We start from the raw sequence: 115,343 nt of genomic DNA, 5'->3' as shown, positions 1-115,343 counted from the left end.
CCTCAACTCGAACGACTCCGACCAGCTCGTGAAGTGGTTGCTGGCCAACACTACCGGCGGCAACCGCGTCCGCGCGGGCCTTCCGGCGGCGTGGGGCTGGGGCGACAAGACCGGCACCGGCGAGTACAGCACCACCAACGACGTCGGCATCGCGTTCCCGCCCGGCCGTGCGCCGATCGTGATCGCCGTGCTGTCGACGAAGAAGGACACGCCGAAGGGCGGGGCCGACGAACCGCTGCTGGCCAAGACCGCCGAACTGGTGGCCGCGCAGTTCAGCTGACCGGCACCCAGAGCCTGGTGAACGGCCTGGAACAGCCCGCGGGCTGTTCCAGACCGTTCTGATCTTGTGGACGACGCGGATCGTCGAATCGCTGGTCGAACGCGGAACGACCGGCTACGGTTCAACGCGAATCTCGTTCACGTTCCCAAAGGCGGCGGCGATGCGGCGAGCAGTTCTGCTGGTGGTCCTTTTCCTCTTCTCCCTGGTGGTCACACCGGTGCGCGCGGAGTCGTTCGACGGCTCCGAGCTGCGCGTGTCCGGTGGGGTCTTCCGCGACGAACACGGCCGTGAGGTGGTGTTGCGCGGCTTCAACGTCTCCGGCACGGCGAAACTCGCCGAGTACCGCGGGCTTCCGTTCGCGAACACCGCGGACGCGCGCAAGTCGGCACAAGCGATGAAGCAGCTGACCGGCGCGAACGCCGTGCGGTTCCTGCTCACGTGGGCGTGGATCGAACCGCAGCGCGGCCAGATCGACCACGCCTACCTCGACGGCGTCACGAACCAACTGCGCCAGTTCACCGCCCTCGGCATCCGCGTCTACCTCGACTTCCACCAGGACCTGTACTCGCGTCACCTGTTCAACAAGGACAGCTGGTACACCGGCGACGGCGCGCCGGCCTGGGCGGCGAGCGGTTACCCCAAGGAGTCGTGCGGACTCTGCTTCCACTGGGGCCAGAACATGAAGAACAACAACGCGGTCACCGCCGCGACCTACGACTTCTGGCACAACCGCGGCGGCGTGCAGGACTCGTTCGTGAACGCGGCCGGCGAGGCGCTCAAGCACGTCGGGGAAGCCTTGCCCGCCAACGAGTTCAAGCTCGTCGTCGGCGTCGACCCGCTGAACGAGCCCTATGCCGGCAAGTACGACGCCGGCCAGACCTCGCAGACGTGGGAGCGCGACCTCCTGATGCCGTTCTACCACCGCTTCCGCGCCGAGATGGACGAGGCGGGCTGGGCGGCCAAGCCCGCGTTCGTGGAACCGCTGGTGTTCTGGAACCAGAACGTGGACTTCTTCGCCGAACCCGGTGGCCTCACCCTTGTTCCCGGCCTCGGCGAACGGTTCGTGTTCAACGCGCACTTCTACGACGGCAAGGCGCAGTCGGGAGTCCTGATGCCGGGCAAGGCGGCCGACGGCGAGTACACCCAGGCGTTCGGCACGATCCGCCAGCGCGCCGCGGCACTCGGCACCACCGCGATCGTCTCCGAGTTCGGCCACCCCGTCTCGGGCTACACCTCCGACAAGACGCCGTCCGTGCTCAAGGCGATCTACCAGGGCCTCGACTCGACGGCATCGGGTGCGCGCTGGTGGTCGGCGCCGCGGGGGAGCGTGATCTCGGGCAGCCAGTGGCACTGGGACACCAACTACGGCCGCCACAACGAGTTGATGAACGACAACCCGGGCAAGGTCAAGACCGACGGCGACGCCATGAACGACGAGCACTTCTCGGCGGTCAAGCTCGACGCCGCCGGCAACGCGGTGCTGAACGTCGACCGGGCCATCGTCGACCGCGTCTACCCGCAGGCCGTCGCGGGCACCACGCTCGCGTTCGCCTACGAGGACCGCGCCTACCAGACCTGGCAGCAGATCCCGCTCCCCAACGTCCGCACGCTGGTCGGCTCGGCCCCGTTCGCCGTGATCGTCTGGGACTCGAACGGGGGCAGCGCGCCGACCGAACTCCACCTGCCGGAGTCGCTGCGCTCGCCGCTGGTGATCAGCTCGGTGCCGTCGGCCGTCAACGGCGACAAACTGCTGCTCCAGGGTGGCCAAGGGCGGCAGTTCGCGCTGGTCACAGCCTCGTCGGGCGGCAACGTCGCCGCGGCGGAGGCCGAGATTCGACAGTGGTACGTAAGCTGGTGAAGTGCGAACTAGGCCCACTCTGAGCTGGTCGAACCCGGGCCCGTCACTGCCGCGCGCCTCCACCCTCACCGACGTCGTGCCGATCGTCGCTGAGGGTGGGGTGCTGGTGCTCAGCGGTGCGGGCCTCTCCACGGAGTCCGGAATCCCCGACTACCGCGGCGAGGGCGGGTCCCTGCGCAAGCACACCCCGATGACCTACGACGAGTTCACCACCAGCCAGGCGGGCCGGCAGCGCTACTGGGCACGCAGCCACGTCGGCTGGCGCACCATCGCCCGCGCGCACCCGAACGCGGGCCACCACGCCGTCACCAGGCTGTCGGCCAAGCTCTCCGGCGTCATCACCCAGAACGTCGACGGCCTGCACCAGGCCGCCGGTTCATCGGACGTCGTGGAACTGCACGGCGGCTTGGACCGCGTGATCTGCCTGGACTGCGGGCTGCTCTCACCGCGCATCGACCTCGACCGCCGCCTGCGCGAGGCGAACCCGGACTTCCACGCGACGACGGACGAGGTCAACCCGGACGGCGACGTCTTCCTGCCCGAGGAGACCGTGAAGGACTTCGTGGTCGTGCCGTGCGCGGAGTGTGGCGGCGTGCTCAAGCCGGACGTCGTGTTCTTCGGCGAGAACGTGCCGCGCCCGCGCGTCGAGCAGTGCTACTCGCTCGTGGACAGCGCACGGTCCCTGCTGGTCCTCGGCTCCTCGCTGACGGTCATGTCCGGCCTCAGGTTCGTGCGCCGCGCGGCCACCGCCGGAATCCCGGTCGTGATCATCAACCGGGGTGAGACGCGCGGCGATCCGCACGCCTCGCTGCGGGTCGACCTGCCGCTCGGAAAATCGCTGACGGAGCTGGCTGAAGTCGTTCTAGAGTCCGGAAATGGTGACCTTCCCGGTCGATGACGTCACGCCGGTGACCGAAGCGCTGCCCACCCGTCCGTTCGCCGCTCAGTTCCCGGACGCGCTCGTCGTCGGCGGCGACCAGGCGGTGCTCGAACCGGACGGTGTGCACCCGCTGCTGAGCGCGGTGGCGAAGGCCTTCGCGGAGCACCGGCCGCTCGTCCTCACCCCGTACGCGGTGTGGCTGACGATCGCACGCGGAATCGCCCAGCACATCAAGCTGCACGCGGAAGAACTGCGGCCGCTGCTGGTCAGCCACAAGGGCAGGAGATCCGCGCCCGTGTCGACGACCTGAGCGTGCTCGGGCTCGGCCAGTGGGTGCGGTCGCTCGCGCCGATCATGGACGAGTTCGTGCGGGCCGCGTCGGGCGATGCGCGGACCGATTTCTGGAAGCGCATCTACAACCCGGCCGACGCGTACGGCGGCGAGGTGGTCACCGGGTGGATCTCGCGGTTCTACCCGTATCTCGCGCTGGAAGGCACGAATGGTGCGCCGAACCCCATGCTGGACCTGCGCCTCGGCGAACCACGCGGCGAACGAGGCCCAGGCATCCGCACGGACACCGTGCCCGCCACGCTGTGCCGCGCGATCATCAACGTCAAAGACCTCGGCATCAACCGCGTCGTGGCGCTCGACGCTGGTCTGACCGGCGTCGCGCAGGATCCGGACGGCGCGCTCCGGCCAGTCGCGGGCTGGGCGCTCCTCGACGCGCCTCCGGACATCGAGACGGTGATCGACCGGCTGATCGCGGAACACGAGACGACGCCGCCCGAGACGGCTCCTCGCGGTCTGTCCGGCGGCGCCGAGATGCTCGCCCTGCACAACCGGATCGCGTCGGCGTCGCTGTTCGACGGCTCCTGGCGACTGCTCCCCTACGCGGACATGGTCTACCGGGACCTCGGCCCGCACTCGATCTGCTGCTGGTTCGCGCTCGCGGACGGGCGGTACGTCGGCGAGGTCCAGGTGTGGAACGCCGTCGAACCGCAGTGGGCGGTGTTGCGCGACGGCGACGACCCGGCGGAGGTGCCGTTGCTCGGCACCTCGCTCGCTCACCTGCTGGACGCAGCCATGGACGCGGACGGTGACATCGCGCATCTCGAGGTCGGGAGGCTCGCCGACCTAGTTCTGTGACCTGAACTGGTCCAGCACGCGCCGCTCCCGCTTCGTCGGACGCCCGGCACCCCGGTCGCGCCGCGCGATCGGGGCCTCGACCGGTGGCGGGGGAGTGCGGTCGAGGAAGCACGTGGCCGCGTCCGCCGCGCCGACCCGTTTCTGGATCACGCGCACGACGATGACGGTCCACGTCTTGTCGTTGACGCGGGCGCGGACCGTGTCTCCGGGAACGACGGTCGCCGAGGCCTTCGCGGGTTTGTCGTTGATGCGCACGTGGCCGCCCTTGCACGCCTGGGCGGCGTCAGGGCGGGTCTTCGTCAGCCGGACCGCCCACAGCCAGCGGTCGATGCGCGTGGACTCCACCCCGCCATCATGGCACTCTCGGAGATCATGGGGCTTCTGGCGGTCGCTCTGACCCTCGCCGCGTCACCGACAGCTCCGCCACCCCTGTCTGCTCCTGGATCTACCCGGAACTAAATGTCCACTGTGGACTGAAGGCCGAGCATCCGCGCGAGCCCTGACATCTCGAGCACCTTCGTCACCTGGTCGGACGCGGCGGAGAGCTTCAACCCACCCGCCGCGGCCGAGGCGCGGGCGTGGCCACGCACCAGCGCGCTGATACCGCTGGAGTCGCAGAACGTGACGGCTGTCAGGTCCAGCACCACGTAGCGGTGGCCCTGGTCGAGGAGGCGGTCGAGCTTCGCGAGCAGCCGCTTCGAGCCTGGACCGGCGAGTTCGCCGGAGACCGCGACGAGGGTGGAGGCAGGCGACGACTCGGTCACCGTGACTTCGAGCATTTCGCAGCTGTACCCGGTGGTGGCCGCCGCGAAACTGTTTCGCATGCGCGTTCTGCTGACCTCGTTGCCCAGTCGCTCCCACCTGGAACCAGTGGTGCCGCTCGCGAGGGCGTTCCGGGAGCGGGGGCACGACGCGGTGGTCGTGACGGCGCCGTACGACCTGAGTCCTCCGTCGTCGTGGCTCCCCGAACGCGACGGTGTGCTGAAAGCGCCGTTCTGGTCGGCGGAGCTGGTGGTCGCGACGGCCGCGAACGTCCTCGACTTCGCCCGCACCTGGCGCCCCGACGTCATCCTGCGCGAGACCAGCGAGTACGGCGGCCAGATCGCCGCCGAGGTGCTCGGCATCCCGCACGCGCTGGTCGACACGGCCCCGTTCGCGCCGCTGGAGATCCCGCTCCTCGACGAGCTCATGGACAAGGTCCGCGCGAAGTTCGGGGTCGGGGCGACCGAACCGGTCTTCACCGCGGGCCTGACCCCGGCGTTCTGGCATCCGGCCCAGCACCACTTCCGCGTGCCGATCGAACAGGACCGCGGGGTCGTCGCGTCGTTCGGCGCCCACCTGCCGTCCGGCTCGCAGTTGTCGCACGTCGTGGTGGAGGCGCTCGGCAAGTTCCCCGGCACCGCGAAGGTGTCCGTCACGCACGCGGGCTACAGCGACGTGCGGGAGGCGCTCACCGCGGGCGTGCCGATGGTCGTGGTGCCGTTGTTCGCCGACCAGCCTCGCAACGCCGCACGAATTCAAGAACTCGGCGCGGGCGTCCAGGTAGAGGTGAAAGGACTGACCGCGGCAGTCCTCGCTGATCGAATCCAGCACGTCCTGAACACGAGGACTTATCACGACGTCGCTGGGAACCTGGCCTCGCAGATCGCTGATCTTGAGGAATTCACGAATATTCCGGACCACCTCGTATCCGCTGTGTGACCACATTTTGGTTTTGACCAAAAGCTTCGACGGTAATTTAGACCGTCTGGAGACTGGTGGTGGGGCAGGTGCTTGTTGGGGAGAACAGGTCGCCTGACAGAGGGAAAAACAGGGGGAAACATGAAGAGGCACGTGCGCGACAGTTTCTTCGTCGTGGGCGAAGGTGTGCTGGAATTCGACGGCAAAGGTGAGGCCACCACGCGTCAGCCCTCCACGGCGGAGGAGTTGCGCAGGTTCCGGTTCTCGCGACTGGGGCCGAAAGGGCCGCGAACGGACGAGGAGACGCGGGTCGCCCTCGCGACCGCGATCACCGCGACCGTGCCACAACCGGATTCGGCCGATCCGGCCGTGCCGGCGGGGTTCACCTACCTCGGCCAGTTCGTCGACCACGACCTGACCATGGACCGCACCGAGTCGCAGCTCGGGCAGGACGTCAACCTCGACGAGCTGATGCAGGGCCGCTCGCCGGCGCTGGACCTCGACTCGGTCTACGGCCGCGGTCCGCGCGACAAGGACGACCAGGTCTTCTACGCCCAGGACGGCGTCAAGTTCAAGGTCGGCACCACGACGCCGGTGCCGTTCCCGGACGAGGGCACCAACGTCCCGTTCGAGGGCTTCGACCTGCCGCGTCGCGGTGGGACGGGCGGCACGGCGGCGGATCGGCGGCTGCCGCTGATCCCGGACGCCCGCAACGACGAGAACCTCGTGGTGGCGCAGACGCACCTCGCGTTCCTGCGCTTCCACAACCGCGTGGTCGACGAGCTCGCGCTCACCGGCCTCACGGGCGAGCGGCTGTTCCGCGCCGCCAAGGAACTCGTGGTGCGGCACTACCAGTGGATGCTGAAGACCGACCTCCTGCCGCGGATCATCGATCCGGCGATCGTGGACGACGTCTTCACGAACGGCCGCAGGTTCTTCGAGGTGCCCGGTCGCAGCCGGCACGACTCGCCGACCATGCCGATCGAGTTCTCGGTCGCCTCGTACCGCTTCGGGCACAGCCAGGTCCGCGGCGGGTACGAGTGGAACCGCGTGTTCCGCACCGGTGGCCCGCTGCAGGTGCCGGCGTCGTTGTTCCAGCTCTTCACCTTCACCGGGGTGAGCGGCAACTTCGACCCGTCGTCGGCCCTTCCGGCCGACCTGGACGACGTGACCAGGGGTGACCTCTTCACGTTGCCCAGCAACTGGATCGCGGACTTCCGCAGGCTCTACGACTTCACCGAGGCCGATCGCGACGACCTGGCCGCACCGGCGGAGTTCGACGGCGGCAACGTCACCAAGCGGATCGACACGCTGCTCGTCGACCCGCTGACGCAGCTGCCGTCCGGCACGTTCGGCGGCCGCGGCACGCAGTTCCGGGAGATCGAGCGCAACCTCGCGTTCCGGAACCTGACCAGGGCCTCGATGATGGAGCTCGCCACCGGTCAGCAGATCGCCGAGCTGTTCGAGGCCGAGCCGCTCACCGCCGAACAGATCCTGGTGGGCAACGGCGGCGCGGTCCTCGACGGCTTGTCCGAGGACCAGAAGGCGCAGCTCGTCGAGGCCACCCCGTTGTGGTTCTACGTCCTGCGCGAGGCCGAGGTCGGCAACGGGCTGATGGGCCCGGTCGGCGGCCGGATCACCGCGGAGGTCTTCCACCGCGCGATGGAGGGCAGCCGGATCTCGATCGTGCGCTCGCCGTACTGGCGGCCGACCCTCGGCCCGGACTCCAGCACGTTCCGGATGGTCGACCTGCTGCTGTTCGCGTTCGAGGGCAAGGCCGACCTGCTGAACCCGCTGGGAGATCCGATCAGCTGATCTTTCCCCGCTCGTCCTGTCTGGCTGGGTGGTGGCAGTCAGACAGGAGAGGGAGATCATGTCGAGTCCGGAAACCACACGCCGTGAAAGCGCGGAAGAACGCCTGACTCGTTTTGCGCGAGAGTCGGGAATTCCTCTGCTGCGCATTGGACTGGGGGTCGTGTACCTCTGGTTCGGCGTGCTGAAGCTCTTTCCCGGTGGCAGCCCTGCCCAGGATCTCGTCGAACGCACGGTCTCCGTGCTGACGTTCGGGATCGTCCACGGGGATTTCGCCCGAGTGAGTGCCGCGATCACCGAGATCGGGATCGCACTGGTTCTGCTGAGCTTCCGCGCACCGCGATTGTGCGCGGTCCTGCTCGCCGGTCACGTCGTGCTGGTGTCGACACCGCTGGTGTTGTTCCCCGGCGAGATGTGGGCCGGTCCGCTGCAGGCGTCGTTCGAAGCCCAGTACATCCTGAAGAACCTGGTGACCGTCGCCGCCGCGGTGGTCATCGCCTCATCGCACCCGAGGGTGCGATGACCGGGAGCCGCTCGATCCTCGGGGTCGGGCGGCTCCCGCCGTTATAGGTTTTCCTGATGGGGGCATCACTCGCGCCACTGGCGCATCCGGCTTTCCGCTGGCTTCTCGCGGGCCGCTTCACGACCATCGCGGGCAACGCCATGGCGCCGATCGCGCTGGCGTTCGCCGTTCTCGACCTCACCTCGTCGATCACGTCGCTGGGCATCGTCGTCGCCGCGCGGTCGCTGACCAACGTGGTGTTCCTGCTGTGGGGAGGGGTGGTCGCGGACCGGCTGCCGCGCCACCTCGTGCTCGCCGGGTCGTGCGCGGTCAGCTTCGCCAGCCAGGCCCTGATCGCCGTGCTCGTGCTGACCGGGACGGCGTCGGTGACCTGGTTCGTGGTGCTGTCGGCGGTCAACGGGATGTCGAGTGCCTTCTCCCTGCCCGCCTCCGCCGCGCTGGTGCCGCAGACCGTGCCCGCCGACCTGCGGCTGCAGGCGAACGCGTTGCTGCGCCTGGGGTTGAACTCGGCGCGCATCGGCGGCGCGGCACTGGGCGGACTGCTGATCGCCTTCACCGGTCCCGGCTGGGGCCTCGCCGTGGACGCGCTCTCGTTCGCGCTGGCAGGCGTGTTCTTCGCGTTCGTGCGCGTGCCCGCCGCGCATGTCGCCGCCGAGCACAAGCCGTCCGTGCTGGCCGAGTTGAAGGTCGGCTGGACGGAGTTCGTGTCACGGCAATGGGTCTGGGTCGTGGTCGTGGCCTTCACGTTCGTCAACGCGGCCCTCGTCGGCGGCGTGATGGTCCTCGGCCCGGTGCTGGCGGACACGACGTTCGGACGGGAGATGTGGGGCCTGATCCTGGCCGCGCAGACCGCGGGCATGGTCGCCGGCGCGTTCGTCGTGATGCGGATCAAGGTACGGCGCCCGCTGCTGCTCGGGGTGGCGTGCGTGGCGGGGTTCGCGCTGCTGCCGGTGGCCATGGTCGTGCACCCGGCACCGTGGCTGCTGCTTCTCACGTCGTTCGCGTCCGGGCTGGGCCTGGAGCAGTTCGGGGTGGCGTGGGAGGTGGCGTTGCAGCACCACGTCCCTGCTGACCGGCTCGCACGCGTGTACTCCTACGACATGCTCGGCTCGTTCGTGGCGATTCCGCTGGCCCAGCTCGCGATCGGGCCGGTGTCGCACGCCTTCGGGACGTCGGCGGCGCTGCTCGGGTGCGCGGCGATCTACCTGCTCGCGACCGCGGGGATGCTCGCGTCCCGGTCCGTGCGGTCGCTGGAGAACGTGCCCGAGCCGGTTCGCTGATCCGTGCAACGTGACAGGAGCCCGAGGCGTCTTTGTGAACGGATGCGCGGTGATCATCAGCACTCGATACAGTTCGACCGCGCTGGATCCACTTCAAACTGGGGAATTGAATGAAACTCAAGCGTTTTGCCGTGCTGGGCACGGTTCTCGCGCTCTCCGCCGCGACCCTCGCGCCGGCGGCGTCGGCCGACGAGTACCACCGCCCGCTGGCCGACCGGCTGCGTGAGGCGATCGCCGCGCAGAACTTCAAGGACGTCATCGACCTGACCCCGCCGGAGCCCGGCGCGCGGTCGGCGGGCAAGCGGGAGAAGTACGACGCCTCACCCGCCGAGCTGATGGACAAGGCCCGGTCGCTGACGGCAGCGGCGGCGGGCAAGCCGTTGCACCAGACGCCGAACATGGACGCGGCGATCATCGAGCTCGACGTCCTCGGCCGCCCGAAGTCCGTGGCGAACGTGCTGCTCAGCCCGCAGTACCCGAACGGCGTGGTCGTGCCGGTCAAGCACAAGGGCCTGTCCACCGACCAGGTGCGCTACCGCTGGTGGGACGACACCGAGTGGGACGTCAACGGCGGCAAGGGCACCGTCGACGTCCTGCCCGGCAGGGAGAACGCGGCGATCGACTTCTCCTCGCCGTACCCGGCGTCGGTGCTGAAGCTGATGGTGGGCTTCGGCGTCCTGCGCCTGGCCGACCAGGGCAAGATCGATCTCGACGCCGACTACGTCTACGCCCCGGACCCGGTGCGCCCGGCGTGCGGCGGCCCGTCGGTGAAGAAGATCCGGCAGCACTTCGACGAGATGATCACGAAGTCGCAGAACGAGTCCACCTGCTCACTGATCAAGCTGATCCACGACCACAACGCGTGGGGCGAGGTCAACCAGACGTTCGTCGACCTCGGCATGCCGACCCTGATGGTCACCGGCACGCTGCCCGGCAACGGCGGCCAGTGGATCGGCTCCAACATGAGCGGCCTCGACACCGCGAAGCTCCTGCTGCTGGTCAACGGCGGCGCGGGCGTGCTGTGGACGACCGACAAGGGCAAGCCGGTCACCCGCAACGAACTCTCGTCCTCCTCGCGCAAGTTCTTCCAGGAGACGCTGGCGGGCCAGGGCCACAACGAGATGCTGTCCACGCCGAACTGGTGCGGCCGCGACTACCCGACGCAGGGCATCCCGCAGCAGGTGCCGTCGCGCTGGATCAAGCCGGACGGCACCGTGACCGTCGGCGACGCGGTCTACGACCGTGACGTCCGCCCGTGCAACGACGCCGCCGAGGTGACGTTCGCGCACAAGACGGGCTGGGTCGACACGACCGGTTCCGACGCGGGCATCGTGAAGTCGTTGCGCGGCAAGGACAACCGCAACTACATCGTGGTCGTGTTCTGCAACTTGGGCACCGACTACGTGGACGCCGACCGCCCGGCCGACCCGCCCGGCGTGTACCCCGTGCTGTACACGCAGAAGTACGCGCAGCTCGGCAAGGCGATCGACACCATCATGGCAAATCTTTAACAAAGCGCACGGCTCTCTGGAAAATCACATCAGGGGCTTGACTCACTCTGAGTCAAGCCCCTGATGTGTTGCGCGGATCTTTGTGTCCATCTTTTGTCAATGAATATGTGCGTTGACTGTATTCCTTTCCTTGATGCTTTTGGGCAGACTGAGCGGCTGGCCAGTTGCTCTGGAAGCTCGGCGCTCGCGCTGAATGTTGAGCAGGTGAAGGACGGGGATCGCGTTGTCGCACACCGAACGCGCGAGGATGGAACTCGTACGTGCGAAGGCTGAGTCCTGGGCGGACGCCCTAATCGATTTCGGCCCGAGAAATGGACTGCTGTACCACGTGGACAGCAAGACCTGGGGACTTGATCTGACCGCGACTCCCAGCGCGGCTTTGGGACAACTTCTGGACAAGAAGAAGACGCGCCTGACCGCATTGGTGCCACAACCGGAGGCGCATGCCGTCGCTTGTACGCGAGCGCGCAACCTGCGTAGAAGGATGCTCACCTTCCAGGAAGAACAAGGCGTCGACGTCGGCCGCCTGGCCCAGGGATTGTTCTGCCTTCAACCAACGAAGACCAAAGGAACGGCGCCGGTCAAGGCGTTGCGTTCGCCGCTTGTGCTGCAGCAGATCGTGATCACGCCGCGGACGGCTGCGGAGACTGATTACACGCTCGAACTGCTGGGCGAACCTGAGATCAATCCGGTGCTCCTCTACGCGCTGAACCGTCAACACGGAATCGACATCGATGTGGAACGAGTCGTCGACGAGATCAACGACCTGGTCAACGGAGTCGAAGATCCGAGCATCCGTGCTACTGCCGTGTTCGAGAAGCTGAGCGCACTCGTCGGTGAGCACGGGCGCATCGCTGAGCTGGAAGACAGGACATTCGCGGGGACGTTCAGCTTCGACAAAATGCCGATGGTCGACGAGCTGAAGAACGCTTCGGAACTTCTCGCCTCGCACGATGTCATCGCCGCCGCGGCCGGATGGGAACCGGCCAAAGACGCGCTTCGGCAGGCTGCCGCAGCTGAAGCTCTTGCTGAGCCGGATGCGGTCGTTCCTCGAGACGAGTTCCTCGTGCTGGACGCGGATTCGTCGCAACAGCGAGCCATCAACTCGGTGCTTTCCGGCCAGCACGTGGTCATCCAGGGACCGCCGGGCACCGGCAAGAGCCAGACGATCGCCAACATCATCGCTGGTGCGGCGGCTGTGGGGAAGCGGGTGCTCTTCGTCGCGGAGAAGCGGGCTGCCATCGAAGCGGTGACAGGCCGGCTGGAGGGTATGGATCTCGGTCATCTCGTGTTCGACCTGCACCAGCAGCGACTGGACAAGCAACGGGTCGCTCAGCAGGTCGCCGAGTCGCTGGACAGGGCCAGCAAGGAGCCTCCAGCGGCAGACAACGGCCTGCACGATCGTCTGCGGGACCGCCGGGATCACCTGATCAGGCACCGCCTCGCGATGCACCAAAGCCTCGAACCTTGGGAACAGCACACGTTCGGCCTCTACCAGCGTCTGCTCGAGCTGCCTTCCGGTAGCGGCAACCCGGTGCGCTTTCACGGGACTGAGCTCCGCGACCTGCACGGTGACGTCGTGCGCGGTGTGGAGGACGCGCTGATGGAGTTCGTCAACAACGGTGGACTCGTGTTCCACCGCGGAGAGTCGGCCTGGTCGCATTCGGAGATCCGCAGCGAGGACGAGGTACGTCGTCTCGTGGTCGAGCTCGACGACCTGCACGCCCGGACGTGGCCGCAGGCACAGGAACAGATGCGTCGCCTGGTTGGCAAGGTCGGGTTTCAACGACCTGTGGACCTGCCAGGATGGCAGTCCGTGCTGGGGCTGCTTCGCGAGGTCGAACGGACTTTGACCTTGTTCCACCCCGAGGTGTTCGGCGCGAACCTCGACGACTACCGCTATGCGACCGGTGACCGGAGGTTCCGGGCCCAGCACTCACGTCCGCTCGGCTGGTTGCAGCGCTGGAGGCTGCGCAAGGAAGCGGCCTTCGTGCGCAGAGCCGGCCGCTGCGACAGGAAGACGCTCCACGCCGAGTTGTGTGCCGCCGCTGTTCAGCGCGACAGTTGGGGCGCTCTCGCGATTGCCGGAGGGCAGCCGCAGGAGGTCGTCGGCCTGGCCGAGATCGTTGAACAGATCGCGAATGCTCGTGATCAACTGGCGGCGGTCGCGATGGGAGCACAACTGCCGGAAGCAGACACGTGGACCGAGGAGAAGGTGACGGCAGCTGTCAAGCAGTTGCACGTCGAAAGAGAGCAGCTTTTCGGGGTTCCCCGGCTGAACGAGCTTCGTGACCGCCTGATCGCTCTCGGACTCGCCCGGTTGCTCGGTGAGCTCGCGGATCGCGATGCCGACGCGGATCAGGCGCGTGAGGCGTTCCGCTTCTCCTGGTACAGCTCACTCCTCGACGAGCACCGCATTCGCATCCAGCACCTCGGCCGGTTCTCCGGTCGCCAGCACGCGCAGGTCGTCGGAGAGTTCCGCGAGCTCGACGCTCAGCACTTCATGCTCAATGCGCAAAGGGTGCGCCGCAACGTGGCCGAAGGGTTGAGGGCAGCACGTGACGCACATCCCGAGCAGAACGATGTGGTGCGTGCCGAGGCGAAGCGCAAGCGTGGCAACATGTCCATGCGCCGGCTCGTGGCCAAGGCTCCGGACGTCCTGCTCGCTGCGCGCCCGTGCTGGGCGATGTCGCCCATCGTCGTCAGCAGGCTTCTCCCCGCCGAGCGGTTGTTCGACATCGTTGTGTTCGACGAGGCGAGCCAGGTCGAGCCGCACGACGCGATGACCTCGATCATGCGCGGTAGCCAGTTGGTCGTGGCCGGAGACGAGAAACAGCTTCCTCCCAGCGGCTTCTTCCGCAGCGCGATGAGCGGGACCGAGGCCGAGGACGACGAGGAGGATGCCGACGTCGCGCAGCTGGGTGACTACGAGTCGATTCTGGCGTGTTTGAGCACGTTCGTACCCAACAGCTGGATGCTCGAGTGGCACTACCGCAGTCTCGATGAACGATTGATCGCGTTCTCCAACAAGGCGTTTTACGGCGGCAAGCTGGTCACCTTCCCCGGATGTCAGTCCGTCAGCCCGATGTCGCTGCGTCAGGTCGGGGGCCAGGTCGGGCCAGGCAGGAACGGCACCAACGCGGAGGAGATCGCCGCTGTCGTCGAGATGGTGCTCGATCACGTCCGGGCACATCCGGAGGACACGCTCGGCGTGATCACGATGGGAGGCAAACACGCCGACCACATCGACGCCGCTCTGCGCAAGGCAAGCTCTGAACACGAGGAACTCGCCGAGTTCACCGCCCGCATGCAGGGCACAGGCCGACGGCTGTTCGTGAAGAGCATCGAGAGCGTCCAGGGCGACGAGCGCGACGTGATCATCTTCAGTCTCGGCGCGGCGAAGGGTGTGCACGGGAAGCTGTCACTCAACTCGTTCGGAGCACTTAACCACCAGGGCGGTGAGCGTCGTCTCAACGTCGCTGTGACCCGTTCCAGAAAACGGATGCAGGTCGTGGCGTCCTTCTCCCCGCACGACATCGCGCCGGGTGGTACCTACGCCGGGTCAGGTCTGCTGCGCCAGTTCCTGGAGTTGGCGGAGAACGGCGGTGACATCAACCTCGTTGGTGCACAAGGCAAAGCCGAGTTGAACGGCTTCGAACGCAGCGTGTACGACGCACTGACAGGTGCCGGCGTTCCAGTTGTGCCGCAGTGGGGTGTCACCGGCTATCGCATCGATTTCGCATTGGGACATCGGGATCAGCCGGGGCGGATGGTGCTTGCGGTGGAGGCCGATGGAGATACCTACCACCGATTGGCGAGTGCGCGTGATCGTGACCGGTTGCGCCAGGAGCACCTTGAACGCCTTGGCTGGCGATTCCACAGGCTGTGGGCGAGTGACTGGTTCCGGGACTCCGGCACGCAACTGGACTCGATCGTGAAGAGCTGGGAGAAGGCGATGATCGATGCTGACCGCGCGGTCGTGGTCAGCTCCCCGCCGGCTTCTCGCATGCCTCCCGTCGCCGTGGCGCCGAGCCGTGGCCCGCGCCCAGCATTCCTGCCGCCTCCCAAACGTCCGCAGATCGTCCACTACACCCAGACGGAACTGGTCGAGTTGTGCTGCTGGCTGCTTACCGACCGCCTGCAGGTCGATCGTGACACCCGGGTTGCTCAGGCAGTCGAGGAACTCGGCTTCGAACGCAAGTCCCGAAAGATGGAACAACTCCTCGGCGAGGCGTTGACCCGTGCACAGCAGTTGATCGATGGGCAGGGAGCCTGATGTTTCCACTCGACGAGAAGACACTTGACCGGATCGCCAAGGTCACCGTCGACCAAGGTGGTCCGTACGAACGAACTGGCAGAGAGTTGGAGTCGTTGCTCCGCTCGTCCGGCTGGCGCGACGCTCCTGACTATGACGGCTCCCCGCGCGTGGCCTGGATCGTGGAATGCCTCGGCGACCGGGATCACGATGAAGTGGAACGTTTTCTGCGCCGGGTCAGTGATCCCATCGAGTACGAGGACGGACTGTCCACAGCGGACGTGATGCGGTGTGAGCTGAACCGCGTCCTCGAACCTGAGCAGCTGGAGATCCGGTACGTGTCCGGGCGGCCGGTCGTGGCCGAGATCGGGCAGGCTGGTCCCAGCAGGGTGGTGTTGCACCTCGACGACGTGGAACAACGGCTGCGCCGTTGGATCTCAGACGAGCAACTCGTGACGCTGCTCGTCAACCGGGTCAGGCAGAGCCAGGAGTCGGAAGCCGTGGGCGCACACCTGCTGGCGTTGTTCGGCATCGGGAGCTTTGTGGAGGGACTCCTCTACGGCGTGCTCATCGAACGCAATCCTGAGTTCGCCGCGGAGGGCTTCGTCGGCCGGGACGGCAGGAAGACCGCCGCCAAACGGGCCGGGCTCGATCTGCTCATCACCGCCGCACACGACTGCGGCCTGATCCAGTTGGACGCCAAGAGCTTCATGGATCCGGTGAGGGACTTCCGGAACTACATCCATCCTCGTCGTCAGCTGGAAACAGGATTCACGCCTGACGAGGACACCGTGTCGATGAGTTGGCCGCCCGTCCAGGCGCTCCTGAACGACCTCGACACAGCTATGTCGGCGGAGAAATGAGCGTCAGGGGCCACTCCCTTGCGGAGTGGCCCCTGACTTGCGGTCACACGGCCGCGGTGCCGATCAGCCCGTTGCGCGTCACCCGTGCCGCCAGCTCGGTCTCGGAGAGGTCCTCCGTGCCCGAGGGGCGGCGCGGCAGCACCATGTACCGCGACTCGGCGTTCGCGTCCCAGACCTCGATCCTGGTGGTCTCGGGCAGCGTCAGGCCGAACTGCTCCAGCACCTCGCGCGGGTGGCTGACCACCTTCGAGCGGTACGCCGTGCTCTTGTACCAGGTGGGGGACGGTCCGAGCAGCGAGAGCGGGTAGCAGCTGCAGAGCGTGCAGACGATGACGTTGTGCACGTCCTCGGTGTTCTCGACGACGTGCAGCCGTTGCACCTGCAGGCCGCCGCCCATCGACAGGCCCAGCTCGGGCAACGCCTCGTTCGCGTTCTCCAGCAGCCGCGCCCGGAAGCCGTCGTCGGTCCAGGCCCGTGCCACGACCCGGAACCCGTTGGCGGGTGAGGCCTTGTGCGCGAACGCCTCCAGCACCTGGTCCAGTTCCCTGGGGTCCAGCAGCCCCTTCTCCTCGAGGATCGCTTCCAGCTCGCGCACGCGCGCGGCGATCGGGGAGTCGTCGTGGTCGTCACTCATCGCTGAGGTAGTCCTCCCAGAGGGACAGCGTCACGTTGTGGTCGCCGTGGCCGAACAGTTCGCGTGCGGAGAACCGCACCAGGTACACCTGTTGTGGCTGCTGGATTCCGCGCGCGCTGAGGTCCGCCAGCGGATGGACGCCGTCGCCGCCGACGACCGTGCCGAGGCGGCCGCGCGCGTAGTGTGGCAGCCGGGTGTGGTGACCGGGGTCCACTGTGGACGTGCGGACGCGGTCGCCGGTCCGGTAGCGCTCAGACAACGCCGCGCTCCTTCAGTAGAGTCTGGATCGCGCGGAACCAGTTCTCGTAGTAGGACGACTCGTGCGACATGGTCCGTTCGACGGCGTCCCGGAACTGGTCCAGGTTGTAGACGCCCTGCCCGATCAGCGCCCGGTTCATGGCCATCACGTGCGCTTCCCAGTCCGCGTGGAAGGGCGGCTCGTCGAGCTCCTCGATCACGGGCCCGAACCCGTCCTGCCCGCCGACGTCGTTGATCCTCGGCATGTCACCTCCTGCGCTCAGCCAGATTCTGCGCCGCCTCCCGCCAGTTCGGGAAGTGGAACTCGAATCCGGCCTCGGTGAGCCTTCCCGGTACGACCCGGCGGCTCTTGAGCAGCAGCTCGGTGTCGGTGCGCAGGGCGAACGCCCCGAGCCCTGCCATCCAGCGGGTCGCGGGCAGCCCCACCGGCACGTTCCACGCCTGGCGGAGGTCGCGCATGAACTCCCGCTGCGGCACCGGGCCCGGCGCCGCCAGGTTGACCGGGCCCGCGATCGGTTCCCTGATCAGCAACGCGACCGCCCGCACGAAGTCGTCGTCGTGGATCCACGAGACGTACTGGCGCCCGCCCGCCACCGGGCCGCCCAGCCCGAGCCGGGCCAGCCACGACAGGTAGTCGAACACGCCACCGCGGTCGGGGCTCATCACCATCGCGGACCGCAGCGCGACCTTGCGGGTGCCCGGCGTGTCGGCCTCGTCCAGCTCGGCCTCCCAGCGCTTGGCGATCTCGACGCTGTACGCCCAGTACCCCGGCACGTCCGGCTCGCGTCCGCCGATGACCCCGGTCTCCTCGTCGTTGGCCGCGTCGAACCGGTGCGCGTAGATCGTCGCGGTGCTCATCTGCAGCCAGACCGCGGGCGGGTTGTCCGCCTTCGCGATGGCCTCGCCGACGACCCGCGCCGAATCGATCCGCGACCGCATCATCTGCCGCAGGTTCTCCGCGGTGTAGCGGCAGCTCACGCTCCGCCCGGCCAGGTTGATCACGACGTCGGCGCCGTCGATCTGTTCGGCCCACCTGCCCAGCGTGTGGCCGTCCCACCGCACGCCGGCGCTACGACTGATGATCACCACGTCGTGGCCCGCCGCCCTGAGCGCGCGGGTCAGCACGCCGCCGACCTGCCCGGTACCGCCTGGAATCACGATCTTCATGTCTGGTCGTCCCCCTCGGTGCCGACGCTAGTCCCCGATCGCTGAGAGGTGTTTCAGCTATGCTCCGGCAAAACGCTCAAACGAACAGGCGGTCGGTCATGCGGGAGTCCAGCGAGGCACGGCGGCAGCGAATTCTGGCCGTCACAGCGTCGCGGGGCACGGTCAGGGTGAGCGATCTGGCCGAGGAACTGGACGTTTCGATCGTCACGATCCGGCGGGACGTCGAGGAGCTCGCCCGGCTCGGCAAACTGCGCCGCGGGCACGGGGTCGCGCGGTCGCTCACGCCGGTCGAGCAGCCGGTGCCGAAGCAGGCCACGAACGGCGCGATCGCACTCGTCGTGCCGGAGCGCCACACGTACCTGTACGAGACGATGAACGGCGCCCGCAAGACGCTCGAAGAGGCCGGCATGCGGGTCGTCCTGCACATCGCGCCGCAGGTCAGGGGCGCGGAACGGCCCATCGTCGAGAAGGCGCTGACCGAGCAGGTGCAGGGGCTGCTGATGGCGCCGCGCTGGCGGACGTTCGAGGAGGAGACCGAGGACGACTGGCTCGCGGACACCGGCGTGCCGACCGTTCTCATGGAACGCCGCCCGAGCGGAGGACTGCGGGCGATGAACTCCGTGTGCTCGGACCACTGGTATGGCATGCATCTGGCCGTGAAGCACCTGACCGACCTCGGCCACCGTCGGATCGTGCTGGCCGCACGTGACGACAGCCCGACGGCGCGGGTGCTGCGCAGGGCGTTCCGGGAGATCTCGGCGGACCTGGAGGACGCCGTCACGGTGCGGAGCTCACCGGACACCGGGCTCGTGGACGTGCTGCGGAAGCATCGGGCGACGGCGGCGGTGCTGCACGGCGACGAGGACGCGTTGATGCTGGTCCAGCAGATGATGCACGCCGGGATGGAGGTGCCGCGGATGTGCTCGGTCGTCGCGTACGACGATGTGGTCGCGTCGCTCGGCAGCATCCCGCTCACGGCCGTCGCGCCGCCGAAGACCGAGGTGGGCCGGGTCGCCGCGGAGCTGCTGCTTCGGAAGCTGAAAGGGGAGGTCGCGGCCACCGAACGCATCGAGTTGCTGCCGACGTTGAAGATCCGCTCATCGACTGAGCGTTTGACCGTTTCTTGACGGCAAAGCGATCAGGCGATCAGGATGCGCTTCATGCGCCTGAGTCGTCGCACACTTCTCGCGGCGGGTCTCACGGCACCATTGGCGGCCTGCTCCACTCCGCAACGCCGCGGTGCCGGAGGTCCGGTAGAGATCACGTTCTGGTCGGCCCTGCGAGGTAGTCAGCAGGTCGTCGACGCGTTCAACTCCTCGCAGAACCGCATCAGGGTGGTCTTCCAGCAGATCCCCTCCGGTGGGCAGGGCGGCTACGCCAAGCTCAGCAACGCGGCTCGTGCGGGCAACGCACCGGACATCGCCACGATCGAGTACCCGCAGGTCCCGGGGTATGCGATCGACGGCGTCGCCAGGGACATCACCGACCTCGTGACCGATCGCCTGAAGCAGAAGCTCCTGCCGCAGGCACTCAAGCTCACGACCTTCGACAACCGCGTGTTCAGCGTCCCGCTCGACATCGAGCCGATGGTCCTGCACTACCGCGAGGACCTGTTCCAGGCCAACGGTTTCGAGATCCCGACGACCTGGGACGAGTTCGCCGGGCTCGCCCGCACCGTGCGGAGCAAGTTCCCGGACAAGAGGCTCACGATCTTCCCGACGGATGGCGGCACGCAGTTCGCCTGCCACGCCTGGCAGGCCGGCGCGCAGTGGTTCGACACCAGCGGCGGCAAGTGGCGGGTGTCGCTGGCGGACGAGCCCACGCGCAAGGTCGCGGACTACTGGCAGGGGCTGATCGACGAGGACCTGGTGTTCCGCAACGCCGGCGACAGCAAGCAGCACGACGCCCAGATCGGCCAGGACCGCGTGATCACGAGGCTCAGCGGCGCCTGGGACGCGGGCGCGCAGATGCGGGCGAGGCCGGCGCAGAAGGGCAAGTGGCGCATCGCCGCCATGCCGATCTGGGACGAGCAGGTCGTCGGCACGCACGGCGGTTCGACGTTCGCGGTCACCAAGGACTCCCAGGAACCCGAGGCCGCGATGGAGTTCATCGAGTGGCAGTGCACCCACCCGGACGCGCTGACGGCTCGGCTGAAGAGCGGCACCAGCAGCCAGTACCCGGTCGCGCCCGGCCTGGTCGAGGCGGGTGCCAAGGCGTTCCCCGGCGAGTACTACGGCGGTCAGGACATCTACCGGCTCTTCGAACGGGAGGCGAACAAGGTCCGCGACGGCTGGGTGTGGGGGCCGCGAATGACCGCCACGCTGAAGGTGATGCAGGACGGGTTCGCGAAGGCCGGCGCCGGTGAGGGCACGCTGATCGACGCGGTGCGGACGGCCCAGAGCGGCACGATGCCGGACCTCAAGGCCCTCGGTCTGTCCACTGAGGAGGGTGCGCGATGAAGAGCAGACTCGCCTGCGCCGTCCTGATGGCGCCGTTCTTCCTGTTGCTGGTCACGGTGTTCCTGATCCCGACCGGCACCGCGGTCTGGCTCAGCTTCTTCGCCGCCGACCAGCCGGGACTGGGCTTCGGCCCGGAGAGCACGGTGTTCGTCGGCCTGCGCAGCTACGTGGCAGTGCTCAGCGACCCGACGTTCCTCAACGGTCTCCTGACCGTGGTCCTGTACTGCCTGCTCTACATCCCGCTGATGGTCGTCGGCGCGCTCACCCTCGCGTTGCTGCTGGACTCCGGGGTGGCGAAGCTGCGCAGCTGGATGCAGATGGGCCTGTACCTGCCGCACGCCGTTCCGGGCATCATCGCGGCCCTGATCTGGCTCTACCTCTACACGCCGGGGTTGAGCCCGATCATCGAACTGTTCGCCCAGGCCGACATCCAGATCAACTTCCTCGGCATCCACACGGTTCTGCCGTCGATCGTGAACATCGCCCTGTGGAGCAACCTCGGCTACAACATGGTGATCTTCTACGCGGCGTTGCAGGCCGTGCCGCGAGAGGTGCTGGAAGCGTCCGTCGTGGACGGAGCGGGCCCGGTCAAGCAGGCGCTGCGGATCAAGGCACCGCTGGTGCGCGGCGCGATCGTCACGGTCGGCATCTTCACGCTCATCTGGGCACTGCAGCTGTTCACCGAACCCGTGCTGCTCAGCCAGTCCACACCGATGATCAGCGCCCGGTTCTCGCCGAGCATGTACATCTACGACGCCGCCTTCACCCGCAACAACTACGGCCTCGCCGCGGCCGCGTCCGTGATCCTGCTGGCCTTCACGGTCGCGCTGTCCTTCGGCGTCACCCGCTGGACGAACAGGAAGGCCGCCTGATGACCCTCCTCGGCCGGACCACGGTGAACGTGGTCATCGGCGTAGCGGTGCTCTACACCCTGCTGCCGGTGATGTGGCTGCTGCTCGCCGCCACCAAGAACGTCGACGCCCTGTTCAACAGCGACCTGTTCGGTGGCTTCTCGTTGGTGGAGAACGTCAAGAACCTGTTCGCGATGGACAAGGGCCTGTACGGGCGCTGGTACCTCAACAGCCTGCTGTACGCGGTGATCGGTGCCGCCGTCAGCGCGTTCATCTCCATCGCCTCGGGGTACGCGTTCGACAAGTACTCGTTCCGTCACAAGGAGAAGCTCTTCGGGCTCGTGCTCGCGGCCGTGATGGTGCCGCAGACCGTGCTCGCGCTGCCGCTGTACCTGATGGCGTCCGAGGCGGGCCTGGTGAACACGTTCTGGGCGGTGTTCATCCCGGCGCTGTTCAACCCGTTCGGCGTCTACCTCGGCCGGATCTTCTCCCAGGGCTACGTGCCGGACGAGGTGCTGGAAGCCGCCCGCATCGACGGAGCGGGCGACCTCGCCACGTACTTCAAGGTCGCTCTGCGGATGCTGGGGCCGGGCATGGTGACGCTGTTCCTGTTCCAGCTCACCACGATCTGGAACAACTTCTTCCTGCCGATGGTGATGCTGTCCGACCAGAAGCTCTACCCCGTCAGCCTCGGCCTCTACCAGTGGAACAGTTCGGCCACGGTGTCTCCCGAGTACTACCCGGTGGTGATCATGGGATCTCTCTTCGCGGTGCTGCCGCTGATTCTCGCGTTCATGTTGCTGCAACGGTTCTGGAAGGCCGGCATGACCGCGGGAGCCGTCAAGTGAGGGCCGCGGGCGTGATGTCGGAGGAGGCCGCCGCCGCCGTCCTCGCGCCCGTGCTCCACGATCTGAAAGCGTTGTGCGACTTCGAGGGCGTCAGCGAGGATTTCGCTGGCGTGCCCGACGTCGACCTGCTCGTCACGGGCTGGGGCTGCCCGCCGATCACCGCCGAGGTGCTCGCGGCACTCCCCAGTCTGAAAGCGATCGTGCACACCGCCGGGTCGGTCAAGGGCTTCGTCACCGACGCCTGCTGGGACCGCGGCATCGCGGTGTCGTCGGCCGCCCAGGCCAACGCGCTGCCGGTCGCCGAGTACACCGTCGCGATGATCCTGCTGAGCGGCAAACGGGTGCTCGAACGCGCCCGCGAGTACCGCGAGACCAAGCGGATGTCGGTGTACGGGGTCTCGCCGTCCGTGGGCAACTTCGGCGCCACGGTCGGCATCCTGTCCGCGTCGATGATCGGCCGGCGGGTGATCGAGCTGCTGGCGCCCTACGATTTCCAGGTGCTGGTGCACGATCCGTTCGTGACCGAAGTGGACGGTGCCGAGTCCGTGAGCATCACCGAGCTGTTCGAGCGCAGCGGCGTGGTCAGCGTGCACACGCCGTTGCTGCCGGAGACCGTCGGGCTGGTCAGCGCCGAGCTGCTCGGCCTGCTGCGCGACGACGCCGTGCTGATCAACACCGCCCGAGGTGCCGTCGTGGACCAGGACGCGCTGGCGGGCGAGGCGGGCCGGATCAGAGCGGTGCTCGACGTGACCGATCCCGAGGTGCTGCCGGCGGACCATCCGTTGTGGCGCAACGACAACGTGCTCATCACGCCCCACCTGGCCGGGTCGCAGGGCAACGAGTGGGACCGCCTCGGGCAGCACGCGCTCGGAGAGGTCCGCAGATGGGCGGCCGGCGAGCCGTTCGAGACGCCCGTACCCGCGGAACGAAGGGAACACATCGCGTGAGCCACAGCCGCGAACAGTGGGTCGACACAGCGGACGCGCTGCTGGGCTCCGCCTGGCGATACGCGTCCCCGGACCAGGCGTTTCTGGATCTGCCGGGCCGGCCGTCCCGCAGCGGTGTCCGGTCGGACGGGCTGGAGGGGTACGCCCGCACGTTCCTCGCCGCCGCCTTCCGCACCGCGCACGGCGAGGACCCGCACAACTGGCTGGAGCGCTACGCCGCGGGGCTGGCGGCCGGGACGGCGGGGGAGTGGCCCGCGATCTTCGACGTCGGCCAGCCCATGGTCGAGTCGGCCTCGGTGGCGCTGAGCCTGCGCCTCACCAAACCGTGGCTCTGGGACAAGCTGCCCGAGGCCGTGCAGGACCGGGCGGAGGCCTGGCTGCGGGAGGCGCTGCGGCACGTTCCCGCCGCCAACAACTGGTACTTCTTCCCGTACACCGTGGCGTCGTTCCTGGAGTCGGCCGGACGCGGTGACGACGAGACTCGGCGGGCTCAGGACCGCGCCATGGAACTGCTCGAAGGCTGGTACGTCGGCGACGGCTGGTACTCCGACGGCGACGGCCGCGCGTTCGACCACTACAACGGCTGGGCGCTGCACCTCTACCCGGCGCTGGACGCGCACCTGAACGGCCGGCCGGTCACCACGCACCTGCGCGAGCACCTGGAGAGCTTCCACCTGCTGTTCGGCGCGGACGGAGCCCCGCTCTACTTCGGACGGTCGCTCACCTACCGCTTCGCCGCCGCGTCGGCCGTGGCACTGGGCGCGGTCACCGGTGAGACGCCGCTGAGCCCCGGCCACTCCCGCCACCTCATCGGCCAGACCCTCCAGTACTTCCTCGACCGGGGATCGCTGTCCGACGGCCTGCTCAGTCTCGGCTGGCACGGCCCGCACGAGGCCGGCCTCCAGGTCTACTCCGGACCGGCCTCGCCCTACTGGGCGTCGAAGGCGTTCGTCTGCCTGCTCGCCGGTCCGGAGCATCCACTGTGGACAGCGCAGGAGGAGAGCCCGGACGAGGACCGCACGCTCGCACTGCCCGGACCGGGTTTCCTGATCCAGCGGCACAACGGCGTGACGCGGCTGCACAACCACGGCAGCGACCACGTCCGTCCGTTCGAGGGCGAGTACGCGACCGAGGACGACCCGCTCTACAGCCGCTTCGCCTACTCGACGGCCAGCGGCCCGACGGTGCGGCACAACGTCGCCGACAACCACATCAGCCTGGTCGTCCGGGGCGACCGCAGCGTGCGCAGGCGGATCCACCCGCTGGGCGCGGCGGACAACTGGGCCGCGTCCTGGCACCGGCCGGTGTTCGACGCGAACCAGCCCATGGTGCCGGGCCTGCGGATCGAGAGCGTCACGGCCGTATGGGACGACCAGGAGCTGCGCATCCACCGCGTGATCGGCGCACCGCCCGGCACGAGGGCCGAGCTCACCGGCTGGGCCACGGACCTGCCGTCCCCGCTGGTCGGGGTGCGGGGCTGGACCGGCGAGGAGTCGCGGGCCGCGCCGCAGGGCACGGCGTTCACCGCCACGGCGAAGGTCCCCGTGCTGACCGCGGACGTCGAGGGCACCGTGACGCTCGCGGCGGTGGCGGTGCTCGACGGCACCGTCGCGGAAGTCGACTGGAATGCCCGTGTCGACGAGATCCTCCGGCTGACCCTGGACGCCTGAACGGGGTAACGCGGCGGCGGCAGGCCCGATGAAGGGATGTGCGCATCACCCTTCTCGCCGCCGCCGCGTTCCTGCTCGCCGCCTGCACCTCCACCCCGGAGGCCGCGCCGTCGCAGGTGCCGCCGGCCCCGACCACCGTCGAGCAGCCCGCGGGCAACGGCCCCAACTGCGCGAACGCCAACTCCTCCGTGGTGGGCAAGGCGCTCGGGCTGCGGCTGCAGGGCCAGCAGGAGACGGTCGACAAGGCGGTCACGACCTGCCGGTACGTGGGTGCGGGCATGCCGGTCGAGGTGCGGTTCACGGCGAACGCGACCGCCACGACGTTCGCCAAGGGCAAGCCGGAGAAGGCCAAGGCGCTCGAGGGCCTGTTCGACGAGGCCTACGAGGCGTCGGCCGGCGGTGCCGAGACCGCTCAGCACACGGTGGCCGCGCGCAAGGGCAAGACGCAGATCGAAGTGATGTCACCGGCGGGCGTCGAGCCGTCGAAGAAGCTGATCACCGACCTGTTCGGCCGGATCTAGACCGGCACGTCGAAGAACGAGAGCACCCGCGCACCGGGCGCCAGCCACGGTTCCAGCAGCGCGTTCGCCCGGCCGGGATCGCGGTGGAACAGCCCGACCCGCACCGCGAACACCAGGTCGAACCGCCGGTCGCCGAGGTTCATGTCCTCCAGCGACGCGATGAGGAACTCGGCCTTGCCCGACGCCACGTACGGCGCGTTGCGGCGGGTCGCGGCCTCGATCATCTTGGTGGAGCGGTCGATCGCGGTGAGCGTGCCGGTGGACAGCAGTTCGCACACCAGGGTGGCGGCCACGCCCTGACCGCAGCCGATCTCCAGCACCCGGTCGCCGGGCCGGATGGCGAGTTGGCCGACCACACCCCGCAGACGCTCGCTCATGGTCCACAGGATGCGTCAGCACGGCGGGCGGGGCTACTCCCGCAGCCCCGCCTGACAGGGATCAGCCCAGTCCGCCCAGGTTGACCATCCAGCTGACGCCGAACTTGTCGACGAGGTCGCCGTACTCGTCGCCCCACATCTGCTTCTCCAGCGGGGTACCGACCTTGCCGCCGTCGGCGAGGGCGTTGAAGTAGTCGCGCAGCACTTCCTCGTCGCCCGACAGCGACACCGTGATGCTGGAGCCGGACCTGTACTCCATGCCGGGAGGCGTGTCGGCGGCCATGATCGTGTAGCCGGCGTCGGTCTCCAGCTGCGCGTGCATGATCTGGTCGGCCTGCGGCGTGTCCTGCATGCCGAACTCGCCGAAGGTGTTCATCTTCAGTTCGCCGCCGAAGACCGACTGGTAGAACTCCATCGCCTGGCGGGCTTGACCGTCGAAGCTGATGTACGGGTTGAGGCGAGTGGCCACCGGAATCGCTCCTTCTGGAAGACGGATGCGCATCCTCGCAAACCCTTGGTACACCTACAACTTGAACTTACTCGGTAACACCGGAGTCACCCTGAGCGACCTTGCCCGTGTACATGAGTGTGGCTTCGGGTGTGAGCGGGTGGAACGTTCCGGCGCGCACGTCGCGGTAGGCGCGTTCCAGCGGTGACCGCTTGAAGAACGACCGTCCACCCAGGACCTCCATCGCGATGTCGACGACCTCGATCGCCTCCACGACGGTCTGCCGCTTGGCCAGCATCACGGTGATGGTCGACTCGGCGTTGGCCGTGTAGTCGTCGCCGAGCTCCTCGATCGAGCCCATCAGCGACCACCACGCGGTGCGCAGCTTGTAGTCCATCAGCCCGATCTGCCTGGTGGCGTTCTTCGACGTCGTCCGCACGGCCACGTCCCGCGCACCCGACGCGATGCCGAAGTACGTCGCCCCGCACACCGGTGCGAAGTGGACGACCGCGGCGAACAGGGGCGCGCCGAACTCGCCGTACGGCCGGCGGGCGGCGATCTTCTCAGCGGGGATGAACACGTCCTCCAGCACGACGTCGTGGCTGGCCGTGCCGCGCATGCCGAGCGTGTCCCACGTTTCCTCGATGCGCACGCCGTCGGCGTTCAGCGGGGCGCTGAAGTGCAGCACCTCTTCGCCGAGCACAGCGGACGTGGCCACGACGTTCGCCCGCGGCGACTGGCTGCAGAACGCCTTGCGGCCGCTCACCAGGAAACCGCCGTCCACCGGTGTCGCCGTCGTCGTGGGCCACAGCCAGTCCGAGCCGCCGCTGGTAGCGATGACCAGGCCTTCCGCCGCCACGCGCCGCAGCACGCCTTCCGCGTCCGGCGCGCCCTTGCGCCGGCGATATCCCTGCATCAGCGTCAGGTACAGGTGCATCGTGACAGCCAGCGCGGTCGCGCCGTCGTGTCTGGCGAGCTCGGCCTGGGCGTAGCAGACCTGGCGCATCGTGGCGCCGAGCCCGCCCAGGTCCTCGGGTACGGCCAACGCCAGGTAGCCCTCTTCGCGCATGGCCTCGTACGCCTCGCTCACGAACGTGGCGTCGCGATCGTGCTCCGCCGCGTGGGCGGCCGCGATCGCGCCGATGCGGGCGGCCATCTCCACGAACTTCGCGTCGTCGTCTCTGGTCACGGTGGGGAACGTGCTGGTCACCCGCGGTGTCTCAAGTGTTGTCATGCGACAAACGTAAGAACGCGCAAGCCTCGCAGGTAGTTCTGAAAGTGAACCGGACGGCGGTAACGAAACTCCCGCGGCGACGGAGACTTTCCCTGTGAGGACGTATGCGCAGTACTGCCCGATCGTCCGCGCCGTCGAGGTGCTGGGCGACCGGTGGACGTTGCTGATCGTGCGGGACATGCTCATCGGTGCCTCGCGCTTCAACGAGCTCTCCCGCGGCCTGCCGGGACTCTCGCGGGCCCTGTTGTCACGACGGCTGCGGCAGCTGGCGAACGCCGGTCTGGTGCAGCGCAACGGCGACGGCTACACGCTGACGCCGCCCGGACTGGCGTTGCGCCCCCTCGTGTTCGGCCTCGCCGACTGGGGCGCCCGGTACGCGTTCGGTGATCCGCGCGCCGACGAACTCGACCCCGAGGTGCTGATGTGGTGGATGCACGGCCGCATCGACACCGGCACGCTGAGCAAGCGCGCGAACATCGAGGTCCGCATCCACGACCGGCGCCGCACGTTCTGGCTCGTCGTCGAACCCGGTGACGCCTCGATCTGCTACACCGACCCCGGCCTGGAGGTCGACGCCGTGCTGGCGTCCGACATCGCGACGCTCTACCGGATGTGGGAGGGCGAGGTCGGCCTGCTCGACGCGGTGCGCGCGGGCACGATCGAGCTGACCGGGTCGCGCTGGGTGGTGCGCGGCCTGCCGGGGTGGCTGAAGCTCAGCCCGGTCGCGGAGCACGTGCGCGCCGCCAAGGCGGACGCCTGACCAGCGGCGACAAGAATTTCGAAGATTTTCTGGGCTGTCGTGTCGATCCGGGCTGGTGCCCGTTCGACGCATCAGTGGAAGGACACGACAGCCCAGGAGGAACTCGACATGACCGCCACGATCACCACCACCCCCGCCGTTGTTGTTCGCAAGTCGGCCGCCGCTCGCCACGCGACGCTCGTGACCCGCGTGCTGACCGGCCTGCTGTTCACCGTCACCGGCCTGAACGGGTTCCTGAACTTCATGCCCGCACCGGATCCGAGCACGATGGCGCCCGCCGGGGTGGCGTTCACGACCGCCTTGTACGCCACCGGTTACATGCTGCAGCTGGCCTCGGGTGTGCAGCTGGTCGCCGGTGTCCTGCTGGTGATCGGCCGGTTCGTCCCGCTGGCCCTCGCGATGCTGGCTCCGATGGTCGTGAACATCTTCCTGATCCACGTCTTCCTGGAGCCGTCCGGTCTCGGCATCGCGATCCTGGTGGTGCTGGCCGAGATCGGTCTCGCGTGGGCGTACCGCGACAAGTTCCGCCCGATGCTCCAGGCCCGCTAGACCTCTACCGCGCCATGAACGCGGCGAGCAGTGCCTGCACCTCGTAGACGTCGACGCCCTTGCCGAACTGCTTGGAGATCGGGGCGTCGGCGCTGGAGACCCAGATCTTCAGTTCCGCGTCCATGTCGAAGTGGCCGGCCGTCTCGACCGAGAACTGCGTGATCGCCTTGTAGGGCACGGAGTGGTACTCGACCTTCTTGCCCGTCATGCCCTGCTTGTCGACCAGGATCAGCCTCCGGTCGGTGAACAGGAACGAGTCCCGCACCAGCTGGTACGCCGCGTGGATCTGCTCCCCCTGCGCCAGCAGCCGCCCGAACTCCTTCGCGGCGTCCCGCGGGTCGAGCTTCGACGCGTTCCCCATCATTCCGCTGAGAAGTCCCATACGTCCACGTTTACCAGGCTTTCCCAAAGCTTGTCCCGGTACTGGGCCTCTGCTGTCCGAGCGCTTCCCGTCGTAGCCCGAAAGTGGATCTCAACAGCCACTCGATCGGGGAGAACGACACAATGCGCAAGAACCTCATCGCCGCCGCCGGACTGGCGGGAGTCAGCGCCCTGCTCGTCGGATGTGCCAGCGCCCCAGCGCAATCCGCCACCACGGAGGCGGCGCCGGCGCCCGAGCAGATCAAGGCGTTGTTCGCCGACTGGAACACCGCCCTCGCCACGGGGGACCCCCAGAAGGTGGCCGATCGCTACGCTCCGAACGCGGTTCTGCTGCCCACGGTGTCGAACCAGGTGCGGTCCACGCGGGCCGAGATCGTCGACTACTTCGAGCACTTCCTGCTGAACAAGCCGAGCGGCGAGATCCTCGACTCGCACGTCGCCGTCCTCGACGCCGACGACGCGATCGACGCGGGCACCTACCGGTTCTCGCTCACCAAGGACGGCAAGCCGACGACCGTGGACGCCCGCTACACGTTCGTCTACGAGAAGATCGGCGGGGAGTGGCTCATCGTGAACCACCACTCGTCGGCGATGCCGGAGCAAGCCTGATCCGCACGCACAACCCGCCGCTGGACGAGGCCTCCAGCGACACCGCGCCGCCGTCGTCGGTGACGAGCTGCTTGACGATCGCGAGGCCCAGGCCCGAGCCGCCCTTGCCGGTGAGGCCCTGACCACGCCAGAACCTGTCGAACGCCCGCGCCCGGTCGGCCTCCGGCAGGCCGGGGCCGGCGTCGATGATCTCCACCAGGCCCGGCCGCGTGGTGCGGACGAGGATCGTGGCGCCGTCCGGGGACACCTCCAGCGCGTTGGACAGCACGTTGTCCAGCACCTGCTCGAGGTGCCCCGGCGTCGCGAGGACTCGGATGTCGAAGCCCTCACTGACCAGGGAGATCGAGCGTTCGTCCGCGGCGGCGCGCCACGCGGTGAACCGTTCCGCGACGACGTCGAGCACCTGCACCGGTTCGGGGTGGGGAACGTCCGCCTCGGCCCGTGCCAGCGCCAGCAGGCCGTTGACCAGCCGCGACATCCGCACGACCTCGGCCGTCGCCATGTCGACGTCCTCGCGGACCACCGGGTCGTCGACGCCGTCGGCCACGTTGTCGAGCGAGAGCCGCAGCGCGGTCAGCGGGGTGCGGAGCTGGTGCGAGGCGTCGCCGATGAACGCCCGCTGCGAGCCGACCAGCGTGCCGATCGTCTCGGTGGCGGTGTTCAGCGTCCTGGCGAGCGTGCGGGTCTCCGGCGGTCCCGTCTCCTCGGCGCGCGCGGTCAGGTCGCCGTCACGCAGCCGGCCCGCCATCGCGTTCAGCTCGCGCAACGGCCGGGTGACCCTGCGCGCCAGCCACAGTCCCAGGAACGCCGCCAGGATCAGCACGCCCACGGCGAGCGCGGCCCGGAAACCCCAGATCTGCCACAACCGTTGCGTGATCAGACCGTCCGGATAGGACAGCCGGATCGCGCCGACGACCGTGCCGTCGGGCGTCTTCGCCGGAACCGTGAGCTTCAGTCCCTCGTCGTCCCAGACCGTCGACTCCGCCTGGGGTTCGAGGACGTCGATCTGGCCGGGCGTCTGCCGTTCGTAGGCGTCCACCAAGGCGTTCAACGACCTGATGTCGCCCGACGCGAGCAGCAACGCGGCGGTGTCGGCCTCACGGCGGGCGGTGTTCACGGCATCGCCGTAGATCTGGGTGTTCAGCGTGAACGCCACCGGCACCGTGAACGCGGCGATCGCCACCGCCACCAGCAGCACGTAGCTCCAGGCGAGCTGGCGGATCACGGGAGCACCAGCCGGAATCCCACGCCCCGCACGGTCTCCAGCGAGGCCGCGTCACCGAGCTTGCGGCGCAACACGCCGACGTGCACGTCGAGCGTCTTGGTGGGGCCGAACCAGTTCTCGTCCCACACCGCCTCCATGATCTGCTCGCGGGTGAACACCGCGCCCGGCTCCTCGGCCAGGAACGACAGCAGGTCGAACTCCTTCGGCGTCAGTTCGACCTCGTCCCCGTCGAGGTGCACCCGCCGCCCGCGCCGGTCGATGCGCACCCGCCCGTGCACCTCCGGTTCAGGTTGAGCAGGCTGCACGCGCCGGAGAACCGCACGCATCCGTGCGACGACCTCGCGCACCCCGAACGGTTTGGTGACGTAGTCGTCGGCGCCGATCTCCAGCCCGACCACCCGGTCGACCTCGTCGGATCGTGCGCTGATCACGATGATCGGCACGTTCCCGCGCGCCCGCAGCTCACGGCAGACGTCGAGGCCGTCCATGTCGGGCAGGCCGAGATCGACGAGCACCAGGGCGAACTCCCCGGCCGTCAGCGCTTCCGCACCCGTGCGCACCCACGTGACCTCGAACCCGTAGCGGGACAGACCGCGCGTGAGCGATTCCGCGATCGGCTCGTCGTCCTCCACCAGCAGCACCCGCATGGGCGCTGATCATTCCATTGAACGAGGCAGGGCGTTGCGCAGGCGGATGCCGCTGAACTCCAGCGCGCTCGCCGTGACCTCGTCCCAGAACGGCCAGAGGTTGGCCAGCACGCGCAGTTCGATCCCCGCCTCCTCGTGCAGCGCGAACAGGTCGCCGACGCGTTCGGCCGGACCCAGCGGCACCACCGGTTCGGTCGCGACGTGGGCGTGCGCACCGCCGGCACCGTCCTCGCCGAACGGCCGGAACATGCTCGCGGGCAACCGGTACGCGTACAGCTCCACGGTCCGCATCCGCTCCAGCCACCCGTACTCGATCGCGTGCACCCTGCTCGTGCCGTCGCTCGTCCACGCCATGGCACGCGGGCACTGCCGGGGAAACCAGTAGTCGGGGGAGCGCGCGGCGTCCACGGCCCACACGTACTCGCCGGGCTGCCGCGCCGTCGCCGCCAGATGCGGGACGAACCGGGTGATCGAAGGATCTTCGGAGAAGTGCAACACCTGACCGTGTGCGGGCCGCATGTGGTCATACTGGCCCGCATGCGGAGGTTGACGCTCGCGGTTTTGCTGGTCCTCGCCGGCTGCTCTTCAGGCGGTGCGGACAACACGGTCGGCTTCACGGCTGTCGACCTCACGGCTCCGCCCGAAGCGTTGGCGACGCACGGCGACATGCTGGTCATCGGCACCCGCCCGTCCGACCACCCGGAACTCGTCACACGGACCAAAGACGGCGTGCTGAGCAACTCCAGGCTGACCCCGGCGACCCCGTACGGCAAGGAAGCACACTGGTACGGCATCACGTCCGACGGCACCACGATCACCGGCGTCGGCGGGGAACGAGGTGGCGCGCACGGCAACGTCCGCTGGAGCGCCTGGACCGGTGACACCCGTGCCATCAACGAGAAACCGCAGGCCTTCAGCACGTTCGGCGGCTACGGCGCGGGCGAGCTGATCGGGCCGGTGCGCACCGCGACGGGCCCGCTGATCATCGGCACCTGGCAGAGCGCCAAGGCGGGCCTCGACCTCGCGGCCTGGACGTTCGCGGACGACACCTGGACCCGCCAGCCGTCCGCCGGCACCGTGCTGGAGAGCTCGCAGGAACTCCTCCGGTTCCCGCTGGCCGTCACCCCGGACGGCGACGGCGCCCTCGTCGTCGGCTGGCAGATCGCGAAGGGCGTGGTGAGCGCCGCGGTCTGGCGGTTCGACGGCACCACCTGGACCACCGCGACCCTCCCGGACGGCGACGCCGCGCTGGCCGCCCGCTGCTGGAACGGCACCTGCCACGTCGTCGGCCGCGCCCAGGGCAAGCTCGCCTGGTGGTCGGGCCCGGACTGGAAGAAGCTGACCACCCCGGACGTCCCGGTGGGCGACGACGACACCCTGGCGGCCCCGATCGACGTCAACGGCACGCCGACGCTGCTGGTGGACCACGGCGGGGTGAAGCTGGTGTCCGAAAAGGACGAACGCCCGGCTGCGGGTCCGTCCGGCGAGGTCGTGGCGGCGGAGAAGGTCGGCGACCAGGTGTTCGTGATCGCGGGCGGCCGGTTGTGGCGCCTCACCTAGAAAGCAGGGCCCGCAACGTCTCCAGCCCGTCCAGCACGGCCTTGCGCTCCGCGGGGGAGGCCGCGTCCAGCGCTCGGGTGAGCCGTCCGTACGGGCCTTCGGAGATCTCGCGCGTGTAGCCCCGCACCGGCTCGGTCACCTCGATCCGCGTGTACCGGCGGTCGTGCGGATCGGGCTCCCGCGTCACGAGTCCGCGCGCCTGCAGCCGATCCACGATCCCGGACGTCGTGGAGTGCGACAGGCTCAGCCGCCGCGCCAGTTCGGTGACCGTCGCCGACCCCTCCACCACCAGGGACCTGATCAGCGCGACCTGGGGCGCGGTCAGTCCGCTGCGGGCCTGGTCCCCGGACGGCTCGATCGATGTCGTCAGCAGGTCCTGCCGCAACGCGCGCAGGTGCGCCATCACCGATTCCGCATCCTCGAAAACCTCGGCCATGGCACGCAGTCTAGAGGTACGTTGCATACGACGCGTCGTATACGACGGATCGAAAGGGCAACGATGGCGATCAAACGCGTACCCACCCCGGCAGGCGACGAGGCCTGGCTCGTCACCGGCTACGACCAGGTCAAGGCCCTGCTGGCCGACCGAAGGCTCGGTCGCGGCCACGTGGACCCGGACAACGCGCCGAGGTTCACCACGTCGGTCATCCTCGGCAAACCGCACAAAGCCACCGCGGAGGAGGAGAACGAGAAGCACACGTGGATGCGCAGGATGCTCGCCCCGGCGTTCTCCGCGAAGAACATGGAGGCGATGCGCCCACGCGTGCGTCATCTGCTCAACGATCTGCTGGACGACCTGGTGGAACAGGATCAGCCCGCGGACTTTCACGAAGCGGTGTCGTTCCCGCTGCCCGTTCTGGTGATCTGCGAACTGCTGGGCGTCCCGGCAGAAGACCGCGAAGAGTTCCGAACCTGGTCAGAGGCCATGAGCACGCTCAACGACGAGCAGAGGTCGATGAAGGGTTTCGCAAATCTTTGGGCCTATATGAGCGAACTGGTCACGCGGAAGAAGAAAGACCCGGCGGACGACGTCATCAGCCACATGATCGGGCAGAACCCGGACGCCCGTGAGCAGGAGATCGCGCAGCTCGGCGCTGGCCTGCTGTTCGCGGGCCACGAGACCACGGTCTCCGCGATCGACCGCGCCGTGCTGCTGCTCAGCCTCAACCCGGACCAGTGGGACGAGCTCAAGCGGCCAGGAGCCGTCCCCGCCGCCGTCGAGGAGGTCCTGCGGCACCGCTCACCGGTGTCGGCGCGCTCCGAGGACTCCGGCCTGCCGCGGTACGCGATGGCGGACATCGAGGTCGAGGGGATCGTCGTCCCGGCAGGCGACCTGGTGCTCCTCGGCATCGAGCAGGCGCACCGTGACGAGGGGCACTTCCCCGACCCGGCGGCGTTCCGGAGGCGCGTCCCCAACCCGCACCTGGCGTTCGGGCACGGCTTCCGGTTCTGCGTCGGCGCCCCGCTCGCCAGAGTCGAACTGACCGAGACCCTCGAAGCCCTTGTGACGCGCTTCACGACGTTCGGCCTAGCGGGAGACCTCTCCGCACTGAGCAGGAGGACGGAACAGCTGGTGGGCGGGGTGGTCCAGCTCCCCGTCCGCTGGACGGAGGCCTGACCTGCTCCTTATCGATGCAGTAACCGTGCAGTTACAAGAGGCTCCACAGCGTGATGCCCGGTTTCTGATCACATTGCGCTGCTTGTCCCACATCTTCTGGTCAATGCATTCACCCAGATGCGTCACATCCATCCGTGGTGAGACAGAACTTCACGGTGAATACGGCGATCCGGCCGCACAATGGTCACGCTTCGGCACACAATTGACGAGAGTCAACTGTTGATGTGGCAGTTCGGCCGACCTTTCCTCCACGCATGGGTGACTATGGCCCGGTCAGTGGGCCCCCGCGTAATGGTGGGGGTGGGCAGCGGTCCGCCAGATCGGCGGTTAATCTCTTGCAACTCGTCCACTGCAATCCAGTGTGCCGATGTCGCAACCACCGGGGAGAGGACTGAACACGGGTGGCCGGATTTCTGTTGCGGCGGTTGGTCAACTACGTGGTGCTCGCCCTTGTGGCGACGTTCCTCGCGTTCACGTTGGCCTCCGCCACCTTTGACCCGATCGGGGTGCTGCAACAACGCAACCCACCGCCACCGGCGGCGTCGATCGAGGCGAAGAAACGAGACCTGCACCTCGACCAGCCGATCCCGCAGCGGTTCGTCACGTGGATGGGCGGGGTGGTGCAGGGCGACTTCGGCCGCACGATCACCGATCGCCCGATCACCGACGAACTCGGCAGGCGCATCGGCGTGAGCTTGAGGTTGTTCCTGCTGGGCATCACGATCGGCATCCTGTTCGGCGTGCTGCTCGGTGTGGTGAGCGCGATCCGGCAGTACAAGTTCAGCGACTACTTCGCGACCCTGTTCAGCTTCATACTGCTGTCCACGCCGGTGTTCGTGCTGGGCACGCTGCTCAAGATGGGCGCTCAGGGGATCAACGACTCGATCGGCACCAACGTGCTGATCTTCGTCGGTGAGACGACACCCGGATTCCAGGGCAACTGGTTCGAGCACCTCGGCGACCGGCTGCAGCACCTGATCGTGCCGACGCTCGCGATCGCGCTCGGCCAGATCGCCTACTACAGCCGCTACCAGCGCTCGTCGATGCTCGACGTGCTCGGCAGCGACTTCCTGCGCACCGCCCAGGCCAAGGGGCTGACCCGCCGCAAGGCGCTGTTCAAGCACGGCCTGCGCACCGCGCTGATCCCGATGGCGACCCTGTTCGCGTTCGGTTTCGGCCTGCTCGTCGTCGGTGGCACGTTCACCGAGCGGATCTTCGGCTGGTTCGGCATGGGTGACTGGCTCGTCACCGGCATCTCGGCGCAGGACACGAACATCACCGCCACGGTGACGCTCTTCGTCGCGGTGTGCGTGCTGTTCTCCGGCTGGCTCGCCGACGTGCTGTACGCCGCGCTCGACCCCCGAATCCGCGTGAACTAGGCAAGGTGACGACGACGTGACCGTGATCCTCAACGAGGGGGACGCCGCCGGAACCACCGGCGCCGCCTCCGGTGGCCCCGTCGACGCGGCGCCCGAACCGGGCAAGGCGATGACGCGCGGCAGGCTCGTGTTCATCCGATTCATGCGCAACAAGCTGGCTCTGGTCGGCCTGGTGATCATCCTCGGCATGTACGTGATGGCGTTCGTGGGCCCGTTCCTGACGAAGTGGACCTACGACACCCAGGACTACAGCGCGTTCCTGGAGCCCCCGTACTCCGAGCACATCTTCGGCACCGACAAGATCGGTACCGACATGTTCGCGCTGACGATGCGCGGACTGCAGAAGTCGTTGATCATCGGCCTGCTCGTGGCGCTGATCTCGACCACCGTGGCCGCGATCGTCGGTGCGGCCGCCGGCTACTTCCTCGGTGTCGCCGACAAGACGCTCATGTGGGTCGTCGACCTGTTGCTGGTGCTGCCGTCGTTCCTGATCATCGCGATCCTGAGCCCCTGGTTCCGCGGCAAGTCGTGGTTCCTGCTGGTGCTGATGCTCGCGGCGTTCCAGTGGATGATCACCGCCCGCATCGTGCGCGGCATGACGCTGACGCTGAAGGAACGCGAGTTCGTGAAGGCGGCCAAGTTCATGGGCCAGCCGGCACGCAAGATCATCGCGAAGCACATCGTGCCGAACATGGCGTCGCTGCTCATCATCGACGCGACCATCAACGTCGGTTCCGCCGTGCTCGCCGAGACGGGCCTGAGCTACTTCGGGTTCGGCGTCCAGTCGCCCGACGTCTCGCTCGGCACCCTGATCGGCGGCAACGCCGAGTCCGCGACGACCTTCCCCTGGCTGTTCCTGTTCCCGGCGGGCTTCCTCGTCGTGTTCGTGCTGGCGGTGAACTGGGTCGGCGACGGGCTTCGTGACGCGCTCGACCCCACCTCCACGCGCGTGCGCCGCAAGGAGAAGAAGGACACCAAGGAGAAGGCCGCCTGATGACCACCTCGGAGCTTCAGTTCGACACTCCGGCCGACCCGGTCGCCAGCGGCCCGGTTCTGCAGGTCGAGGACCTTCACGTGTCCTTCCCCAGCGAGTCCGGACGCGTGCGGGCCGTGCGCGGCCTGAGCTACCACGTCTCGCCCGGCGAGGTCCTCGGCATCGTCGGCGAGTCCGGTTCGGGCAAGTCCGTGTCGTCGCTCGCCGTCATGGGCCTGCTGCCGTCCTCGGCGCGCATCACCGGTTCCATCAAGTTCCAGGGCCGTGAGCTCATCGGCCAGAACGACGCCGAGCTGTCGAGGATCCGCGGCCGCCGCATCTCGATGGTGTTCCAGGACCCGCTGTCCGCCCTGACGCCCGTCTTCACCGTGGGCGACCAGATCGCCGAGGCGATCCTGGTGCACCGCAAGGTGTCCAAGGCCGCCGCCGCCAAGCGCGCGGTCGAGCTGCTCGACCTCGTCGGCATCCCGAACGCCGTCGAGCGCGCCAAGGCGTTCCCGCACGAGTTCTCCGGCGGCATGCGGCAGCGCGCGGTGATCGCGATGGCGATCGCCAACGACCCCGACCTGATCATCGCCGACGAGCCGACCACCGCGCTCGACGTGACGGTGCAGGCGCAGGTGCTGCAGCTGATGGAGACCGCGCAGGAGGTCACCGGCGCGGGCATCGTGATCATCACCCACGACCTCGGCGTCGTCGCCGGGTTCGCGGACCGGCTGATGGTCATGTACGCGGGTCGCGCCGTCGAGACCGGCCTGGTCGACGACATCTACCAGCAGCCGCGCATGCCGTACACGCTCGGCCTGCTCGGCTCGATCCCGCGTCTCGACGTCAGCGAGAAGCAGGCGCTGGTGCCGATCAAGGGCCAGCCGCCGTCGCTCACGGACCTGCCGGACGGTTGCCCGTTCGCGCCGCGCTGCCCGATGGTCGTCGACGCCTGCCACACCTCCGAGCCTCCGCTCGTGGACGTGGACGGGTCGGCCGAGCACCGCGCCGCGTGCATCCGCACCAACGAGATCGCCGCGACCGACGCCGAGGGCGCCGAGGCCGCGGTCGAGATCTTCGGCGCCGAGGTGGCGGGTGAGCCCGAGGTCGCGAAGATCCCGCGCGAGCAGCGCGACGTCGTGCTGGGCCTCGACAACCTCGTCAAGGAGTACCCGGTCAACAAGGGCGTGGTGTTCAAGCGCCGCGTCGGCACCGTGCACGCGGTCGCTGGCATCACGTTCGACGTCCGCGAGGGCGAGACCCTGGGTCTCGTCGGCGAGTCGGGCTGTGGCAAGACCACGACGCTGATGGAGATCCTCAACCTCCAGAAGCCCATGGGCGGCGAGATCTCCGTGCTCGGCACGAAGTCGTCCGAAGTGGACACCAAGCGCCGCTTCGCGATCCGCCGCGACATGTCGGTCGTCTTCCAGGACCCGATGGCGTCGCTCGACCCGCGGCTGACGATCAACGACTGCATCGCCGAGCCGATGCAGGTCCACGGCTACACCAAGGACGAGATCAACCGGCGCGTTCCGGAACTGATGCGGCTTGTCGGCCTGCGTCCCGAGCAGCTGTCGCGCTACCCCGGTGAGTTCTCCGGCGGTCAGCGTCAGCGCATCGGCATCGCGCGGGCGCTCGCGCTCGAACCGAAGCTCGTCGTGCTCGACGAGCCGGTGTCGGCGCTGGACGTCTCCATCCAGGCGGGTGTCATCAACCTGCTGGAGGAGCTCAAGTCCAAGCTGGGCCTGGCCTACCTGTTCGTGGCACACGACCTGTCGGTGGTGCGCCACATCGCGGACCGGGTGGCCGTGATGTACCTCGGGAAGATCATCGAGATCGGCGAGGTGGACTCGGTGTTCGAGGCGCCGCGCCACCCGTACACGCAGGCTCTGCTGTCGGCGATCCCGATTCCCGACCCCGTCAAGGAACGTCAGCGGGAGAGGATCATCCTCACCGGCGACCTGCCGAGCCCGGCGAACCCGCCGTCCGGCTGCCGGTTCCGCACGCGGTGCTTCCTGCACGCCTCGCTGCCGCCCGAGCAGCAGCGCAAGTGCATCGAGGTCGAACCGCCGCGCGAAGTCCAGGCCCCCGACCACGAGGCCGCCTGCCACTTCGCCCAGATCCGTCAGGTGCTCTGATGCATCCGTCGCCTCAGAAGCCCTGCGAGCACGAAGGAACAGTGTCCCCGGCAACTGGTGTCCGGGCACGAGGGAGGTTCACGACAGTGAGTCGACGTACCAAGGTGGGTGTGACCGCGCTGGCCGTCGTCGCCCTCACGCTTACCGCGTGTGGGGGGCCCAGCAAGACCGACTCCGGGCTCAAGGGCGCGGACAACGCGATCGGCCAAGCGGACATCAACCCGCAGGACGCGGCCAAGGTCAAGGACGGCGGCGAGTTCCGCTGGCCGGTCGACCAGTTGCCGGACAACTGGAACTACAACCAGCTCGACGGCACCAACGCCGACGGTCGTCGCATGATCGACACCGTCATGCCGAACCTGTACAAGCAGAAGGCCGACGCCACGATCGACGTCAACAAGGACTACCTCGACGACGCGAAGCTCGCCTCCACCGACCCGCAGGTCCTCGAGTTCAAGATCAACTCGAAGGCCAAGTGGTCGGACGGCACCGCGCTGTCCTGGCAGGACTTCGAGGCGATGTGGAAGTCCCTCAACGGCACCGACAAGGCCTTCGAGGTCGCCGGCACCACCGGGTACGAGGACATCGAGAAGGTCGAGAAGGGCGCGTCCGACCAGGACGTCAAGGTGACCTTCAAGAAGAAGTTCGCCGAGTGGAAGGGCCTGTTCTCGCCCCTCTACCCGAAGGCCATGTCCTCCGCGGCCGAGGAGTTCAACAAGGGCTGGGCCGACCAGCCGAAGATCACCGCCGGTCCGTTCAAGATCGGCACGATCGACCGCACCGCCAAGACCGTCACGGTCGTGCGCGACAGCAACTGGTGGGGCGACAAGCCCAAGCTCGAGAAGTTCACGTTCCGTCAGGTCGACCGCCCCGCGCTCGCGGACGCGCTCGCCAACGGCCAGATCGACTTCTTCGACATCGGTTCGAGCGTCGACAACTTCACCCGCGCGAAGTCGATGCAGGGTGTGACGATCCGCCAGGCGATCACGCCGGACTACTCGCACATCACGTTCAACGGTGCGGACTCCTCGATCCTCAAGGACCCGAAGCTCCGCGTCGCCCTGATGAAGGGCATCGACACCAAGGTCATCTCCAAGGCGCTGCTCGGTCAGATGCTGAAGGGTGACGCTCAGGTCACCGGTAACCACTTCTTCCTGCTGGGTTCCGCCGGTTACAAGGACAACTCGGCCGTCGCCGCGTTCGACAAGGAAGCCGCGAAGAAGCAGCTCGACGACCTGGGCTGGAAGCTCGAGGGCGAGACGCGCAAGAAGGACGGCAAGGAGCTGGTGATCCGCTACATCATCCCGACTCCGAACCCGATCTCGGACCAGATCGCGAAGCTCACGCAGTCGCAGCTCAAGGAGGTCGGCGCCAAGGTCGACATCCAGGCCGTGCCGTCGACCGACTTCTTCAAGCAGTTCGTGAACGTCGGCAACTTCGACATGACCGGCTTCCGCTGGCTGGCCTCGGCCACGCCGATCTCGGACAGCAAGGGCATCTACTCCCTGGACCCGGCCAGCACCAACCAGAACTACGGCCGCATCGGTTCCGAAGAGGTCAACAAGCTGCTGGAGCAGGCCAACGGTGAGCTCGACGACACCAAGCGCCTGGAGCTGGCCAACGAGGCCGACAAGAAGATCTGGGAGCTGGGCGCCCAGCTGCCGCTGTACCAGCTGCCCGGCGCGGTCGCGGTGAAGAGCAACGTCGCCAACTTCGGTGCCGTCGCGTACGCGAACCGTCCGTACGACTACATCCACATGGGCTTCACCGAGTGATGATGTAGTTGGCTGTCGAACGGCCCGGCGGGTCTTTCCGCCGGGCCGTTTCTTTCTGTTTGGAGCTCGTCTTGCTGCGTTCCCGGGTTCGTGCGCTGCGTCATGGCCTCTTCGCCACGGCGGTCGTGCTGGTCGTGTGTTTCGTGGTCGCGTTGTTCTCGTGGCTGTCCTATTCGGACGATCGCGCGGTGCTGGCGTCGCTGACGTCCCGTGACACGGGTTCCGTGGTGTCCTTTTCGGACGGTGCGGTCGAGGTTCGGTCGCCGTCCGGGACCGCCCGCGTCGCGTACGAGAACGGCGCCCGGATCGTCGGGAAGCAGACCCAGGTGGCGTTCGACCCCGCAGACCCGTCCCGTGCGGTGATCCCGGGCTCGGACCTGTTCCTGGAGATCGACCGGGCGCTGGGCGGCGTGACGTTCTCCGTCGCGGTGGCGCTGCTGGTGGTCTTCGTCGGTGCGGTGAAGGTGCTGCTCGCGGTGCGGACAGCACGTTCTGCGGCGGTGACCGTGTCCGTGCGGCGGATCCGGCTGCAGTCGGGGCTGATGGTGCGGTCGTGGCTGGAGATCGATGGCCCGGTCGAGCGCTGGCTGCCCGTCTACTACGACCCCGTGCTCGTGACGCTGCCGTCGCCGGCCTCCGTCGAGCTGCGCGGCGGGCGGGTCGCCGTCATCGACGGCGTGACCCTCTACCCGTCCGGGCGCCCGGTGACCAAGCACCCGCGCGGCCGCCGTCTCGACAACCCCGTGCGGCCCGATCCGGAGACGCGCGCACCCCGTGGCCTGGCCGCGCAGTTGCGGGCCGACGCGGTGTTCATGGTGCCCGCGCCGGTCGTCGGCCTGTTCTGGGCCTACCTGGACGGCAGCGGGTTCACCGGCTGGATCACGGCCACGGTGATCGCCGGGGTGCTCGGTCTGTGGTGGGGCGCTTTCCGGGGTTCCGACCCTTCGTAATGCTTTGTGCTCGGTGAGCGACCTTCCGGTAGGAGGCCGCTATGACTGACGTCAGACTGCGCGTCCACGAGGACGGGGCCGACGACGAACGCATCGAGCAGCTGACCGTCTTCCTGCGGTCCGAGCTGAGCGAACTAGTCCCTCTGTCCGGTGTTCCCGGCGAGGCTCCCGAAGGCGCCAAGGCCCTCGACGTGGCCGAGCTCGGCACGCTGCTGACCACGATCTCCCAGTCCACGGTCCTGGCCGCGCTGATCACCGCCGTGTCGTCGTGGCTGGGCCAGCGGCGCGGGCGTTCCGTGACGGTCGAGGCCGACGGCGAGGCCCTGGAACTCACCGGCGCGCCGACGAAGGCGGAACTGGCGGAGCGGTCCGCGTGGCTCGGCAGACATCTCCACCGCTACGCCCTGATCATCGCGAGCCACGAGTTCGCCGACCCCGGCCTGTCGTCGTTGCGCGCCCCCGCCCACGACGCCGCACGCCTGGGCGAGGTGCTGGCGAACCCGCGCATCGGCGGGTTCCACGTGCGCACCCTGATCAACTCGCCGGCCGCCGAGGTGAACGAGGCCGTCGAGGACTTCTTCGCCGACCGCGAGCCCGACGACCTCCTGGTGCTCCACTTCTCCGGCCACGGCGTCAAGGACGAGGCGGGCGAACTCCACTTCGCCACGTCGAGCACCAAACTCTCCCGCCTCGCGGGCACCGCCGTGGGCGCGGACTTCGTGGCCCGCCGCATGAACCGCTCCCGCTCCCGCCGCATCGTGCTGCTGCTGGACTGCTGCTACTCCGGGGCGTTCGGCCGGGGCATGGTCGCCCGCGCGGGCGGCACCATCGGCCTGGAAGAACAGTTCGGCGGCAGCGGCCGCGCCGTCATCACGGCCTCGTCGGCGATGGAGTACGCCTTCGAGGGCGCCGCGGTCGCGGACTCGTCCGAGGGCGAACCCTCGGTCTTCACCTCGGCACTGGTGGAGGGCCTGGAATCGGGCGACGCCGACCGCGACCAGGACGGCCACGTGGGCCTCGACGAACTCTACGAGTACGTCTACGACCGCGTCCGCCGAGTCACCCCGCACCAGACGCCCGGCAAGTGGATGCTCGACGTGCGAGGCGACCTGCGCATAGCCCGCCGCGCCCGCCCGGTCACGGTGCCGGCCGCCCTGCCCGCCGAACTGCGCGACGCGATCGACCACTCGCTGCCGGGCGTGCGGGCCGGCGCGATCCCGGAACTGCGCCGCATGCTGTCGGTCGCGCACGAGGGACGGGTGCTGGCGGCCCGGCTCGCGTTGCGGGGGCTGCTGGAGGACGACAGCCGCATGGTGGCGTCGGCGGCCCGCGAGGCGCTGGGAGAGAAGCCCACGCCGGTCATCCCGCCCTCGTCGACCGCCGCACCCACGCAGGCCACCACACGCGGGCCGGCCACCGAGCACGTGCCGGCCGCAGCCGCCGCGTCGACTCCCCGGCCCGTGTCGACCACCGCTGCCGTGCCGACCCCCACGCCCTTGCCGACCACCGCGCCAACGGCGACCACCGCACCCGCGCCGACGTCGAAGCTGCCGACCAGGGACGACCTCACCGCGCGAAAACTGTCGGTGCCTCCTGAGACGATGGGAGTGGGGGATTCGGCCTCCCCGGGGGTCGACGAGGCGGAATCGATTCCGAAAAGGCCGAAGCGGACCTTGCTCACCGCGTCCGGCTCGGGCTCGTCCGCCTCCACCTCGATTCCCCGGCGGACACCGGACACCACAGCAGCCGATTCCGCGGCGGACACCGCCGCGACTGGCGACTCCGCAGCCGCCGACTCCAAGCCCTTCTCCCGAGCCACCGTCACGACCGTCCTGCCCCGCCTGGCCGCGGGCCTGGCCCTGGCGCTCCTGCTCGTAGGCCTGATGGAGATCCCCGGCGGCATCCTCAGGGGCCTCGACGCCGGCCCCAACACCTTCGTGTTCGCCGCGGCCTGGCCGTGGGCCCTGGTGGCGGCGCTGTTCGTGATCACCTGCCGCGACCACCCGTGGGTGCCGGGTGCCGCGCTGGGCCTGCTGGCCGGCACGACGGGCCTGTTCATCGGCGGCGACACCACGCTCACCTGGATCCCGTTGGCGCTGGCGGCCACGGCCCTGGCCGTCGCGTGCACGACGACCCCGTGGTGGCTGGCGGCGGCAGGAGGCGCGCTGGGTGCGGTGGGCGTCTACCTGATCGCGTACGCGGCCCACGACCTGACGCCGATCAACGACGACGGTGAGGAGCTGACGCTGTTCGCGGTAGCGGCCGCCCTCGTCTGCCTCGCGGCCTACCGCGTCTGGCGGGAGCGGTGGTGGCCTGGTGCGGTCGCCCCGGCCCTGTTGCTGCTGGACGCGGTTCTGATGCTGTCGGCGGACGTCCCGTCATTCGTCACGCACGCGAGCCTGGCGGGCCTGGTCGTGATCCCGCTGGTCGCCGCCCTGACCACCGGCCCGGCGAGACTGGCCGCCTATGTCGCCATCGCGGCCGGACTGCTGGTGCGCGCCAACGACTACGTGTCCGCCAACGAGCCGTCGTTCACCAGCGTCGCCCACGTGACGTTGCCACTCGCGGCCGCGGTCGTCGCCTACTTCTCGCGCTCCCGCTGAGCCTTGCGCCGCTTGCCCTCGTGCATCGCGACGACGCGGGCGACCGGGATGGTGTGCCCTTCGGCGACCAGGTCGTCGGGCAGGCGTTGCGGCTTCGGCATCAGCGACGCCCACGGGTCGCCCTCGAACCGGGTCTTGATCGTGAAGTCGGCCGGGGTGACGTCCTTCAACGACTCCCATGGCACGGGGAACGAGATAGGCAGGCCCTCGCGCAGCCGGGGGCTGTAGGCGGCGACGACCGTGGCACCCCAGGCGCGCGTCGAGTCGAGGAACACCTTCCCGCCCCGCTCGGCCCGGATGTACGCGGTGGTCGCCAGCGAGGGGTCGAGCTTCTCCGCCCGCACCGCCACCGCGCGCGTCGCCGCGGCCACGTCGTCGGGGGAGTGCTCCTCCAACGGCACGAAGATGTGCACGCCCTTGGCGCCACTCGTCTTCACGATGCTTTCCAGACCGGCCTCGACCAGCGCCTCGCGAATCAGCAACGCCGAACCGACCACGACGTCGAAACCGGCGCCCTCCGGCGGATCGATGTCGAGCACCATGTGGGTCTGGTGGTGGTCCTCGCCGAAGTGGTCACCGAGGTACAGCGGCACGTGGTACTCGACCGCGCGCTGGTTCGCGAACCACATGAGCGTCTGCTCGTCGTCGCAGATCGCGTACTTGATCTTGCGGTGCGACGCCTCCGCCCAGACCTCGACGGTCTTCACGTACGAAGGCGTGTACTTGGGGACGTTCTTCTGCATGAACGGGTCCTGGCCGCGCAGGATCCGCCACACCGACAGCTGCCTCCCGGCCAGCACCGGCACGAACCTGTCCGCCACGAAGTCCAGGTACTCCACCAGGTCGCCCTTGAGCAGCCCGCCGAACAACGGCTGGTCGAGCGACGAGAACTTCAGCGGGCTACTGCTCATCAGGAACCTCGAGTTCGTCACGGGCGGCCCACTCCAGCAGCGGTTCGATCGACCACACTGCGTCGTCGATCCCGGCGTGCAGGTCGCCCAGTTCGGCATAGCGCTTCGGCACGGTGGCGATGGTGAAGTCGTGCGGGTCGACGTCCGGGATCTCGTCCCAGCGGATCGGCGTCGACACCGTCGCCTCCGGATAGCCGCGCACCGAGTAGGCGCTGGCGATCGTCCGGTCACGCGTGTTCTGGTTGTAGTCCACGAACACCAGCGACGGGTCGCGGTCCTTGCGCCACCACGTCGTCTCGACGTCGTCGGGCGCGCGTCGTTCGACCTCGTGCGCGAACGCCAAAGCCGCCTTTCGTACGTCCTGGAACCCGAAGTCGGGCTTGATCCGCACGTAGATGTGCAGGCCTTTCGACCCGGACGTCTTCGGGAACCCCGTCGCGCCCAGGTCGGCGAGGACCTCCTGCACCACCAGCGCCACCCGCCGCACGCGGTCGAACGTGCACGTCGGGCCGGGGTCGAGGTCGATGCGCCACTCGTCGGGCTTCTCGGTGTCCGCGGCGCGCGAGTTCCACGGGTGGAACTCCACTGTGGACATCTGCACCGCCCAGATCACGTCCGCGAGGTGCGTGACGCACAGTTCGTCGGCGTGCCGGTTGTAGCGCGGAAAATGCACCCGCACGGTCCGCACCCACGGTGGCGCGCCGTTCGGAAGCCTTTTCTGGTGCACTTTCTCGCCCATGACGCCCTCGGGGAACCGGTGCAGCATGCACGGCCGTTCCCGCAGCGCGCGGACGATTCCGTCGCCGACGGACAGGTAGTAGTTCGCGAGATCCAGTTTCGTCTCGCCGCGCGCGGGAAAGTAGACGCGGTCGGGGTTGGAGATCCGCACGACGCGGTCCTCCACCTCGAGCTCCACAGCCGGGGACTTGCCCATGCCGTCCAACCTAACTCTTCCGAGGCGTTTCCTCAGTGCAAACGGTGCTTGCATCGACGCCGTGGCCTCCACACTCGACACCGATCTCTGGTTCCGGCGACTCTCCGAGGCGCCTCCTGACGCACCTCGGCTGGTGTGCTTCCCGCACGCGGGCGGCTCGGCGAGCTGGTACCAGCCGTTCGCGCGGCACTTCGAAGGACGGGCCGAACTGGTCGCGGTCCAGTACCCGGGACGGCAGGACCGCAGGTCAGAGCCATTGATCGACGACATCCGCACACTGGCCGGCCAGATCGCGCCCCTGCTGACCCGTGATCGCCCGCTGCACCTGTTCGGGCACAGCATGGGCGCGATGATCGCGTTCGAGGTGGCGCTGCGGCACGAACCGGACCACCTGTTCGTCTCCGGCCGCCGCGCGCCGCAGCTCGTCCGTGACGACCGCGTGCACCAGCGCGACGACGCCGGCCTGATCGCCGAGGTCCGCAAGCTCGCGGGCACGAACGCACGGGTGTTCGACGACGAAGAACTGGTGCGGATGGTGCTGCCGGCGATCCGCGCCGACTACCGGGCCGCCGAGACCTACCGCTACCGGCAGGGCCCGGCGCTGCGGTGCCCGCTCACGGCGCTGACCGGCGACGCCGACCCGAAGGCGTCGGTGGACGAGGTGGGGCGGTGGCGTGAGCGCACGACCGGTGATTTCACGCTCAAGGTGTTCCCCGGCGGCCACTTCTTTCTGTCCGACAACAGAAGCGCGCTCGTGGACTTCGTTTCCGGCGAATCCCCTAGTGCCTGAACCCCTAATTTTGCAAGGGATTCAGGTCCGTCCCGTGTCGGACCACGCGGTAAGGCGATGAGAGGAAACGGGATGGCCAAGCGGGCACTGATCACCGGGATCACCGGTCAGGACGGGTCGTACCTCGCGGAGCACCTGCTCAAGCAGGGCTACGACGTGTGGGGACTCGTCAGGGGACAGGCGAACCCGCACAAGATGCGGGTGTCGCGGCTCATGTCGGAACTGTCCTTCGTGGACGGTGACCTGATGGACCAGGCCTCGCTGGTGTCCGCTGTGGACCTGGTGCAGCCGGACGAGGTCTACAACCTGGGCGCCATCTCGTTCGTGCCGATGTCGTGGCAGCAGGCCGAGCTCGTCACCGAGGTCAACGCCATGGGCGTGCTGCGCGTGCTGGAGGCGATCCGCATCGTCTCGGGCCTGTCCAGCAGCCGCCACAACGGCGCCTCCGCCAAGAACATCCGCTTCTACCAGGCGTCGTCGTCGGAGATGTACGGCAAGGCCGCCGAGACGCCGCAGCGCGAGACCACGATCTTCCACCCCCGCAGTCCCTACGGCGTGGCGAAGGCCTACGGGCACTTCATCACGCGCAACTACCGCGAGTCGTTCGGCATGTACGCGGTCGGCGGCATCCTGTTCAACCACGAGTCGCCACGCCGCGGCGCGGAGTTCGTGACCCGCAAGATCTCCCTCGGCGTCGCGAAGATCGCGCAGGGCCTGCAGGACAAGCTGGCGCTGGGCAACCTGGACGCGTTGCGCGACTGGGGTTTCGCGGGTGACTACGTCCGCGCGATGCACATGATGCTGCAGCAGGAGGAGCCCACGGACTACGTCGTCGGCACCGGCGAGATGCACTCGGTGCGCGACGCCGTGCGCCTCGCGTTCGAGCACGTCGGCCTCAACTGGGAGGACTACGTCTACATCGACCCGGTGCTGGTCCGCCCGGCCGAGGTCGAGATCCTGTGCGCCGACACCACCCGCGTGCGCGGCGAGCTCGGCTGGAAGCCCGAGGTCGACTTCTCGGCGCTGATGAAGATGATGGTGGAGGCCGACCTCAAGCACGTCGCCACCGAGCACCAGTACGGCGAACTGCTGGCCGCCGCCAGCTGGTAGATCCACCCTCCCGGGATCCACAGCCGCTGTAGTTCGCGGCTGTGGATCTTTTTTCGCTGTCCTGGATGAAGCTGCGTGACGCTGTGCGGGAGCTGCCCGCCGAGGGAACGGGACGGCGCGCCCCGACCGAAGCGGAGCGCGCCGAACTGGAGATCCCGTTGGTCCTAGGCCGAGTACAGCCGGGCGTAGAAGCCCCTGGCGGCCATCAGTTCCTCGTGCGTGCCGCGTTCCACCACGGCGCCCTGGTCCATCACGACGATCAGGTCGGCGCCCCGGATCGTGGACAACCGGTGCGCGATCACGAAGCTCGTCCGTCCCGCCCGCAGCGACGTCATCGCCTGCTGGATCAGGACTTCCGTGCGGGTGTCGATGGACGACGTGGCCTCGTCCAGAAGCAGGATCGCGGGCTGGGCGAGGAACGCGCGCGCCAGCGTGATCAGCTGCCGTTCGCCCGCGGACAACCCGCCGTGCTCCTCGTCGAGGACCGTGTCGTAGCCGTCGGGCAGCGACCGCACGAACCGGTCCACGCACATGGCCTTCGCGGCCTCGATGACCTCGTCGCGCGTCGCCCCCGGACGTCCGTAGGCGATGTTCTCGGCGATCGTGCCCTCGAACAGCCACGTGTCCTGCGAGACCAGCCCGATGGCCGAGCGGAGCTCCTCGCGGGTCAGCGACGTGATGTCCGTGCCGTCCAGCAGGATCCGGCCGCCGTCGAGCTCGTAGAACCGCAGCAGCAGGTTGCCGAGCGTCGTCTTGCCGGCGCCGGTCGGCCCGACGATGGCGACGAGCCTGCCGGGCGCCGCGGACAGCGACAGATCGTCGATCAACGGCTTGTCGGGCGTGTAGCGGAAGGAGACGCGGGAGAACTCGACGTGCCCGCGCACTGGCGAGACGGTCGCGGGCCTGGCGGGCGCCGGTGACTGCTCCGGCTCGTCCAGCAGCTCGAACACCCGCTCGGCCGAGGCGATGCCGGACTGCAGCTGGCCGGAGAAGTTCGCGACGTCGATGATCGGCCGCGAGAACATGCCGGAGTACTGGATGAACGCCTGCACATCACCGATCGACACCGAGCCCGACGCGACCCGCAGCGCGCCGACGACGGCGACCAGCACGTAGTTGAGGTCGGTGATGAACCGGGTCGCGGGCCCGATCAGCCCGGAGATGGCCTGCGCGCTGAACGATGATCGGTACATCGTGTCGTTGCGCCCGGCGAACTCCCGCGCGGCCTGCTCCTGGCGGCCGAACGCGGTGATCAGCGCGTGGCCGCTGTACATCTCCTCGACGTGCGCGTTCAAGGCTCCCGTCGACTGCCACTGCTCGGCGAACTTCGGCATGGCGCGCTTGGAGATCCACGCGGCCAGCGCCAGCGCGATCGGCACGCAGATCAGCACCAGCACGGCGAGCTGCACGGAGATCACCAGCATGATCGCCAGCACGCCGAACACCGAGATGACCGACGTGAGCATCTGCCCGATCGACAGCTGCACGGTCCGTTGCAGGTTGTCGACGTCGTTGGAGACGCGGGAGAGGATCTCGCCGCGCGGGTTGCGGTCGAAGTAGGCCAACGGGAGCCGGGTGAGCTTCGCGTCGATCTCCTCGCGCAGCTTGAAGACCGCGTGTTGCACGATGGTGTTGACGACCCGGCCCTGCATCAGCATCGACACCGACCCGATGAGGTACAGGCCGAGGATCAGCAGCAGCAACTTGCCGAGCGTGTCGAAGTCGACGCCCTGGCCGGGCACGAAGTCGACGGTGCTGATGACGTTCGCGAGGGTGTCCTTGCCCTCGGCCCGCAGCTGGGCGAGGACCTGTTCCTCGGTGGCGCCCGCGGGCAGGCCGCGGCTGACGAGGCCGGTGAAGATGAGGTCGGTGGCGCGGCCGAGCAGGATCGGGCCGAGCAGGTTGAGCCCGATCGTCACGACCGCGAGCAGTCCGATGATCACGAGCTTGCCCCGGTACGGCACCAGCCGCGCGAACAGTCGCCGGGTGGTGCTGGGTTTCTTCGGTTCCGCGATCTCGGACCGGACTTCGGGATCGGCGAGCAGGGTCATCGGACGGTCCCTCCGACTGGCTGGGAGAGAGCGATCTCCCGGTAGGTCTGGTTGGTGCCGATCAGCTCGGCGTGCGTGCCGGAGCCGACGACCTGGCCGTCCTCCAGCACGATGACCCGCGACGCCGCCTCGACCGTGCTGATCCGCTGGGTGACCAGCAGAATCGTCGCGTCGTGGAGCTCACGGTCGAGGGCGTCGCGCAGCCGTGCCTCGGTACCGAGGTCGAGTGCGGAGAAGCAGTCGTCGAGCAGGTAGATCTCGGGCCGCCGCACCAATGCGCGTGCGATGGCGAGGCGCTGCCTCTGTCCACCGGAGACGGTCGAGCCGCCCTGCGAGATCGGCGCGTCGAGCCCGAGCGGCCGGACGAACTCGGCGGCCTGCGCGATCTCCAGCGCGTGCCACAGTTCCTCGTCGGTCGCGTCCTCCTTGCCGTACCGGAGGTTGGACGCGATGGTGCCGCTGAACAGGTGGGCCTTCTGCGGCACGTACCCGACGATCCGGTGCAGCGTCAGCGGATCGAGGTCGCGGATGTCGGTGTCGTTGACCATCACCTGGCCGCCGGTGACGTCGTAGAGCCGCAGTGCCAGCGACAACAGCGTCGACTTGCCGCTACCGGTGCTGCCGAGGATCGCGACCGTCTCGCCCGGCCGGGCGGTGAGGCTGACGTCCCGCAGCACAGGCTTCTCCGCGCCGGGGTAGCCGAACGTGGCGGCGCGCAGTTCCAGATGCCCGCGCGTGGCCATCTCCGTGATGGGTGTTTTCGGCCTGGCGATGCTCGACTCGGCCAGCAGGACCTCGTTCACGCGGTTCGCGGACACGGCGGCGCGCGGGGCCTCGGTGAACACGAGCATCGCCATGATGATCGCGATGATGATCAACGTGACATAGGACAGCAACGCGAGCAGCGCGCCGAGCTGCATGGTCCCGTCGTCGATGCGATGACCGGACAACCAGATGATGCCGATCGTCAGCACGTTCATCACGGTCATGACCATCACCGGCATCGTCGCCATGATCCGCCCGACCCGTCGCGATGTTCCGTACAGGTCACCGTTGGTGGCGTCGAACCGGCCGCGTTCGTGCTGGTCACGGACGAACGCGCGGATCACCCGAACACCGATGATCTGCTCGCGCAGCAGGTGGTTGATGCGGTCGAGATAGCTCTGCATGGCCTTGTAGAACGGCGACAGCCGCTTGAGCATCAACGTCAGACCGGCGATCACGATGACGACCAGCGCTATCAGGATCATCGACACCGGAACGTCCTGCACCAGAGCCAGAGCGACACCGCCGACGCACATGATGATCGCCGACACGGCGACGTCGGCGGTCGTGAGCACGATGCTCTGGACCTGCCCGACGTCGTTGACGGTCCTGGTGATCAGCGACGGCGCGCCGATCTGGTCGACCTCCCGCGCCGACAGGGTCATGACCTTGCGGAACACCTTGTCGCGCAGGTCCCGGCCGAGGCCGGCGGACATGCGGGAACTGAGCAGCATCGCGCCGCTCGCGGTGAGGATCTGCACCGCCGCGACCCCGAGCATCGTGAGGCCGGTGCCCCAGATGTAGCCGGCGTCGCCGAGGAGCACGCCGTTGTCGATGATCTGCGCGTTGAGCGTGGGCAGCAGCAGGGTCGCGGCGGTCTGGACCAGCTGGAGCACCACCAGGAGCACGAGTGTTCCCCGGTACGGCCGGAGGTGGTGGTTCAGGAATCGGGCGAGCACACGACCCAGCACACCTCAGCGGACGCACCGGCAATCCCTAGACTTGCAGGGCTCGTTTCTCTCGGGCATTCCCTAGGGCCGGTCCTCCTACCTTGAGGTGCATGAGCGAAATCCTGAGCGCCATCGAATCTGACGACGCGGTGGCGCGGGACTTCGAGGCGCTCCCGGTGCCGGAGAGCTATCGCGCAGTGGTGGTCGAGGAGAGCGACGCCGACATGTTCGCGGGCCTCCCGACCTGGGAGAAGGACCCGCGGCGGTCGCTGAAGATCCGCGACGTCGCGACACCCGAGCTGGCGCCCGGTGAGGCGTTGGTCGCCGTGATGGCGTCCGCGATCAACTACAACACCGTGTGGACGTCGATCTTCGAACCCGTGTCGACGTTCGGGTTCCTTCGTCGCTTGGGCGGCAAGCACCACCTGCCGTACCACGTCGTGGGCTCCGACCTCGCCGGTGTCGTGCTGCGCGTCGGACCCGGTGTTTCCGTGTGGAAGCCGGGCGACCGCGTCGTCGCGCACTGTCTGGACGTGCCGTTGGAACGCCCGGACGGGCACAACGACACGATGCTGGACCCGCAGCAGCGGATCTGGGGCTTCGAGACGAACTTCGGCGGCCTGGCCGATCTCGCGCTGGTCAAGGCGAACCAGCTGATGCCGAAGCCCGAGCACCTGACGTGGGAGGAGGCCGCCTCGCCCGGTCTGGTCAACTCCACCGCGTACCGCCAGCTCGTGTCCGTCAACGGCGGCAACATGAAGCAGGGCGACACGGTGCTGATCTGGGGTGCGTCCGGCGGTCTGGGTTCCTACGCCACGCAGTTCGCGTTGAACGGCGGTGCGACCCCTGTCTGCGTCGTGTCCTCGCCGGACAAGGCGGAGATCTGCCGGTCCATGGGCGCGGAGCTGATCATCGATCGTTCGGCGGAGGGCTACAGGTTCTGGAAGAACGAGCACGAGCAGGACCCGCGGGAGTGGAAGCGGTTCGGCGCGCGTATCCGTGAGCTGACCGGTGGCGAGGACCCGGACATCGTGTTCGAGCACCCCGGCCGGGAGACGTTCGGTGCTTCGGTGTTCGTGGCGCGCAAGGGCGGCAAGATCGTCACCTGCGCCTCCACCTCGGGATATCTGCACCAGTACGACAACCGCTATCTGTGGATGAACCTGAAGAGCATCGTCTCGTCGCACTTCGCGAACTACCGCGAGGCGTGGGAGGCGAACCGGTTGGTGGCCAAGGGAAAGATCCACCCGACACTGTCCAGGGTGTACTCGCTCGACGAGACGGGGCAGGCCGCGCACGACGTGCACCGCAACGCCCACCAGGGCAAGGTCGGAGTGCTGTGCCTGGCGCCGTCCGAGGGTCTCGGGGTGCTGGACCACGAGCTGCGCGGCAGAAACATCGACGCGATCAACCGATTCCGCTCCTCTTAGTGAAGGTTCCCGCTATGACGGAAGAAGTAATCGCGCCGGCTTCGGCGTGCCCGTTCCCCTTCGCCCGTGATCCGCAGAACCCGCTCGACCTGCCGCCGGAGTACGCCCGGTTGCGCGCCGACAGGCCGGTGCAGAAGGTGACGACACCGGCGGGCGACACGGCGTGGCTCGTGGCCAGGTACACGGATGTGCGCGCTCTTCTCGCTGACACAGAACGGTTCTCGGCCGAGGTGATGAACCCCGGCTATCCGCGTTACCTGTTCCCGGTCGATCCGCAGCCGGGCGCGTTCGTCACCGTCGACCCGCCCGATCACACCCGGTACCGCCGCATGATCATGTCGATGTTCACCAAGAAGCGGGCCGAGGAAGTCCGTCCCTCGGTGCAGAAGCTGGTGGATGAGCGGATCGACGCGCTGCTGAAGGGCCCGCTGCCGGTCGACCTGGTCACGCATTTCGCGCGCCCGATCCCGTTGACCGTCGTGTGCGAACTGCTCGGCGTCCCCTACAAGGACCGCCTCGCGTTCGGCCGCTGGATCAACACCCTCGTCGAGACAACGTCGTCACAGGCCCACCGCAACGCCGCGGCCGGCGCCCTGTTCGGCTACCTGACGAAGCTCGTGGCACAGAAGGAGAAATCGCCCACCGACGACGTGCTCGGCCGGTTGGTCGTGAACCAGATGGCCGCGGGCGAGCTGAAACGCGAAGAGGCCGTCGTCATCGGCATGATGCTGCTGTCGGCCGGCTACGACACCACCGCGTCGTCGATCGCGCTGAGCATCCTGACGCTGCTGGAACACCCGGAGCAACTCGTGAAGCTGCGCGAGAGCCCGGACCTCGTGGTCGGCGCCGTCGAGGAACTGTTGCGGCATCAGAACGTGATGCAGTGCGGTGTCGGCCGGGTGGCCCGGGTGGACCTGGAGATCGCCGGTCAGCCGATCAAGGCGGGGGAGGGGATCATCGCCCTGCTCTCGTCCGCGGACCGCGACGAGAGCGTGTACTCGGATGCCGACAAGCTCGACATCACGCGCCAGGACTCGACGCCGCTGGCGTTCGGGCACGGCATCCACAGCTGCATCGCGAAGTTCCTGTCCCGCGTGGAACTCCAGGTGGCGTTGCTGACGCTGATCACCCGCATCCCGACTTTGGCGTTGGCCAAGCCGGCGGAGGAACTCCGGTTCCGCGACGGCGCCATCGTCTACTCGCTGCGGGAGCTTCCCGTTACCTGGTAAGAGCTTCGTCGTTCAGGGGCACCCCTCGCCGCAGGGGTGCCCCTGTCCGTTTCTAGGGGTATGCCAGGCGCCCGGACGCGAGGATTCCTGACAGGTCGCGTCTCGAGATGGGTTGAGGGATGGACAACGAACAGAAGCTCCGGGACTACCTCCGCCGGGCAAGCACGGACCTTCAGCGCACCAAGAGGCGCCTGCAGGACATCGAGGCTGCCGCGGCGGAACCGATCGCCGTGGTCGGCATCGGTTGTCGTTTCCCCGGTGGGGTGCGCGGTCCCGAAGATCTGTGGCGGATGGTCGTCAACGGGGAACACGGCATCCGTGCGTTCCCAGAAGACCGCGGCTGGGATCCCGAGATGCTTGCCCTGTCGTCGAGCGACCAGGGCGGTTTCCTCGAGGGAGCGGGCGAGTTCGACGCCGACTTCTTCGGCATCTCGCCCCGCGAGGCCCTCGGCATGAACCCGCAGCAGCGGGTGCTGCTGGAGGTCACCTGGGAGGCCCTGGAACGCGCCGGCATCGACCCGCACCTGCTGAAGGGCTCGCAGACCGCCGTCTTCGCGGGCGCGATGAACCAGGACTACCAGCTCGGCCCCGGCGAGGGCGGCGAGGGCATGGTCCTGCTCGGCTCCTCGAACTCGGTCATCTCGGGCCGCATCTCCTACACCCTCGGCTTCGTCGGCCCGTCCGTCACCCTGGACACGGCCTGCTCTTCTTCTTTGGTGGCAATGCACCTGGCGATGCAGTCCCTGCGCGCCGGTGAGTCCACTTTGGCCTTGGCCGGCGGCGTCACCGTCATGGCGAACCCGGCGACCTTCGTGGAGTTCTCCCGCCAGGGCGGCCTGTCCTCGGACGGCCGCTGCCGCTCGTTCGCCGACGCGGCCGACGGCACGGGTTGGTCCGAGGGCGTCGGCATGCTCGTGCTGGAACGCCTCTCCGACGCACGGGCGAACGGCCACGAGGTCCTGGCCGTCCTGCGCGGTTCCGCCGTCAACCAGGACGGCGCCTCCAACGGCCTGACCGCCCCGAACGGCCCGTCACAGCAACGAGTCATCAAGTCCGCGCTGGTGAACGCCCGCCTGACCAGTGACCAGATCGACGTGGTCGAGGCACACGGCACCGGCACCGTCCTGGGCGACCCGGTGGAGGCCCAGGCACTTCTGGCCACCTACGGCCGCAACCGCTCTCCCGAGCAGCCCCTGCTGCTGGGCTCGGTGAAGTCGAACATCAGCCACACCCAGGCCGCGGCGGGCGTGGCCGGCGTGATCAAGATGATCATGGCCATCCGTGCCGGCGTCGTGCCCCAGACCCTGGGCGTCGACGCGCCGTCCACCCACGTGGACTGGGAGGCCGGCGCGGTTCAGCTGGTCACCTCGAACACCCCGTGGCCTTCCACCGGTCAGCCGCGCCGTGCCGCCGTGTCGTCGTTCGGCCTGTCCGGCACCAACGCGCACACGATCATCGAGGAAGCGCCCGCTCCGGAATTGTCAGACCTCCCTGAGATGATTGGGATGGGGGGTGGATCCCCCCAGGGGGCCGGTGAATCCGTATCGATTCCGAACGTGGGAGCCGTGCCGTTCGTGGTCTCAGGCCGCTCCCGCGAGGCATTGCGCGCCCAGGCCGAGCGCCTGCTCGCGACCACCGACGCCCGGCCACTCGCCCCTGAGCGCGCTCTCGACCTCGCCTACTCCCTCGCCACCACCCGCGCGTCCTTCGACCACCGCGCCGCGATCGTCGGCGACCTCCGCGCCGGCCTCGAAGCACTCCTCGCAGGCACCCCCGCGCCCGGCCTCCTTCAGGGCACCGCCACCCGAACCAAACAGGCCTTCCTGTTCACCGGCCAGGGCGCCCAGCGCATCGGCATGGGCCGCGACCTCCACGCCCGCTTCCCGGTCTTCGCGGCAGCCTTCGACGCGGTCCTCCAGCACCTGGACCCAGACCTCCAAGCAGTCGTCTGGGGCGACGACGAGGAAGCCCTCGACCAGACCCGCCACACCCAGCCCGCGCTGTTCGCCATCGAGGTCGCCCTCCACCGCCTCGCCGAGTCCTGGGGCCTGAAGCCGGACTTCGTCGCCGGCCACTCCATCGGCGAGATCGCCGCCGCCCACATCGCCGGCGTGTTCAGCCTCGAAGACGCGGCCAAGCTGGTCCAGGCCCGCGCGCGGCTCATGCAGAACCTCCCGGCCGGCGGCGTGATGATCGCCCTCCAGGCCACCGAGGACGAGGTCACCCCGCACCTGACCGCGAACGTCTCCATCGCCGCCATCAACGGCCCCGCGAGCATCGTCATCGCGGGCACCGAAGCTGAGACCCTCGCAGTCGCAAGGCACTTCGAAGACCGCAAGACCAAGCAACTGCATGTCTCCCATGCGTTCCACTCGCCGCTGATGGAGCCGATGCTCGACGAGTTCCGCGAAGCGATCGCGGACATCACCTTCGAAGCGCCGATCATCCCGCTGATCTCCAACGTCACCGGCGAACAGGCCCGCGTCGAACAGATCACCACCGCTGACTACTGGGTCTCCCACGTCCGCGAGGCCGTGAGGTTCGCCGACGGCATCAGCTGGCTGAAAACCCACGGCGTCACGCAGTTCCTGGAGATCGGCCCCGACGGCGTCCTGTCCGCGCTGGTCGAAGAAGGCGCCATCCCGTTGCTGCGCAAGGGCCGCGACGAGATCGAGGCCATCACCACGGCGCTGGCGGGCCTGCACGTCCGCGGCACCAAGGTCGACTGGAACGCCTACTTCGCCCACACCGACGCGAAACGCGTCGACCTGCCGACGTACGCGTTCCAGGCCAAGCGCTACTGGCCCAAGGGCGGCGGCGGTTTCCACGACCCGCGCGCCGCAGGACTCGGTGCCGCACAACACCCTCTGCTCACCGCCACCGTCTCGTTCGCCGACCAGGACGGCGCACTGCTCACCGGCCGCCTGACCCGCCAGACCCACCCGTGGCTGGTCGACCACGCCGTGCGCGGCGCGGTCCTGTTGCCCGGCACGGCCTATCTGGAACTGGCGATCCGCGCCGGCGACGAGGTCGGCTGCGACCGCGTCGAGGAACTGACGCTGACCGCACCGCTGATCGTCCCCGAACGCGGCGGCGTCCAGGTGCAGCTGTGGATCGGCAACGCCGACGCGAACGGCCGCCGCACCGTCAAGATCTACTCGCGCGCCGAGGGTTCCGACGACGAACCGTGGACGCAGCACGCGATCGGTGTGCTCGGCGCGCCCGCACGTGAACTCTCCTTCGACACCGCGGTGTGGCCGCCCGCCGGCACCACCGCGCTCGACACCGAAGGCTGCTACGAGAACTTCGCCGCGATGGGCTTCGAGTACGGGCCCGTCTTCCAGGGACTGACATCGGCCTGGCGCGGCGAGGACGGCGTCGTCTACGCCGAGGTCGCGCTGCCCGAAGGCGTCGACCCGGCCGGATTCGGCCTGCACCCGGCACTGCTGGACGCCGCCCTGCACGCCGCGATCATCTCCGGCGAGGGCGAGGCCGGACTGCCGTTCTCGTGGGAGGGCGTGTCGCTGCACGCGACCGGCGCCTCCTCGCTGCGCGTCCGCCTGACCCGTTCCGGCGACAACGCCTACGCCATCGCCGCCGTCGACGGTGCCGGTGCACCGGTCGCGTCCGTCGACTCCCTGGTGGTGCGCCCAGTCGCGGTGCAGTCCTCCGTGGACCGCGACTCACTGTTCAAGGTCGACTGGGTGCCGGTGACGGTGCCCGCGGCCGATGCTGACGCTGACGTCCTGATCGTTCCCCTGCAAGGGAATGAGAACGTCATCGCATCGGTCCACGAACTGACGGAGCGCGTGCTCGGCCTTCTGCAGGAAGAGCGCGACGAACGCATCGTGTTCGTGACGAGCAGCTCGGACCTCGCGTCCGCCGCGGTCTGGGGCATGGTGCGTTCGGCGCAGTCCGAGTCGCCGGGCCGCTTCTCGTTGATCGAGCTGGACGGCACGGAAGCCTCCCAGGCCGCTCTCGCCGCGGCCGCCGGATCCGACGAGCCGCAGCTGGCGTTGCGCGACGGTGAGATCTACGCGCCGCGCCTGGCCCGCGCCGAGATCGAGGAAACGCCGATCGGCTGGGGCCCGCAGGTCCTGATCACCGGCGGCACAGGCGGCCTGGGCAAGGTCATCGCCCGGCACCTGGTCGCCGAGCACGGCGTCCAGAACCTCCTGCTGGTCAGCCGCCGCGGCACGGGTGACGTGTCGGATCTGGAAGCGCTGGGGGCCACCGTCTCCGTCGTCGCCTGTGACGTCGCGGACGCCGAGGCGCTCGCCACTCTTGTCGCAGAGCATCAGATTTCGTCCGTCGTGCACAGTGCCGGCGTGCTGGACGACGGCGTGATCTCGTCGCTGACCCCGGAGCGTCTGCACACGGTGCTGCGCCCCAAGGTCGATGCCGCCTGGAACCTGGCGCAGGCGCTGCCGGACGTGCCGATGGTGCTGTTCTCGTCGCTCGCGGGCACGTGGGGCACGGCCGGCCAGGCGAACTACGCCGCCGGCAACCACTTCCTCGACGCGCTCGCGGAGTACCGCCCGAACACCGTGTCGCTGGCGTGGGGGGCGTGGGCCGTCGAGGGCATGCTGTCCGACGCGGACGCCGAACGCATGGCACGCACCGGAATGCCGCCACTGACCGTGGAGCAGGGGCTTGGCCTGTTCGATCGTGGTGTCGCCTCCTCAGTGCCGGCGCTGGTGCCGGCGCGCTTGGACCTGGCGACGTTGCGGCAGCGCGGCGAGGTGCCGCCGTTGCTGCGCGGCCTGATCCGGATGCGCACGCGCCGCGCCGCTTCGGGTTCGGAGACCGCGGACACGTTGATCCGCCGCCTGTCGGTGCTGGGTGCGGAGGAACGGTCGGACGCCGTGCTGGAGCTTGTTCGCGGCCAGGTCGCGGCCGTGCTCGGCCACGCCTCCGGTGACGAGATCGAGCCGTCGCGCCAGTTCCAGGACCTGGGCTTCGACTCGCTGACCGCCGTGGAGCTGCGCAACCAGCTGACCGCGGTGACGGGCCTGCGCCTGCCCGCGACGATGGTGTTCGACTACCCGACGCCCGACGCGCTGTCCGCTCACCTGCTGGACCAGCTGTTCGCCGGCGACACGGATGTCGCCGTGCCGGAACAGGTGCGCGCCGCGGCTTCGGACGACCCGATCGTGATCGTCGGCATGGGCTGCCGCTACCCGGACGGCATCGGTTCGGCCGACGACCTGTGGCGGATGGTGTCCGAGGGCGGCGACGCCGTGTCGGGCCTGCCGTCGAACCGCGGCTGGGACCTCGAGAACCTCTACCACCCCGACCCCGACCACCCCGGCACGACGTACTCGCGCTCCGGTGGCTTCCTGCACGACGCGGGCGAGTTCGACGCCGGGTTCTTCGGCATGTCCCCCCGCGAGGCCCTCGGCACCGACTCGCAGCAGCGCATCCTGCTCGAAGTCGTGTGGGAGGCGATCGAACACGCCGGGATCGACCCGGTCTCGTTGCGCGGCACGCAGACCGGCGTGTTCGCGGGCGTCATGTACAACGACTACGGCGCCCGGCTCGCCGGCGGTGACTTCGAGGGCTTCCAGGGCTCCGGCACCTCACCGTCCATTGTGTCCGGTCGCGTCTCCTACACCCTCGGACTGGAAGGCCCCGCGGTCACCGTCGACACCGCGTGTTCGTCGTCGCTGGTCGCGATGCACTGGGCGATGCAGGCCCTGCGAGCGGGGGAGTGCTCGCTGGCGCTGGCCGGTGGTGTGACGGTCATGTCGACGCCGACCGCACTGGTCGAGTTCTCCCGGCAGCGCGGCCTGTCGCCGGACGGCCGCTGCAAGGCCTTCTCCGACTCGGCCGACGGCGTCGGCTGGTCCGAAGGCGCCGGTGTCGTTGTGCTGGAGCGACTTTCCGACGCCGTGCGCAACGGCCATCCCGTGCTCGCCGTGATCCGCGGCTCGGCCGTGAACCAGGACGGCGCCTCGAACGGCCTGATGGCCCCGAACGGGCCTGCTCAGCAGCGCGTGATCCGTGCGGCACTGGCGAACGCCGGTCTGGCAACGTCCGATGTGGACGTTGTCGAGGCACACGGGACCGGCACGACCCTGGGCGACCCGATCGAGGCGCAGGCCCTGCTGGCCACCTACGGCCAGAACCGCACCGAACCCCTGCTGCTCGGCTCGGTGAAGTCGAACATGGGCCACACGCAGGCCGCCGCGGGTGTCGCCGGTGTGATCAAGATGGTGCAGGCGATGCGCCACGGCGTGCTGCCGCAGACCCTCCACGTCACCACCGCCTCCTCGCACGTCGACTGGACCGAGGGCGCCGTCGAACTGCTGACCTCGTCGCGTTCGTGGCCTTCCGTGGAACGCCCGCGCCGCGCCGGCGTCTCGTCGTTCGGCATCTCGGGCACCAACGCGCACGTCATCATCGAGCAGCCGCCGACCGCTGAGGTGTCGGCGTCCGAGCCTTCCTCGGTCGTCGTGCCGGTGGTGTTGTCCGGCCGTACTCGCCGTGCCGTGCGAGGACAGGCCGCGCGCCTGCGTTCGTACGTCGAGTCGTCTGATGTTTCGTTGCACGACTTGGCTTTCTCGCTGGCGACGACGCGTTCGGCGTTCGAGCAGCGGGCCGCCGTGGTGGCTTCTGATCGTGAGTCGCTGCTGCGGGCATTGGGCGCGCTGGCGACGGAGAACCCTGACGCCGCCGTGGTCGAGGGCGAGGTCGTGCCGGGCAAGGTGGCGTTCCTGTTCTCCGGACAGGGATCGCAGCGCCTGGGCATGGGGCGTGAGCTCTACGGCCGTTACCCGGTGTTCGCCGCCGCTCTGGACGAGGTGCTCGACCGGCTTCCTGTTCGTGACGTGATGTGGGGTTCCTCCGAGGAGGACCTGCGGCAGACCGGGAACGCCCAGCTCGCCCTGTTCGCCTTCGAGGTCGCGCTGTTCCGGCTCGTGCGGTCGTGGGGCGTGAAGGTCAACGCCGTGGTCGGCCACTCGATCGGCGAGGTCGCCGCCGCGCACGTGGCGGGTGTGCTCTCCCTGGACGACGCCTGCACTCTCGTGTCGGCCCGTGCCCGCCTGATGCAGGCGCTGCCGACCGGCGGCGCGATGGTGGCCCTTCAGGCGACGGAAGCCGAGATCACCCCGCTGCTGACGTCCGGTGTCTCGATCGCCGCGATCAACGGCCCGGAGTCCGTGACGATCGCGGGCGCGGGCGACGAGGTTCGTGGGATCGTCGAACGGTTCCGCGATCGCAAGTCCAAGCAGCTCGACGTCTCGCACGCCTTCCACTCGCCGCTGATGGAGCCGATGCTCGACGAGTTCCGCCAGGTCGTCGAGGGCCTTTCGTTCAACAAACCGACGATCCCTCTGTTCACTGGTGGGATTGCTCAACAATCCGACTACTGGGTGCGCCACGTCCGCGAGGCCGTCCGCTTCCACGACGCGGTCGAGGCGGCCCGTGCCGCCGGCGTGACGACGTTCGTGGAGATCGGCCCCGAGGGCGCGCTGTCGGCGCTCGTCGAGGGCGCGATTCCGGTGCTGCGCAAGGACCGTTCGGAAGCGGCGTCGGTCGCGCTGGCCCTGGGGCGCCTGTACGCGTCGGGTGTGTCCGTGGACTGGAAGACCTTCTTCGGTCCGGCGCAACGCGTGGCGCTGCCGACCTACGCGTTCCAGCACGAGTACTACTGGCCGCTCGGCTCCACTGCTCCGGCCGTGACCGGCACGGACGCGGATCCGGCCGACGCCAAGCTGTGGGCGGCCATCGAACGCGGCGACGCCCGCGAACTCGCGGCCCTGCTCAGGCTGGGCGAGGAGCAGAGCGCGTCACTGGACTCCCTGATCCCGGCGCTGTCGTCGTGGCGCGCGGGCAACCAGGAGAAGTCGTTGCTCGACTCGTGGCGCTACCGCGTGCTGTGGGCGCCAGTCCGCGTCACGGGCACGCCGGTCCTGGCCGGTCACATCGCCGTCCTGACGACCCCGGCCGTCGACGCCGAGCCTTACCGCGCTGCACTCGCCGCACACGGCGCCGAGATCACGGTCGTCACCTCGGTCGCCGACGTGCCCGAATGCGATCTGATCGTGTCGCTGGTGGCGCTGGACGAGTCGCCCTCGGACGTCCTCACGACCGGTCTGGAGCAGTCGATCCTGCTGGTCAAGTCCGTCGGGACACCGATCTGGACGGTGACGTCCGGCGCGGTCGCCGCCGAGACCTCCGACGAGGTGCGGTCCGCCGCGCAGGCCGCGGTCTGGGGCTTCGGCCGCGCCGCCGCCCTCGAACTCCCGCAGCGCTGGGCCGGTCTGATCGACATGCCCGCGGCGCCCGACGAGAACGCGTTGCGCCGCTTCGTGTCCTGCGTCGCCGGACTCGACGGCGAGGACCAGCTGGCGGTCCGCTCGTCCGGTGTCCTGGGACGCCGGCTCGCGCACCGCCCGGTCGACGCACTGCCGTCCGACTACACCGCGCACGGCACCGTGCTGATCACCGGTGGTACCGGCGGGCTCGGAGCCACGACCGCGAAGTGGCTGGCGGAGCGCGGCGTTCAGAACCTCGTGCTCACGTCCCGTCGAGGCATGGACGCACCCGGCGCCGCCGAACTCAAGGCCGCCCTGGAGGAACTCGGACCACGTGTGTCCATTGTGGCCTGTGACGTCGCCGATCGCGACGCGCTGGCCGCCGTCATCAACGACGTCCCGGACCTGTCCGGTGTCGTGCACACGGCCGGCGCCGCGCAGCACGCCCCGCTCGAACTGACCGAGTTGCCGGACTTCGCGAACGTGTTGTCCGCCAAGGTGATCGGCGCGGCGAACCTCGACGCCCTCGTCGGCGAGGTCGACTTCTTCGTGCTGTTCGGCTCGATCGCCGGCGTGTGGGGCAGTGGCGGCCAGGCCGCCTACGGTGCCGCGAACGCCTACTGCGACGCACTCGCCGAAGCCCGCCGTGCCCGTGGTCTGCGCGCGACGTCGATCGCGTGGGGCCCATGGGCCGAGGTCGGCATGGCCACGCACGAGGCGATGTCCGACAACCTGGCACGCCGCGGCCTCACGTTCCTGAAGCCCGACCAGGCCGTCGTGGAACTGAACCGCGCCGTGATGCACGACGACACCTGCGTCACCGTCGTGGACATCAACTGGGACATCTACCACCCGCTGTTCACCTCGGTCCGGCCGTCGCCGCTGCTGTCCGACCTGCCCGAGGTCAAGGCACAAGCCGTCGTCGAGGAGGTCAAGCGCGACGACTCGGAGTTCGCGAAGAACCTCCGTTCACTGTCCGAAGAGGACCAGAAGCGCAAGCTCGTCGAACTCGTGCGCGCCGAAGCGGCCGCGACGCTCGGCCACAGCTCGGTCGAGGAGGTGGGGGAGAGCCGGGCGTTCCGCGACATCGGCTTCGACTCGCTGACCGCCGTCGAGCTGCGCAAGAAGCTGTCCGACGCCACCGGTCTGCCGTTGCCCGCGACCCTCGTCTTCGACTACCCGACCCCGCTCGTGCTCGCCGACCACCTGCTGGCCGAACTCCTCGGCTCGGAGGAGGAGGCGCTGACCTACACGGCGAACGTCGACTCGGACGAGCCGATCGCGATCGTCGGCATGAGCTGCCGCTTCCCCGGCGAGGCGAACACCCCGGAGGCGTTCTGGGAGATGGTGCTCGCTGGCACCGACGCGATCACGGAGTTCCCCGCGGACCGCGGCTTCGACATGGCACAGATGTACGACCCGGATCCGGACCGCCCCGGCACCACCTACACCACCGCCGGCGGCTACCTGCCGGACGCGGGCGACTTCGACCCGGCGTTCTTCGGCATCTCGCCCCGCGAGGCCACCGGCATGGACCCGCAGCAACGCCTCCTGCTCGAAACCACCTGGGAGGCCGTCGAACGCGCGGGCATCGACCCGGCGGCGTTGCGCGGCAAGAAGGTCGGCGCGTTCATCGGCTCCTCCTACATCGAGTACGGCGGCGGTGACGGCGGTTCCGAGGGCTACCAGGTCACCGGCAGTTCGCCGTCGGTGCTGTCGGGCCGCGTCGCCTACGTGTTCGGCTTCGAAGGCCCGGCCGTCACGGTCGACACCGCCTGCTCTTCTTCTTTGGTGGCAATGCACCTGGCGTGCCAGTCACTCCGCACGGGCGAGTCGGCGTTCGCCGTCGCCGGCGGCGCGACGATCATGCCGAACCCGAAGCCGCTGATCGCGTTCTCCCGCCAGCGCGCTCTCGCCAAGGACGGCCGCTGCAAGTCGTTCTCCGACACCGCGGACGGCATGACCCTGTCCGAGGGCATCGGCATGCTCCTGCTGATGCGCCAGTCCGACGCTCTCGCCGCAGGGCACCGCGTCCTGGCCGTCATCCGCGGCTCGGCCGTGAACCAGGACGGCGCCTCGAACGGCCTGTCCGCCCCGAACGGCCCGTCGCAGCAGCGCGTCATCATGCAGGCCCTCGCGAACGCCAGCGTGACCACAGCCGACATCGACGCCCTGGACGCGCACGGCACCGGCACATCTCTGGGCGACCCGATCGAGGCCCAGGCCCTGTTCAACACCTACGGCCGCGACCGCGACGCCGACCGCCCGCTGCTCCTGGGCTCGGTGAAGTCGAACATCGGCCACACCCAGTCCGCCGCCGGCGTCGCGTCCGTCATCAAGATGGTCATGGCCCTGCGGCACGGCGTCTTGCCCCGCACTTTGCACGCCGCCGAGCCGTCCACGCACGTCGACTGGAGCCCCGGCACCATCTCGCTGCTGCAGGACACGACGACGTGGCCCGAGACCGGCCGCGCCCGCCGCTGCGCCGTCTCGTCGTTCGGCATCAGCGGCACGAACGCGCACGTGATCTTGGAAGCCTCGAGCGCTCCGGAATTGTCAGACCTCCCTGAGATGATTGGGATGGGGGGTGGTTCCCCCCAGGGGGCCGGCCAATCGGAATCGATTCCGCCGAACGGAGCAGCGCCGTGGCTCGTGTCGGCCAAGTCGGACTCCGCCCTGCGCGCACAGCTGGAAGGCATCCGCGCGGTCGACGCCGACCCGGCCGACATCGCGTACAGCCTGAGCCTGCGCCCGAGCTTCGACCACCGCGCCGTCCTGATCGACGGCACCGACACCAGGGGCATCGCCGACCTGGAGCGCAAGGTCGCGTTCATCTTCCCCGGCCAGGGCTCGCAATGGGTCGGCATGGGAGCGCAGCTCCTCGACGAGTCGCCGATCTTCGCCGCCCGCATGGCCGAGTGCGCCGCCGCCCTGCAGCCCCACATCGACTGGAACCTCCTCGACGTCATCCGCAACGCGGGCAGCCTCGACCGCGTCGACGTCGTCCAGCCCGCGAGCTGGGCGATGATGGTGTCGCTCGCCGAGGTCTGGCAGCACCACGGCGTCACCCCGGACGCCGTCATCGGCCACTCCCAGGGCGAGATCGCCGCGGCAGCGGTCAGCGGGGCACTGAGCCTCGAAGACGCCGCCAAGGTCGTCGCCCTGCGCAGCCAGGCCATCGGCCGCGTCATGTCGGGCCGCGGCAGCATCGTGTCCATCGGCCTCTCGGCAGCGGAAGTCCAGCCACACCTCGAAGAATGGGGCGACCGCCTCAGCCTCGCCGCCACCAACGGCCCGCACAGCGTCGCCGTCTCGGGTGACCTGGAGGCGCTGGACGCGTTCTGCGGCAAGCTGGTCGAGCAGGGCGTGCGGGTCCGCCGCATCGAGGTCGACTACGCCTCGCACTCGGCCCAGGTCGAGGACATCCGCGAGGACGTCCTCCGCGACCTCGCCACCATCACCCCGCTCACTCCGCACACGAAGTTCTTCTCCACGGTCACCGGCGAGTGGAACGACGCGAACACCGACGCCGAGTACTGGTTCACGAACCTCCGCCAGACCGTGCACCTCCACGAAGCCGTCGAGCAGCTGATCGGCACAGGACACCAGGTGTTCGTGGAGGTCAGCTCGCACCCCGTCCTCACGCCGGGCGTCCAGGACGCGCTCGAAGGCAAGCGCGGCGTCGTCACCGGCACGCTGCGCCGCGACATCGGCGGCCGGCAGCGCGTCCTGCAGTCACTGGCCGAGGTCTGGGTCCGCGGCTACCCGGTCAAGTGGCACCTCGAAGGCACCCGCGTCGACCTGCCCACCTACCCGTTCCAGCACGAACGCTTCTGGATCGGCCCGCCGCAGCACCCCGTCGCGGCACCCGGCTCGGACCCGGCCGACTCCGCGTTCTGGCAGGCCGTCGAACAGTCCGACCTCGCCACCCTCACCCAGAGCCTGCACCTCGACGAGGCCACCCTCTCCGCCGTCCTGCCCGCCCTGAACACCTGGCGCCAGAGCAGCCGCGACCAGTCCACAACGGACTCCTGGCGCTACCGCACGACGTGGAAGCCGTTGCGCGGACTCGACAACGGCAAGCTCACCGGCACCACGACCGTCATCACCACAGACGCCATCGACGACACCGACGTGGTCACCGCACTCGGCGACGTGCACCGCATCGTCCTCGGCGCCGACGACGACCGCGCCTCGATCGCGGCCAAGCTCAGCGACACGGACCGCATCGTCTCGCTGCTGCCCACCGACGAACGACCAGGAACCCTCGGCCTGCCAACAGGTCTGCTGCTGACCGTCCACCTGATCAACGCCCTCGGCGACGCCGGGATCAACGCCCCGGTCTGGAACATCTCCCGCAACGCCCTCTCCACCGGCCGCTCCGACACCGTCGACCACCCGGCGCAGGTGCAGGCGATCGGCATCGGCTGGACCGCCGCACTGGAGCACCCGCAGCGCTGGGGCGGCTCCATCGACCTGCCGGAACAGCTCGACCAGCGCGCGGCGCAACGGTTCGTCTCGGCACTGGTCAACGCCGGTGACGAAGATCAGCTCGCGATCCGCGCGTCCGGCACGCTCGCCCGCCGCGTCGTCCGGGCCCCGTCCAAGCCCACCGAGAGCGACTGGACCCCGCGCGGCACCACGATCATCACCGGCGGCACCGGAACGCTCGGCCCGCACGTCGCAAGGTTCTTCGCGCACAAGGGCGCCGAGCACCTGGTGCTGACAAGCCGCCGCGGCCTCGACGCTCCCGGCGCCCGCGAACTCGTCGCGGAGCTGGAAGAACTCGGCACACCCACCACGGTCGTCTCCTGCGACATCGCCCAGCGCGACGACGTCGAACGCATGCTGAACGACCTGCGCGCGGAAGGCCGCGAGATCCGCTCGGTCGTCCACACCGCCGCGGTGATCGGCCTGCACTCCATCGACGGATCCACTGTGGAGGGTCTGAGCGAGATCCTCGCCGCCAAGGTCGACGGCGCCGCCCACCTGGACGCGCTGCTGACCGAGGACCTCGACGCTTTCGTGCTGTTCTCGTCCATCTCCGGCATGTGGGGATCGGGCAACCACGCGTCCTATGTGGCCGGTAACGCCTACCTGAACTCGTTGGCCGCCAACCGCCGCGCGCGTGGCCTGCGATGCACCTCGGTCTCGTGGGGCATCTGGTCCGACGACATCGGCCTCGGACGGGTCGACACCGACCAGATCCGCCGCAGCGGCCTGGAGTTCATGAAGGCACGACTGGCACTCGCCGGTCTGCAGCGCGCGATCGAGGACGACGACACCGAGATCGCCATCGCGAACATAGCGTGGGACCGCTACCACCCGGTCTTCACGGCGATGCGTCCGAGCACGCTCTTCGAGGAGCTGCCGGAGGTGCGCGCTCTCGCCGTCGCCGCCGAGCAGGCCACCACCTCGGACAGCGAGTTCGCGGCCAAACTCAGGACCCTGCCGCCCGCCGAACGCGAGCAGCAGCTGCTGGAACTCGTCCGCGCCGAAGCCGCGTCCGTGCTGGGCATGGCCTCGACCGACGCGCTGACCGAGCACCGGGCGTTCCGCGAGGTCGGCTTCGACTCGATCACCGCCGTCGACCTGCGCAACAAGCTGGCCACCGCAACGGGTCTGACCCTGCCGACGACGATGGTGTTCGACCACCCGAGCCCGCTCGCGCTGACCGAGTTCCTGCTCGGCGAACTCCTCGGCGCCGACACCCCGTCCACCGCTCCGGTGATCGCCTCTGCCGCGTCCGACGAGCCGATCGCGATCATCGGCATGGCCTGCCGCTACCCCGGAGGCGTTGCCACACCGGAAGACCTGTGGAACGTCGTGATGAACGGCGTCGACGCGATCTCCGGCTTCCCCGCCGACCGGGGCTGGGACGGCGACTCCCTCTACAACCCCGATCCGGACGCCCCCGGCGGCGCCTACTCGGTGCAGGGCGGCTTCCTGCACGACGTCGCGGACTTCGACCCCGGCTTCTTCGGCATCAGCCCGCGCGAGGCCCTGTCGATGGACCCGCAGCAACGCCTCCTGCTCGAAACCGCCTGGGAGTCCATCGAACGCGCCGGTATCGACCCGCAGTCGCTCAAGGGAACCCTGACCGGCGCCTTCATCGGCGCCTCCTATCAGGACTACTCGGCGGGCAGTTCCGAGCAGCCCGGCGACGAGGGCCACATGATCACCGGCACGCTCTCCAGCGTGCTGTCCGGCCGCGTCTCCTACCTGTTCGGACTCGAAGGCCCCGCGGTCACCCTCGACACGGCCTGCTCCTCTTCCTTGGTGGCACTGCACCTGGCCTGCCAGTCACTGCGCGACGGCGAGTCGTCTCTGGCGCTGGCCGGTGGCGTCTCGGTCATGGCGACGCCCGGCGCGTTCGTCGGCTTCTCCAGGCAGCGCGCGCTGGCTCGCGACGGCCGCTGCAAGGCCTACTCCGACGCCGCCGACGGCATGACCCTCGCCGAGGGCGTGGGCCTGGTGCTGCTGGAGCGGGTGTCCGACGCGGTCCGCAACGGCCACCGCATCCTGGCCGTGGTGCGCGGCTCCGCGGTGAACCAGGACGGCGCCTCCAACGGCCTCACCGCCCCGAACGGCCCGTCACAGCAACGAGTGATCCGCCAGGCCCTGGCCAACGCGCGCCTCGAACCGTCCGAAGTGGACGCCGTCGACGGCCACGGCACCGGCACGGCCCTGGGCGACCCGATCGAGGCCCAGGCACTGCTCGCCACCTACGGCCAGAACCGCGCGCAACCACTGCTGCTCGGCTCCATGAAGTCGAACATCGGCCACACCCAGATGGCCTCCGGCGTCGCGTCCATCATCAAGATGGTGCTCGCACTGCGGGCAGGCGTACTGCCGCGCACCCTGCACGTCGACCAGCCCTCGACGAAGGTCGACTGGTCCTCGGGCTCCATCAAGCTCCTCGCCACCGAGGAGTCGTGGCCGCAGACCGACCACCCGAAGCGTGCCGGCGTCTCGTCGTTCGGCCTCTCCGGCACGAACGCCCACGTGGTGCTCGAAGAAGCCCCAGCTCAGGCGACTCAGCCGGAATTGTCAGACCTGCCTGAGATGATTGGGATGGGGGGTAGTTCCCCCCAGGGGGCCGGCCAATCGGAATCGATTCCGCCGAATGGTGCAGTGCCTGTCCTGCTGTCGGCGCGCGCGGACGAGGCCCTCAAGCAGGTCGCCGGTCGCCTCATCGACATCGACGAGGACCTCGGAGACCTGGCGGCATCGCTCGCCACCAAGCGGTCCACGTTCGAGCGGCGCGCCGTCGTCATCGCGAGCGACCGCGACGAACTGGTGCGCGGCCTGACGGCGTTGCGCGATGACCAGCCGTCCAGTTCTGTCGTGCGCGGGCAGACCGCGCGCGGCCGCACGGCGTTCCTGTTCACCGGTCAGGGTTCGCAGCGCCTCGGCGTGGGACGTGAGCTGTACGAGCGCTACCCGTTGTTCGCGGACGCCCTTGACGCCGTCTGCGCCTATCTCGATGCGGACCTCGACCGCCCGCTGCGTGACGTGATGTGGGGCGAGGACGAGCAGGAGCTCAACCAGACCGGCTACGCCCAGCCCGCGATCTTCGCGATCGAGGTCGCCCTTTACCGGCTCGTGGAGTCGTGGGGCATCACCCCGGACTACCTGGCCGGCCACTCCATCGGCGAGATCGCCGCCGCGCACGTCGCGGGCGTCCTCAACCTGGACGACGCGTGCGCGCTGATCTCCGCCCGTGCCCGTCTCATGCAGGCGTTGCCGGCCGGCGGCGCGATGATCGCCGTCCAGGCGACGGAAAGCGACATCACGCCGCTGCTCACCGAGCGCGTCTCGATCGCCGCCGTCAACGGGCCGACCAGCATCGTGATCGCCGGTGACGAGACCGAAGCCGAGGCGATCGCGGGCCGGTTCGAGAAGACCAAGCGGCTCAAGGTCAGCCACGCGTTCCACTCGCCGCTGATGGAGCCGATGCTCGACGAGTTCCGCGCCGTCGTCGACGGGCTTTCGTTCAACAATCCGACGATTCCTTTGTTGACTGGCGGGATTGTTCAACAATCTGACCACTGGGTCCGGCACGTCCGCGACGCCGTACGGTTCGCCGACGTCGTCACGCAGCTGGAAACCAAGGGAGTGCGGGCGTTCCTGGAACTCGGCCCGGACGGCGTGCTCACCGGCATGGCCCAGGAGTCGCTCACCGAAGAAGCGGTGCTCGTCCCCGCGCTGCGCCGCGACCGCGACGAGGTAGTCACGCTGCTGACCGCGCTCGCGGGCCTGCACGTGCGCGGCACGACCGTCGACTGGTCCGCGTACTTCGCGGGCGCCACGGCCGAGGTCGAGCTGCCGACGTACCCGTTCCAGCACCAGCGGTTCTGGCCGGAGCCCGTCACCGCGACCGCCACCGAAGGCGACTTCGTCGACGACGACTTCTGGGCCGCCGTCGAACGCGAGGACTTCGCCGCGCTTGCGCAGTGGCGTTCGCGCAAGCAGCAATCCACTGTGGACTCCTGGCGCTACGCGGTCACCTGGAAGCCGATCACGACGTCGACGACCCTCACCGGTCCTTGGCTCGTCATCACCGAACACGACGCGTCCGAGCTGATCGAGGCACTGGGCGTCGAGACCGTCACGGTCAACGCCACCACCCGAACAGAACTCGCCGAACAGGTCCACGGCGACTACGCCGGCGTGCTGTCGCTGCTCGCGATCAACGCCGAGGCCGAGGACGCACTGGTCCGCACTTCCGTTGTCGTGCAAGCACTCGGCGACGCCGGACAGGACGCCCCGCTGTGGGTGGCGACGCGCGGCGCGGTGTCGGTCGGCGGCGGCGAGCAGATCGCGAACCCGGACAGCGCCACGGTCTGGGGCCTCGGCCGCGTCATCGCGCTGGAGCACCCGACGCGCTGGGGCGGCCTGATCGACCTGCCCGCACAGCTCGACTGGAACACCGCGCGCCGCATCCCCGGCGTGCTGGCCGGCACGGGCGAGGACCAGGTCGCGGTGCGGCCGTCCGGCGTCTACGCCCGCCGCCTCATCCACAGCACCCCGAGCGCGCTGCACCGCGACTACCGGCCGGGCCGCGTGCTCGTCACCGGCGGCACGGGCGCGATCGGCAAGCAGGTCGCACGGTGGCTGCTCGAACACGACGCCGAACAAGTCGTCCTCGTCAGCCGCACCGGAACCGCGGACTTCGACGACCCGCGCGTGATCGTCAAGGCCTGCGACGTCGCCGACCGCGACGCACTGGCAGCACTCCTCGCCGAGCACCCGGTCACGTCGGTGTTCCACGCGGCGGGAGTCGTCGAGGACGGCCTCGTCGAGTCGATGGACGCCACGTCGTTCACGAACCTGTTGCGCGCCAAGGTCCACGCGACCCGCAACCTGCACGAGCTCACGGAGAACCTCGACGCGTTCGTGCTGTTCGCGTCGACCGCGGGCGTCATCGGCGGCGCGGGTCAGGGCAACTACGCCGCGGCCAACGCCTTCCTCGACACCTTCGCCGAACACCGCCGCCTGCAGGGACTTCCGGCCACCTCGGTGGCGTGGGGACCGTGGGGCGGGGCCGGCATGGCCGTCGCGGGTGGCGTCGCGGAACGTTTGAAGCGCGGCGGGTTCACGCCAATGGAGCCCGCACTCGCGTTGCAGGCCCTCCAACAGGCCATCGAACACGGCGACGCGGCCGTACTGGTCGCCGAGATCGACTGGGAACGGTTCCTGCCCGCCCTCGCCGGTCTGCGCCCGGCACCGCTGGTCGGCGACCTGCCCGAGGTCAAACGCTTCCACACCACGGAAAAGGTCGTCGAGAACGAGCAGCCGCAGTTCCGCAAGGCGCTGGCGGGCCTGTCGAAGGCCGAACGCAACCGCGCGGTGCTGGACCTGGTACGCGGTCAGATCGCCGCGGTTCTGGGCCACGGCAACGCCTCCGACGTCGATCCGGACCGCGCGTTCCTCGACCTCGGCTTCGATTCCTTGACAACGCTGGAACTTCGCAACCGCCTCCAGGTCGCGACCGAACTGACGCTGCCCGCGTCGCTGCTCTACGACTACCCGACCCCCTACGACCTGGCGGACTTCCTGCTGGGCGAGGTCGGCGACGTTCCCGCCGAGGTGATCACGAAGCGGGTCGACGACGATCCGATCGCGATCGTCGGCATCGGCTGCCGCTTCCCCGGCGGCGTGACGTCGCCGGAAGCGTTCTGGGACCTCGTTTCTTCCGGCGGCGACGGCATCAGCTCGTTCCCGGCCGATCGCGGCTGGGACCTGGCCGCGCTGGGCGCTGGTGCGTCAGCGTCTCTGGAAGCCGGTTTCCTGAGCGATGTTGCGGACTTCGACGCGCACTTCTTCGGCATCTCGCCGCGGGAAGCGCTCGCGATGGACCCGCAGCAACGCCTCGTGCTGGAAACCGCCTGGGAAGCACTGGAACGGACCGGCATCGATCCGCTGTCGTTGAAGGGCAGCGCGACCGGCGTGTTCGTCGGCACGAACGGCCAGGACTACGAGAACGTCCTGCGCCGCTCGCTCGACCCGGACATCCAGGGCTACCTCGCCACCGGCAACACGGCGTCGGTGATGTCCGGCCGCCTGTCCTACGTCCTCGGCCTCGAAGGACCCGCCGTCACCATCGACACGGCCTGCTCGTCGTCGTTGGTCGCCATGCACTGGGCGATGCGCGCGCTCCGCTCCGGTGAGTGCTCTCTCGCTCTCGCCGGCGGTGTCAGCGTCATGTCGAGCCCCGACTCGTTCGTCGAGTTCACCACCCAGGGCGGACTCGCGCCGGACGGCCGCTGCAAGGCCTTCGCCGACGGCGCGGACGGCACGGCGTGGTCCGAGGGCGCGGGCATCCTCGTGCTGGAACGCCTGTCAGACGCCATCGCTGCGGGTCACGAGGTTCTGGCCATCGTGCGCGGCTCGGCCGTCAACTCCGACGGCGCCTCCAACGGCCTCACCGCCCCGAACGGCCCCTCGCAGCAGCGCGTAATCCGCCGCGCTCTCGCGGACGCCGGTCTGTCCGTGAGCGACATCGACGCCGTGGAAGCGCACGGCACCGGCACGACGCTGGGCGACCCGATCGAGGCTCAGGCGCTCCTCGCGACGTTCGCCGACCGCTCGGAGCCGCTCTACCTGGGCTCGGTGAAGTCGAACATCGGCCACTCGCAGGCGGCCGCAGGTGTCGCGGGCGTCATCAAGATGGTCGAAGCGATGCGCCACGGCGTCCTGCCCCGCACGCTCCACGTTGACGCGCCGACCTCGCACGTCGACTGGACATCGGGCCCGGTGTCGCTCCTCACGGAGAACACAGCCTGGCCGGCCACCGGTCAGCCACGCCGCGCCGGCATCTCCGCGTTCGGCCTCTCCGGCACCAACGCCCACGTGATCTTGGAAGCGCCGACCGCGGGGATCCCCCCAATTTCCAGCGTACCCGTCGAAAACGCAGGTCAGGGCGTCGCGCAGGAATCTGTGGACAACTCAGCGCCTGTGGACAACTCGGCAGTTGTCGATCTTGCCGGCCCGGAGTCGCCGGCCTCTCGTGCGACGATTGGAGTGGGGACTTCGCGTCCCCCCAAGGGGGCCCCCGTCGTTGTCTCGGCGAAGTCCTCCGATGCGCTGCGCGCTCAGATCGACCGGTTCCGCGGGGTCGAGGCCGATGAGCTCGACCTGGCGTTCTCGGCGGCGACGACGCGGGCGCAGTTCGCGCACCGTGCGTTGCTGATCGACGGTGTCGAAGTCACGAGCGGTGTGGCACGCAAGGCGGGCACGACGGCGTTCCTGTTCACCGGCCAGGGCTCGCAACGTCTCGGCATGGGCCGTGAGCTCTACGAGCGGTTCGACACGTTCCGGCAGGCCCTCGACGAGGTGCTCGCCCACCTCGACCCGAACCTCAGGAACATCATCTGGGGCGAGGACGAGGAGCAGCTCAACCAGACCGGCACCACGCAGCCCGCGCTGTTCGCGATCGAGGTCGCGCTCGCCCGGCTCGTCCAGAGTCTCGGTGTCCTGCCCGACCACGTCGCCGGCCACTCCATCGGCGAGATCGCGGCCGCGCACATCGCCGGCGTGCTGACCCTCGAAGACGCGGCGAAGCTCGTCACCGCCCGCGCCGCGCTCATGCAGGCACTCCCGGCCGGCGGCGCGATGGTCTCCGTCCTCGCCACCGAAGCCGAGGTGAGGAAGCAGCTCGGCAAGTCCAAGAAGGTGTCGATCGCCGCGGTCAACGGCCTGAACAGCGTCGTCATCGCCGGTGACAAGACCGCAGTCGCCAAGATCGCCAAGAAGTTCGAGAAGACCAAGCAGCTCACCGTCAGTCACGCGTTCCACTCGCCGCTGATGGACCCGATGCTGGACGACTTCCGCGCGGCGATCGCAGGCATCACGTTCACCCCGCCGCGCATCCCGATGGCCACCACCGGCGACGTCACGACCGTCGACTACTGGGTGAACCACGTCCGCGACACGGTCCGCTTCCACGACAACGTCCAGAGCCTCAGCAACATCGACACGTTCGTCGAGATCGGCCCGGACGGCGTGCTCGCCGCGATGGTCGACGGCGCCGTTGCCACGCAACGCAAGGACCGCGACGAGGTCAGCGCGTTCGCCCTCGCCCTCGGCACGCTGCACGTCCGCGGCGCCGAAGTCGACTGGTCGGAGTACTTCGCCGGCACCACCGCGAAGCGCGTTCCGCTGCCCACCTACGCGTTCCAGCGCGAACGCTTCTGGCCCACCACGACGCCGAAGTCCGTCACCGACGACTGGCTGTACGAGGTCGTGTGGGAGCAGCAGCAGGTCCGGACCACGACCGAAGGCACCTGGCTCGCGATCGGCGACACCGTGGGCTTCACGGGCAACACCGTCACGGAACTCGTGCCCGGCGACTACGCCGGCGTGATCGCGACCGGCAGTACCAGCCCGTTCGAGATTCTGAACACGCTGGCCGAGAACAACATCACGGCCCCGCTGTGGTGTGTCAGCGACGAACCCGCTGTCTGGGGCGAAGGCCGCGTCGCCGCGCTGGAACAACCGGAACGCTGGGGCGGCCTGATCCGCGTCGACACCGACGCGTGGGCGATTCCGTTGCAGGAAAAGGAAGTTGCCTTCCACGACGAAGGCGCGTTCGTGCCACGACTGCGCCGCATCGAGGCCACCACCCCGTGGACGCCGACCGGCAAGATCCTGCTCGTCGGCGCGGAAGGCCCGATGGGCGAGCAGCTCAGGGCGTTGGAGAACACCACCGACACCCTGACCGACGACGTCACCGCGGTGATCCACCTCGGTGGCGCCGATTCCCTGAGGCAGCTCGACGAGCAGTTGGGCGACCGGGACCTGGAAGCGTTCGTGGTCTTCGGCTCCGTCGCCGGGACCTGGGGTTTCCGCGGCCAGGCCCAGCAGGCCGCGCACAGCGCGATCGTCGAGGACTTCGCGCGGCAGCGGAAGGCCCGTGGTCTCAAAGCGACCTCCATCGCGTACTCGCCGTGGGAGGGCACGACCGACCAGAGCATGGCCGCGCATCTGCGGATGAGCGGCATCCCGGTCCTCGACGCCCCGAACGCCATCGCGGCACTGCACAGCGCGGTCGCGAGTGGACGGACGAACGTCGTCGTCGCGAACGTCGACTGGAGCACGTTCCAGCAGCCCAGCACGCTGTTCAGCGGGTTCGTGCAGGAGAAGACAGTCGTCGAGCCGGTTCTCAAGCAGGTGATCGAACGGCTGCCCGAGTACGAACGGCACGGCACCCTGCTGACCCTCGTCCGCGAGAAGGCGGCGTTGGTCCTCGGCCACAACGGAACCGACGCGATCGAGCCGGACGTGCCGTTCCGCGACCTCGGTTTCGACTCGCTCACCGCCGTCGACCTGCGCAACCAGATCCAGACCGAGTCGGGTCTGCAGCTCAGCGCCGCACTCGTGTTCGACTACCCGACACCGAATGAGCTCGCCGAGCACCTGCTCACCGAACTCCTCGGCGGCGCGGAGGAAGTCGAGTTCGTCACCAGGACCGTGACCGACGACCCGATCGCCATCGTCGGCATGTCCTGCCGCTATCCCGGTGACGTGCGGTCGCCGGAAGACCTGTGGAAGCTGCTGCTCGACGGCGTCGACGCGATCGGGGAGTTCCCCGGAGACCGCGGCTGGGACCTCGCCACGCTCTACAGTGGACAGAGCGTCACCCGCAGCGGCGGTTTCCTCTACGACGTGCCGAACTTCGACCCGGACTTCTTCTCGATCTCGCCGCGCGAAGCGATGGTCATGGACCCGCAGCAGCGCATCGTGCTCGAAACCGCCTGGGAGGCTTTGGAACGGGCGGGTGTCGACCCGGCAACGATCCGTGGCAGCGTCACCGGTGTGTTCGTCGGTGGTGGCAGCGGCGAGTACCGGCCGTCGCCCGAGGAGACCGGCTTGGAGTGGCAGACCGCGCAGTCCGCGTCGCTGCTGTCCGGCCGCCTCGCCTACACGTTCGGCCTGCAGGGCCCGACGGTCTCGGTGGACACCGCATGCTCGTCGTCGCTGGTCTCGCTGCACCTCGCGGCCCAGGCGCTGCGCACGGGGGAGTGCGAGATGGCACTGGCCGGCGGCGTGTGCGTGATGTCGACGCCGGTCGGGTTCATCGAGTTCAGCGCCCAGGGCGCGCTGTCGGAGGACGGCCGCTGCAAGGCGTTCTCCGACAGCGCCGACGGCACGGGCTGGGCCGAGGGCGTCGGCATGCTGGTGCTGGAGCGGCTGTCGGATGCTCAGCGGAACGGCCACGAGGTGCTCGCGGTCGTGCGCGGCTCGGCGATCAACTCCGACGGCGCGTCGAACGGCCTGACCGCCCCGTCCGGACCGGCCCAGCAACGGGTCATCCGGCAGGCGCTGGCCGCGTCGGGACTGCGTCCGTCCGATGTGGACGCGGTCGAGGCGCACGGCACTGGCACGAAGCTCGGCGACCCGATCGAGGCGCAGGCCCTGCTCAGCGTCTACGGGCAGGACCGGTCGGCGCCGCTGCTGCTGGGCGCGGTCAAGTCGAACATCGGCCACACGCAGGCGGCGTCCGGTGTGGCGGGCGTGATCAAGATGGTGATGGCGATGCGGGCGGGCGAGCTGCCTCGCACCCTGCACGCCGAGACGCCTTCGTCGCACGTCGACTGGACCGCCGGCGCGGTGCGGCTGCTGCAGGAACGCACGGCGTGGCCTGCCGTTGACCGCGCACGACGCGCCGCCGTGTCATCCTTCGGCGCCAGCGGCACCAACGCGCACGTGATCTTGGAAGCGCCGGGAGCGTTGGGGATCCCCCCAATTTCCAGCGTACCGGACGAAAGTGCTGGTCAAGGGGCCGCTCAGCGATCTGTGGATAACTTCGACGTACTGCCGGTGCTGGTCTCCGGGCGGACGCCGTCGGCCCTGCGTGACCAGGCCGCGCGCCTGCTCGACGTGGACGCCGACCTGATCGACATCGCCTGCTCGGCGGCCACCACGCGCGCCTCGTTCGACCAGCGCGCGGTCGTGCTGGCGAGCAGCCGCGAGGAGCTGACCGGCGCGCTGGCCGCGCTGGCGTCCGACGTCCGCAACCCCCTGGTCGTCCGCGACGAGGTGGCGCGCTCCGGCAAGCTCGCGTTCCTGTTCGCCGGGCAGGGCTCGCAGCGCCTCGGCATGGGCCGGGAGCTGCACGCCAGGTTCCCGGTGTTCGCGGCGGCGTTCGACGAGGTCCTGAGCCACCTCGACCCCGGCCTGAAGGACATCGTCTGGGGCGACGACCAGGACGCGCTCGACCTCACCGGCACCACGCAGCCCGCGCTGTTCGCCGTCGAGGTCGCGTTGTTCCGCCTCGCCGAGTCGTGGGGCCTCAAGCCGGACTTCCTGGCGGGTCACTCGATCGGCGAGATCGCGGCCGCCCACGTCGCCGGGGTGCTCAGCCTCGAAGACGCGGCGAAGCTCGTGACCATGCGGTCGGCGCTGATGCAGGCGCTGCCCGAAGGCGGTGCGATGGTCGCGGTCCAGGCCAGCGAGGACGTCGTCCTGCCGCACCTCACCGACGGTGTGGTGATCGCGGCGGTCAACGGCCCCGAGTCGGTCGTGATCGCCGGACCGGAACAAGCCGTCGTCGCGATCGCGGAGCGCTGGAAGGCCAAGCGTTTGCGCGTCTCGCACGCCTTCCACTCGCCGCTGATGGACCCGATGCTGGACGAGTTCCGGTCCACTGTGGAGTCGCTGACGTTCCAGCAGCCGCGGATTCCCGTGGTGGCGGAAGGCGATGTGACCGACCCCGAGTACTGGCTGCGGCACGTGCGGGAAGCGGTGCGATTCGCGGACAACATCAGGACCCTCACCGGACGCGGCGTCACCACGTTCGTCGAGCTCGGCCCGGACGCCACGTTGTCCGGCCTGGTCGAAGGGATCCCGCTGCTGCGCAAGGACCGTGACGAGGAGCAGTCGATCGTCGGCGCGCTCGCCCGCCTGCACATCCGCGGCGTGAAGGTCGACTGGGCCGGGTTCTTCGGCACACAAGGCCGCAGGATCACGCTGCCGACCTACGCGTTCCAGCACCAGCGGTTCTGGCCGTCGACCATGGTCAGCTCCGCAAAGCCCGCCGCGCCGGCGAGCGACGACACGGCGTTCTGGGCCGCGGTCGAGGGCGAGGACTTCGGGTCGCTGCAGAACGTCCTGAGCGTCGACACCGACGCGCTGTCGCAGGTGCTGCCCGCGCTGCTCGACTGGCGCAAGCAGCGCACCGACCACGCACTCGTCGACAGCTGGCGGCACCGGATCACCTGGAAGCCGTTGGACACCAACAGGTCCGGTGAACTGGCAGGCACGTGGCTCGCGGTGACGGCCGGTTCCGACGACTGGAGCGACGCGGTCATCGACTCGCTCGGCGTGAGCGTGGTGCGGATCGACGTCACCAGGCCGGACCGCGAGGCCATCGCGGACGAACTGCGCTCGCTGGGCACGTCGTTCACCGGTGTGCTGTCACTGCTCGGACGTGCGGACGTCGGTGAGGGCAGCGCACCCGCCGGTGTGCTGCTGACGGCAGCGCTGATCCAGGCGCTCGGTGACGCGGGCATCAACGCCCCGCTGTGGTGTGCGACCCGTGACGGAGCCGCCGTCAACGGAACGGCTCTCGAGGACCTGACGCAGGCCGCGATCCACGGCCTCGGCCGGGTCGTCACGCTGGAACACCCCGAACGCTGGGGTGGCCTGATCGACTTGCCGGCAGTCATCGACGACAGGGTCGCGAACGGGCTCACGTCCGTCCTTTCCGGACTCGATGGCGAGGACCAGGTCGCGGTGCGGTCCAACGGGTTGTTCGGCCGGCGACTGGTCACCGCACCGGCACCTGTGCCGGCACAGGAGTGGCAGCCACGCGGCACGGTCCTGATCACCGGCGGCACCGGTGCGCTGGGCGGCCACGTCGCCCGGATGCTCGCCCAGAACGGCGCCGAGCACCTTGTTCTGGTCAGCCGCAGCGGGCTGAGCGCGCCGGGGGCGGACGAGTTGCGTTCGGAACTCGTCGGTCTGGGCGTCGACGTCACGATCGCCGCGTGTGACGTGGCCGACCGGAAGTCTCTGCAGGCAATGCTTTCCGTGCTCCCACAGCCGTTGACGGGCGTTGTGCACACCGCCGGCATCATCGACGACGGTGTGCTGGACAAGATGACGCCGGAACGGTTCGAGGCGGTGTTCCGCAGCAAGGTCACCTCGGCACTGCTGCTGGACGAACTCACCGAGAACCTCGACGCGTTCGTGCTGTTCTCCTCCGCGTCGTCGTCGGTCGGCAGCCCCGGCCAGTCGAACTACGCGGCAGCCAACGCGATGCTCGACGCGCTCGCGGATCGCCGGCGGGGCCAGGGTCTCGCGGCGACGTCGATCGCGTGGGGTGCGTGGGGTGGCGGCGGCATGGCCGACACCGAGGACGCGCTGGCCAACGCCAAACGTGCCGGTATCGCCTCGATGGACCCGGTGCTGGCGTGTGTCGCTCTGCGGCAACTCGTCGGCGAGGGTCTGGCGACGGCGGTCGTGGCGGCGGTCGACAAGGGCAGGTTCTCCGGTGGGTTCAGGCCGAACCCGCTGCTGCGCGAGCTCGCTACCGAGGCCGCGGTAGAGGCCCCGGTCGCCGAGGGCGCGTTCCGCGAGAAGCTGCTGGCGTTGCCCGTGGCGAAGCGGCACGACGAGGTGCTGGAACTAGTGAGGACACGGGCGGCCGAGGTGCTCGGACAGGCCGACGTCGATGCCGTACGCCCCGATCGGCCGTTCCGCGACCTCGGGTTCGACTCTCTCGCGGTGGTGGAACTGCGCAACCAGCTCAACGCCGCCACGGGCCTGGCACTGGCGTCGACGCTGGTGTTCGACCACCCGTCACCGGAGGAACTCGCGACGCACGTGCTGACCGAGCTGATCCCGGATGCGGCCGTGGTGGACACGGAGGAGTCGGAGATCCGCGGCCTGCTGGCACGGGTGCCGCTCACCCAGTTGCGCGAGATCGGTGTGCTGGAGCCGTTGATGCAGCTCATTGGCAAGGGAACGGCTCAGACGGACGAGGACATCGACGAGATGAGCGTCGACGACCTCATTCAGGCCGCGCTGGACGGCCACACCGACTGATCCGGGACTCCCGGCGGCCGGTCACTTCCCCAGGGGTGACCGGCCGCCGGTTTTCTGAGGAATTCGCTACCGCTTCCGCTGCTCCAATTGCTGGCGGGATGACCGTGTCCGGCTGGACTGACGGAGCTGATGAATGAGTACCTCCAGCGAGAAGGTGGTCGAGGCCCTCCGCGCCGCGATGAAGGAGGCGGAGCGGCTGCGCAAGCAGAACCGGCAGCTCGTCGCCGCCGCCACCGAACCGATCGCGATCATCGGGATGGCCTGCCGCTTCCCCGGCGGCATCAGCTCGCCGGAGGACCTGTGGGAGCTGGTGTCGTCCGGTCGCGACGCGATCACCGGCTTCCCGGCCGACCGCGGCTGGGACGTCGACGCGCTGCTGGGCGGTGGCGTCGACGAACGCGGCCACAGCGTGTCCGTGCAGGGTGGCTTCCTGCAGGGCATCGCGGACTTCGACCCGGCGTTCTTCGGCATCTCGCCGCGCGAGGCCGTGACGATGGACCCCCAGCAACGCCTGTTGCTGGAGACGTCCTGGGAAGCGCTGGAACGCTCCGGCATCGATCCTTCTTCTTTGCGCGGCTCACGCACCGGTGTTTTCGTCGGCACCAACGGCCAGGACTACGAGCACCTGCTGATCCGCGGCCTCGACGACGCCACTGGCGACGTCGGCACTGGTATCGCGGCGTCCGCCGAGTCCGGTCGCATCTCCTACGCGCTGGGCCTCGAAGGCCCGACGTTGACCGTCGACACGGCGTGCTCCTCCTCCTTGGTCGCACTGCATCTGGCCGTGCACGCCTTGCGCGCGGGGGAGTGCTCACTGGCTCTCGCGGGCGGCGTCAACGTCATGTGCACGCCAGGCTCGTTGGTCGAGTTCTCGCGACAGGGCGGACTCGCGTCCAACGGCCGATGCAAGGCCTTCTCCGACGACGCTGATGGCACGGGCTGGTCCGAGGGCGTCGGCGTGCTGGCTCTGGCCCGTCTGTCGGATGCTCAGGCTTTGGGCTACCCGGTTCTGGCCGTGGTGCGCGGTTCGGCCGTCAACTCCGACGGCGCCTCCAACGGCTTCACCGCCCCGAACGGCCGCGCCCAGCAACGCGTCATCCGCGCCGCCCTCGACCGCGCCGGCCTGGCACCGTCCGATGTGGACGTTGTGGAAGCTCATGGCACCGGCACACCGCTCGGCGATCCGATCGAGGCCCGCAGCCTGCTGGCGGCATACGGCGCCGATCGACCTTCGCCTCTGCTGCTGGGTTCGGTGAAGTCGAACATCGGCCACACCCAGGCCGCCGCCGGTGTCGCGGGCATCATCAAGATGGTGCAGGCGATGCGGCACGGCGTCGTGCCCGCCACCCTGCACGTCTCCCGCCCGTCCACGCACGTCGATTGGACCACCGGCTCCGTCGAACTCGCCACCTCGGCCGTGGCCTGGCCTTCCAGCGGCCGCGCCCCTCGCGCCGCCGTCTCGTCGTTCGGTGTGTCGGGTACGAACGCGCACGTGATCTTGGAGGCTCCTGGCGCTCCGGAATTGTCAGACCTGCCTGAGATGATTGGGATGGGGGGTAGTTCCCCCCAGGGGGTCGGCCAATCCGAATCGATCCCGAAGAGCGCGCCGCCGTGGCTCGTGTCGGCGAAGTCGGAGGCCTCGCTCGCGGCGCAGATCGAACGGGTGCGCGCGCTCGACGCCGACCCGGTGGACGTCGGGTTCTCGTTGGCGACCACGCGCGCGTTGTTCGAGCATCGGGCCGTGCTGCTGGATGGAACCGAGATCGCGCACGGCCTGGCGCGGCGGACCGAACTGGCACTGCTGTTCTCCGGGCAGGGTGCGCAGCGCGTCGGCATGGGCAAGGAGCTGTACGCCGAGTTCGCAGTCTTCCGTGAGGCGTTCGATGAGGTGCTGCGGCACCTCGACCCAGGGCTGCGCGACGTCATGTGGGGCGACGAGGAAGCGCTGAACCAGACGGGCAACACCCAGCCCGCGCTGTTCGCGTTCGAGGTCGCCCTCTACCGGCTGCTGGAGTCGTTCGGCGTCACCGCCGCGCACGTCACCGGCCACTCGATCGGCGAGATCGCCGCCGCGCACATCGCGGGCGTGTTCAGCCTCGAAGACGCCGCCAAGCTCGTCCAGGCGCGCGCGAGCCTCATGCAGGCGTTGCCCGCCGGTGGTGTCATGATCGCGCTCCAGGCCACCGAGGCCGAGATCACCCTCACCCCCGGCGCCTCCATCGCGGCGATCAACGGACCGGATTCCCTGGTCATCGCGGGCGTCGAGAGCGAAGTCCGCGCGATCGTGGCGCGGTTCGAGGGCCGCAAGAGCAAGCAACTCGCCGTCAGCCACGCGTTCCACTCGCCGCTGATGGAACCGATGCTCAACGCCTTCCGCGAAGCCATCGGCGGCATCTCGTTCTACAGCCCGGCGATCCCGATGACCGGCGATGTCGCCAATCCCGAGTACTGGGTCCGCCACGTCCGTGACACCGTCCGCTTCCACGACACCGTCACCGGTCTGGGCGACAGGACGCTGCTCGAGATCGGGCCGGACGGCGTGCTATCCGCGCTGGTCGACGCGATTCCCGCCCAGCGCAAGGACCGCGACGAGCGCACCGCTTTCATCACCGCACTGGCCCGGCTGCACGTCGCGGGCGTTGAGGTTGACTGGAAACCGTTCTATCCCAACGGCAAACGCGTCGACGTCCCCACCTACGCGTTCCAGCACGACCGCTACTGGCCGTCGGTGTCGGTGAGCGCGGGCGACGCAGCTGGACTCGGCCTGTCCCCGGCGAACCACCCGCTGCTCGGCGCCGCGATGACCGTCGCCGGCTCCGGCGAACTGATCCTCACCGGCACGCTGAGCAGGACGGGCTGGCTCGCCGACCACGTCGTGTTCCCGACCGCGGGCGTGCTGGAACTGGCGTTCCGCGCCGCCGACCTCGCGGGTTACGAGCGCGTCGAGCAGCTCACTCGGATCGCGCCGCTCGTGCTGCCGGACAGCGGTGCCGTTCAGGTGCAGTTCCACGTCGGACGCGACGGCGCGTTCCGGTTCCACGCGCGACGCGGCGACGCGGACTGGGTCGAGCACGCGACCGGGCTGCTCGGGGCAGGCGTTCCGGCGCCGGCCAGGGAAAGCGAGTGGCCGCCGAAGGGTGCGACCGTCGTCGACCTCGACGGCTTCTACGACGACACCCCTTGCGGAGAGGCGTTCCAGGGGCTGCGCGCCGCCTGGAGGCGGGGACAGGAGGTGTTCGCCGAGGTAGCTTTGCCCGTTGACGCAAAGGGTTTCGGCGTCCATCCCGCGCTGCTCGACGCCGCCACGCACGCCGCCACGTTCCTCGGTCTTGAAGGCGTGCCCGCGAACTGGCAGGGCGTTTCCCTTTACTCGAACGGTGCGGAAGTCGTTCGGGTAAAGCTGTCTGTTGTGGACGGTAGCGTGAAGCTCGCTGCCGTCGACGTGGCCGGGGACCCGGTGCTGTCCGCGAACACCGTGACCATCGAGCCGTTGGGTGAACTGAGCACCCGAACCGGCATCGACTCGCTGTTCCGCCTCGACTGGGTGCCGGTCACCTACACGCCGGCCGACGTGACCGTCGCGCACTTCACCGGTGAGCAGACGCCGGAGTCCGCGCACGCCCTGGCCACAGCCGCGCTCGACGCACTTCAGCAGGCCACCGGAAAACTGGTCTTCGTCACGCGCGGAGCCGTGACCGGGGATGATGTCGCGGCCGCGACCGTCTGGGGACTGGTGCGGTCCGCGCAGACCGAGGACCCAGGCCGCTTCCTGCTCGTCGATCTCGACGACGCGCCCGAGTCCGAAGCGCTGCTGCCCGGCCTCGGTGGACTGATCGACGCGGGGGAGACCCAGGTCGTCGTCCGTGCGGGCGAGGTGTTCGCGGGCCGACTGGCGCGTGCCACCGACATCGTTGCGGGCGAATGGGATTGCGACGGCACGGTGCTCATCACCGGCGGTACGGGCGGGCTCGGCGCCGTCCTCGCCCGCCATCTCGTGACGCGAGGCCAGCGCCGGTTGCTGCTGGTCAGCCGTCGCGGTCTGGATGCCCCCGGCGCAGCCGGCCTGCGCGACGAACTCACGGCGCTGGGCGCCGAAGTCGAGGTGAAAGCCTGCGACGTCACGGAACGCGCCGCTGTCGCGGACCTGTTGGCCGGCGAGCGGCTCACCGCCGTCATCCACACGGCGGGCGTGCTGGACGACGGCGTGATCGGTTCGCTGACGCCCGAACGGCTTTCCGCTGTCCTGCGGCCGAAGGTCGACGCCGCCTGGCATCTCCACGAACTCGCCGGTGACGCGCGGCTCGTCCTGTACTCGTCGGTGTCCGGCGTGATGGGCGCGGCCGGCCAGGGCAACTACGCCGCCGCCAACGCGTTCCTCGACGCTCTCGCGGCTCACCGGCGCGGGCTCGGCCTCCCCGCGCTGTCACTGGCCTGGGGCGCCTGGGACACCGGCATGACGTCCACTTTGGACGAAAGCGATCTGCGTCGAATGCCGATGCTGTCGGTGGAGCAGGGCCTCGCGCTCTTCGACGCGGCCGTCACCTCCGGCGAGTCCCTGCTCGTGCCGCTGGCATCCGGTGGTGCGGCGCAGGGTGACGTTCCCGCGATCATGCGCGGCCTGGTGCGAGCGGGGCGGCGCACGGCCGCGCGCGAGATCGTGGCAGGCGGACTGCTCGCGAAACTCGGCGGGTTGGCTGGTTCTGACCGCGTGCGGACTGTTGCCGACATCGTGCGCGCGGAGGCCGCGAAGGTCATCGGCTACGCCAACGCCGACGCGGTGGGAGCGGAGAAGGAGTTCCGCGCGCTCGGTTTCGACTCGCTGACCGCGATCGAACTGCGCAACGCCCTCGCCGCGGCCACCGGCCTGACGCTGCCCGCGACGTTGATCTTCGACTACCCGACGCCGCTCGTGCTGGCCGAGCACCTGCTCGCCGAACTGACCGGCGAGGGCACGGACCTCGACATCACCGCGCAGGCCGTCGCGGACGCGGACGACCCGATCGTGATCGTCGGCATGGCCTGCCGGTTCCCCGGCGGCGTCTCGACTCCCGACGACCTGTGGCGCCTGCTCGCCGACGGCGCCGACGCGATCGCGAGCTTCCCGACCGACCGTGGCTGGGAACAGGACGCGCTGGCCGCCGGTGGCACCGTCGAAGGCGGTTTCCTCTACGGCGCAACGGAGTTCGACCCGGCGTTCTTCGGCATCTCGCCGCGCGAAGCACTCGCGATGGATCCGCAGCAACGTCAGCTTCTCGAGGTCTCCTGGGAGGCCGTCGAACGGGCTGGCATCAACGCGGCGACGTTGCGCGGCTCGAAGACCGGCGTCTTCGTCGGCACGAACGGACAGGACTACACGAATCTCGTGTTGCGGGCGCGCGGCGACATCGAGGGCCACGCTTCGACCGGCCTCGCCGCCGCGGTGATCTCCGGCCGCCTGTCCTACACGTTCGGCTTCGAGGGACCCGCGCTCACGATCGACACCGCCTGCTCTTCCTCTTTGGTGGCACTGCACCTCGCCGCGCAGTCGCTGCGCTCGGGCGAGTCGTCGCTGGCGCTCGTCGGCGGCGTGACGGTGATGTCCACGCCGATGAACTTCGCCGGCTTCAACGCCCAGGGCGGCCTCGCGGCGGACGCGCGCTGCCGGGCCTTCTCCGACAACGCAGACGGCACCGGCTGGGCCGAAGGTGTCGGCGTGCTAGTCGTCGAACGCCAGTCGGACGCGATCCGCAACGGCCACACGGTGCTGTCGGTGGTCCGCGGCTCCGCGGTGAACCAGGACGGCGCGTCGAACGGCTTGACCGCTCCGAACGGCCCCGCCCAGCAACGTGTCATCCGCCAGGCCCTCGCCAACGCCGGTCTGTCCACTTCGGACGTCGACGCCGTCGAGGCACACGGCACCGGCACGCGCCTGGGCGACCCGATCGAAGCCCAGGCACTGCTCGCCACCTACGGCCGCGACCGCGCTGGAGCACCGCTCCACCTGGGCGCGATCAAGTCGAACCTCGGCCACACCCAGGCCGCCGCGGGTGTCGCAGGCGTGATCAAGATGGTGCTGGCCTTCCAGCACGGCCTGCTGCCCCGAACCTTGCACGTCACCGAACCGTCCTCGCACGTCGACTGGTCCGCGGGCGCCGTCTCGCTGCTCACGACGAACACCCCATGGCCAGCCGTGGATCGTCCGGCCCGCGCCGGCGTCTCGTCGTTCGGTCTCTCGGGCACGAACGCGCACGTGATCTTGGAGTCGCCGAGTGCGCCAGAACTGTCAGACCTGCCTGAGATGATTGAGATGGGGGCTCGCAGCCCCCTGGGGGCCGGGCAATCCGAATCGATTCCGCTGGCCGGCTCGGTGCCGCTCGCGGTGTCGGCGAAGTCCGAGGCGGCGTTGCGCGCCCAGGTCGAGCGGATCAGTGCGGTCGAGGCGGCGCCCGTTGACGTCGGGTACTCGTTGGCGGCCACGCGCGCGTTGTTCGAGCATCGGGCCGTGCTGCTGGATGGCGAGGTGCTGGCCAGCGGTGAGGCGTCGGGGAAGACGCTCGCCATGGTGTTCTCCGGGCAGGGTGCGCAGCGGCTCGGCATGGGGCGTGAGCTGTACGAGGCGTTCCCCGTGTTCGCCGAGGCGGTGGACGCGGTGCTGGAGCACCTCGGAGACGTCCGCGATGTCATGTGGGGTGACGACGCCGAGGCGCTGAACCAGACCGGCAGCACGCAGCCCGCGCTGTTCGCGGTCGAGGTGGCCCTGTACCGGCTGGTGGAGTCGTTCGGGGTCGTCCCGCGACTACTCGCCGGGCACTCGATCGGCGAGATCGCGGCCGCGCATGTCGCCGGGGTGTTCAGCCTCGAAGACGCGGCGAAGCTCGTCCGAGCACGCGCGCGGCTCATGCAGGCGCTGCCGCAGGGCGGCGTGATGATCGCACTGCAGGCGACCGAGGCCGAAGTGGCGCCGCACCTGACCTCGGGTGTGTCCATCGCGGCTATCAACGCGGCGGACTCGCTGGTCATCGCGGGAGTCGAGAATGAAGCCCGCGCGGTCGTCGCCCATTTCGAGGGCCGCAAGAGCAAGCAGCTGAAGGTCAGCCACGCGTTCCACTCGCCGCTGATGGAACCGATGCTCGGCGAGTTCCGGCGGGAGATCCAGGGAATCACCTTCCATCAGCCGAGCATCCCGATCGCGTCCACGGGCGATGTCACCGATCCCGAGTACTGGGTCGGTCACGTCCGCGACACGGTCCGCTTCGCCGAGAACGTCGGCAAACTCAGGGAACAGGGTGCGAGCGCGTTCCTGGAGATCGGCCCGGACGGCGTGCTGGCTGCGCTCGTCGACGGAGCGATTCCATTGCTGCGCAAGGATCGTGGCGAGCACAAGGCGTTCGTGACGGCACTCGCGCGGCTGCACGTCAGCGGTACCGACGTCGACTGGTCTGGTTTCTACCAGGGCGGGCGCGCGATCGGCCTGCCGACGTACCCGTTCCAGCATGAGCGGTTCTGGCCGGAAGCGGCGACTGCTGCAGTGGCGGCGGATCCGGCCGACGCGGCGTTCTGGACGGCCGTCGAGCAGGAGGACGTTGCGTCACTGGCCGCCACGCTCGACCTCGACGGCGAGACGCTCGCCGGAGTGCTGCCGGCGTTGTCGGCGTGGCGGGGCAAGCGGCAGGCGCAGTCCACTGTGGATTCCTGGCTGCACAGGGAGAGCTGGCAGCCGATCGCCGGTCTCACCGCCAAGCAGGGCAAGTGGCTCGTGGTCGGCGAGGCCGACGAACTGCTCCTGACCGCGCTCGGAGACGTCACGGTTCTCGCTATCGGACAGGACCGGGAACAGCTTGCCGAGCGGCTGGCCGAGTTCGCGCAGGCCCCGTTCACCGGTGTCGTGGCGTTGCCGGCGCACGAGCCGATCATCAGCACTACCGCGCTGATCCAGGCGCTCGGTGATGCCGGAGTCATGGCACCGCTGTGGGTGCTGACGCGCGGCGCGGTGTCGACCGGGCGCGCGGACGCCGTCACCGACCCCTGGCAGGCTGGTGTGTGGGGGCTCGGCCGGGTCGCCGCGCTGGAGCACCCGAACCGCTGGGGCGGCCTGATCGACCTGCCCGCAGGACTGGACGAGCGGGCGGCGCAGCGGGTCGCGGCGGTGCTGAGCAGCGACGAGGACCAGGTCGCGGTGCGGGCGTCGGGAGTGTTCGGCCGGCGGATTCTCGTGGCACCACGGGGGTCGGGCGAGTGGCAGCCGCGCGGGACCGTCGTGATCACCGGTGGCACGGGCGCGCTCGGCAAGCACGTCGCACGGGACCTCGTCGCGCGTGGCGCGGAGAAGGTCGTGCTGCTGAGCCGTCGCGGCCTGGACGCGCCGGGCGCGGCGGAGATCGTGGCCGAGCTGGGCGTCGAGGTCGTGAAGTGCGATGCCGCGAACCGTTCGGAGTTGGCTGCGGTGCTGACGGACGACGTCAAGGCCGTCGTGCACGCGGCCGGTGTGCTGGACGACGGTGTGCTCGACGGGCTCACGCCGGAGCGGTTCGCCGACGTGTTCCAGGCGAAGGTCACCTCGGCGTTCCTGCTCGACGAACTGACCCGTGAACGTGAGCTGGACGCGTTCATCCTGTTCTCGTCGGTCGCGGCCGCGATCGGCAACCCCGGCCAGGCCAACTACGCCGCCGCCAACGCCGTTCTCGACGCCATCGCCACGCGACGTCGTGAACAGGGCCTGCCCGCGACGTCGATCGCGTGGGGCGCGTGGACCGGTGACGGCATGGCAGGCGAGGAACGCGTCGCACGGACGATCAAGTCCGTCGGTGCGTCCACTTTGGACCCGGAGCTCGCGGTAGCGGCGATGCGAGGTGTGGCGGCGGAGGCCGCGCCCACCGTCGTGATCGCGGACATCCACCACCCGCAGTTGCTCGGCGCGTTGCTGAGCCTGCGGCCCTCGCCCGTGCTGGCCGAACTGCCCGGCGCCAGCGAGGTGCTGGACGAGCTGGCGGCCGCGCGCCGCGACAGCGAGTCCGCGGCCGCGGAGTTGCGTCGCAGTCTGCGTGAACTGCCTGCCGCGGAACGGATCGAGCCCGTCCTGGAACTGGTCAGGGTGCGCGCCGCGCAGGTGCTCGGCCACTCGGGCAAGGAGGCGGTGGCGAGCGACAAGGCGTTCCGCGACATCGGGTTCGACTCGCTGACCGCCGTCGAACTGCGCAACCACCTGACCGAGATCACCGGACTCGCGCTGCCCGCCGGCCTGGTGTTCGACTACCCGTCGCCGCGCGTGCTGGCCGAACACCTGCTGGCGTCGTTGCTCGGCGAGGGTGCTGACGTCGACGACGTGTCCGTCGTGCAGACCACCGACGACATCGCGATCGTCGGCATGGCGTGCCACTTCCCCGGCGACATCGACTCGCCGGAAGACCTGTGGCGGCTGGTGGTCGAGGGCGAGGACGCGATGTCGGACTTCCCCGCCGATCGCGGCTGGGACCTGGCGTCGTTGCAGAGCTCGACGTTGCGCGGCGGCTTCCTGTCCGGTGTCGCGGACTTCGACCCGGCGTTCTTCGGTATCTCGCCGCGCGAAGCACTCGCGATGGACCCGCAGCAGCGGCTGCTGCTGGAGACCTCCTGGGAGGCCGTCGAACGCGCCGGCGTCGACCCCGCCTCGTTGCGCGGCTCGCGGACCGGTGTGTTCGTCGGTACGAACGGGCAGGACTACCAGCACGTCGTCATGGCCTCCAGCGAGGACCTGGAAGGCCACGCCGGCACCGGTCTCGCGGCATCGGTGATCTCTGGCCGCATCTCCTACTCGCTGGGGCTGGAGGGGCCCGCGGTCACGATCGACACGGCGTGCTCGTCGGCTCTGGTGGCGCTACACCTCGCGGCACAGGCGTTGCGCGGTGGCGAGTGTTCGCTGGCGCTGGCCGGTGGCGTCACGGTGATGGCGACGCCGACGTCGTTCTCCGGCTTTTCGCGGCAGGGCGGGCTCGCGCCGGACGGGCTGTGCAAGGCGTTCTCCGAGTCAGCGGACGGCACCGGCTGGTCCGAGGGCGTCGGCATCCTCGTCGTGGAACGGCTTTCCGACGCTGTCGCCGCCGGGCACCCGGTGCTGGCGGTCGTGCGCGGCTCGGCGTTCAACCAGGACGGCGCGTCCAACGGCTTGACCGCGCCGAACGGCCCGTCGCAGCAACGAGTCATCCGGCAAGCGCTTGCGTCCGGCGGGCTGGCGCCGTCCGATGTGGACGCTGTCGAGGCGCACGGCACCGGAACCGTGCTGGGCGACCCGATCGAGGCACAGGCGCTGCTGACCGTGTACGGACAGGACCGCGCCGAGCCTCTGCGGCTGGGTTCGGTGAAGTCGAACCTCGGGCACACGCAAGCGGCGGCGGGCGCGGCGGGCGTGATCAAGATGGTGATGGCGTTCCAGCACGGCCTGCTGCCGCAGACCCTGCACGTGACCGCGCCGTCGTCGCACATCGACTGGTCGGCGGGCGCGGTCTCACTGCTGACGGAGAACACCGCCTGGCCCTCGGTCGATCGGCCGTGGCGCGCGGGCGTGTCGTCGTTCGGGATCAGCGGCACGAACGCCCACGTGATCTTGGAAGCGCCGAGTGCGCCAGAACTGTCAGACCTGCCTGAGATGATTGAGATGGGGGCTCGCAGCCCCCTGGGGGCCAGCCAGTCGGGATCGATTCAGCAGGTCGGCGCCGTCCCGTTGGCGGTGTCAGCCAAATCAGCGGCGGCGTTGACGGCGCAGGTCGAGCGGATCAGTGCGGTCGAGGCGGCGCCGGTCGACGTCGCGTACTCGCTGGCGAAGTCGCGGGCGTTGTTCGAGCACCGCGCGGTGTTGCTGGACGGTGCCGAGATCGCGAGCGGGGTCGCGGGGGAGCACACGCTGGCCGTGCTGTTCTCCGGGCAGGGCTCGCAACGGCTCGGCATGGGGCGGGAGTTGTACGCGCGGTTCCCGCAGTTCGCGGACGCGTTCGACGACGTGCTGGCGCACCTCGATCCGCAGCTCAAGAGCGTTGTCTGGGGCGACGACGAGGAGAAGCTCAACCAGACCGGGTACACGCAGCCGGCGTTGTTCGCGTTCCAGACGGCGCTCTACCGATTGCTGCAGGCCTTCGGGATCAAGCCCGCCCACCTCGCCGGGCACTCGATCGGCGAGATCGCGGCGGCACACGTCGCGGGCGTGCTCAGCCTGGAGGACGCGGCGAAGCTGGTCAGTGCGCGCGCGAATCTCATGCAGGCGTTGCCGCGCAACGGCGCGATGGTCGCCGTGCAGGCGACCGAAGAAGAGGTGAGCGCGCACCTTACGAGCAAGGTGTCGATCGCGGCCGTCAACGGGCCGGCCAGTGTCGTCATCGCGGGCGACGAGGCCGAGGTCGAGGCCATCGCGAGCCGGTTCGAGAAGACGAAGCGGCTCAAGGTCAGCCACGCGTTCCACTCACCGCTGATGGCACCGATGCTCGGCGACTTCCGCGACGCCATCAGTGCCATCACCTTCCACGCACCGAAGATCCCGATCAGCGCGAGCGGCGACGTCACCGATCCCGAGTACTGGGTGAGTCACGTCCGCGACGCGGTTCGGTTCACCGACAACGTCGCGAAGATCCCGGCGACCAAGTTCCTGGAGATCGGCCCGGACGGGGTGCTGTCGGCGCTCGTCGACGGTGCGATCCCGGCGCTCAGGAAGAACAAGCCCGAGCAGGCCGCGTTGGCCACCGCGCTCGGTCGGCTGCACGTCGACGGAATCGACGTCGACTGGACGCCGTGGCACCGCGGCGGCCGGTTGATCGCGCTGCCGACCTACCCGTTCGACCACGAGCGGTTCTGGCCCAAGGCCACGGTCGGCGGACGCGCGGGCGACCCCGCCGCGTACGGGCTCAGGTCCGGCGGGCACCCGTTGCTCAGTGCGGCGATCGCCGTCGCGGGCACCGACGAACTCGTGCTCAGCGGCCGCCTCGGCCTCGCCACGCACCCGTGGATCGCTGATCACGTCGTCGGTGGAGCGGTGCTCTTCCCCGGCACCGGGTTCCTCGACTTCGCGATCCGCGCGGGCGACATGGTCGGCTGCGACCGCGTCGACGGGCTCACGATCGTCGTCCCGCTCGTGTTGCCCGAACGGGAGGCCGTCGCGGTCCAGGTGCGGGTCGGAGCGCCGGACGAGCACGGGCGCCGGCTCGTCAGCGTGCACTCGCAGCATCCCGGCGCGGACGAGTGGATCCAGCACGCGAGCGGCACTCTCGCCGAAGGGCCGCACCAGGCCGAGTTCGACACGAGCGAGTGGCCGCCCGCGAACGCCGAAAGCCTTGACCTTGAACGCTTCTATGAGACGCTCGCGGAGGGCGGACTGGCGTACGGGCCGATCTTCCGGGGAGCGCAACAGGCCTGGCGCAACGGTGATGAGGTGCTCGTCGAGGTCGCGTTGCCGGACAGCGTCGACGACGCGGCGACGTTCGGCGTGCACCCGGCGCTGCTCGACTCCGCGCTGCACGCCATCACGTTCGTGGAAGGCGCCGGCCAGGGGCTGCCGTTCGAGTGGAACGGCGTGTCCCTGCACGCCATCGGGCCGTCGCGGTTGCGCGTGCGGCTGAAGCACACCGGCAGCGACGCGGTCGAGGTCACGGCTGTCGACGTCGAGGGCACGCCGGTGCTGTCGGTGAAGTCGCTGGTGGTCAGGACCCCCACCGTCAACGCGCCCAGCAACGCCGTGCAGGACTCGCTGTTCCGCGTCGAGTGGGTGCCCATGCAGGTCGGCGAGGCGACCGAGATCGACGCGCGGGTCGTGGAGATCAGTGGCAAGTCCGCACACGAGACAACCCAGCGTGTCCTGGAGATCCTGCAGAACGCCGAAGAACGCGTCGTGTTCGTGACGCGTGGCGCCGCGGCGATCGGGGACGAACCGATCAGCGAGCTCGGCGCGGCGGCGGCCTGGGGACTCGTCAGGTCCGCCCAGGCGGAGAACCCCGGCCAGTTCCTGCTCGTCGACCTGGACGAGCACAGCGAACTGACGCCCGGCATGCTCCTCACCGAGGAACAGCAGCTGATCGTCCGTGGCGGAACTGTCCACGCTGGACGGTTGGCGCGGCTGCAGACCGGGCCGACGCTGGTGCCGCCTACCGGAACGCCGTGGCGGCTCGACACGACCGCGAAGGGCAGCCTGGACAACCTCGTCCTGGCGCCGTGGACGCCAGAATCGTTGCAGGGAAAACAGGTTCGTGTCGCGATCCGGGCGGCCGGGCTCAACTTCCGCGATGTCCTGAACGCGCTCGGCATGTATCCGGGCGAGGCGGGCTCATTCGGTGCCGAGGCCGCCGGTGTGGTTGCGGAGATCGGGCCCGAGGTCGAGGACCTGAAGGTCGGCGACCCGGTGTTCGGCATGCTGTTCGGCGGTATGGGACCGATCGGCGTCATCGAGGAGCCTTACCTGACCAGGCTTCCGGACGGCTGGACGTTCGAGCAGGGCGCGTCCGTGCCGCTGGTGTTCCTCACCGCCTACTACGCGTTGATCGAGCTCGGGAACGTGCGGCCGGGGGAGAAGGTTCTCGTCCACGCCGGTGCCGGTGGTGTTGGTATGGCGGCGATCCAGGTCGCCCAGCACCTCGGCGCGGAGGTGTTCGCCACCGCCAGCGAGGGCAAGTGGGACGTGCTGCGCGGCCTCGGCCTCGACGACGACCACATCGGCAACTCCCGCGACACCGGCTTCGCCGCCAGGTTCCCGCAGGTCGACGTCGTGCTGAACGCGTTGACCGGCGAGTTCATCGACGCCTCACTGCGGCTGCTCAGTGAGGGCGGGCGGTTCCTGGAGATGGGCAAGACCGACCTGCGGGAGGACGTGCCGGGCATCTTCTACCGGCCGTTCGACCTCGGCGAGGCGCATCCGGACCACGTCCAGCGCATGCTCGTCGCGCTCGTGGACCTGTTCGAGCGAAATGTGCTGACCACGCTGCCGATCGCGGCCTGGGACGTGCGGCGGGCACGCGACGCGTTCCGGTTCATGAGCCGCGCCCAGCACATCGGCAAGATCGTGATCACCGTGCCCGCGGGCTGGGACCCGTCCGGCACCGTCGTGATCACCGGCGGCACCGGTGGACTGGGCGCCGAGCTTGCCCGGCACCTCGTCGCCCAGGGCACGAGGAAACTGTTGCTGCTCAGTCGTCGCGGCCTCGACTCACCGGGCGCGGAGGAGCTGCTGACGCTGGACGCGGACGTCACGATCGCCGCTTGCGACGTGGCCGACCGGGATGCGCTGGCGGATGTCCTCAGTGGACACGAGGTGACGGCTGTCGTGCACACGGCCGGTGTGCTGGACGACGGCGTGATCGCGTCGATGACACCGGAGCGGCTGGAGAAGGTGTTGCGGCCCAAGGTGGACGCGGCCTGGAACCTGCATACGCTGTTGCCGGACGCGCACTTCGTCCTGTACTCGTCGGTGTCCGGCGTGCTCGGCACCGCCGGCCAGGGCAACTACGCGGCGGGCAACGCGTTCCTCGACGCGCTGGCCCAGTACCGGCGTTCGCTGGGGCTGCCGGCGGTGTCGCTGGCGTGGGGCGCGTGGACGTCCGAGGTCGGCATGACGAAGACGATGGACGCGGCCGCGTTGGAGCGGCTGGAGAAGTCGTCCATGCCGCCGATCTCGCTGGAGCACGGACTGGCGTTGTTCGACGCGGCGATCGGCGTCGACGAACCGCTCGTCGTGCCCGCGCGGATCATCACCGGTGCCAGCACGACCATGGTGCCGCCGTTGCTGCGCAACCTCCTGCGCGGCGGCCGCCGAACCGCGGCTCGTGCACAAGGAACCGTTGCACTGCAGGGGTTGCAGGACGTTCGTCCGGCCGAGCGGGTGCGCATGCTCGTGGACCTGGTGCGGGGTGAGGCCGCCGCGGTGCTGGGACATGCCTCGGCCGACGCGATCGACGGCGATCGCGAGTTCCGGCAGCTCGGCTTCGACTCGCTGACGTCGGTGGAGCTGCGCAACCGGCTCGGCACCGCGACGGGGCTGACGTTGCCCGCGACGCTGGTGTTCGACTACCCGACCCCGCAGGCGCTGGCCGAGCACCTCGTCGCCGAGCTGTTCGGTGGGACCGCCGAGGTCGAGGACTCGGTGCGCGTCTCCGACGAGGCTATCGCGATCGTCGGTATCGCCTGCAAGTTCCCCGGCGGCGTGTCGTCGCCCGAGGAGTTGTGGGAACTGGTGCTGGGCGGGCGGGACGCGATCGGCGGGTTCCCGGCCGATCGTGGCTGGGACGAGAACCTCGTCGGCGACGGCGCCGGACAGTCCGTCACCGGGCAGGGCGGATTCATCGAGGGCATCGCGTCGTTCGACCCCGCGTTCTTCGGGATCTCGCCGCGCGAGGCCGTGTCGATGGACCCGCATCAGCGGCTCGTGCTGGAGACGTCGTGGGAGGCGTTGGAGCGCACGGGCATCGACCCGCTGGCGTTGCGCGGTTCGCGGACCGGTGTCTACGTGGGCGCGTCCGGGCAGGACTACGCGCACCTGATGCTCGCGTCCGAGCAGGCGCTGGAGGGGTATTCGGGCACTGGAACCTCGCCGAGCGTGATCGCCGGCCGGGTGTCGTACGCGCTGGGGCTGGAAGGCCCGTCGATGACGATCGACACGGCATGCTCGTCGGCGCTGGTCGCGCTGCACCTGGCGGTTCAGGCGCTGCGCAACGGCGAGTGTTCCTTGGCGTTGGCCGGTGGTGTGCAGGTGATGTCGGCGCCGGGTGCGTTCATGGAGTTCTCACTGCAGGACGGGCTGGCTCGTGACGGCCGGTGCAAGCCGTTCTCCGACACCGCCGATGGCACCGCATGGTCTGAGGGCATCGGTGTGCTCGTGGTCGAGCGTCTGTCCGATGCGGTCGCCGCTGGACATGACGTGCTCGCGGTCGTGCGTGGCTCGGCGGTCAACCAGGACGGTGCGTCCAACGGCCTGACCGCGCCCAACGGACCCTCGCAGCAACGGGTGATCCGTCAGGCGCTGGCCTCGGCGGGCTTGAAGTTCGCCGACGTCGATGCGGTCGAGGCGCACGGCACGGGCACGACTTTGGGCGACCCGATCGAGGCCCAGGCATTGCTCGCGACCTACGGCCAGGACCGCGCGGAGCCGCTGCTGCTCGGCTCGATCAAGTCCAACATCGGTCACACGCAGGCCGCTGCGGGCGCCGCAGGCGTGATCAAGATGGTGATGGCGCTGCGCCACGGCCTGCTGCCGCGCACGATCAACTTCACCGCGCCTTCGTCGCACGTCGATTGGACGGCCGGCTCGGTGTCGTTGCTGCGGGAGAACACGCCGTGGCCCGTCGCGGACCGGGTGCGTCGCGCCGGCGTCTCGTCGTTCGGCATCTCGGGCACCAACGCGCACGTGATCTTGGAGGCCGCGCCGGCCGTTCCGGAATTGTCAGACCCGCTTGAGATGATTGGAAAGGGGACCTCGCGTCTCCCCAAGGGGGCGCCTCTCGTTTTTTCGGCGAAGTCCCCCGCTTCGCTGCGCGCTCAGATCGAGCGGGTCAGCGCGGTCGAGGCTGACGCGTTCGACGTGGGGTTCTCGCTGCTCAAGCGGTCGCGATTCGAGCACCGCGCGGTGCTGCTGGACGGCGTGGAGGTTGCTCAGGGACAGGCTGGAAGGCGCAAGCTCGCCGTGTTGTTCTCCGGGCAGGGCTCGCAGCGGCTGGGCATGGGGCGGGAGCTGTACGAGCGGTTCCCGGCGTTCAAGAAGGCGCTCGACGAGGTGCTCGAGCACGTTGATGTCCGCGACGTCATGTGGGGCGACGACGACGCGGCGCTCGACCAGACCGGGAACACGCAGCGCGCGCTGTTCGCCGTCGAGGTCGCGCTGTTCCGGCTCGCCGAGAAGTTCGGCATCGAGCCCGACTACGTGGGCGGCCACTCCGTCGGTGAGATCGCGGCCGCGCACGTCACCGGGGTTTTCAGCCTTGAGGACGCCGCGAAGCTCGTCAACGCGCGTGCCGCACTCATGCAGGCACTCCCGGCCGGGGGAGCCATGATCGCGGTCGAGGCCACCGAGGACGAGGTCACGGCCAGCGAGCACGTGTCGATCGCGGCCATCAACGGTCCCAGGTCGCTGGTGCTCGCCGGTGAGGAGGAAGCGGTCCGACAGATCGCTGACGGGTTCGCGGCGATGGGCCGCAAGACTAAGCGTTTGCCGGTCAGCCATGCGTTTCACTCGCCGTTGATGGAGCCGATGCTGGACGACTTCCGTGCTGTGGTGACGGCGCTGGACCTCGCCGCGCCGCGCATCCCCGTCGTCTCCAACCTGACCGGCACCGTTGCGGGCGCCGAGCTCACCGAGCCGGAGTACTGGGTGCGGCACGTCCGGGAAGCCGTGCGCTTCGCCGACGGTGTCACGGCGCTCGAAGCCGCGGGAGTCACCGCGTTCCTGGAGATCGGGCCGGACGGCGTGCTGTCGGCGCTGGTGGACGGAGCGATCCCCGCGCTGCGCAAGGATCGCGACGAGACCACGGCCTGGCTCACCGCGCTCGCACGACTCCACGTCGCGGGCACGAACGTCGACTGGGCGGAAGCGTTCGCGGGCACCGGTGCCAGGCGAGTCGACCTCCCCACCTACGCGTTCGACCACGACCACTACTGGCCCACGCAGATGGCCCAGGCCGCCGACGCCTCCGGGCTCGGCCTCGGCCCGGCCGACCACCCGCTGCTGGGTGCCGCGCTGAGCGTCGCGCAGGAGGACGCCGTCGTGTTCACCAACCGGCTGGCGGTGGCGTTCCCGGAGACGGCGTTCGCGGAGATCGCGTTCCGGGCCGCCGACCAGGTCGGGTACGGCACGGTCGAGGAACTCACCGTCACTGGGCCGCTCGCACCCGGCGTGCTGCAGGTGTGGATCGGCGCGCCGGACAACGGAAAGCGCTCCCTCACCGTCTACACGCGACCGAACGATGAGCAGCCGTTCAGCAGGGTCGCGAGCGGAACCCTCGCGGAAGGTGAGTACCGGGCCGGATTCACGGTCAGCGAGTGGCCGCCGAAGGGCGCCACGGCGATCGGCGAGCAGATCTGGCAGGCGGGCGACGCCGTCTACGCGGAGGTCACGCTGCCAGAAGGGGTTACGGATGCCCAGTTCTACGGCGTCCACCCGGCACTGCTCGACTGCGCGACCAGAATCACCGAGGACACACAGGTTCCGCTGGAGTGGCACGGCGTCAGCCTGCACGCGGTCGGTGCCGACACGGTGCGGGTCAGGCTGCGCGACGGAGAGTTCGCCGCCGTCGACACCAGCGGTTCGCCGGTCGTGTCGGCGCGGAACATCGTTTTCGGCGCACCACTCGTGGCCCAGCACCACCAGGACTCGCTGTTCCGCCTGGAATGGGTGCCCGCACCCGAAACCCAGCCCGCTGCGGACGTGCGCGAGGTGCGGTTCACCGGCGAGAGCGTCGAACAGGCGCACGAACTGGCGGCCAAGGCGTTGGAGCTCCTCCAACAGACCGAGGAACGGTTGGCGTTCGTGACGAGCGGTCTGGCGAGCGCGACCGTCGAAGGCCTGGTCCGCACGGCCCAGACCGAGAACCCGGGACGTTTCCTGCTCGTCGACACCGACGGCAGCACCTCGCTGCCCACCGGACTGTTGGACGCGGGGGAAACTCAAGTCCGTGTCCGCGACGGCAAGACCTACGTGGCTCGCCTCGCCCGCGTCACCGACGCAGTGGCGACGACCGAGTGGGACCCGGAAGGCACCGTCCTGATCACCGGCGGCACCGGTGGTCTGGGCGCGGAACTGGCCCGTCACCTGGTCGCCGAACGCGACGTCAAGCGCCTGCTACTCGTCTCCCGGCGCGGTCCAGAAGCGCCGGAAGCCGTTGCATTGCAGGCAGAACTCACGGCGCATGGCGCGGACGTCACGATCACCGCCTGCGACACCGCCGACCTCAAGGCGGTGAAGAAGGTGGTCAAGGGCGTCAAGCTGACCGCCGTCATCCACACCGCCGGTGTTCTCGACGACGGCATCATCGGCTCCCTCACCCCGGAGCGACTCGCCACCGTCTTCAAACCCAAGGTCGACGGCGCGTGGAACCTCCACGAGGCCACGAAGAAGCAGAAGCTCCAGGCGTTCGTGCTCTACTCGTCGGTGTCGGGCGTGCTCGGCAGCGCCGGGCAGGGCAACTACGCCGCGGCCAACGCCTTCCTCGACGCACTGGCCGAACACCGGCGTGCCCAGGGCCTGCCGGCGACGTCGCTGGCGTGGGGTCCATGGGCACAAACCGGTGGCATGACGGCACATCTGCAGGACGGTGCGATGGACCGCATCGGCCGCACCGGCATGCCGCCGCTGTCCGTCCGGCAGGGCATGGCGCTGTTCGACGACGCGACCTCACGCGAGGACGCGGTGCTCGTTCCCGCCCGCATCACCACCGGCCGCACGAACGGGGCGGTCGCGGCGGTGCTGCGTGGCCTGGTGCGCGGCGGAAAGCGCGCTGTCGGCACCGGAGATTCGTCCACTGTGGACTTCGCGGCGACGCTCGACGCCGTGCCCGCCGAGGACCGGGCGAAGTACCTGGTCGACCTGGTGCGCGGCCACGCTGCAGGAGTCCTCGGGCACGCGACGCCCGCGGCGATCGACAACGACAAGCAGTTCCGCGACCTCGGGTTCGACTCATTGACCGCCGTGGAGCTGCGCAACAGTCTCGCGTCCGCGACGGGCCTGAAACTGCCCGCCGGCCTCGTCTTCGACTATCCGACACCCGACGAACTCGCCGACTACCTCGCGGGCGAACTGCTCGGCGACGACACCGGGCCGTCGCTCGCGACCGAACTCGACAGGTTCGAGGCCGTGCTGGCCGCGAGCCCCGACGAGGACAGGGCCGGAATCGCCGCCCGCCTGCGCACGCTGCTCGCCCAGTACGGCGGCGCGAAGTCCGAGGAAGCCGTGAACGACCGCATCAACTCGGCGACCGTGGACGACGTGTTCGCCTTCATCGACAACGAACTCGGCCGACGCACCGAGCGCTGACCCCACCACGCGGACGGAAGGTTTCCGGCGATGCCGAACGAAGAGAAGCTCGTTGAGTACCTGAAGTGGGTCACCGCCGATCTCGCCCAGACCCGCCAGCGGCTGGAGGAGGTCGAGTCAGGCAGGCACGAACCGGTCGCGATCGTGGGCATCGCCTGCCGCTTCCCTGGCGACGTCCGCTCGTCGGAAGACCTGTGGGAGCTGGTGTCGCAGGGCCGCGACGCCATCACCGGCTTCCCCACCGACCGCGGCTGGGACCTCGCCACCCTGGCCGGCGGCACCAGCGCGACGCTCCAGGGCGGTTTCCTCTACGACGCCGCCGACTTCGACCCCGGTTTCTTCGGCATCTCGCCGCGCGAGGCCCTGGCGATGGACCCGCAGCAGCGACTCCTGCTGCAGACCACGTGGGAGGCCGTCGAACGCGCGGGCATCGACCCGACGTCGTTGCGCGGCTCGCGGACCGGCGTGTTCGTCGGCACCAACGGCCAGGACTACGGCCACGTGCTGATCGCCTCGCAGGAGGACGTCGAGGGGCATGCGGGCATGGGCACCGCGGCCAGCGTCATCTCCGGCCGCATCTCCTACACGTTCGGCTTCGAGGGCCCGGCCGTCACCGTCGACACCGCGTGCTCCTCGTCGTTGGTGGCCCTGCATCTGGCCTCGCAAGCGCTGCGCAACGGCGAGTGCTCGCTCGCGCTGGCCGGTGGCGTCACCGTCATGGCGACCTCCTCGAACTTCGCCGGATTCACCCGGCAGGGCGGTCTCGCGACCTCGGGCCGGTGCAAGGCGTTCTCGGACGACGCGGACGGCACCGGCTGGGCCGAGGGCATCGGCGTGCTGCTCGTGGAGAAGCTCTCCGACGCCCAGCGCAACGGCCACCCGGTGCTCGCCGTCGTCGCCGGCAGCGCGATCAACCAGGACGGCGCCTCCAACGGCCTGTCCGCCCCGAACGGCCCCGCCCAGCGCGAGGTGATCAAGGCCGCGCTGGCGTCGGCGGGCCTGTCGGCGTCCGATGTGGACGCTGTCGAAGCCCACGGAACCGGCACGGTGCTGGGAGATCCGATCGAGGCCGAGGCGCTGCTCGCCACCTACGGCCAGGACCGCGCGACGCCCCTGCGGCTCGGCGCGATCAAGTCCAACATCGGCCACACCCAGGCCGCGGCCGGCGTCGCGGGCGTCATCAAGATCGTGGAAGCACTGCGCCACGACACCCTGCCGCCGACCCTGCACGTCAGCGAACCCTCGTCGCACGTCGACTGGTCGGCGGGCAGCGTCGCCCTGTTGACGGAGACCACCTCGTGGCCGCGCACCAGCAAACCCCGCCGCGCCGGCATCTCCTCCTTCGGGGTGAGCGGCACCAACGCCCACGTGATCATCCAAGAGGCGCCAGAACTGTCAGACCTGCCTGAGATGATTGGGATGGGGGATGAAAGCCTCCTGGGGGCCAGCGACCCGGAATCGATTCAGGGGCTGGCGGGACGGCATCCGCTCGTCGTCTCGGCGAAGTCGGCGAACGCCCTGAAGGCCCGCGTCGAGCAGGTCAAGGCGCTCGGCGGAGAGCCGCAGGACATCGCGTACTCGTTGCTCACCACGCGGCCGACGACCTTGGACCATCGCGCGGTGCTCCTCGACGGCGAGGTCATCGCGACCGGGATCGTGCAGCGCAAGCCGTTCGCCGCGCTGTTCTCCGGCCAGGGCGCCCAGCGCGTCGGCATGGGCAAGGAGCTGTACGAGGCGTTCCCCGCCTTCCGAGAGGCCCTCGACGTCGCCCTCCAGCATCTCCCCGCGGGCCTGAGGCAGGTCATGTGGGAGGACGAGACCCGGCTCGACCAGACGGGCCACACCCAGCCCGCGCTGTTCGCGTTCGAGGTCGCGCTGTACCGACTGTTGGAGAGCTACGGCTTCAAGACCGACCACGTCGCGGGCCATTCGATCGGCGAGATCGCCGCCGCGCACATCGCCGGCGTCCTGAGTCTCGAAGACGCCGCGAAGCTGGTCACGGCCAGGGCGCGCCTCATGCAGAACCTCCCGGCGGACGGCGTGATGATCGCGCTCCAGGCCACCGAAGCCGAGGTCACGCCGCACCTCACCGCGGGCGTCTCCCTGGCCGCCGTCAACGCCGAGGACTCGGTCGTCATCGCCGGCGTCGAGGAGGAGACGCGGAGGGTCGCCGCCCGGCTCGCCGACCGCAAGACCAAGCAGCTCGCGGTCAGCCACGCGTTCCACTCGTCGCTGATGGAGCCGATGCTGGACGACTTTCGCGCCGCCATCAGGACCATCACGCTGAACCCGCCGAAGATCCCGTTCAGCGCCACCGGCGACGTCACGAACCCCGAGTACTGGGTCAGCCACGTCCGCGACACCGTCCGCTTCGCCGACAACGTCAGCCGCATCAAGGAAGCCACGCACGTCGAGATCGGCCCCAGCGCCGTCCTGGCCGCCCTCGTGGACCGCGCCATTCCGACGATGCGCAAGGACAAGGACGAGGTCACGGCGTTCATCACGGCCCTGGCCAAGCTCTACACCGCAGGCGCCAAGATCACCTGGCCGAAGCAAGGCAAAAAGACGGCGCTGCCCACCTACCCGTTCGACACCGAGCGGTTCTGGCCGCGGAGCACCATGGCCCCCGGCGCCCAGCCGAACGCCAGCCGCCCCGCGCTCTACGAGCTGAACTGGGTGAAGTCCACAGTGGACGCACCGGCCATCACGGGCGCGCGCTGGGCGATCATTGGCGGTGACGAGTTCGACCTCGCCCACGTCCTGTACGCGGCGGGCCAGTCCGTCAGCGGCTACGGCGAAACCCTCGCCGAGGCCGCCCAGAACACCACTCCGGACGTGTTCGTCGTGGCCGTCACGGGCGACAACACTCCGGAGACGACCCACGCGCAGACCCGGCGAGCCCTGAGCATCCTGCAGGAGGCGCTGAAGTTCGAGAACTCCCGCGTCGTCTTCGTCAGCCGCGGCGCCGCGGCGGGCGAGGACCTGGCGGCGGCGGCCGTGTGGGGCCTGGTCCGCACCGCACAGGCCGAGAATCCCGGCCGTTTCCTGCTCGTCGACAGCGACGGCCTCGACGTCTCCGGCGCCCTGCTCACCTCGCTCGTCAACGGCGACGAACCGCAGGTCGTCGTCCGCGAGGGCAAGGTCGAGGTCGCCCGCCTCAGGGAACTGCCCGAGAACCCCGACGCCACGTACGAGTGGAGCGAGAACGACACCGTCCTGATCACCGGCGGCACCGGCGGTCTCGGCGCCGAACTGGCGAAACACCTCGTCACCAGGCACGGCGTCCGGCACCTCCTGCTCGCCAGCCGCCGCGGCGAGGAGGCACCCGGCGCGCAGAACCTGAAGCAGGAACTGGAGAACAGGGGCGCCACCGTCACCATCGCGGCCGCCGACGTCTCGAACCCCAACGACGTCCAGACCCTGTTCGCCGCCACGGAACGCCCGCTCACCACCGTCATCCACACGGCGGGCGTGCTGGACGACGCCCTCGTCGACGCACTCACCCCGGACCGCCTGAAAGCAGTCCTCACGCCCAAGGCCGACGCCGCGCACCTGCTCGCCCAGCACGACCTCAAGCTGCTGGTGCTCTACAGCTCGGTCTCCAACGTCATGGGCGCGCCCGGCCAGGGCAACTACGCCGCCGCCAACTCCTACCTCGACGCCCTCGCGCAGACCAGGCCGAACACCATCAGCCTCGCCTGGGGCCCGTGGGCGCAGGACAGCGGCATGACTGCGGGCCTGAGCGACGCTGCCATGGACCGCATCGCCCGTTCCGGCATGCCCCCGCTGGCCGCCGAACAGGGCCTCGCGCTGTTCGACGCCGCACTCGCGGAGAACAAGCGCGTCGTCATCCCCATGCACGTCAACCGCAACCAGCAGCGCGTCGCCCCACTGCTGCGCGACATCGTCGACGAGCAGCTCCTCCCGCAGCAGAGCCAGATGGCAGCCGTAACGGTCCTCGACCGGTTGCGCAACCTCGACGGCGACGAACGCGTCGACCAGGTCCGCGAACTCGTCGTCGGCACGTGCGCCGCGCTGCTCGGCCACAACGACACGTCCAAAGTGGACGCGGAGAAGAACTTCCTGGAACTCGGCTTCGACAGCCTCATCGCCGTCGAACTGCGCAACCAGCTCAACGACATGCTCGCCCTCAAACTCCCCGGCAGCGCCGTGTTCGACAGCGGCACCCCGGCCGCGCTCGCCACGAGGGTCGACGCCGAACTGGGCACCATCGCCGGGCCCGCCACGAGCAACGGCATGACGGTCAGCGCGCACGACACGGTGTTCGGGCTGTTCATGGACAGCGTCTCGGGCGGCAAGGTCGTCGAAGGCCTCAGACTGCTCAAGGCCGTCGCCAACCTGCGCCCGATGTTCGACAGCCCGGCCGAACTGGAGGATCTGCCCGTCCCCGTCACCCTCGCCGACGGCCCGACACTGCCGAAACTGGTCTGCGTCAGCGCACCCGGCGCCACCGCCGGCGTGCACATGTACGCGCGGCTCGCCGCCCACCTGCGCGGCAAACGCCACGTCTCAGCGTTGCCACTCATCGGTTTCAACGAAGGCGAAGCACTGCCACGCACCACCGAAGCAGCGGCCAGGTTCGTCGCGGAAAGCATCCTCAACGGCACCGACGGCGACCCGTTCGTCCTCGTCGGACACTCCTCCGGCGGCACCCTCGCCTACTTCGCGGCCGCCGTGCTCGAAGAGACCTGGGGGATCACCCCGGAAGCGGTGATCATGCTCGACACCCTGTCCATGAACTACAACTCCAGCGAGGGCATGGACTTCGGCGCCGTCACCACGAACTACTTCAACACCATGGACTCACCCGCGGTGAACATGAACAGCACGCGCCTGTCCGCGATGGCGCACTGGTTCCCGCTCATCATCGACACCGGCCTCCACACGACGGTCCCGAAGCTGCTCATCCGCTGCGCCAACGAGGTCAAGGGCACCGACCTCGTCACGACCGACCAGGACGTCGACGTGCCCGCCGACGAGATCCGCGTCGTCGCCACCGACCACATGGCCATGGTCAAGGAGGACGCGGGCGTCATCGCGGACGTGATGGAGGACTGGCTCAGCACCCGTATCGAGAAACTGGAAGGCGTCCGATGACCACATCGCAGGAACTGCCCCTGATCGGGGTCGAACTGCCGTCGATCCTGACGTTCAGCGAACTCCGGCTGCGGTTGCAGGAACAGGCGCCGGTGTGCCGCATCCGGACGCCCGCGGGCGACGAGGGCTGGCTCGTCACCCGCCACGCCGAGGTGAAGTCGCTGCTGCAGAACCAGAAGCTCGGCCGCAGCCACAAGGACCCGGCCAACGCGCCGAGGTACTTCCGCAACCCGATGCTCGACATGCTCATCACCGCCGACGACATCGAGGTCGAGAAGGAGCGCCACGAGAAGAAGCGCGTCCTCTACACCAAGAGCTTCGCCGCGCGCCGCGTCATCGAACGCCGCGAGCGCGTCGTCGGCATCGCGAACGAGAAGCTCGACGCGATCATCGCCGCCGGTCAGCCCGCCGACCTGCACGACGCCTACTCGATGGACTACTCGCAGCAGGCGCTGTGCGACATGGTCGGCATCCCCGTCGAGGACCGAGTCAAGCTCCTGGAGATGATGGACACCGTCGGCGCCTCCGACCAGGAGTCTGCCGAGGCCGGCATGGACCCGTTGTTCGGATTCGCCGCCGACATCGGCGAAAGTCGCAGGTCAGAGCTCGGCGACGACGTCATCTCACGGTTCATCGAGACCGGCCTGACCAACGAGGAGATCGGTCTCCACGTCGTCACGCTGCTGTTCACCGGCCTCGCGGGCCTCGCGAGCCACCTCGACTTCGGCGTGCTGCTGTTCCTGCGCAACCCCGAGCAGCGCGCGAAGGCCATGGCCGACCCGGAGATCATGGCGCGCGCCGTCGACGAGGTCATGCGCGCCACGATCAGCTCGCCCGTCCTGCCCCGCTACGCCAGCGAGGACATCGAGATCGGGGGCGTCACGATCAAGGAGGGCGACCTCGTGATGCTGGACTTCAGCCTCGCCAATTTCGACCCGCGCGCGTTCGAGAACCCGAATGACTTCGACGTCACCCGCTCACCGAACCACCACTTCACGTTCGGTCACGGCATGCGGCACTGCACCGGCGCCCCGCTCGTGCGGATCATTCTCGCCGTCGCCTACACCACGCTGTTCGAACGCCTGCCCACGCTGCGGCTCGCGGTGCCGGAGTCGGAGCTCGAGTCCCACCCCGGTGGCAGGCTCGCCGGCGGTCTGGAGAGGTTCCCCGTCACCTGGTGAGCGGGGTCACTCCGCTTCTTCCTCGAGGCGCGCCTTCTCCGCCAGGCGCGCCTCTTCGGCCTTGAACTCCTTGTAGGTGGCGCGCTCGCGCACCAGCCACTCCGGGTTCTCGTCCTTGATCGCGGTGATCTGGTCGGTGGTGAGCGCCTCGGTGATGCCGGCGCGCACCAGGCCCGACGCCGAGATACCGAGCTTCTGCGCGATGAGCTGCTTGGGGTGCGGGCCGTTGCTGCGCAGGTCCGCCAGCCACTCCGGCGGGTTCGCCTGCAGCTCGTTCAGCTCGTCGCGCGACACGACGCCGGCCTGGAATTCCTCGGGGGTGGCCTCGAGGTACACGCCGAGCTTCTTGGCGGCGGTGGCTGGCTTCATGGTCTGCTGCGACTTCATGCGCAAAGAGTAACCGCTGCGTCCGGTAGCCTCAGCGCGTGACCGGCTCTTTCACGCTCGCGTACGTCCCAGGTGTGACGCCGGGCAAGTGGGCACGGGTCTGGGAGGAACGCCTGCCGGAGACCCCGCTGACCCTCGTCCAGGTGACCGTCGCCGAAGCAGGGGCGAAGGTGCGCTCCGGTGAGGCCGACGCCGCGCTGCTGCGGCTGCCCGGCGACCGCGAGGACCTGCACGCGATCCCGCTCTACACCGAGACCAGCGTCGTCGTGTTCCCGAAGGACCACGAGTTCGCCGCGGCCGACGAACTGTCCCTCGAGGACCTCGCCCCGCACGTCCTGTGGCAGCCGCTCGACGACCCGCTCGACTGGGACGCGCAGCCCGGTCAGCCGCCGGTCGAACGGCCGGAGACCACCGCGGACGCGATCCAGATCGTGGCCGCCGGTGTCGGCATGCTGGTCGTGCCGCAGTCACTGGCGCGGCTGCACCACCGCAAGGACCTCAAGTACGTGCCGCTCTCGGACGCGCCGCAGTCCCGCGTGGCGCTGTCGTTCCCGATCCGCGACGAGAACCCCGAGCTGATCGAGCACATGATCGGCATCGTCCGCGGCCGCACGGTCAACAGCACCCGCGGGCCCGCACCGGAGCCCGAGAAGAAGAAGCAGGCGCCCCAGCAGCAGCGACGGGGCCCCGCACCTCAGCAGAAGAAGCAGCCTGCCAAGCGGGCGAAACCCCGTCGCGGTCGCTGACGTCAGTCGTGCACCGTGATCGCCTGGGCCGGGCAGATGCCCCTGGCCGTCCTGGCGGCGGACTCCGCGTCACCCGAAGGGCTGGCGTCGAGCACCGTGACGAACCCGTCGTCGTCCTGGTCGAACACGTCCGGCGCGGCCAGCACGCACTGAGCCGAGCCGATGCACTTGCCGGTGTCCACACTGATCCGAGCCATGACGATCCCTTCTCACCAACGCACAGGTAGCGCGTGGAGTCCGAAGAGGACTCCGTCGTACTTGAACTGCAGCTCTTCCAGCGGCACCGCGACCTCCAGGGTCGGGATCCGCTTGAACAGGCCGCGGTAGGCGACGTCCATCTCCAGCCGCACCAGGTTCTGCCCGAGACACTGGTGCACGCCGTACCCGAACGCCACGTGCCCGGTGGCCGAGCGGGACGGGTCGAACTCGTCCGGCCGCTCGAACATCTCGGGATCGTGGTTCGCGCCGGCCACGAGCGGCACGATGCCCTCGCCCGCCCTGACCAGCTGGCCGCCGATCTCGACGTCCTCGATCGCCACCCGCAACGCCACCAGATCCGCGACGGAGTGGTAGCGCAGCAGCTCCTCGATCATGCGGTCGTCGTCGATCCACTGCCTCTGCTGCAACAGGGTGACGACACCGAGCGAGATGTTGTTCGCCGTCGTCTCGTGGCCCGCGATCAGCAGCAGCATCGAGACGCCGGACAGTTCCTGCGGCGTCAGCAGACCGCCTTGCAGCAGCTTGCTGATCAGGTCGTCGCCGGGGCGCTTGGACTTGATCGTGATCAGCCGGTTGATGTACCGCAGCAGGTGCTCGGACGCCTTGTCCCGCTCCTCGTCGGTAGACGTCAGCGTCACGAGGACCTTCGTCTTCTCCTCGAAGAAGTCGCGGTCCACCTTCGGCACGCCCAGCAGCGAGGAGATCACCAGCGACGGGACCGTCAGCGAGAAGTCCTCCACGAGTTCGGCGGTCGTGCCCTTCGCCAGCATCTGGTCGATGGCGTGGTCGACGATCTCCTCGACCGCCGGCCGCAACGCCCTGATGCGGCGCACCGTGAACTCGGGGATCAACGCCTTGCGGAACCTGTTGTGGTCCGGCGGGTCCAGCGACACGAACCAGCCCGGCACGTCGTCCGCGGACGGCGCGCCCACGGTTCGTGACGGACGCGGAAACCCGTCGTGCGTCGGGTTGGAGCTGATGCGCGGATCGGTGAGGACCGCGCGCACCTCCTCGTGCCTGGTCACCAGCCACACCGTCTCGCCGGACGGCAACGCGGCCTTCGTCAGGCCGGGTTTCGTGCGGAACCCCTCGTACTCGGGAGGAGGGAACGGCACGCCGGGGCGGCGCATCATGAACGGGACCAGGTCAGTGCTCGTCATGTCTCATCCCTCGTAGAACCGGCGGACCTGCGCCACGATGTGGTCCTGGTCGTCCTCGGTCAGCTCGGCGTGGGTGGGGAGGTACAACCCGTCCTCGGCGAACCTGTTCGCGTTCAGCGTCGGCCACACCGGGTCGAGATAGCCGGGCTGCCTGCTCATCGGCTTGAAGAAGAGACGGGTCTCGATCCCGTTGTCCGCCAGGAAGGTCCTGAGCTCCTCACGGCGTTCCGCGCGCAGGTCGTACATCCACAACACGTCCCGCGGCGGCATGAGGGTGATGCCGGAGATGCCACGAAGACCCTCGTCGTACCGCTTCTCGATCTGTGCGCGCGTCGCGATGATCTCGTCGAGGCGTTCGGTCTGCGCGAGCGCGACCGCGGCCTGCAGGTTGGTCATCCGGAAGTTGTAGGCGAGCTTCTTGTGCAGGAAGCTGTGGTCGCGGGTGAACGCCATGCCGCGCAGGTGCGCCATCTGCCGCGCCAGGTGCGGGTCGTTCGTGACGCAGACACCGCCCTCGCCCGAAGTGATGACCTTGTTGGCGAACAACGAGAACGCGGCGATGTCACCGGTCGGCTTGACGCCGTGCGCCTCGGCCGAGTCCTCGACCACGCGCAGGTTGTACTCGTAGGCCAGTTCGAGGATCGGGTCCATGTCGCACTGCCGGCCGTAGACGTGCACCGGCATGATCACCTTGGTGCGCGGGGTGATCTTCTCCTCGATCTTCGTGACGTCGATGTTCAGGTCGTCGGCGCAGTCCACGAAGATGGGGGTGGCACCGGTATAGGTCACGGCCCACGCCGACGCGATCATCGTGAACTCGGGCACGATCACCTCGTCGCCCGGACCGACGCCCAGAGCCCTCAGTGCGAGCGTCAGAGCCGTTGTGCCGGAGGAACACGCGACGCCGTACTTGACGTCGTTGTAGGCGGCGAAGGCCTCCTCGAACTGCGGCACGTACGGTCCCTGCGAGGAGATCCAGCCGTCCGTCACGGCCTTCGTCGTGTACTCGAGCTCGTTGCCGCGCAACGAAGGCATCGAGACGGGATAGCGATAGCTCATCGTCAACTCACTTCGAGGCCAGTGCGGGCAGAGAGAGGATCAGGTCGGCGGCCGTCTTGCGACCGCCAGCGGAGTGCTGCAGCGCCGCGAGACGTTCGGCGTTCTCGGTGAACTTCGGGTCGTCCAGGACGCGGGTCAGCTTGTCCACGACGTCGTGGGGGTCGACGGTGTGCGGCTTGTCCAGCGTGAGCCCGACGCCGAAGCTCGTGGCGCGGATCGCCTGGTCGTAGCAGTCGACCCACAACGGCCGTGAGACCATCGGCTTGCCGAAGTAAATGCTTTCGGTGTAAGCGTTTCCGCCCGCGTGCGTGAAGAACAGCTTGACGTTCGGGTGCGCCAGCACGTCGAGCTGCGACGGCACCCAGGTCTCGATGCGCAGGTTGCCGGGAAGCGTGGAGGGCAGGAACTCCTGCTGGTCGCGCGGCAGCTTCCACAGGACCGAGTGCTTCCCGTCGAGACTGTGAGCGACCTGGACGAACGCCTCGACCTGGTCCCGGGTGAGCCGCGTGATCGTGCCGAAACCCATGTACACGACGGACTTCTGCGTGTCCAGCCACGTGCCGAGTTCGCCGGGCTCCGCCTGGGGGAGCGGCGGCACCAGCGCGCCGACCGTGCGGATCTTCTCCGGGACGTCGAACGGGTAGTCCATCTCCGGGATCGAGTAGCACAGCACCATTTCGGCCTGCTCGACCCGCGCGAACTGACCGAAGGCCTTGGGGGAGATGCCCAGCTCGGCGATCACCTTGGCGTTGCGCGCGTTGCGGTCCTTGTTGTCCTTGGAGAACGCGATCGCGAGCGTGCGCCAGCCGAAGAGCCTGTTGGCCCAGCGCTGGGTCCAGGACATGTCGGCGGGCAGACCGGTGTGCGGGCGCGGGAAGTCCTTCGGCGTGTACGAGGGACCGATCGGGATCGCGGAGGTCACGAGGTTCGACGCGACGAACGGGTTGCTGATCACGTACGGCACGCCCTTGGTGATGGCGACCTCGTAGCCGAACATGCACATCGACTCGACGATCATCAACGCCGGCTGGATCTCGTCGACCAGCTCCGAAAGCGCGCGGTACTTGGGAATCCGCTGCTCGGGCCGGTTGGTCTGGGCGATGACGGCCTTGCGCGCCTTGAACCGCGACCGCTGCGTCACCTGCGCGTAGACGTCGTCGGGCCAGGTGACCGAGGACATCTCCGGGATCACGTCCCCCAGCGAGCAGAATTGGATCGGCGAGCTGACCGCCGCCGCCTCGACCTCTTCGCGAGCCTTGTCGTCGGTGGCGAACCACAGGTCCTCGACGCCGCGGCGCGACAGTTCCCCGGCTAGCACGAGCATCGGGTTCAGCAGGCCGCTCTCCGGCAGACTGACGAACAGGATCGGCCGCTGGCTCATGGACTTCACCCTTCGGACTGACGCCTGATGACCGCGAGCCTGCCGGACCCCGAGGTGCCGTGTCCCAGAGCGGCAGCCTTCTCCAGAAGAAGACCTAGTGTTCGAAAGCACCGGTACTCCAGGAGAACACCTAGAACTGGCGCGTATCGATTTGATGGGAATGCGTTCGCCTGCGACGCTCGGTGCCGACCCGTCATGCCCGCGCTACTGGGGGAACGTGGTGGTGCCTCATCAGCACACACCGCGCTGCGGCACGACGGCTTTCCTGGCGAGAGGTACATCATCATGACCGGGACGTCTGACAACAGCATGACCAAGGCGAGGCTCGCGGGCCTGATCGAGCGGGACGACCAGTGGGCCACCTTGGAGACGCTGTTGGCAGACTCCCTGTCAGGATCTGGAAGGGTCGCTCTGCTCACCGGCCCTGTCGCGTCGGGCAAGACCGAGCTGCTGCACGCGTTCGGTGAAGCCTCCGGCGCCGGCTTCGTCAAGGCCACCTGCTCGGCGTTCGAGCGCGACCTGCCGTTCGGCGTGGCGAGCCAGATCTTCCATCCCCTGGACGCACCGGACGAGGTCGGCGAACTGCTCGACGCCGCCGCCCGCAGCGCTGACGGGCCGACCGCGCGCCAGCTGCACGCGTTGTGCCTGGCGCTGCTGGATCTCACGGCCGAAACGCCACTGGTGATCGGCATCGACGACGTGCAGCACGCCGACTCGCCGTCGCTGCACTGGCTGCTGTACCTGATCCGCCGCATCGGCCAGGCGAAGGTGCTGCTGATGCTCAGCGAGACCGCCTCACCGCGCGCCGCACACACCGCCCTGCACACCGAGCTGTTGCGCCACCCGCACTGCCGCGACGTCCAGCTGGCGCCGCTGGGATCGTTGGGGGAGCTGTTCGAGGCGTCTGTGGACGCGATGGCGTTGTCCGGCGGGAATCCGTTGCTGGTGCGGTCGTTGCTCGACGACCAACGGCTGTGCAAGCCGCGTGACGACGGTGGTCTGGTGATCGGACCCAGCTACCGGCGAGCGCTGGTCAGCTGCCTGCATCGCAGCGACCACCACGTGCTGCCCGTCGCGCGGGCGCTGGCCGTGACGGGGGAGCAGGCCACCCGGGAGTCGTTGGGGCGACTGGCTCGCACCGACACCGACACCGTGGCGTCCGCGCTGGACGTGATGAACGAGGCCGGGCTGTTGTGCGACGGCTGGTTCCGCGACCCGGCCGCGCGAGGTGCTGTGCTGGACGATCTGTCCACTCAGGACCGCAAGGAGATGTACCTCGGGGCGGCTTTGCTGCTGCACGACGAAGGCGCGCCCGCGACGGAGGTCGCTCCCTACCTGGTGATGGCCGACCACTCCGAGAACCCGTGGATGGTGCCGGTGTTCGTGGAGGCCGCCGAGCACGCCCTGCGCGACGAGCAGATCGACACGGCGTTGCGCTACCTGGAACTGGCCCATCGGGCGTGCGTCGAGGTGCACGGACGCGCGGCGATCGCGGCGAAGCTGGTGCGGGTCGAGTGGCGGGTCAACCCGTCCGCGGCCGGCAGGAGGCTCGGCACGGTGGTGCCGGCGATGCGGGCCGGGCAGCTCTCCGACCGGGACGTCACGTCGCTGGTGCAGCCGATGCTGTGGAACTGTCAGGTCGACGAGGCCACCGAGGCGATGGACCGGGTCCGGCGCACCACCACGTCGAGCAACGGCCTGCGCGCCATGGAACTGTGGCTCGCCTGCTCGCACCCGACCCTGGCCCGCCGGGCGACCTCCACCCCGGAGGCCGTGAAGACCCGGACGGTGAGCCTGACCTCCGGCCCGATGCTGAAAGCCGTCACCGCGCTCGCGAACGTGCTGACGTACGGCAACAACGATGCTTCGGCCACCGACGCCGAACACGTGCTGCAGGCCGCGCGGCCGTCCGACAGCGGCTGGTGGGGCCCGGAGTCGGCGATGCTGGCGTTGCAGGCCCTGGTCTACGCGGATCGGCTCGACGTGGCGGCGCAGTGGTGCGACAAGCTCCTGGACGAGGCGCGGACCAAGAACCTCGCGGTCGCACGCGCCTTCTTCTCCTGCGTGCGCGCCGAGGTGTCGCTGCGGCGCGGCGACCTGACCACCGCTTTCGAGCACGCCCAGAACGCCCTGGACCTCATGCCCGCCGGCGGGTGGGGCGTGGCGCTGGGCATGCCGCTGGGAATCCTCATCAACGCGGCCACCAAGATGGGACGGCACGAGGACGCGGCGTCGTTCCTGGAACAGCCGGTGCCCGAGGCGATGTTCCAGTCGCGGTACGGGTTGCACTACCTGTACGCGCGCGGCCATCACTACCTGGCGACGTCCCGGCATTACGCCGCGCTCGCGGACTTCCTGTCCTGCGGCGAGCTGATGACGTCCTGGGGTGTGGATCAGCCGGGCGTGGTGCCGTGGCGGACGTCAGCCGCGGAGGCGTGGCTGCTGCACGGGGCGAACCGGGACGAGGCCAAGCGGCTGATCAACGAGCA

Annotated in this window: 62 protein-coding genes and 1 pseudogene (2 of these 63 running past the window's edge); 40 read left to right on the top strand and 23 right to left on the bottom strand. The window is 69.1% G+C overall.

Translation table 11 applies throughout. The features are described 5' to 3' along the window. The 5 genes from bla to OG205_RS19595 all read left to right on the top strand — a co-directional run. A protein-coding gene (gene bla, locus OG205_RS19615) for a class A beta-lactamase (protein WP_330277679.1) crosses the window boundary here: on the top strand, positions 1 to 280 show its final stretch. 581 nt of this gene lie to the left of the window's left edge; the window shows 280 of its 861 coding nt (coding positions 582–861); the start codon falls outside the window, past its left edge; its stop codon occupies positions 278 to 280. Between the two features lie 160 nt (positions 281 to 440). Continuing rightward, a complete protein-coding gene (locus OG205_RS19610; protein WP_330277678.1) occupies positions 441 to 2,138 on the top strand; it encodes a cellulase family glycosylhydrolase in 1,698 nt (565 codons plus the stop codon). Position 2,139: 1 nt separating this feature from the next. Further along, entirely contained in the window at positions 2,140 to 3,036 is an 897-nt protein-coding gene (locus OG205_RS19605; protein WP_330277677.1) for an NAD-dependent protein deacetylase, read from the top strand. Next, positions 3,014 to 3,328 (top strand): DUF4419 domain-containing protein, encoded by a 315-nt coding sequence (locus OG205_RS19600; protein ID WP_330277676.1) that lies wholly within the window; start codon positions 3,014 to 3,016, stop codon positions 3,326 to 3,328. Before OG205_RS19605 ends, OG205_RS19600 begins: the two co-directional genes overlap by 23 nt. A gap of 2 nt (positions 3,329 to 3,330) precedes the next feature. Continuing rightward, positions 3,331 to 4,164 carry a DUF4419 domain-containing protein gene (locus OG205_RS19595; RefSeq protein WP_330277675.1) on the top strand — a complete coding sequence of 278 codons (834 nt, stop codon included), beginning with the start codon at positions 3,331 to 3,333 and terminating at the stop codon, positions 4,162 to 4,164. Here the strand turns inward: OG205_RS19595 and OG205_RS19590 are convergent. After that, positions 4,153 to 4,509 carry an RNA-binding S4 domain-containing protein gene (locus OG205_RS19590; protein WP_330277674.1) on the bottom strand — a complete coding sequence of 119 codons (357 nt, stop codon included), beginning with the start codon at positions 4,507 to 4,509 and terminating at the stop codon, positions 4,153 to 4,155. The genes OG205_RS19595 and OG205_RS19590 overlap by 12 nt on opposite strands. Before the next feature lie 110 nt (positions 4,510 to 4,619). Beyond that, a complete protein-coding gene (locus OG205_RS19585) occupies positions 4,620 to 4,988 on the bottom strand; it encodes an STAS domain-containing protein (RefSeq protein WP_330277673.1) in 369 nt (122 codons plus the stop codon). Here OG205_RS19585 and OG205_RS19580 point away from each other — a divergent pair. The 7 genes from OG205_RS19580 (at position 4,987) to OG205_RS19550 (ending at position 16,088) form a co-directional block, all read left to right on the top strand. Then, entirely contained in the window at positions 4,987 to 5,865 is an 879-nt protein-coding gene (locus OG205_RS19580; protein WP_330277672.1) for a glycosyltransferase, read from the top strand. The genes OG205_RS19585 and OG205_RS19580 overlap by 2 nt on opposite strands. Positions 5,866 to 5,985: 120 nt before the next feature. Further along, positions 5,986 to 7,659, top strand: a complete 1,674-nt coding sequence (locus tag OG205_RS19575; RefSeq protein WP_330277671.1) for a peroxidase family protein — start codon at positions 5,986 to 5,988, stop codon at positions 7,657 to 7,659. 58 nt (positions 7,660 to 7,717) lie between these two features. After that, positions 7,718 to 8,179 (top strand): DoxX family protein, encoded by a 462-nt coding sequence (locus tag OG205_RS19570; protein ID WP_330277670.1) that lies wholly within the window; start codon positions 7,718 to 7,720, stop codon positions 8,177 to 8,179. Between the two features lie 56 nt (positions 8,180 to 8,235). After that, a complete protein-coding gene (locus OG205_RS19565) occupies positions 8,236 to 9,459 on the top strand; it encodes an MFS transporter (RefSeq protein ID WP_330277669.1) in 1,224 nt (407 codons plus the stop codon). A 110-nt stretch (positions 9,460 to 9,569) separates the two neighbouring features. Then, complete coding sequence (locus tag OG205_RS19560) at positions 9,570 to 10,970, top strand: serine hydrolase (RefSeq protein ID WP_330277668.1); 1,401 nt, start codon at positions 9,570 to 9,572, stop codon at positions 10,968 to 10,970. Positions 10,971 to 11,298: 328 nt separating this feature from the next. Next, a complete protein-coding gene (locus OG205_RS19555) occupies positions 11,299 to 15,246 on the top strand; it encodes an AAA domain-containing protein (protein WP_330277667.1) in 3,948 nt (1,315 codons plus the stop codon). Beyond that, the gene (locus tag OG205_RS19550; RefSeq protein WP_330277666.1) at positions 15,246 to 16,088 is read left to right on the top strand and encodes a hypothetical protein; all 843 of its coding nucleotides are present in this window, start codon (positions 15,246 to 15,248) and stop codon (positions 16,086 to 16,088) included. The genes OG205_RS19555 and OG205_RS19550 overlap by 1 nt, the downstream gene beginning before the upstream one ends. Positions 16,089 to 16,131: 43 nt before the next feature. Here OG205_RS19550 and OG205_RS19545 read toward each other — a convergent pair whose 3' ends face one another. Genes OG205_RS19545 through OG205_RS19530 form a run of 4 tightly spaced genes read right to left on the bottom strand, consistent with a single transcriptional unit; the run spans position 16,132 to position 18,147 of the window. Next, positions 16,132 to 16,722 (bottom strand): nitrile hydratase subunit alpha, encoded by a 591-nt coding sequence (locus OG205_RS19545; protein WP_330277665.1) that lies wholly within the window; start codon positions 16,720 to 16,722, stop codon positions 16,132 to 16,134. Next, positions 16,715 to 16,981 carry an SH3-like domain-containing protein gene (locus OG205_RS19540; protein WP_330277664.1) on the bottom strand — a complete coding sequence of 89 codons (267 nt, stop codon included), beginning with the start codon at positions 16,979 to 16,981 and terminating at the stop codon, positions 16,715 to 16,717. Before OG205_RS19540 ends, OG205_RS19545 begins: the two co-directional genes overlap by 8 nt. After that, on the bottom strand, positions 16,974 to 17,225 hold the full coding sequence (locus OG205_RS19535) for a hypothetical protein (RefSeq protein WP_330277663.1): 252 nt from the start codon (positions 17,223 to 17,225) through the stop codon (positions 16,974 to 16,976). Before OG205_RS19535 ends, OG205_RS19540 begins: the two co-directional genes overlap by 8 nt. Position 17,226: 1 nt before the next feature. Beyond that, positions 17,227 to 18,147: a TIGR01777 family oxidoreductase gene (locus OG205_RS19530; protein ID WP_330277662.1), complete on the bottom strand. Its 921-nt coding sequence runs from the start codon at positions 18,145 to 18,147 to the stop codon at positions 17,227 to 17,229. Positions 18,148 to 18,245: 98 nt separating this feature from the next. Between OG205_RS19530 and OG205_RS19525 the strand changes: the two genes are divergently transcribed. From OG205_RS19525 to OG205_RS19495, 7 genes are read left to right on the top strand one after another with little or no spacing between them, the layout of a single operon-like run. Continuing rightward, complete coding sequence (locus OG205_RS19525) at positions 18,246 to 19,274, top strand: substrate-binding domain-containing protein (protein ID WP_330277661.1); 1,029 nt, start codon at positions 18,246 to 18,248, stop codon at positions 19,272 to 19,274. 33 nt (positions 19,275 to 19,307) lie between these two features. Continuing rightward, the gene (locus OG205_RS19520; RefSeq protein ID WP_330277660.1) at positions 19,308 to 20,606 is read left to right on the top strand and encodes an ABC transporter substrate-binding protein; all 1,299 of its coding nucleotides are present in this window, start codon (positions 19,308 to 19,310) and stop codon (positions 20,604 to 20,606) included. Continuing rightward, on the top strand, positions 20,603 to 21,478 hold the full coding sequence (locus OG205_RS19515; protein ID WP_330277659.1) for a carbohydrate ABC transporter permease: 876 nt from the start codon (positions 20,603 to 20,605) through the stop codon (positions 21,476 to 21,478). Before OG205_RS19520 ends, OG205_RS19515 begins: the two co-directional genes overlap by 4 nt. Continuing rightward, the gene (locus tag OG205_RS19510; protein ID WP_330277658.1) at positions 21,478 to 22,305 is read left to right on the top strand and encodes a carbohydrate ABC transporter permease; all 828 of its coding nucleotides are present in this window, start codon (positions 21,478 to 21,480) and stop codon (positions 22,303 to 22,305) included. The genes OG205_RS19515 and OG205_RS19510 overlap by 1 nt, the downstream gene beginning before the upstream one ends. Continuing rightward, complete coding sequence (locus OG205_RS19505) at positions 22,302 to 23,252, top strand: hydroxyacid dehydrogenase (RefSeq protein ID WP_330277657.1); 951 nt, start codon at positions 22,302 to 22,304, stop codon at positions 23,250 to 23,252. Before OG205_RS19510 ends, OG205_RS19505 begins: the two co-directional genes overlap by 4 nt. Next, entirely contained in the window at positions 23,249 to 24,922 is a 1,674-nt protein-coding gene (locus OG205_RS19500) for a DUF2264 domain-containing protein (protein WP_330277656.1), read from the top strand. The genes OG205_RS19505 and OG205_RS19500 overlap by 4 nt, the downstream gene beginning before the upstream one ends. Positions 24,923 to 24,960: 38 nt before the next feature. Then, positions 24,961 to 25,443: a hypothetical protein gene (locus OG205_RS19495; protein ID WP_330277655.1), complete on the top strand. Its 483-nt coding sequence runs from the start codon at positions 24,961 to 24,963 to the stop codon at positions 25,441 to 25,443. On the opposite strand, the gene OG205_RS19490 is transcribed toward OG205_RS19495, so the two are convergent. From OG205_RS19490 to OG205_RS19480, 3 genes are all read right to left on the bottom strand, one after another. Further along, complete coding sequence (locus OG205_RS19490) at positions 25,440 to 25,820, bottom strand: class I SAM-dependent methyltransferase (protein ID WP_177320260.1); 381 nt, start codon at positions 25,818 to 25,820, stop codon at positions 25,440 to 25,442. The genes OG205_RS19495 and OG205_RS19490 overlap by 4 nt on opposite strands. Positions 25,821 to 25,881: 61 nt before the next feature. Continuing rightward, positions 25,882 to 26,289, bottom strand: coding sequence for a VOC family protein (locus OG205_RS19485; RefSeq protein ID WP_330277654.1), 408 nt, complete (start codon positions 26,287 to 26,289; stop codon positions 25,882 to 25,884). Between the two features lie 67 nt (positions 26,290 to 26,356). Next, positions 26,357 to 27,502, bottom strand: a complete 1,146-nt coding sequence (locus OG205_RS19480) for an acyl-CoA dehydrogenase family protein (protein ID WP_330277653.1) — start codon at positions 27,500 to 27,502, stop codon at positions 26,357 to 26,359. A gap of 94 nt (positions 27,503 to 27,596) precedes the next feature. Here OG205_RS19480 and OG205_RS19475 point away from each other — a divergent pair, with 94 nt between their 5' ends. Both OG205_RS19475 and OG205_RS19470 read left to right on the top strand, forming a co-directional pair. Beyond that, complete coding sequence (locus tag OG205_RS19475; protein WP_330277652.1) at positions 27,597 to 28,262, top strand: winged helix-turn-helix transcriptional regulator; 666 nt, start codon at positions 27,597 to 27,599, stop codon at positions 28,260 to 28,262. Between the two features lie 108 nt (positions 28,263 to 28,370). Continuing rightward, positions 28,371 to 28,811 carry a DoxX family membrane protein gene (locus OG205_RS19470; protein ID WP_330277651.1) on the top strand — a complete coding sequence of 147 codons (441 nt, stop codon included), beginning with the start codon at positions 28,371 to 28,373 and terminating at the stop codon, positions 28,809 to 28,811. 4 nt (positions 28,812 to 28,815) lie between these two features. Here the strand turns inward: OG205_RS19470 and OG205_RS19465 are convergent, their stop codons facing one another. Next, the gene (locus OG205_RS19465; RefSeq protein ID WP_319973472.1) at positions 28,816 to 29,193 is read right to left on the bottom strand and encodes a PH domain-containing protein; all 378 of its coding nucleotides are present in this window, start codon (positions 29,191 to 29,193) and stop codon (positions 28,816 to 28,818) included. 122 nt (positions 29,194 to 29,315) lie between these two features. Here OG205_RS19465 and OG205_RS19460 point away from each other — a divergent pair, with 122 nt between their 5' ends. Further along, positions 29,316 to 29,801, top strand: coding sequence for an SgcJ/EcaC family oxidoreductase (locus OG205_RS19460; protein ID WP_330277650.1), 486 nt, complete (start codon positions 29,316 to 29,318; stop codon positions 29,799 to 29,801). Here the strand turns inward: OG205_RS19460 and OG205_RS19455 are convergent. The 3 genes from OG205_RS19455 to OG205_RS19445 are packed head-to-tail and all read right to left on the bottom strand — an operon-like array spanning position 29,758 to position 32,192. Then, entirely contained in the window at positions 29,758 to 31,026 is a 1,269-nt protein-coding gene (locus OG205_RS19455) for a sensor histidine kinase (RefSeq protein ID WP_330277649.1), read from the bottom strand. The genes OG205_RS19460 and OG205_RS19455 overlap by 44 nt on opposite strands. Continuing rightward, complete coding sequence (locus OG205_RS19450; protein WP_330277648.1) at positions 31,023 to 31,673, bottom strand: response regulator transcription factor; 651 nt, start codon at positions 31,671 to 31,673, stop codon at positions 31,023 to 31,025. Before OG205_RS19450 ends, OG205_RS19455 begins: the two co-directional genes overlap by 4 nt. A 9-nt stretch (positions 31,674 to 31,682) precedes the next feature. Next, positions 31,683 to 32,192, bottom strand: coding sequence for a DUF6886 family protein (locus tag OG205_RS19445; protein ID WP_330277647.1), 510 nt, complete (start codon positions 32,190 to 32,192; stop codon positions 31,683 to 31,685). A gap of 18 nt (positions 32,193 to 32,210) precedes the next feature. On the opposite strand from OG205_RS19445, the gene OG205_RS19440 reads away from it, so the two are divergent. Then, positions 32,211 to 33,233 (top strand): hypothetical protein, encoded by a 1,023-nt coding sequence (locus tag OG205_RS19440; protein ID WP_330277646.1) that lies wholly within the window; start codon positions 32,211 to 32,213, stop codon positions 33,231 to 33,233. Here OG205_RS19440 and OG205_RS19435 read toward each other — a convergent pair. Continuing rightward, positions 33,226 to 33,669: a MarR family winged helix-turn-helix transcriptional regulator gene (locus OG205_RS19435; protein ID WP_330277645.1), complete on the bottom strand. Its 444-nt coding sequence runs from the start codon at positions 33,667 to 33,669 to the stop codon at positions 33,226 to 33,228. The genes OG205_RS19440 and OG205_RS19435 overlap by 8 nt on opposite strands. A 63-nt stretch (positions 33,670 to 33,732) precedes the next feature. Between OG205_RS19435 and OG205_RS19430 the strand changes: the two genes are divergently transcribed. From OG205_RS19430 to OG205_RS19400, 7 genes are all read left to right on the top strand, one after another. After that, entirely contained in the window at positions 33,733 to 34,851 is a 1,119-nt protein-coding gene (locus OG205_RS19430; protein WP_330277644.1) for a cytochrome P450, read from the top strand. A 401-nt stretch (positions 34,852 to 35,252) separates the two neighbouring features. After that, on the top strand, positions 35,253 to 36,230 hold the full coding sequence (locus OG205_RS19425; RefSeq protein WP_090068720.1) for an ABC transporter permease: 978 nt from the start codon (positions 35,253 to 35,255) through the stop codon (positions 36,228 to 36,230). A 16-nt stretch (positions 36,231 to 36,246) separates the two neighbouring features. Then, a complete protein-coding gene (locus OG205_RS19420) occupies positions 36,247 to 37,224 on the top strand; it encodes an ABC transporter permease (protein ID WP_330277643.1) in 978 nt (325 codons plus the stop codon). After that, the gene (locus OG205_RS19415) at positions 37,224 to 39,347 is read left to right on the top strand and encodes an ABC transporter ATP-binding protein (protein ID WP_330277642.1); all 2,124 of its coding nucleotides are present in this window, start codon (positions 37,224 to 37,226) and stop codon (positions 39,345 to 39,347) included. Before OG205_RS19420 ends, OG205_RS19415 begins: the two co-directional genes overlap by 1 nt. Before the next feature lie 86 nt (positions 39,348 to 39,433). Continuing rightward, positions 39,434 to 41,122, top strand: coding sequence for an ABC transporter family substrate-binding protein (locus OG205_RS19410; RefSeq protein ID WP_330277641.1), 1,689 nt, complete (start codon positions 39,434 to 39,436; stop codon positions 41,120 to 41,122). Between the two features lie 71 nt (positions 41,123 to 41,193). Next, on the top strand, positions 41,194 to 42,072 hold the full coding sequence (locus tag OG205_RS19405) for a hypothetical protein (protein WP_330277640.1): 879 nt from the start codon (positions 41,194 to 41,196) through the stop codon (positions 42,070 to 42,072). 41 nt (positions 42,073 to 42,113) lie between these two features. After that, positions 42,114 to 44,675, top strand: a complete 2,562-nt coding sequence (locus OG205_RS19400; RefSeq protein ID WP_330277639.1) for an effector-associated constant component EACC1 — start codon at positions 42,114 to 42,116, stop codon at positions 44,673 to 44,675. Here OG205_RS19400 and OG205_RS19395 read toward each other — a convergent pair. After that, positions 44,654 to 45,586, bottom strand: coding sequence for a DNA polymerase domain-containing protein (locus OG205_RS19395; protein WP_330277638.1), 933 nt, complete (start codon positions 45,584 to 45,586; stop codon positions 44,654 to 44,656). The two genes, OG205_RS19400 and OG205_RS19395, sit on opposite strands and share 22 nt — an antisense overlap. Continuing rightward, on the bottom strand, positions 45,576 to 46,520 hold the full coding sequence (gene ligD, locus OG205_RS19390) for a non-homologous end-joining DNA ligase (protein ID WP_330277637.1): 945 nt from the start codon (positions 46,518 to 46,520) through the stop codon (positions 45,576 to 45,578). The genes OG205_RS19395 and ligD overlap by 11 nt, the downstream gene beginning before the upstream one ends. Positions 46,521 to 46,581: 61 nt before the next feature. On the opposite strand from ligD, the gene OG205_RS19385 reads away from it, so the two are divergent. Both OG205_RS19385 and OG205_RS19380 read left to right on the top strand, forming a co-directional pair. Then, positions 46,582 to 47,310 (top strand): thioesterase II family protein, encoded by a 729-nt coding sequence (locus tag OG205_RS19385; RefSeq protein ID WP_330277636.1) that lies wholly within the window; start codon positions 46,582 to 46,584, stop codon positions 47,308 to 47,310. A 72-nt stretch (positions 47,311 to 47,382) separates the two neighbouring features. Next, a complete protein-coding gene (locus OG205_RS19380; protein ID WP_330277635.1) occupies positions 47,383 to 48,420 on the top strand; it encodes a GDP-mannose 4,6-dehydratase in 1,038 nt (345 codons plus the stop codon). Positions 48,421 to 48,584: 164 nt separating this feature from the next. On the opposite strand, the gene OG205_RS19375 is transcribed toward OG205_RS19380, so the two are convergent. Both OG205_RS19375 and OG205_RS19370 read right to left on the bottom strand, forming a co-directional pair. Next, complete coding sequence (locus OG205_RS19375) at positions 48,585 to 50,471, bottom strand: ABC transporter ATP-binding protein (protein ID WP_330277634.1); 1,887 nt, start codon at positions 50,469 to 50,471, stop codon at positions 48,585 to 48,587. Then, complete coding sequence (locus OG205_RS19370) at positions 50,468 to 52,195, bottom strand: ABC transporter ATP-binding protein (protein ID WP_330277633.1); 1,728 nt, start codon at positions 52,193 to 52,195, stop codon at positions 50,468 to 50,470. Before OG205_RS19370 ends, OG205_RS19375 begins: the two co-directional genes overlap by 4 nt. Positions 52,196 to 52,296: 101 nt before the next feature. On the opposite strand from OG205_RS19370, the gene ccrA reads away from it, so the two are divergent. From ccrA to OG205_RS19340, 6 genes and pseudogenes are all read left to right on the top strand, one after another. Continuing rightward, a complete protein-coding gene (gene ccrA, locus OG205_RS19365) occupies positions 52,297 to 53,616 on the top strand; it encodes a crotonyl-CoA carboxylase/reductase (protein ID WP_330277632.1) in 1,320 nt (439 codons plus the stop codon). 14 nt (positions 53,617 to 53,630) lie between these two features. Beyond that, a complete protein-coding gene (locus tag OG205_RS19360; RefSeq protein WP_330277631.1) occupies positions 53,631 to 54,845 on the top strand; it encodes a cytochrome P450 in 1,215 nt (404 codons plus the stop codon). Between the two features lie 119 nt (positions 54,846 to 54,964). Continuing rightward, the gene (locus OG205_RS19355) at positions 54,965 to 81,658 is read left to right on the top strand and encodes a type I polyketide synthase (protein WP_330277630.1); all 26,694 of its coding nucleotides are present in this window, start codon (positions 54,965 to 54,967) and stop codon (positions 81,656 to 81,658) included. Between the two features lie 133 nt (positions 81,659 to 81,791). After that, a complete protein-coding gene (locus tag OG205_RS19350; protein ID WP_330277629.1) occupies positions 81,792 to 101,603 on the top strand; it encodes a type I polyketide synthase in 19,812 nt (6,603 codons plus the stop codon). Positions 101,604 to 101,645: 42 nt separating this feature from the next. Next, positions 101,646 to 106,721 (top strand): annotated as a pseudogene (locus OG205_RS19345) (SDR family NAD(P)-dependent oxidoreductase); the annotation flags it as partial. After that, positions 106,718 to 107,902 carry a cytochrome P450 gene (locus OG205_RS19340; RefSeq protein WP_330277627.1) on the top strand — a complete coding sequence of 395 codons (1,185 nt, stop codon included), beginning with the start codon at positions 106,718 to 106,720 and terminating at the stop codon, positions 107,900 to 107,902. The pseudogene OG205_RS19345 and the gene OG205_RS19340, both read left to right, overlap by 4 nt. Before the next feature lie 6 nt (positions 107,903 to 107,908). On the opposite strand, the gene OG205_RS19335 is transcribed toward OG205_RS19340, so the two are convergent. After that, positions 107,909 to 108,271 (bottom strand): DUF5997 family protein, encoded by a 363-nt coding sequence (locus tag OG205_RS19335; RefSeq protein WP_330278192.1) that lies wholly within the window; start codon positions 108,269 to 108,271, stop codon positions 107,909 to 107,911. Between the two features lie 56 nt (positions 108,272 to 108,327). Between OG205_RS19335 and OG205_RS19330 the strand changes: the two genes are divergently transcribed. Beyond that, positions 108,328 to 109,035 carry a LysR family substrate-binding domain-containing protein gene (locus OG205_RS19330; RefSeq protein WP_330277626.1) on the top strand — a complete coding sequence of 236 codons (708 nt, stop codon included), beginning with the start codon at positions 108,328 to 108,330 and terminating at the stop codon, positions 109,033 to 109,035. Positions 109,036 to 109,037: 2 nt separating this feature from the next. Here OG205_RS19330 and OG205_RS19325 read toward each other — a convergent pair whose 3' ends face one another. From OG205_RS19325 to OG205_RS19310, 4 genes are read right to left on the bottom strand one after another with little or no spacing between them, the layout of a single operon-like run. Next, positions 109,038 to 109,232: a ferredoxin gene (locus OG205_RS19325; RefSeq protein ID WP_319973444.1), complete on the bottom strand. Its 195-nt coding sequence runs from the start codon at positions 109,230 to 109,232 to the stop codon at positions 109,038 to 109,040. A gap of 12 nt (positions 109,233 to 109,244) precedes the next feature. Next, on the bottom strand, positions 109,245 to 110,414 hold the full coding sequence (locus tag OG205_RS19320) for a cytochrome P450 (RefSeq protein WP_330277625.1): 1,170 nt from the start codon (positions 110,412 to 110,414) through the stop codon (positions 109,245 to 109,247). 3 nt (positions 110,415 to 110,417) lie between these two features. Then, positions 110,418 to 111,473 (bottom strand): DegT/DnrJ/EryC1/StrS family aminotransferase, encoded by a 1,056-nt coding sequence (locus tag OG205_RS19315; protein WP_330277624.1) that lies wholly within the window; start codon positions 111,471 to 111,473, stop codon positions 110,418 to 110,420. A gap of 7 nt (positions 111,474 to 111,480) precedes the next feature. Beyond that, positions 111,481 to 112,854 (bottom strand): glycosyltransferase, encoded by a 1,374-nt coding sequence (locus OG205_RS19310; RefSeq protein ID WP_330277623.1) that lies wholly within the window; start codon positions 112,852 to 112,854, stop codon positions 111,481 to 111,483. Between the two features lie 285 nt (positions 112,855 to 113,139). Between OG205_RS19310 and OG205_RS19305 the strand changes: the two genes are divergently transcribed. Beyond that, positions 113,140 to 115,343, top strand: the 5' portion of a protein-coding gene (locus OG205_RS19305; RefSeq protein ID WP_330277622.1) for a helix-turn-helix transcriptional regulator. Its footprint extends 538 nt past the window's final position; 2,204 of the gene's 2,742 nt are visible here — the first part of the coding sequence; its start codon is at positions 113,140 to 113,142; the stop codon falls past the right edge of the window.

The organism is Lentzea sp. NBC_00516, from assembly GCF_036346835.1.
GTDB classification, from domain to species: Bacteria; Actinomycetota; Actinomycetes; order Mycobacteriales; family Pseudonocardiaceae; genus Lentzea; species Lentzea sokolovensis.
This window is presented reverse-complemented; position numbering and strand designations above follow the sequence as displayed.

Excerpts from the sequence above, each read along its gene's own strand:
- OG205_RS19565 (WP_330277669.1), top strand. The coding sequence starts at position 8,236 with ATGGGGGCATCACTCGCGCCACTGGCGCATCCGGCTTTCCGCTGGCTT.
- OG205_RS19440 (WP_330277646.1), top strand. The coding sequence starts at position 32,211 with ATGCGGAGGTTGACGCTCGCGGTTTTGCTGGTCCTCGCCGGCTGCTCT.
- OG205_RS19395 (WP_330277638.1), bottom strand. The coding sequence starts at position 45,586 with ATGAGCAGTAGCCCGCTGAAGTTCTCGTCGCTCGACCAGCCGTTGTTC.
- OG205_RS19525 (WP_330277661.1), top strand. The coding sequence starts at position 18,246 with ATGCGGGAGTCCAGCGAGGCACGGCGGCAGCGAATTCTGGCCGTCACA.
- OG205_RS19375 (WP_330277634.1), bottom strand. The coding sequence starts at position 50,471 with ATGACCCTGCTCGCCGATCCCGAAGTCCGGTCCGAGATCGCGGAACCG.
- OG205_RS19610 (WP_330277678.1), top strand. The coding sequence starts at position 441 with ATGCGGCGAGCAGTTCTGCTGGTGGTCCTTTTCCTCTTCTCCCTGGTG.
- OG205_RS19430 (WP_330277644.1), top strand. The coding sequence starts at position 33,733 with ATGGCGATCAAACGCGTACCCACCCCGGCAGGCGACGAGGCCTGGCTC.
- OG205_RS19550 (WP_330277666.1), top strand. The coding sequence starts at position 15,246 with ATGTTTCCACTCGACGAGAAGACACTTGACCGGATCGCCAAGGTCACC.
- OG205_RS19415 (WP_330277642.1), top strand. The coding sequence starts at position 37,224 with ATGACCACCTCGGAGCTTCAGTTCGACACTCCGGCCGACCCGGTCGCC.
- OG205_RS19535 (WP_330277663.1), bottom strand. The coding sequence starts at position 17,225 with ATGCCGAGGATCAACGACGTCGGCGGGCAGGACGGGTTCGGGCCCGTG.
- OG205_RS19470 (WP_330277651.1), top strand. The coding sequence starts at position 28,371 with ATGACCGCCACGATCACCACCACCCCCGCCGTTGTTGTTCGCAAGTCG.
- OG205_RS19315 (WP_330277624.1), bottom strand. The coding sequence starts at position 111,473 with ATGAGCTATCGCTATCCCGTCTCGATGCCTTCGTTGCGCGGCAACGAG.
- OG205_RS19490 (WP_177320260.1), bottom strand. The coding sequence starts at position 25,820 with ATGAGCGAGCGTCTGCGGGGTGTGGTCGGCCAACTCGCCATCCGGCCC.
- OG205_RS19335 (WP_330278192.1), bottom strand. The coding sequence starts at position 108,271 with ATGAAGCCAGCCACCGCCGCCAAGAAGCTCGGCGTGTACCTCGAGGCC.
- OG205_RS19355 (WP_330277630.1), top strand. The coding sequence starts at position 54,965 with ATGGACAACGAACAGAAGCTCCGGGACTACCTCCGCCGGGCAAGCACG.
- OG205_RS19520 (WP_330277660.1), top strand. The coding sequence starts at position 19,308 with ATGCGCCTGAGTCGTCGCACACTTCTCGCGGCGGGTCTCACGGCACCA.
- OG205_RS19380 (WP_330277635.1), top strand. The coding sequence starts at position 47,383 with ATGGCCAAGCGGGCACTGATCACCGGGATCACCGGTCAGGACGGGTCG.
- OG205_RS19600 (WP_330277676.1), top strand. The coding sequence starts at position 3,014 with ATGGTGACCTTCCCGGTCGATGACGTCACGCCGGTGACCGAAGCGCTG.
- OG205_RS19340 (WP_330277627.1), top strand. The coding sequence starts at position 106,718 with ATGACCACATCGCAGGAACTGCCCCTGATCGGGGTCGAACTGCCGTCG.
- OG205_RS19580 (WP_330277672.1), top strand. The coding sequence starts at position 4,987 with ATGCGCGTTCTGCTGACCTCGTTGCCCAGTCGCTCCCACCTGGAACCA.
- OG205_RS19325 (WP_319973444.1), bottom strand. The coding sequence starts at position 109,232 with ATGGCTCGGATCAGTGTGGACACCGGCAAGTGCATCGGCTCGGCTCAG.
- OG205_RS19570 (WP_330277670.1), top strand. The coding sequence starts at position 7,718 with ATGTCGAGTCCGGAAACCACACGCCGTGAAAGCGCGGAAGAACGCCTG.
- OG205_RS19585 (WP_330277673.1), bottom strand. The coding sequence starts at position 4,988 with ATGCGAAACAGTTTCGCGGCGGCCACCACCGGGTACAGCTGCGAAATG.
- OG205_RS19480 (WP_330277653.1), bottom strand. The coding sequence starts at position 27,502 with ATGACAACACTTGAGACACCGCGGGTGACCAGCACGTTCCCCACCGTG.
- OG205_RS19445 (WP_330277647.1), bottom strand. The coding sequence starts at position 32,192 with ATGCGGCCCGCACACGGTCAGGTGTTGCACTTCTCCGAAGATCCTTCG.
- ccrA (WP_330277632.1), top strand. The coding sequence starts at position 52,297 with ATGAGCGAAATCCTGAGCGCCATCGAATCTGACGACGCGGTGGCGCGG.
- OG205_RS19465 (WP_319973472.1), bottom strand. The coding sequence starts at position 29,193 with ATGGGACTTCTCAGCGGAATGATGGGGAACGCGTCGAAGCTCGACCCG.
- OG205_RS19460 (WP_330277650.1), top strand. The coding sequence starts at position 29,316 with ATGCGCAAGAACCTCATCGCCGCCGCCGGACTGGCGGGAGTCAGCGCC.
- OG205_RS19320 (WP_330277625.1), bottom strand. The coding sequence starts at position 110,414 with ATGACGAGCACTGACCTGGTCCCGTTCATGATGCGCCGCCCCGGCGTG.
- OG205_RS19515 (WP_330277659.1), top strand. The coding sequence starts at position 20,603 with ATGAAGAGCAGACTCGCCTGCGCCGTCCTGATGGCGCCGTTCTTCCTG.
- OG205_RS19435 (WP_330277645.1), bottom strand. The coding sequence starts at position 33,669 with ATGGCCGAGGTTTTCGAGGATGCGGAATCGGTGATGGCGCACCTGCGC.
- OG205_RS19400 (WP_330277639.1), top strand. The coding sequence starts at position 42,114 with ATGACTGACGTCAGACTGCGCGTCCACGAGGACGGGGCCGACGACGAA.
- OG205_RS19560 (WP_330277668.1), top strand. The coding sequence starts at position 9,570 with ATGAAACTCAAGCGTTTTGCCGTGCTGGGCACGGTTCTCGCGCTCTCC.
- OG205_RS19450 (WP_330277648.1), bottom strand. The coding sequence starts at position 31,673 with ATGCGGGTGCTGCTGGTGGAGGACGACGAGCCGATCGCGGAATCGCTC.
- OG205_RS19510 (WP_330277658.1), top strand. The coding sequence starts at position 21,478 with ATGACCCTCCTCGGCCGGACCACGGTGAACGTGGTCATCGGCGTAGCG.
- OG205_RS19360 (WP_330277631.1), top strand. The coding sequence starts at position 53,631 with ATGACGGAAGAAGTAATCGCGCCGGCTTCGGCGTGCCCGTTCCCCTTC.
- OG205_RS19310 (WP_330277623.1), bottom strand. The coding sequence starts at position 112,854 with ATGAGCCAGCGGCCGATCCTGTTCGTCAGTCTGCCGGAGAGCGGCCTG.
- OG205_RS19530 (WP_330277662.1), bottom strand. The coding sequence starts at position 18,147 with ATGAAGATCGTGATTCCAGGCGGTACCGGGCAGGTCGGCGGCGTGCTG.
- OG205_RS19350 (WP_330277629.1), top strand. The coding sequence starts at position 81,792 with ATGAGTACCTCCAGCGAGAAGGTGGTCGAGGCCCTCCGCGCCGCGATG.
- ligD (WP_330277637.1), bottom strand. The coding sequence starts at position 46,520 with ATGGGCAAGTCCCCGGCTGTGGAGCTCGAGGTGGAGGACCGCGTCGTG.
- OG205_RS19545 (WP_330277665.1), bottom strand. The coding sequence starts at position 16,722 with ATGAGTGACGACCACGACGACTCCCCGATCGCCGCGCGCGTGCGCGAG.
- OG205_RS19575 (WP_330277671.1), top strand. The coding sequence starts at position 5,986 with ATGAAGAGGCACGTGCGCGACAGTTTCTTCGTCGTGGGCGAAGGTGTG.